This window comes from Pseudoxanthomonas sp. SORGH_AS_0997, from assembly GCF_031453535.1.
Classification (GTDB): domain Bacteria; phylum Pseudomonadota; class Gammaproteobacteria; order Xanthomonadales; family Xanthomonadaceae; genus Pseudoxanthomonas_A; species Pseudoxanthomonas_A winnipegensis.
In genome coordinates this window covers 171,187-283,805 of the sequence record NZ_JAVIZI010000001.1, presented here as the reverse complement: position 1 = coordinate 283,805, position 112,619 = coordinate 171,187, and the positions used below count along the sequence as shown (strand labels likewise).

Here is a 112,619-nt window from a genome sequence, read left to right as displayed (position 1 = left end):
TACGTGCTGGCCGCGATGTACGGCAGCCGCGCCCTGCTGATCGCGCTGTACCTGATCTCGCCGCCCACGCCGATGACCTTCTACCTCTTCGCCGCGGCGCTGGGCTTCACCTGGCTGGCGACCGTGCCGCCCACGGCCGGCATTATCGGCAAGCGCTTCGGACCGCGCTACCTGGGCACGCTGTTCGGCCTGACCCTGCTCTCGCACCAGATCGGCGGCTTCTTCGGCGCCTGGCTGGGCGGCGTGGCGCTGGAACGCTCCGGAAGCTACACGTGGATGTGGTATGCGGACATGGCGCTGGCGCTCGTGGCGGCGGTGGCGAATCTGCCGATCCGGGAGCGGGCTTTGGAAGCTCGACCAGCGCTGGCGTGAGGCTCGACAATGCGCTTCTTGCTGTGGTTTAAAGCAAAAGCTTTCGTGCCGCTTCGCGGCCCGACCTACTTTCTTTGCTCGTGCAAAGAAAGGTAGGCAAAGAAACACGCCCCGGGCGGCACGCCTGCGCTGCGCGCAGGTCCGCTCCGGGGCGAGGGATTTTCCAAGGGGACATCCTGTCCCCTCGGAAAACGCCGCACATCCCTGTGCGGCGCCCTGCGGGTCTTGTCCTCGCCCCTCCGCCGTGCCTCACGGGGGTCTGAAAGTCCAAAGCAGAAGCAACCACAACAGCCGAAGCCGTTGTGCTTTGGCTTTGGCTTTTGCTTTGGTTCTTGATTCTGCTGTTGCCCTACCTCCCCCTTGAGGTCGGGCGGAGGACGACGGGTCAAACCCGAAGGGCGACGCGCAGGACGCGCGTCGTTTTTGGAAGGGACATGGATGTCCCTTCCAAAAATTCCCGGCGGCCGGAGCGAACTTTTCGCGCAGCGAAAAGCCGACCGCCGGGGTGTGCTTTCTTTGGCCTACCTTTCTTTGCACAAGCAAAGAAAGGTAGGTCGGGCGGCGAAGCCGCACGAAAGCTTTTGCTCCACAAGCTTTAAAGCCCTTGCTTGTAAAGAAGAGCCCGCGAACCGCAAGCCCCAGCACGGGTGAAGCGAACTACTGCGCCTCCGCGCACCGCGCACACAACCCATGCACTTCCAGCGTCTGCGCCTGCGGCTGAAACCCCAGCGCCTTGGCCCGCGCCTCCAGCTGATCCACCACCACCCGATCCTCCAGCTCCACCGCCGAATGGCAGCGGTCGCAGATCAGGAACGGCACCGAATGCGCGGCGCTGTTGGGGTGGTGGCAGGCGACGAAGGCGTTGACCGACTCGAGCTTGTGCACGAAGCCGTTGGCCATCAGGAAATCCAGCGCGCGGTACACCGTGGGCGGCGCATCGGCGCCCACGCCCTTGGAAGCGCGCACCAGGTCGAGCAGCTCGTAGGCCTTGATCGGCTTGCCGGCCTCGGCGATCAGGCGCAGCACGCGCGCGCGGATCGGCGTCAGGCGCAGGCCGCGCTCGCCGCAGGCGTGCTCGACCGCATGCACGAAGCCTTCGGCGTTGTGCACATGATGATGGGGCGCGATGCAGGCGGGCTTGGCGGCGGCCATGGGGCTCGTTCCTTACGGGATCAGGCGGCTTGCGCGGTCTTGATAAGCGCCGCGTCGATGCGTTTCAAGGCCTGCTCGCGGCCGGCCAGGTACACGGTATGGGAAATGTCCGGGCTGACCTGGGTGCCGGTGATGGCCACGCGCAGCGGCTGGGCGACCTTGCCCATGCCCAGTTCCAGGACGGCGGCGGCCTCGTGCAGCGCGGCCGAGACCGACTCGACCTGCCACTCGCCCAGCGCCGCCAGCAGCTCACGCGCCTTGGCCAGCGGCGCGGCGGCGGCGGGCTTGAGGTGCTTGGCCACGGCGGCCTCGTCGTATTCGGTCAGCGGCTGGTACCAGACCACGGCCTTCTCGGCCATCTCCTTCAGGGTCTGCACGCGCTCGCGCAGGGCGATCACCACGTCCACCGGCGCCGGGCCGGCGGCCAGGTCCACGCCCAGCTTCTCCAGCTGGTACACCAGCTGTGGGGCGATGGTCTCCGGCGCGTCGGTCTTGAGGTAGTGCTGGTTGACCCAGCCCAGCTTGGCCATGTCCAGGCGCGCGGCCTTGGAGTTGACGTCCTTGACGTCGAACAGCTCGATCAGCTCTTGGCGCGAGAACAGCTCCTGATCGCCGTGCGACCAGCCCAGTCGCGCCAGATAGTTGATCAGCGCATGCGGCAGGTAGCCGGCGTCCTTGTACTGCATCACGTCGGCCGCGCCGGTGCGCTTGGACAGCTTGGCGCCCTGCTCGTCCAGGATCATCGGCATGTGCGCGAACTTCGGCACCGGCGCGCCCAGCGCCTGGTAGATGTTGATCTGGCGCGGGGTGTTGTTGATGTGGTCGTCGCCGCGGATGACCTCGGTGATGCCCATGTCCCAGTCGTCCACCACCACGGCGAAGTTGTAGGTCGGGTAGCCGTCCGGGCGGAAGATCACCATGTCGTCCAGCTCGGCATTGGCGATCTCGATGCGGCCCTTGATCAGGTCGTCGAACACCACGCTGCCATCGAGCGGGTTCTTGAAGCGGATCACGCGGTTGGGATCGTCGCGGTACGGCAGATTCAGCTCGCGCGCGGCGCCGTTGTAGCGCGGCTTCTCTTGCCTGGCCATGGCGGCCTCGCGCATGGCGTCGAGCTCCTCGCGCGTCTCGTAGGCGTAGTAGGCCTTGCCCTGCGCCAGCAGCTGCTCGGCCACCTCCTGGTAGCGCGCGATGCGCTGGGTCTGGTAGACCGGGCCCTCGTCGTAGTCCAGGCCCAGCCACTCCATCGCCTCCAGGATCGCGTCGATGGCCGCCTGCGTGCTGCGCTCGCGGTCGGTGTCCTCGATCCGCAGGACGAACTGCCCGCCGCGGTGGCGCGCCTCCAGCCAGCAGTACAGCGCGGTGCGCGCGCCGCCGATGTGCAGATAGCCGGTGGGACTGGGGGCGAAGCGGGTACGGCAGGTCATGAAGAGCCCAAGGGGAACGTGCGAACGGGAATGGCCGCCATTTTACCCGGCGCCACGCGGCCGGGCCGGTATCATGCGCCGATGACCACGCTGTTCATCTCCGACCTGCACCTGGACGCCAGCCGTCCGGCCATCACCGACCTGTTCCTGCGGTTCCTGCGCCAGGAGGCGCTGCAGGCCGAGGCGCTGTACATCCTGGGCGACATGTTCGAGGCCTGGGTGGGCGACGACGACCCTTCCGAGCTGGCCACCCAGGTCGCCCAGGGGCTGCGCGCGGTCAGCGAGGCGGGCGTGGCGGTGTTCTTCATCCACGGCAACCGCGACTTCCTGCTCGGCCAGGACTACGCCGAGCGCTGCGGCATGCGTTTGCTGCCCGACCCGGCCGTGGTCGAACTCTACGGCGAGCCAGTGCTGCTGCTGCACGGCGATCTGCTGTGCACTTCGGACGTGGCCTACCAGCAGGTGCGTGCGCAGACCCGCAATCCGGCCTGGCAGGCGCATATGCTGGCCCAGCCGCTGGCCGCGCGCATCGCCTTCGCCGCGCAGGCCCGTGCGGCCAGCGCCGCGCATCAGGGCGGCATGAAGAACGACAGCGCCAAGTTCGAGACGCTGACCGACGTCACCCCGGCCGAGGTCGAGACCAGCTTCGTGCGCTACGGCCTGACGCGCATGATCCATGGCCACACCCATCGCCCGGCCGTGCACGAACTCACCGTCGACGGCAAGGCCTGCACCCGCATCGTGCTGGGCGACTGGTACGAGCAGGGCTCGGTGCTGCGGGTAACGCCGCAGGGCTACGACCTGCAGTCGCTGCCGGTGCAATAGAGGCAAAGCCTGGCGGGAGCAACTGTCTCCACAACTCTCGCGGCCCGCCTGTAGAGCGGAGCTTGCTCCGCTGCTCTTCGTTCGGTTCGTGAGGAAAGCTCCAGCAGAGCAAGCTCCGCTCTACAGGTGGGGTCTCACTCCATCGCATTTCCCCAACGCGCTCGGGCTCAGGGCGCTTCCAGCGCCGCCAGCTCGTCCTCGTCGAAGCCGGCCTGCAGGCGGGCTTCCAGATTGAACGGTCCGCGCAGATAGCCGCCGGCGTACTGGCGCAGCAGTTCGCGGAAGCGCGCGCGCGGCTCGACGCCCTCGCGGGCGCAGTACCAGCGATACCAGCGCGAGCCGGCCGCCACGTGCGCCACTTCCTCGCGCAGGATCAGCTCCAGGATCGCGACGGTATCGGTGTCGCCCAGCGCGCGCAGCTTGGCGATCATGCCCGGGGTGACGTCGAGCCCACGCGCCTCCAGCACGCGCGGCACCAGGGCCATGCGCGCCAGGCCGTCGTGGGCGGTCTTCTCGCACATCTCCCACAGGCCATGATGGGCATCGAAGTCGCCGTAGTCGTAGCCCAGCGCCTGCAGGCGCGTGCGCAGCAGCATGAAGTGGCGCGACTCGTCGTGGGCCACGCCTACCCAGTCGGCGTAGAACGCCGGCGGCAGGCCGCGGAAGCGATAGACCGCGTCCCAGCCCAGGTCGATGGCGTTGAGTTCGATATGGGCGATGGCATGGACGAAGGCCGCGCGCCCCTCCACGCTGCCCAGGCCGCGCTTGGGCACTTCGCGCGGATGCACCAGCCGCGGTCGCGGCGGGCGGCCGGGCATGCGGATCGGATCGGGCGGCGGCGCGTCCTCGGGCAACGGCAGCTCGCCGCGCGCGAAGGCCGCCGCGTAGCGCTGGGTCAGGGCGACCTTCTCGGCCGGATCGGCCGCATCCAGGCACTGGCGCGCCGCGGCGAACAGCTCGCGCGCGGGGCTCGCGACCGCCGCGCTCATTCGAGCGCGTGGGAGAGATCGTCGACGGTCACGCCCGGCGGCAGCGAGGCGACCTGCGCGTGCAGCTGTCCGGTCAGCGACAGGTAGGCCTTCAGATCGGTCGGCTCCAGCGCCTCACTGCTGCGCGCGCCGCCCAGGACCGGCGGCAGGCGGAAGGCCCAGACCTGGCCCGCGGCGAGCGCCTCGCCGGCGCGCAGTCGCGGCGCGACCAAGTCGAAGCGGAAGCAGTGCGCGACGAACTCGGCATCGCCCAGCCGCTGCAGGAACTCAGGCAGATCGTCGGCGACCTTCTCCAGCACGCCGTCGACGCAGTCCAGGAAATACACGGCCTGTTCCTGCCGGGCCTGCACGAAGGCATCGCCGGCCACGCTGAGCATCAGCGGCTGCATGCCGCCGCCGGTCAGCCAGGCCCAGTCGGTCAGCAGCGTGGCGCGGTCGATGTCCTCGCCCAGCGCCACGCACAGGTCTTCCAGGGTGATCGCCATCGACGCGAGGCAGCCTCAGACCGCGCGGCGCTTGCGCTTGGCCTCGTCCGAGCGCAGCTGCTGGATGCGCTCGAAATAGCCCGGATCGATGCCGGTCACGTAGTCGCCGTCGAAGCACGAGGAATCGAAGCGCTTGAGCTGCGGATTGCCCTCGCGCACGGCCGTTTCCAGATCGTCCAGGTCCTGGTAGATCAGCCAGTCGCAGCCGAGGAATTCCTCGATCTCCTGCTCGGTGCGGCCGTGGGCGACCAGCTCCTCGGCGGCCGGCATGTCGATGCCGTAGATGTTGGGATGGCGCACCGGCGGCGCGGCGCTGGCCAGGTAGACCTTGCGCGCGCCGGCGTCGCGCGCCATCTGCACGATCTGGCGGCTGGTGGTGCCGCGCACGATCGAGTCGTCGACCAGCAGCACCACGCGGTTGCGGAATTCCAGATGGATCGGGTTGAGCTTGCGGCGCACGGACTTGGTGCGCTCGCCCTGTCCCGGCATGATGAAGGTGCGGCCGACGTAGCGGTTCTTGACGAAGCCCTCGCGGTACTTCACGCCCAGCACGTTGGAGATCTCCAGCGCCGCATCGCGCGAGGTATCGGGGATCGGGATGATGGTGTCGATGTCGTGGTCGGGCCGCAGGCGCAGGATCTTCTCGCCCAGCTTCATGCCCATGCGCATGCGCGCCTTGTGCACCGAGACGTTGTCGATCATCGAATCGGGCCGGGCGAAGTACACGTACTCGAAGATGCACGGCGCGTGCTCGGTGCTGGTCGCGCAGATCTCGGAGAACAGCTCGCCGCGCGCGGTGACCACCAGCGCCTCGCCCGGGCGCACGTCGCGCACGCGCGCGAAGCCCAGGATGTCCAGCACCGCCGATTCGGAGGCCACGATGTATTCGTCGCCCTCCACGCTCTCGCGCTTGCCCAGCACCAGCGGACGGATGCCGTGCGGGTCGCGGAAGGCCACCAGGCCCAGGCCCAGCACCACGCTGACCACCGCGTAGCCGCCGCGGCAGCGCCGGTGCACGCCGGCCACCGCGCGGATCGCCGCCTCGGGGGTGAGCATGCGCTGGGCGTCCAACTCATGGGCGAACACGTTCAGCAGCACCTCGCTGTCCGAGTCGGTGTTGATGTTGCGGCGATCGGCCTCGAACACCTGCTGGCGCAGCGCCTCGGTGTTGGTCAGGTTGCCGTTGTGCGCCAGGGCGATGCCGTAGGGCGAGTTGACGTAGAACGGCTGCGCCTCGTCCATGCCCTCCGAACCGGCGGTCGGATAGCGGCAGTGGGCGATGCCCACGCGGCCTTCCAGCACGGCCATGCGCTTTTCGTCGAACACATCGCGCACCAGGCCGTTGGCCTTCTGCACGCGCAGGCGGGTGCCGTTGGCCGTGGCGATGCCGGCGGCATCCTGGCCGCGGTGCTGCAGCACTGTCAGGCCGTCATAGAGCTGGCCAGCGACGTTCTGGGTACCGACGATTCCGACGATGCCGCACATGGGTGTTCTCCGCTCGGGTTTGCTGCGAGGTGACGTGGCGAAACTAGCGCGACCGTTCCTGGCCCTTGGGCGTTGGCACGACCCGCGCCGGGTCGCCTTCGTTGGGATGCACCTGGGCCGGATCGCCCGGTGCGGGGTCTTCAAGGGGCTGGGGCCAGCGGCCGGCACTGCGTCCGCCGTCGCCCTTCAGAGCCTCGGACACCGTCTGCCCGAGTTGCGGCAGCTGCGCGGCCGCCTGCTGGAACTTGTCGTTGAGGGCGCCATTATCGCCTGACAAGGCCGGATTGTTGAGATCCAGGTTGCGTAACCGGTCCACGTTCATGTCCCGCAGATCGGGCATCGCCGGCATTTGCGGCACGGACAGTTCCGGCAGCTGAGCGCGCATCCAGGCCGCGCCGGGCGCGATCAGGGGCATCAGATGCGACTGGCGCCAGGCCGCCTCGTGCGGCAGCGGGGTGAAGGACAGCAGCAGCACCAGTACACAGGCGAAGAACCCGCCGCGCACCAGCCCCAGCCCGCCGCCGGCCAGGCGGTCCACGCCCGAGAGGCTGGTGTTGCGCACCGAGGCCTTGATCACCATGCCGATCAGCGCCACCACGATCATCACCCCGACGAAGGTCAGCGCGTAACCGCCCAGGTAGTCGGTCATGCCCGGCGTCCCGCCGTCGGCGAACTGGCGCGCGGCGCGGTCGCCGAACAGGAAGGCCGCCAGGCCCGCCAGCACCCAGGACAGGGTGCCGACCACGATCCCGACGAAGCCGCGCAGCAGCCCCAGCAGGGTGGACACCACGATCACCGTGCCCAGGACCAGGTCGATCACGGGCTACTCCCGGCGCCGTGAAGAGATGGACGGATTGGCGCGCTTCGAAGTCATCGGTCTTCCTCCCTGGACCAACCGGCGTCCTTCAAGGCCTCTAAGGATGCGGGCGGACGATGCCGGTCAGGCCATTGCGCGCGGCGACCTGCGCCTTGAGCTGGTCGGCCTCGGCGCGGGTGGACACCGGCCCGACCCGCACCCGGAACAGCCGGCCGCTGTCGGTGGACACCGGCTCGACGAAGGCGCTGAAACCGTTGCCGCGCAGCTTGTCGCGCAGGCTGTTGGCATCGGCCTCCTTGCCGAACGCGCCGACCTGCACGGCGAAGCCCACGCCGGTGGCGGCCGGCTTGGGCACGGCGGCGACCGGGGGCTTGGATTCGACCGGCGCGGCCGGCTTGGCCGGCGCCGGCTTGGCGGCCGGTTCAGGCTTGGCCGCGGGCGCGGGCTTGGCCGCCGGCGGCGCCTCGGAGGCCAGCTGGGCCGCGTCGGGATTGGACGTGGCCGGCGTGGCCGCAGGCGGCGTGGAGGCCGCGGGCGCGGTGGCCGGCGCGTCGCTGCCGGCGTCCAGCGCGATCACTTCGGCCTTGACGTCGCTGCGCACCTTGACCGCGGCCAGGCGCGCGATCTCGGCCTGCGCGCGGTCGGCGTACGGCCCCACGCGCACGCGCCAGGCCGGCTTGCCGCCGATGGTGGCCTCCTGGCGGAAGGCCTCGAGCCCGGACTGGCGCAGGCGGTCGATGACCACATCGGCATCGGCCTGGCTGGCGTAGGCGCCGAAGGTCACCGCGTAGTCGCCGCCGGCGGTGGCCAGCGGCAGGCCCTGGGCGTTGGTGGCCGGCTTGGGCGCGTCGGCCGGGGTCAGCGTCTCGGTGGCCGGCTTGGGCTGGGCGGGCATGCCGGTGGCGCCGTTGGCGCCGGGCTGGCCGGGGGTCACCAGCGGCAGGTCGCGGGTCTCGAACTGGCCCTCCGGCGCCTTGGGCACATCGGTGGAGACATCCGAGACGCCGCTGTCGCTGGCGGGGCCCTTGATCAGCATGGGCAGGAAGATGACGGCCAGGGCGACCAGGACGATGGCGCCGATGATGCGGTTTCTCAAAGCGGTATCCATCGTCTTGGGCGACGGCTTTGGTGATGAAGTGGCGAATTATAAGCGCGCACGCCGCGGCGCTTTCCTCATGCGCCTGAATCCAGCACCGCCAGCGCCTCGGCCACGGTATGGAACGAGCCGAACACCAGCACGCGCTCGCCCGGCGCGGCGGCCTCGAGCGCGGCGTGCAGCGCCTCGGCGATGCCGGCAAAACGTTCACCCGCCGCGGCTGGCGTGCCGGCCAGGCGAGCGGCGAGCGCGTCGGCGTCCTGCCCGCGCGGCGTGCCCGGCTCCAGCCCGGCCAGGAACCACCGCGCCACCCGCCCCGCCAGCGCGCTGACCACGCCGGCGGCGTCCTTGTCCGACAGCGCGGCGTAGACCGCCAGCGTGCGCGCCGGGTGCCGGTCCAGGAACGCGGCCAGTTCGCGCGCGGCCTGGGGGTTGTGGCCCACATCCAGGCGGATCTCGATGCCCGCGCGCTCCAGCCGCTGCAGGCGCCCGGGCACGCGCGCCTGGGCGATGCCGGCGGCGAAGGCGCTGGCCGGCAGCTCCTCGGGCAGCGCGCGCAGCGCGGCGATCGCGGTGGCGGCGTTGGCGCGCTGGGCCGGCGCGTCCAGCGGCAGCGCCGGCAGCAGCAGCTCGGTGCCGACCTCGCGCCAGCGCCACTGGCCGTCCTCGGCCGCCTCGTGGAAGAAGTCGTTGCCCAGCTGGATCACCGCCGCGCCGATGGCGTAGGCGTGGCCGAGCACGCTGGAGGGCGCGGTGACCTCGCCCAGCACCAGCGGCGTCCACGGCCGGGCGATGCCGGCCTTCTCCTTGCCGATGGCCTCGCGGTCGGCGCCCAGCCAGTCGGTGTGGTCGATGTCCACGGTGGTGATCACCGCCACGTCCGGGTCGATCACGTTGACGGCATCGAGCCGGCCGCCCAGGCCGACTTCCAGCACGGCCAGGTCCAGCCCGGCGCGCTGGAACAGCCACAGCGCGGCCAGCGTGCCGTATTCGAAATAGGTCAGCGGCGTATGGCCGCGCGCGGCCTCGACCGCCTCGAACCCCTCCACCAGCGCCGCGTCGTCGGCCTCCACGCCGTCGATGCGCACCCGCTCGTTGTAGCGCCGCAGGTGCGGCGAGGTGTAGGCGCCGACCTTCCAGCCGCCGGCGCGGGCGATCCCCTCGAGGAAGGCCACGGTCGAGCCCTTGCCGTTGGTGCCGCCGACCGTGACGACCTGGCGCGCCGGCTTGCCCAGGCCCATCGCCCCGGCCACCGCGCGCACGCGCTCCAGGCCCAGTTCGATGGCGCTGGGATGCTGGGCCTGGATGTAGCTGAGCCAGTCGGCCAGGGAGCGGGAGGTGGGGACGGACATCGTGCGGTGCGGGACGTTGGGGGGCGCCATTGTGACCGCACCCCGCCCGCACCGCGAAGCGCGCCCGCCGCGTTCAGCTCACCCGCCCGATCGCCGGGTCGCTGCGGCTGGGGCGGCCGGTTTCCAGGTGACCGGCCAGGCGGCGGCGGAAGGCGCCGCCCGGCTGGGTGAGCTCCAGGTCGTACCAGTGGTCGGCCTGGGCCACCTCGATGCGCACGGTCTGCCGCTCGCCCGGGCTCAAGCTGATCCTGCGCGGCGCCGGGTCGGCGTAGTCCAGCGCGCGCAGCTGCAGCGCGACCGCCGTGCGCGTGGGATTGGACAGCTGCAGCACCAGCGTCTCGCCGTGCTGCGTGGCCTCGACCAGCGGCGCGGCATGGCCCTCGCCGGCGAACTCGCGCAGGAAGCCGTTCGGCCCGTGCACCGCCAGCGCGTAGGCGCCGGCCGGCAGCGCATGCGGCGCGTCCTCCAGCGTGCGGCCCGGCAGCACCGTGTAGTACCAGGGCCCGGCCGCGCCGCCGTCGGCGTAGACGTTGAACACCGCCGCCGCCTGCCCGTCGTTGACGAAGACCAGGCGCAGCCCGTCCTCGCCCTGGCGCGCGTGCACCTGCAGCGCGTACGGCAGGGCGCGCGCCGGGCGCTGGCCGGGCTCCTGCTTCGGCTGCGCGCCAGGCACCGGCACCACCGGCGCGGGCTGGCGCGCGGCGGCCTGCATGCGCTGCAGGTAGTCGGCGGTGGACGGCAGGGCCGAGAGCGCCGAGTCGTCGGGCGTGGCGAAGTCGAACACGCTGGTCAGATCGCCGGTGACCGCGCGCCGCCACGGGCTGATGTTCGGCTCGGCCACGCCGAAGCGCGCCTCCAGCAGGCGCAGCACCGAGGTGTGGTCGAACACCTGCGAATCAACCCAGCCCCCGCGCGTCCACGGCGAGACCACGGTCATCGGCACGCGCACGCCCAGGCCGACCGGCGTGCCCTTGTAGCTTTCGCCGCGCACCTCGACCTGGCTGGCGCCCATGCGCGCATCCAGCGCCGGCAGCGGCGCGGGCACATGGTCGAAGAAGCCGTCGTTCTCGTCGTAGTTGATGATCAGGCAGGTCCGCGCCCAGACCTCGGGCACGGCGGTGAGCGCATCGAGGATGCGCGAGGCCAGCGACTCGCCATGGGCCGGCGTGGCCTCGGGGTGCTCGCTGTACGGATACGGCGCGACGATCCACGACACCTGCGGCAGCTTTCCGTCACGCACGTCGGCGGCGAAGGCATCGACCAGGTGCTGGGCGGTGCTGTGCTGCGCATTGTCGGCGTCGGAACCAGGCACGATCCCGCGCCCGCGCCGGTACAGCGGATCGCGCACGTCCATGGCGCGGAAGCGCGCGAACGAGGACAGCGGGTTGTCGCCGTAGTTGTCGTACTCCTGGTAGACGCGCCAGTCGATGCCGGCCTCCTGCAGGCGTTCGGCATAGGTGGTCCAGCGCAGGCCGACGAAGTCGGCCCGGTCGCGCTTCATGTCCGCGGTCCAGTTGCCGTCGTCCACGTTGTCCACCGCCTGATCGCCGTCGTTGCCCACGCTCAGCCCGCTGCTGCCGGTGAACAGATACATGCGGTTGGGATTGGTCGGCCCGTGCAGCGAGCAGAAGTAGCCATCGCACACGGTGAAGGCGTGGGCCAGCGCGTGATAGAACGGGATGTCCGCGCGCTGCAGATGCCCCATGCTCAGCGCGCCCTTGTACGGCACCCAGCAGTCGTACTGCTGCCAGCGCGCGGCGTCCTGGCCGCGCGCGCCTTTCCAGTTGTGATCCAGGCTCTTCATCACCGCCGCGCTGGTGGCGCGCGTGTCCAGGTGGAAGGGCAGCACGGGCGCGCCGCCATCCTGGCGCTGCTGCCACACCGGCGCGCCATCGCGCAGCCGCAGCGGGCGCGGGTCGTCGAAGCCGCGCACCCCGCGCAACGTGCCGAAGTAATGATCGAAGGCGCGGTTCTCCTGCATCAGGATCACCACATGCTCCATGTCCGCCAGCGTGCCACTGCGCACCTGCGCCGGCAGCGCCAGCGCGCGGCCGATGGAGGCAGGCAGCAGGCCGGCGGCGGTCAGCGCCGAGAGGCGCTGCAGGAAGTCGCGACGCGAAAGTTTGTGCATACCGAGATCTCGGAAACGAAAGAAAGCCCGGCGCAGCGCCGGCCGCCCAGCGGTATACGCCAGATGTTTGTCAGGCGCACGACATCCGGGACGTCATCGCCTCGTCATCGCAACTTCATGAATCGGTGACACCGTTCCGCCGCCTCCTCCCTCACGGCTTTCACCGATGTCACTTTCGATTCCCACGCCGCGCCGCAGCGCCCTGGCGCTCGCCCTGCTCTGCTCCATCTCCGGCCTGGCCCAGGCCGCCGACCCGCCGGCCGACGCGGCCGAGGCGGCACCGGCCGATGCCAAGCAGCTCGACGCGGTCTCGGTGGTCGCGCGCGGCGCGACCCGCCAGGTGCAGCGCGTCAACCAGCAGGACATCGAGCGCCTGCCTGCCGGCAGCAGCGCACTGAAGGCGATCGACAAGCTGCCCGGCGTGCAGTTCCAGTCGGCCGACGCCACCGGCGCCTACGAATGGTCCACCGCGATCTACCTGCACGGCTTCGACCAGAGCCGACTGGGCTTCACCCTGGACGGCGTGCCGCTGGGCAACATGAGCTACGGCGTCACCAACGGCCTGTCCATCACCCGCGCCATCCTCTCCGAGAACATCGCCTCGGTGGAGCTGGCGCAGGGCGCCGGCGCGCTGGGCACGGCCTCCAACAGCAACCTGGGCGGCACGCTGCAGTTCTACTCGGCCGATCCGGAGACCGAGTTCGGCGGGCGCTTCTCGCAGACCGTCGGCGACCGCAACGCCAGCCGCACCTATGCGCGCCTGGACACCGGCGAGCACAATGGCCTGTCGGCCTACGTGGCCTATGCCGATTCGGACATGGACAAGTGGAAGGGCGACGGCAGCCAGCGCTACGAGCAGTTCAACGCCAAGGCGCTGTACGCCTGGGGCGAGGGCAACCGCGTGAGCCTGTTCGTGGACAAGTCGCGGCGCAAGGAACAGGACTACATGGACCTGTCGCTGACCAGCCAGAAGGTGCTGGGCTGGGACTACGACTACCTGGTGCCGGACTGGGCCACCGCCGCGCAGATGGCGCGCGCCTATCAGCGCACCGGCACCTATGCCGGCGTGGCCAACGGCTATCCGGCCTCGCTGGCCGGCCTGCCGGCCGATTACGACTGGCTGGACGCCACCTACTACTGGGGCGCCGGCCTGCGCGACGACACCCTGGTCGCGCTGGCCGGCAGCTTCGTCTTCAGTCCCGCCGTCTCGCTGGACGTGACCGGCTACTACCACGGCGACCGCGGCGAGGGGCAATGGGTCACGCCGTACGTGCCGACCTCGGCCAGCGTGCCGCTGTCCATGCGCACCACCGACTACGGCCTGGACCGCTTCGGCGGCACCGCCGCGCTGAAGTTCAACATCGGCATCAACGAGATCGAGCTGGGCGGCTGGGCCGAGAACGCGCAGAACACCCAGGAGCGCAACTACTTCCAGCTGGGTGGGCCGTTCACTTCCATGTTCAACTTCTACGAGGCCGGCGACCCGTTCTACCGCCAGTTCCTGCAGAAGTACCAGATCCGCACGCGCATGGCCTATGCGCAGGACACCCTGCGCCTGCTCGACGACCGGCTGAGCCTCAACTTCGGCGCAAAAGCGGTGAGCACGCAGATCCAGGCGCGCTCGCTGGTGCCAAGCAGCAGCTATGCGCAGGGCACGATCAAGGCCGACGACCACTTCCTGCCGCAGGTCGGCATCAGCTACAAGCTCGACGAGGCGCAGGACGTCTACGCCTCCTACAGCAAGAACATCGCCGCCTTCGGCTACAGCCCGTTCGCCACCAACCAGGCCACGTTCAACCAGCTCAAGAACACCCTGGACCCGGAGCAGTCGCAGACCGTGCAGGCCGGCTGGCGTACCCACGGCGAGCGCTACGAGGCCTCGGTCGGCGCCTACTACACGCGCTTCTCCAACCGCCTGCTGACCATCTCCCCGTGCAGCGCCATCCAGACCTGCTCGGCGATCCTGAGCAACGTCGGCGAGGTGGACAGCAGCGGCGCCGACCTGGCCCTGGTGTGGAAGCCGATCGACGGGCTGAGCTGGCTCAACACCCTGTCCTGGAACCGCTCCAAGTACCAGGACGACTACCTCAACAACGGCGTGGTGGCGACCAAGGGCAAGCAGGTCGTCGGCCTGCCGGAATGGATGTTCTCCTCCAGCCTGTCCTGGCGGCAGGACGGCTGGCACGCCTCGATCGACGGCAAGTACACCGACAAGCGCTACCTCACCTACCTCAACGACTCCAGCGTGCCCAGCTACTGGCTGTTCAACGCCGGCGGCGGCTACGACTTCGGCCGCGTCGGCGCGCTCTCCCGCCTGGACGTCTCGGTCAACGTGACCAACCTGGCCGACAAGCGCTACTTCGCCACCACCGGCACCAACGGCTACGTCGCCTCCGATCCGGACGGCTACAACCAGACCCTGATGGCCGGCGCCCCGCGCCAGGTGTTCTTCACGGTCGACGCGCGCTTCTGATCGCGCAAGCGGGGACGGCGGACCGGCGTGGATGAAAGGTCCACGCCGGGCCGCGGCTTATAATTGGCCTCCTCTTTGTCTTCGGTTGCAACGCACCATGGCGGACACGATGAAAGCGCTGGTCAAGCGCGAGGCGGGCAAGGGCATCTGGATGGAACAGGTCGCCAAGCCCGTGCCCGGCCCCAACGAGGTGCTGGTCAAGCTGGAGAAGACCGCCATCTGCGGCACCGACCTGCACATCTACCTGTGGGACGAGTGGAGCCAGCGCACCATCAAGCCGGGCCTGACCATCGGCCATGAGTTCGTCGGCCGCATCGCGCAGCTGGGATCGGCGGTGACCGGCTACCAGGTCGGCCAGCGCGTCTCGGCCGAGGGCCACATCGTCTGCGGACACTGCCGCAACTGCCGCGGCGGGCGTCCGCACCTGTGCCCCAACACGGTGGGCATCGGCGTCAACGTCAACGGCGCCTTCGCCGAGTACATGGTGATGCCGGCCTCCAACCTGTGGCCGATCCCCGACCAGATCCCCTCCGAGCTGGCCGCGTTCTTCGACCCTTACGGCAACGCGGCGCATTGCGCGCTGGAGTTCGACGTGATCGGCGAGGACGTGCTGATCACCGGCGCCGGCCCGATCGGCATCATCGCCGCCGGCATCTGCAAGCACATCGGCGCGCGCAACGTGGTGGTCACCGACGTCAACGACTTCCGCCTCAAGCTGGCCGCCGACATGGGCGCCACGCGCGTGGTCAACGTCGCCAATACCTCGCTCAAGGACGTGATGGCCGACCTGCACATGGAAGGCTTCGACGTCGGCCTGGAGATGAGCGGCAACCCGCGCGCGTTCAACGACATGCTCGACTGCATGTACCACGGCGGCAAGATCGCCATGCTCGGCATCATGCCGCGCGGCGCCGGCGCGGACTGGGACAAGATCATCTTCAAGGGTCTGACCGTGCAGGGCATCTACGGCCGCAAGATGTACGAGACCTGGTACAAGATGACCCAGCTGGTGCTGAGCGGCTTCCCGCTGGGCAAGGTGCTGACTCATCAACTGCCGATCGACGACTTCCAGAAGGGCTTCGACCTGATGGAGGAAGGCAAGGCCGGCAAGGTCGTGCTGAGCTGGAACTGAGGTCCGCCTCGGGTCATCACGCGAAAGGCGCCGCAAGGCGCCTTTTTCGTTTCATGTGCATCCCGCAGGGACGCCATGGGTTGGCGATCCGCAGGTCATACAGCAGCTTTCACTCATCCGAACGCTGCCGGCGCACCGGCAAGCCAGGCTAGCGCTCGGCGAAGGCGCCCCAGCGCGCCGGGACCAGGCCGACGCGCTCGCCCACCTGCACGCTTTCGGTCGCGGCCGGCAGCTCCAGCTCGAGCGGCGTGCCATCGTCGAGACGCGCATGGATGCGCTGGCGCGGACCGCTGCGCTGCACGCTCTCCACCTGCGCCTGCCAACCGCCCTGCCCCGGCGCGACCGGCTGCAGATCCTGGGGACGCACGAACAGCGCCACCGCGCCGTCGGCCAGCGCATCGCCTTGCGGCGCAGCCAGATCCAAGCCGCCGACGCGCAGCAGCTCGCCGGCCTTGTGGCCGGACAGGCGGTTGGCCTCGCCGACGAAGCCGTAGACGAAGGCCGACGCGGGCTGGTCGTAGACCTGCGCCGGCGTGCCGATCTGTTCGATGCGGCCCTTGTTGAGGATGGCCACGCGGTCGGCCAGTTCCAGCGCCTCTTCCTGGTCGTGGGTGACGAACACGGTGGTCACCCCGGTCGCCTCGTGCACCTGGCGCAGCCAGCGGCGCAGGTCGCGGCGCACCTTGGCATCGAGCGCGCCGAAGGGCTCGTCCAGCAGCAGCATCTTCGGCTCGATCGCCAGCGCGCGCGCCAGGGCCACGCGCTGGCGCTGACCGCCGGAGAGCTGGGTGGGATAGCGCGCGCCCAGGCCCTCGAGCTGCACCAGCGAGAGCAGCTCGCGCACGCGCGCGGCGATCCGGGCCTTCGGCCAGCGCGCGCGGCCACGGCGGACCCTGAGGCCGAAGGCGATGTTCTCCTCCACCCGCATGTGCTTGAACAGCGCGTAGTGCTGGAACACCACACCCACCTGGCGCTGCTGCACCGGCAGCACCGAGGCGTCCTGGCCGTCGAACAGCACGCGCCCCTCGTCGGCATGCTCCAGCCCGGCGATCACCCGCAGCAGTGTGGTCTTGCCCGACCCCGATGGGCCCAGCAGCGCCAGCAGCTCGCCCGGACGGATGTCCAGATCGATCGCGTCCAGCGCGGCGAAGGCGCCGAAGCGCTTGGAGAGGTGTTCGACCGTGATGCCCATGGGTTGTTGCGGACCTTGAATCAGTGTCGGTGTCTGGCCGCCAGCGCCTCGCCGTGGCGCCATTCCAGCCAGGACTTGAGCGCCAGGGTGACCAGCGCGCTCAGCGCCAGCAGGGAGGCGGCGGCGAAGGCCGCGCTGTAGGCGTATTCGTTGTAGAGGATTTCCACGTGCAGCGGCAAGGTGTTGGTGCGCCCGCGGATGTGCCCGGACACCACCGAGACCGCGCCGAACTCGCCCATCGACCTGGCCGCGCACAGCAGCACGCCGTACAGCAGCGCCCAGCGGATGTTGGGCAGCGTCACGCGCCAGAAGGTCTGCCAGCCGCTGGCGCCCAGGCTGAGCGCGGCCAGCTCCTCGTCGCTGCCCTGCTGCTCCATCAGCGGCATCAGCTCGCGGGCGATGAAGGGGAAGGTGACGAAGGTCGTGGCCAGCACGATGCCCGGCAGCGCGAATACGATCTTCGGCAGCTGGATCAGCGTGTCCCCCAACAGCGGCAGATGCACGCGCCAGCCCTCGTCGATCAGCGGCCAGGCCCAACCCTGGCGGCCGAAGATCAGCATGAAGACCAGGCCGGCCACCACCGGCGAGACGGCGAACGGCAGGTCGATCAGGCTGACCAGGATGCGCTTGCCGGGGAAGCGGTGCTTGCTCACCGCCCAGGCCGCGGCGATGCCGAAGATCAGGTTCAGCGGCACCACGATCGCGGTCACCACCAAAGTCAGCCTGATCGCTGCCAGCGCGTCGCGGTCGGTGATCGCCTTGAGGAAGGTCGGCAGGCCGCTGCGCAGCGCCTCGGTGAACACCAGCACCAGCGGCAACAGCAGGAAGGACAGCAGGAACAGCAGCGCCAGCCCCACCAGCGTCCACTTCATCCACGCAGGCTCGGTGGTCGGCGCGCGCAGCGCGCGCCGTGGCACAGGCACGGACACGGCGGCCATCAGGCCGGCACCTTCAGGCCGCGCCGCGCCAGCCGCGCCTGCAGCGTGTTGATCACCAGCAGCAGGACGAAGGACAGCAGCAGCATCGCCGCGGCGATCGCGGTGGCGCCGGCGTAATCGAACTCCTCCAGCTTGATGGTGATCAGCAGCGGCGCGATCTCCGACACGCCCGGCAGGTTGCCGGCGATGAAGATCACCGAGCCGTATTCGCCCACCCCGCGCGCGAACGCCAGCGCGAAGCCCGACAGCACCGCCGGCCACACCGTGGGCAGCACCACCTGCGCGACCGTGCGCAGCCGCCCGGCGCCGAGGCTGGCGGCGGCCTCCTCCAGTTCGGATTCCACCTCGGCCAGGACCGGCTCGACCACCCGCACCACGAACGGCAGGCCGATGAACACCAGCGCCACCGTGATGCCCAGCGGGGTGTAGGCGACCTTGAGGCCTCCGGCCTCCAGCCAGCGGCCGAGCCAGCCGGTCGGGCCATAGAGCTGGGTCAGCGCGATGCCGGCCACCGCCGTGGGCAGCGCGAACGGCAGATCCACCACCGCATCGAACAGACGCTTGCCCGGAAAGTCGTAGCGCACGAACACCCACGCCACCAGCGTGCCGGCCACCGCGTTGAATGCGGCCGCCGCCAGCGCGGTGGAAAAGCTCACGCGCAGCGCGGCCAGCACGCGCGGGTCGGTCCAGACCGCCCACAGTCCGTGCCAGCCCAGGCCGGCCGACTTGATGAACACCCCCGCCAGCGGCAGCAGCACGATCAGCCCGAGCCACAGCAAGGTGGTACCCAGGCTGAGACCGAAGCCGGGAATCACCCGCCTTCGGCGCGCGCGCCCTGCTGCAGGAATCGCAACGCTCAAGGCCGCTTCTTTCCCGCCAGCATCTTGTCGAACTCACCGCCGTCGGCGAAGTGCTTGGCCTGCGCCTTGGCCCAGCCGCCGAACACCTGATCCACCGTCACCAGCTGCACCTTGGGGAAGCGCGCGATGTCGGCCGCGTCGGCGAACTCGGGATGGCGCGGGCGGTAGAAGTTGTGCGCGATGATCTTCTGCGCTTGCGGCGTGTACAGGAACTCCAGGAAGCCCTGCGCCTCGGCGCGCGTGCCGTGCTTGTCCACGTTCTTGTCCACCAGCGCCACCGGCGGCTCGGCCAGGATCGACAGCTTGGGCACGACGATGTCGAACTTGTCCTTGCCCAGCTCTTCCTGCGACAGGAAGGCCTCGTTCTCCCAGGCCAGCAGCACATCGCCGATGCCGCGCTGGACGAAGGTGGTGGTCGCCCCGCGCGCGCCGGTGTCCAGCACCGGCACGTTGTTGTACAGCGCGGTCACCATGCGCCGGGTCTTGGCCTCGTCGCCCTTGAAGATGTGCAGGCCATAGGCCCAGGCGGCCAGATAGTTCCAGCGCGCGCCGCCGGAGGTCTTGGGATTGGGCGTGATCACCTGCACGCCAGGCTTGAGCAGGTCGGGCCAGTCCTTGATCTGCTTCGGATTGCCCTTGCGCACCAGGAAGACGATGGTCGAGGTGTAGGGCGCGCTGTTGTCCGGCAGGCGCTTCTGCCAGTCGGTCGGCAGCAGCTTGGCCTGGCTGGCGATCGAGTCGATGTCATAGGCCAGCGCCAGGGTGACCACGTCGGCCTCCAGCCCATCGATCACCGCACGCGCCTGCTTGCCGGAGCCGCCGTGCGAGCTCTCCACGCTGACCGATTCGCCATGCTTGGCCTTCCAGTCCTGGCTGAAGGCGTCGGACAGGGCACGGTAGAGCTCGCGCGTGGGGTCGTAGGACACGTTGAGCAGCTGCTTCTGCTGGGCCATGGCCGCCGCGGCCACGGTCAGCAGGCACGAGGCCATGACCAGCGCGAACAGGCGAGTCAGGCGGCGGGTGCGGGTGAAGGTCATGGCGGATTCCTTGCTTAATGGACAGCGAGCGGGGCTGCATTCAGGAATGCTTATGCTGCCCAGGCATGAATGTGCCACGAAATAATGAAAGCGCGCGTGCTTATCGCCAACGGGAATCAGGCTGAACCCGCGAACCGGCCTCGGGGGGGCGGCGCGTAAAATGCGCCCTTCCGTTCCCGTTCCCAGGCCCGCCCGATGACCGATGCCCTCCCCGCCCTGACCCACCGCTACGCCGAGGAGCTGGACGGCATCCGCGAGGCCGGGCTGTTCAAGTCCGAGCGCATCATCACCGGCCCGCAGTCGGCGCAGATCACCCTGGCCGACGGGCGCCAGGTGCTGAACTTCTGCGCCAACAACTACCTGGGCCTGGCCGACCACCCGGACATCATCGCCGCGGCCAAGCAGGCGCTGGACACGCACGGCTTCGGCATGGCCTCGGTGCGCTTCATCTGCGGCACCCAGGACCTGCACAAGCAGCTCGAGCAGACCATCGCGCGCTTCTTCGGCAAGCAGGACACCATCCTGTACGCGGCCTGCTTCGACGCCAACGGCGGCCTGTTCGAACCGCTGCTGGGCGAGGACGACGCGATCATCTCCGACGCGCTCAACCACGCCTCGATCATCGACGGCGTGCGCCTGTGCAAGGCCAAGCGCTTCCGCTACGCCAACTGCGACATGGCCGACCTGGAGGCGCAGCTGCAGGCGGCCGACGCCGCCGGCTGCCGGACCAAGCTGATCACCACCGATGGCGTGTTCTCGATGGACGGCTTCATCGCCCCGCTCGACGAGATCACCGCCCTGGCCGCCAAGTACGGCGCGCTGGTCCATATCGACGAATGCCACGCCACCGGCTTCCTGGGCCAGACCGGGCGCGGCTCGGCCGAGGTCAAGGGCGTGCTGGACAGGATCGACATCATCACCGGCACGCTGGGCAAGGCGATGGGCGGCGCGCTCGGCGGCTTCACCACCGCCAGCGCCGAGGTGATCGAGCTGCTGCGCCAGCGCTCGCGTCCCTACCTGTTCTCCAATTCGCTGCCGCCGCACGTGGTGGCCGCCGGGATCAAGGCCTTCGACATGCTCGACGCCGCCGGCGACCTGCGCACGCAGCTGCGCGACAACACCGCCTATTTCCGCGAGCGGATGACCGCCGCCGGCTTCGACCTGAAGCCCGGCGTGCACCCGATCAGCCCGGTGATGCTCTACGACGCGCCGCTGGCGCAGCGCTTCGCCGAGCGCCTGCTGGAAGAAGGCATCTACGCGATCGGCTTCTTCTTCCCGGTGGTGCCCAAGGGCCAGGCCCGCATCCGCACCCAGATCAGCGCGGCGCACACCCGCGCGCACCTGGACCAGGCCATCGACGCCTTCACCCGCATCGGCCACGAGCTGGGCGTGCTGAAGAGCTGATTCGTTTACCGCTGGCCGGGGCCAAAACGGCCTTGGCCTGGGCCATTGGTTGAAGGTTCCATCTGCGCAGAGGTAAAGCGCCGTGCGCGGAGGGCGGCCACAAGCGCCGCCCGCGCTGGAATCCATCTACGCCCGGATCAGGTCAGGGAGCGACTTTCTTTCCGGGCGGGGCCACGCCGGAAGGCGGTGCCAGCGCGCTCACCTCCTGCGGCGTCAGTTCACGCCACGCGCCCTTGGCCAATGCGCCCAGCGGCAGCTCGCCGATCGCCACACGCACCAGCCGCAGCGTGGACAGGCCGAACGCCTCGAGCAGCCGCCGGATCTGGCGGTTGCGCCCCTCGTCCAGCGTGATCTCCAGCCAGGCATTGCGCCCGCCGCTGCGCAGCAGCTGCGCGCGGGCGGCACGCAGGTGTTCGCCGTCGACCGACACGCCCTGCTCCAGCCGCGCCAGCAGCGCGGCATCGGGAATCGCATCGATCTGCACGTGATAGGTCTTGCTCGGCCCCGTCGACGGGTCGGTGATCGCCGCCGCCCACACAGGATCGTTGCTCAGCAGCAGCAGGCCTTCGCTGGCCTTGTCCAGCCGCCCCACCGGCGCCAGCCATGGCAGACCCGCGCCGTCCAGGCAGCGATAGACCGTGTCGCGCCCCTGTTCGTCGCGCGCCGTGGTGACCAGTCCGCGCGGCTTGTTGAGCATCAGATAGCGGCGTTCGGCGCCCGCTTCCGCGTCCGCCTGGCCATCGACCTCGATCTGCGAACGGCCGGCGACGGTCGGGAACTCCGGATCGCGCACCACGCGGCCGTCCACCCGCACGCGCCCCGCCGCGATCCAGCGCGCCGCCTCGGTGCGCGAGCACAGGCCCAGCTTGGACAGCGCGCGCGCCAACCCGTGCCGCGGCGCATCGTCGCGAACCGGCTTGTGCGTCGCCATCGGAATGCGCCCCTGTATGCCGTCGCCGCGTGGGCCGACGGCGCGGACTTACTGCTTGTCGGCGGTCGGCACTGCCGCGGCGGGCGCGGCGGCCGGCGTCGCGACCACTTCGCCCGGCGGCACGGCGACCGCGGCGGCCGGCTTGGCCTTGACCACGCGCACGCCGCGCGACTTCATCCAGGCATCGAACTCGTCGGCCGTCATGCGCTTGCCGTTCTGGTTCATGTCGAAGCGCCAGGGCGTGTTGTCGTACTGGGTCTTGGGCTGGTAGGCGGCCGGATCGTTGGCCTTCACCGCCGGCGTGGCCATGGCCAGCTCGCGGCAGCCGTCGACCTTCATCCGCAGCAGCACGCGATCGACCGACTGCGCATCGTTGTAGGACTGCGCCAGCACGCCGCTGGGCGCGCCCAGGCTGGTGGTGTTGGCGAACAGCTCCACGGCCACCGGCGAGAGCACGGTCGTGCGCTGCGGCAGCGGTTGCGGCACCACGCCGCTGCAGTCCTGCGCCGCTTCGGCGTGTGCGAACGGAGCAACGGCGAGCAGGGAAACGACCGCAACGAGGGATGCGCGCATAGGGAGTTCGCAAGGAGAAAAAGAGGGTTGCGGGAGTTTAGGCAGGCGGCGCGCAGACAATCAACCGTTACACGATGTTTTCCATGCAAATCACTGAAAGAAAAGACTGAATACGGTGCACGGGGCTCCGCGCGAGACAAAGGATTCTTCGCCGGAGCTCGGAATCGCCAATCCGTCGGTGAAGCGCGTGCGGGCTAGTGAGCCCATCTCGTCCGAGTGAGCCCATCTCGTCCGGCAGCCCCGCCACGACCAGGCACGGCTGCACGGCTGGGCGACTCCTCCGTGGCCAATGTTTGGCTGGGAAAGGCCTGATCGCGCCGCATGCTTCGGTGGGAGCAACTGTCTCCTCAAATCTCGCAGCAACCTGCCTGTAGAGCGGAGCTTGTGGCAATCCCCTCTTGGGGACTCCGCTGGGGCCTTCCCCACGACCGAACGAAACGCAGCGGAGCAAGCTCCGCTCTACAGGCGGAGCCGCCATGGCGGCGATGGGGCTCTACCGGGAAGGCCTCATCGCCGCTATGGCGGCTCCCACCGAGATCGGGTCGAGGCCCGGAGAACTTTGCGCCATCGGCCACCCTGGGCCCTCATGCCACACAGCCCGGACCACGGCGCTTCCGAAGCTGTGATCTCGACGATTGCGAGACCCCGACATCGAAAGCCGCAACGCTCAATCGCGGCGAGACCTCGATTTCGGCAGAAGCAAAAAGAAAAAGCCCGGCGCAAGGCCGGGCTTTTCTTAATACTGAAGGCGGCTGCGGTATCCCGCAGCCAACCCCTGATCGGCCAGATTAGTTCTGGACGTTCAGCTCCGTACGACGGTTCTTCTCGCTCTTACAGGCCGGGAACGTGTTCGGGGTCTGCTCCAGCGGACGGCTCTCGCCGTAGCCGATCGGTCCAACCAGACGCGACGAGGACACACCATTGTTGGTGAGGAAGTCGTACACGGTCTTCGCACGACGCTCGGACAGCTTCTGGTTGTAGGTCTCGGTACCGCACAGGTCGGTGTGACCGGCGACTTCGACGCGCAGGTCGGGGTAGCGCTTGAGGATCTCGACGGCCTCGTTCAGGATCGCCACCGCGTCAGGACGCAGGGTCGCCTTGTTGAAGTCGAAGTTCACGCCCTTCAGGTCGATGGTGACCGGAGCCGGGCAGCCGTCCGGACCGATGGTCTGGCCAGCCTGCGAACCGGGGCACTTGTCGTCGCAGTTGTTGACGCCGTCACCGTCGTCATCCAGATCGGCGCAGGTCTGAGCCGGCGGCGGCGGCGGCGGCGGGGCGACCGGAACGGCCTTGGTGCCCAGCGGGATCACGACGCCGACCGAAGCCAGCACGTCACCGAACCACGACTCGTCCGGAGCGCGGTGGCTCTGGTCGTTGAAGTCGCCACGGTAGGCCACTTCGGCGCGCACGGCGACGCGGCTGTCGAAGGTGGTCTGCAGACCGACGCCGACCTTGGCGGCGAAGTTGCCGTCCTTGTTCTTGGCCGGGGAATCCGGGTTCGGGAAGTTGTCGTACTCTTCCTCCGAGCGCTGGTAGCCCAGGCCCATCAGGACGTACGGGTTCCAGCCGCGGCCTTCCTGGATGAAGTGGCGACGCAGGTCGAACGAGATGCCGTACTGCGACCAGTTCAGGTTGTCTTCCGGATCCAGGCTCGGGTTCTGATAGTTCAGCTCACCGTCCAGCGACCAGTTCGGGCTGATGAACTTGCCCAGGCCCAGGGTGGCGAACGGAGCGTCGTCGGTCTTGCGGTCGCTGTCCTGCAGGTTGTAGCCGACGGAACCGGTCAGGTACCAGCGGTCATCAAACTCCTGAGCCGAAGCGGCCTGCGCCACGCTCAGTCCGGCCAGCATCGCGGCGCAGAGAAGTTTCTTGTTCATTTGCGACTCCTTGAGAGTTCAGGGTTTTGAAAACCGACTGCGTGGGCGTGGGGTCATCCCGAGCCTTACGGCATTCAGTCCAATGTTTGAACGGCGAGGGTGCCGTCAACACCGGCGCAGATTATGCAGGGGCTCGTGAAGATCGTGTTAACAGCAGCCTAACAAGTCGACTCGCGCCCCTGCCTGGCGCGGGCCACGTTATACGGGCGCCAAAGCGCACGTGGTGTGAAAACCATGCGCCAATTGTGTGTCCGAATCGTTCATTGCCTTCGGTTCAGGTGAAGCCAGCGTTGCGTTTGCGTCAGCGCCTCTTGTCCGGCGCAGCGCCTTGCGGCAAGGTGCGCGCACTCTTCCATACGCAAGCGTATTGACATGCCCAGCCAGATGCCGAGCCAGGCCAACCTGAACGAAGCCGCCATCCCTTACCCGCATCTGCTGGCGCCGCTGGACCTGGGCTTCACGCGCCTGCGCAACCGGGTGCTGATGGGCTCGATGCACACCGGCCTGGAAGACCGCGCCGCCGACTTCCCCAAGCTGGCGGCCTACGTGGCCGAGCGCGCGCAGGGCGAAGTCGGGCTGATCGTGACCGGCGGCTTCGCGCCCAACCTGGTCGGCTGGCTCAAGCCGTTCGGCGGCAAGCTGTCCTGGCCGTGGGAGGTACGCCCGCATCGCCAGGTCACCCAGGCCGCGCATGCGCACGGGGCGAAGATCTGCCTCCAGCTGCTGCATGCCGGGCGCTATGCCTATCACCCGCTGTCGGTCGCGCCCTCGCGCCTCAAGGCGCCCATCAACCCCTTCACGCCCCGGGCGCTGAGCGCGCGCGGCGTCGAACGCCAGATCGATGCCTACGCCCATGCCGCACGCCTGGCCCGTCAGGCCGGCTACGACGGCGTGGAAGTGATGGGATCGGAGGGTTATCTGATCAATCAGTTCACCGCCGCGCGCACCAACCAACGCGACGACGCCTGGGGCGGCGATGCCGCGCGCCGGATGCGCTTCGCGGTGGAGATCGTGCGACGCGTGCGCGAGGCCTGCGGACCGGACTTCATCATCATCTACCGCCTGTCGCTGGTGGACCTGGTCGAAGGCGGCAACGCCTGGCCGGACATCGTCGCGCAGGCCCGCGCGGTGCAGGCCGCCGGCGCGACCCTGATCAACTCCGGCATCGGCTGGCACGAGGCGCGCGTGCCGACCATCGTCACCTCGGTGCCGCGCGCGGCCTTCGCCGATGTCACCGCCAAGCTCAGGGGCGAGGTGTCGGTGCCGGTGATCGCCACCAACCGCATCAACATGCCGCAGGTGGCCGAGGACCTCCTGGCGGCCGGCAAGGCCGACATGGTGTCGCTTGCGCGACCGCTGCTGGCCGACCCGCACTGGGTGCGCAAGGCGCGCACCGGCGATGCGGCGCGGATCAACACCTGCATCGCCTGCAACCAGGCCTGCCTGGACCACGTCTTCCAGAACAAGCGCGCCAGCTGCCTGGTCAACCCGCGCGCCTGCGCCGAGACCGAGCTGGTCTATCGCAGGACCGAGCGCCCGCGTCGCATCGCCGTGGTCGGCGCGGGTCCTGCGGGCCTGGCCTGCGCCACGGTCGCGGCCGAACGCGGGCACCGGGTGAGCCTGTTCGAAGGCGGCAGCGAGATCGGTGGCCAGTTCAACTACGCCAAGCGCATCCCCGGCAAGGAGGAATTCCACGAGACGCTGCGCTACTTCCGCCAGCGCCTCGACGACACCGGCGTGGAGCTGCACCTGGACACGCTCGCCGATGTGGACACGCTCAAGGGTTTTGATGCGGTGGTGCTGGCCACGGGCATCACGCCGCGCACGGTGCAGATGCCGGGCGCGGATCATCCCAAGGTGGTCAGCTATGTGGATGTGCTCTCGGGGCGCGTGCAGGTCGGCGCGCGTGCGGCGTTGATCGGCGCCGGCGGCATCGGCTTCGACGTGGCCGAGTATCTGGTCGAACACGGTGCGTCGCCGAGCACCGATCCCAAGCGCTGGATGGCGCAGTGGGGCGTGGACGCAAGCTTCGAAGCGCCAGGCAGTCTGATCGCGCCGAAGCCCGAACCGCCGGCGCGCGAGGTGTGGCTGCTGCAGCGCACGCCGGGTCGGCCCGGTGCGCGTTTGGGCAAGACGTCGGGTTGGGTGCATCGCGCCACGCTGAAGGCCAAGCAGGTGCGCATGCTCGGTGGCGTGGAGTATCTGGGTGTGGACGATGAAGGCCTGCATCTCCGCGTGGATGGATCCGAGCAGACGCTGCCGGTCGACCATGTGGTGATCTGCGCAGGCCAGGAACCGCGACGCGAGTTGTTCGATCTGCTGCAGGCGCAAGGCATCACGCCGCATCTGATCGGCGGTGCGGATGTCGCGGCCGAACTCGATGCCAAGCGTGCGATCGATCAGGCCAGTCGTCTGGCCGCAACGCTTTGAAAAACGCGCATCACGCGCGCTGCGAACGTGCTGCATCGCGGCATCAACATCGCACTGTCATGAGACGCTGACTGCCGTAGTCAGCGTCGTGATGCAAGCGTCGATATTCAGTTGACGTTTTGAATTCGGCCCGTACCTTGCGCCGACTTTCCGACCCGCCGCCCAGTTCAGGCGGGTCTTGTCTGGCCACCCTTTCATTCAAGGCCAGCACCCGGGTAGCCCGTGAGATGGCTGCCTCCCCATGACGCCCAACCGCTGTGCCGGCCGTCTTCCCCAGTTTCGTGGGACGACCCCTTCGCATGCGGCCAAACGGAGCAAGGAGTTCGATGAAACTGGCCTGGATCTTATGGCTGTCGTCACATGTGATGCCACAGCCGGCCGCCGATTCGCTATGTCTGTCCACCACCGTCTATCTCGAGGCGCGGGACCAGAGCATGCGTGGACAAGAAGCCGTTGCGGAAGTCGCGCTGCGACGCCGCGACAGCGGGCTGTGGGGCAACTCGCTGTGCGAGGTGGTCACCGCACGGCATCAGTTCGCTCCTGGCATCGTGCCCAGCTCCACGCGTCTGCAGAACGGCGGCGCATGGGCGCGCTCTGTGTCAGTGGCGTTGGATTCGGAGCGCAACTGGGCGCTGCCGCGCGGCGCGCGGCGCGAGATCGTCCCCGGTGCCAGCCACTTCGCCGCGCACGAACTGGTCGCACCCAGCTGGGCCAACGCCTACACCGTGGCCACGATCGGCGATCACACCTTCTATCGCGTGCAGTCGCTCAAGCCACGTTCGTGAACACGCCGGCTTGCTGACGCAAGCGACTTCATCGCGACGCACAAAGAAGGAGGGCCGGCATTGCCGGCCCTCCTTCTTTGTTTCAGCGCCACATCGCACGCCGCATCAGCTGCGCTTGTCGATCGGCACGAAGTCGAGATCTTCCGGACCGGTGTAGTTGGCGCTGGGACGGATGATCTTGCCGTCGATGCGCTGCTCGATCACATGCGCGCTCCAGCCCGCCGTGCGCGCGATGACGAACAGCGGCGTGAACATCGCCGTCGGCACGCCCATCATGTGATAGCTGACCGCACTGAACCAATCCAGGTTGGGGAACATCTTCTTGATGTCCCACATCACTGTCTCCAGGCGCTCGGCGATGTCGTACATCTTGGTGCTGCCCTGCGCCTTGGACAGGTCGTGGGCGACCTGCTTGATCACCTTGTTGCGCGGATCGCTGACCGTGTACACCGGGTGGCCGAAGCCGATCACCACTTCCTTGCGCTCCACACGCGCCTTGATGTCGGCCTCGGCCTCGTCGGGCGTGTCGTAGCGCTTCTGCACTTCGAAGGCCACTTCGTTGGCGCCGCCGTGCTTGGGCCCGCGCAGCGCGCCGATGCCGCCGCAGATGGCGCTGTACATGTCGCTGCCGGTGCCGGCGACGACGCGACAGGTGAAAGTGGAGGCGTTGAACTCGTGCTCGGCGTAGAGCACCAGCGAGGTATGCATCGCCTCGACCCATTCCTTGCGCGGCTCCACGCCGTGCAGCAGATGCAGGAAATGGCCGCCGATCGAATCGTCGTCGGTCTCCACGTCGATGGCGCGGCCGTTGTGGCTCCAGTGATACCAGTACAGCAGCATCGAACCGAGGCAGGCCATCAGCTTGTCGGCGATGTCGCGGGCGCCGGGATGGTTGTGATCGTCTTTCTCGGGCAGCACGCAGCCCAGCGCCGACACGCCACTGCGCATCACATCCATCGGGTGTGCCGAAGCGGGCAGCTCCTCCAGCACGGCCTTGACCGCGGCGGGCAGGCCGCGCAGCGACTTGAGCTTGGCCTTGTAGCCGCGCAGCTCGTCGCGCGTGGGCAGCTTGCCGTGCACCAACAGGTAGGCGACTTCCTCGAACTCGCTCTTGGCCAGGTCCAGGATGTCGTAGCCGCGATAGTGCAGATCGTTGCCGGTGCGGCCGACGGTGCACAGCGCGGTGTTGCCCGCCGGCGTGCCGGACAGCGCGACGGATTTCTTCGGCTTGAAGCCGGTGGCGGTGGGTTGCTCGGACACGGTGTTTCCTCCCGGGGTTTGCTTCGATGTGACGTGTTAAGGCGCAGCGGTCGGCGGCGCGTCGCGCTGGACCAGCAGCTGCTGCAGCATCTCGATCTGGCGGTTCTGCAGTTCGACCAGCGTGGCCCAGTCCTGCTCGCGCAGCTGGTTGAGCTTCTCGTGCACCTGCAGGATCTCCAGCTCGGACTTGACGTTGACCTGGTAGTCGTTCTCCGCGCGCAGGCGATCGGCGGCGGCCTGGCGGTTCTGACTCATCATGATGATCGGCGCCTGGATCGCAGCCAGGCAGGACAGACACAGGTTGAGCAGGATGTAGGGATAGGGATCGAAGGCCTTGGCCAGCACGAAGCTGTTGATCGCCATCCACACCGCCAGGAACACGCCGAAGGCGATGATGAAGCTCCAGCTGCCACCGACCTCGGCGACCCGGTCGGCCACGCGCTCGCCCAGCGTGCGGTTCTGGCTGAACTCGCGCGCCACGTTGCGTGCGACCTGGCGCTTGGCGATGAAGCGCTCGACGATCGCGCGCTCCTCGCCCTGCAGCTTCTCCAGTTCGGTCTGCAGCAGGTGGCGCGCGGTCTCGCGCCGGTCGATGCGGGTACGGCGCTGGCGTTCTGCGGCGGGCGGACGCGAAAAGTTCATGGCATGCGCAGGATCAGGTCGAGGGGAGCCCGATCATGCCCGCTTGCCGGCGAACAGTGCGTCCAGCTTGTGCTCGAAGGCGTGGTAGCCGATGCGTTCGTACAGCTCTTCGCGGGTCTGCATGGTGTCCAGCACGGCCTGCTGCGAGCCGTCCTGGCGGATCGCCTGGTAGACGCGCTCGGCGGCCTTGTTGGCGGCACGGAAGGCCGACAGCGGGAACAGCTGGATCGCCACGCCCACGCTGGCCAGTTCGTCGCGGGTGAACAGCGGCGTGGCGCCGAACTCGGTGATGTTGGCCAGCACCGGCACCTTGACCGCCTCGACGAAGCGCCGGTAGGTCTCCAGGTCGTAGGCGGCCTCGGCGAAGATGCCGTCGGCGCCGGCCTCCACGCAGGCGATGGCGCGGGCGATCGCCGCGTCCACGCCCTCGGCCTGGATCGCGTCGGTGCGGGCGATCAGGAAGAAGTCCGGATCGGTCTTGGCATCGGCCGCGGCCTTGACCCGGTCCACCATCTCGCCCTGGCTGACGATCTCCTTGCCCGGGCGATGACCGCAGCGCTTGGCGCCGACCTGGTCCTCGATGTGGCAGGCGGCCGCGCCGGCCTTGATCAGCGACTTGATGCTGCGCTCGATGTTGAACGCGCTGGCGCCGAAGCCGGTGTCGATGTCCACCAGCAGCGGCAGCTCGCACACATCGGTGATGCGGCGGGTGTCGATGAGCACGTCTTCCAGCGTGTTGATGCCCAGGTCGGGCAGGCCCAGCGAGCCGGCCGCCACGCCGCCGCCGGACAGATAGAGCGCCTTGTAGCCGGCGCGCTTGGCCAGCAGGGCGTGGTTGGCGTTGATCGCGCCGATCACCTGCAGCGGCGACTCGGCGGCCAGGGCAGCGCGGAAGCGGGCGCCGGGGCTGGAAGTGGACATGGCGGAACTCCTGGATCGGGACGGGCGTGCGGCGCGGCGGTGGCGCACTCGCGGGGCGAGGCGCAATCTGGCACCCTGCGATGCATTGATCAATCTTGATCGCACAAATCAACCTGTCATGGACCACGACCTGATTCCGGCCACCACGGCCTGCGAGCTGCTCGGCATCACCAGCGCCACGCTCTACGCCTACGTCAGCCGCGGCCTGCTGGAATCGCGCCCCGGTCCGGACCATCGCAGCCGCATGTACCGGCGCCAGGACGTGGAGCGTCTGGCGCAGAACAAGCGCGCCGGCCGCGGCGCGGCGCGCGGCGCCGCGCAGAGCCTGGATCGCGGCCTGCCCGTCCTGGAGACCGGCATTTCATTGATCCAGGCCGATGGCCCCTATTACCGCGGCCGCTCGGCGGTGGCCGCGGTCCGCGACGGCGCCACGCTGGAGCAGACCGCGCGGCTGCTGTGGGACAGCGCCGGCCACGACCCCTTCGCCGCCTCGCCATCGGCCTGGCCGCCGACGGTGGCGCGACTGGCGCTGGACCAGGGCCTGCCGCCGCTGGAGCGCACCCTGGCCTGCATCCCGCTGCTGGCGCTGGAGGTGCGGCATTCGTTCAACCTGGCCCCGGCGGTGCGCTTCGACGTGGCCGCGCAGCTGCTGCGGCAGAACGCGGCGCTGCTGATCGGCCAGCAGCCCGCGTCCACTCCCGTGCATCTTCAACTGGCCCAGGCCTGGGTGCCGGGCGATGCGGACTTCGCCGAACTGGTGCGTGCCGCGCTGGTGCTGTGCGCGGACCACGAACTCAATGTCTCGGCCTTCGCCGCACGCGTGGTGGCCTCCACCGGCGCGCACCTGCATGCCACAGTCTGCAGTGGACTGGCCGCGCTGTCCGGCCCCCGTCACGGCGGCGCCACCGCGCGCGCCTATGCGCTGCTGCAGGCCGGCGCCGACGAGGTGGCCGCCCGCTGGGCGCGCGGCGACGACTTGCCCGGCTTCGGTCATGCGATGTATCCGCATGGCGACCCGCGCGCGGCGGAACTGCTGTCGATGCTGCGCACCCACCGCGCCGACTGTCCGCGTCTGGCGCAGCTGGAGGCGCTGATCGCGCGCGCCGAGGAGGCCAGCGGCCTGCGCCCCAATATCGATCTGATGCTGGCGGCCCTGTGCTTTCTCTACGAACTGCCCGCCTCGCCTGCGCTGGTGCTGTTCGCCAGCGGCCGCCTCGCCGGCTGGCTGGCGCACGCGCTGGAACAGCAGACGCTGGGCAAGCTGATCCGTCCGCGGGCGCGGTATGTGGGTCTGCCACCGGAGGAGCGAGCAGCGAGTGAGCAGCAGCGAGGGACGAGGGAGGAGTAGAAGCGGAAGCGTCGCTGCCGCTTTCCACTCATTCCTTTCTACTCAGCTCCCCGCGTCCGGTCCGCGCGACAGCGCGCGGCGCACTTCCTCCAGCGCATTGGGATCGTCCAGCGTGGACAGGTCGCCCGGATCGGCGCCCTGGGCCAGGGCCTGGATCGAGCGCCGCAGCAGCTTGCCCGAGCGCGTCTTGGGCAGCGCGTTGACGATATAGACCCGCGCCGGCCGCGCCACCGCGCCCAGATCGGTCTCCACGATCCTGCGCATGCCGTCGGCCGCTCTGTTGCGTGCGGCCACCTCGTCGGTGGCCTGGCGCAGCGTGGCGAACACGATCGGCACCTGCCCCTTGACCTCGTCGGCCACGCCCACCACCGCCGCCTCGGCCACCGCGCCGAAGCCGGACACCGACTCCTCGATCTCGCGCGTGCCTAGCCGGTGCCCGGCCACGTTGATCACATCGTCGGTGCGGCCGAGGATGAAGGTATAGCCGTCCTCGTCGCGGATCGCCCAGTCCAGCGAGCTGTACAGCAGCTCCTTGAAATGGCTGAAGTAGCTGTCGAGGAAGCGCTGGTCGTCGTTCCAGATCGTGCTCATGCAGCCCGGCGGCAGCGGCGGCTGCATCACCAGCACGCCCTTCTGGTTGGGCGCGACTTCCTCGCCGGTGGCCTCGTCGATGACCTTCATCCGGTAGCCGAGATTCGGGAAGCCCGGCGAGCCGAAGCGCACCGGCTTCATGTCCACGCCCGGCAGCACGCACAGCGCCGGCCAGCCGGTCTCGGTCTGCCAGTAGTTGTCGATCACCGGCTTGCGCAGCGCGTCGGTGATCCAGTGCGCGGTGGGCTCGTCCAGCGGTTCGCCGGCGAGGAACAGGTACTTCAGCTCGGACAGGTCGTGGCGCCGGATGAAGTCGACGTCGTGCTTCTTCAACACGCGGATCGCGGTCGGGGAAGAGAACATCGTGCGCACGCCGTACTGCTCGCACAGCGCCCACCAGATGCCCGGATCGGGATGGGTGGGCAGGCCTTCGTACAGCAGCGAGGTGCAGCCGCCGATCAGCGGTCCGTATACGTTGTACGAATGCCCCACCGCCCAGCCCACGTCCGAGGTGGAGAACATCACCTGCCCCGGCGCGCAGTCGAAGATGGTGCGCATCGACTGCGCCATCGCCACCGCGTAGCCGCCGACATCGCGCTGCACGCCCTTGGGCTTGCCCGTGGTGCCGGAGGTGTAGAGCAGATAGCTGGGCTCGTTGGATTCCAGCCATTCCACCGGCACCTGCATCTGCCCGACCTGCGCGCGCAGGGTGGCGTAGTCCTCGTCGCGCCCCGGCACCTTCGGCTCGGCCGGATCCAGATCGCGCGAGACGATCAGCACCTTGGGCGGTGCGAACCTGGCCTCGGCGCAGGCCGCATCGATCATCGGCTTGTACGGAATCACCTTGCCGCCGCGGATGCCCGCGTCGGCGGCGATCAGCAGCTTGGGCTTGGCGTCATCGATGCGCAGGGCCAGGTTGTGCGCGGCGAAGCCGCCGAACACCACCGAGTGGATCGCCCCGATGCGCGCGCAGGCCAGCATGGCGAACACCGCCTCGGCCATGTTGGGCATGTACACCACCACCCGATCGCCGCGGCCGACGCCCAGCTGCTTGAGCACCGCGGCGAAGGCGTTGACCTCCTCGTGCAGCTGCCGATAGGTGATCTCGCGGGTGACGTTGGTCTCGGTGGACACGGCCACCAGCGCCAGCTGGTCGGGTCGCGTCTCCAGGTGGCGGTCGACGGCGTTGTAGCAGAGGTTGGTCTGCCCGCCGACGAACCACTTGCGGAACGGCGGATTGGAATAATCCAGGATCTGCTGCGGCGGGACATGCCAGTGGATGGCCTTGGCTTCCTGCGCCCAGAACGCCTCCGGTTCCTCGACCGAACGGCGGTACACCTCTTCATACGATGACATCCAAGCCCCCTCCCGAGCGCCGATGCCAGCGAGCATAGAGGGCGCCCGCGCGCCAGACCGTTGGACCATGGTCGATGCTTGGACCATGGTCGAAGCCGCGCCGGCACTACCTCAGCCGTCGAGCTCCCGGGCCCGGTCGCGCAGCACGAACTTCTGCACCTTGCCGGTGGCCGTGCGCGGCAGTTCGCCGAAGACGAAGGCGCGCGGCACCTTGAAGCCGGCCAGGTGCGAGCGGCAATGCAGCTGCAGGGTGGCCGCATCCAGCGGGTCGGCGCCCGACTTGAGCTCGACGAAGGCGCACGGCGTCTCGCCCCACTGCTGGTCCGGCCGCGCCACCACGGCCGCGGCCATCACCGACGGGTGCCGGCACAGCGCGTCCTCGACCTCGATGGAGGAGATGTTCTCGCCGCCGGAGATGATCACGTCCTTGGAGCGGTCGCGGATCTTGGCATAGCCATCGGGATACACCACGGCCAGATCGCCGGTATGGAACCAGCCGCCTTCGAACGCCCGCGCCGTGGCGTCGGGATTCTTCAGATAGCCCTTCATGGTGAGGTTGCCGCGGTACATGATCTCGCCCGCGGTCGTGCCGTCCCACGGCACTGGCGCCAGCGTGTCCGGGTCGAGCACCTGCATGTCCTCCTGCAGCAGGCATGCCACGCCCTGGCGGCTGTTGCGCTCGGCGCGCTGCGCGATGTCCAACGCGTCCCATTCCGGGCGCGGAATGCACAACGAGGCCGGCCCGTAGACCTCGGTCAGGCCGTAGACGTGGGTGATGTGGAAGCCCATCCGCTCCATGCCTTCGATCACCGCCGCCGGCGGCGCGGCCCCGGCGATCTGCGCCCGCACGCCGCTGATGCCCTGCTTCCACGCCTCCGGCGCGGCCACCAGCGCGCTGTGGATGATCGGCGCGCCGCAATAATGGGTGACGCCGTGCTCGCGCATCAGCGCGAACACGCGCTGGACATCGAACCTGCGCAGGCACACCTGCAGTCCCGCTACCGCCGCCATCGTCCACGGGAAGCACCAGCCGTTGCAGTGGAACATCGGCAGCGTCCACAGATAAACCGGATGCTGCGGCATGCCCCAGTCGATGATGTTGGCCACGGCATTCAAGTACGCGCCGCGATGGTGGTAGACCACCCCCTTGGGATCGCCGGTGGTGCCGGAGGTGTAGTTGAGCGAGATCGCCTCCCACTCGTCCTGCGGCAGCTGCATCTCGAACCCGGCATCGCCGCCGGCGAGAAACGCCTCGTACTCGATCTCGCCGAGGAAGGCGCCCTCGGTCACCTGCGCATCGTCCACATCGATCACCCGCGGCCGGTGCGTGCACAGTTCCAGCGCCTGGGCGATCACCGGCGCGAACTCGCGATCGGTGAACAGCACCCTGGCCTGCGCATGGTCGAACATGAAGGCCAGCGTCGCCGCGTCCAGGCGCGTATTGAGCGTATTGAGCACCGCACCGAGCATGGCCGGGCCGTAATGCAGCTCGAACATGGCCGGCGTGTTGGGCAGCATCGCCGCCACCGTATCGCCCTTGCCCACGCCCCAGCGCTGCAGCGCGCTGGCCAGGCGCCGGCAGCGCGCGTACTCATCGGCCCAGGTCAGCCGGCGCTCGCCATGGACCAGGGCCACGCGCTGCGGATGCACCAGCGCGGCCTTGCGCAGGAAGGTCAGCGGCGAGAGCGCGGTGAAGTTGGCCGGGTTGCGCTCCAGCCCGGAGGCATAGGCCTGCTGCGACATGACACGTCCCTGATGGCGGAGGCGCCAGCGTAGCGACGCGCCCCAGGCGGCGCGGCTCGACCTTCGTCGAAGCCGGCACGGCACAACGCCCATGACAGCGGCATCAATTCTGACAATAACGTCAGGATCCTTGCCACCCGCGTGATGCGGCGCACCTACCCACCCAGCAAGACCCCACTCGTGGCGATCGTCACCCGCTGTTAACGCTTACACATACTGCAGAACGTGTCCGACGCATGTCAGGCACCGCAATAGGGGATCACAGACCGTCATCCGTCCGCGCGGCCAGCAGGCCGCGTGTCGATCCCTGCATGGCCGTAGTCGTTGTCGCGCCCTCCCCTCCCCTCGCCTGGATAGAGCCCAACATGACCACCCGCCGTCTCCGCTCCCACCGCAGCCCGCGCCCGCTCCGCCGCGCCCCCCTGACCCGCCTGATCCTCGTGGCGCTGGCGATCGCCGCCACGGCGCCCGCCCAGGCGCAGGAAACCTCCGAATCCAACGCCGCCAAGACGCTGGACAACGTCATCGTGACCGGCACCCGCCGCGTGGGCATGTCGGTGGACGACAGCCCGGCCCCGGTCCAGGTCGTCACCGCCGAGGCGCTGGAGCAGTCCGGCGCCCCGGACCTGATGAACCAGCTGGCCTTCCAGGTCCCCAGCTTCAATGCCAGCCAGCAGGGCACCGACATGACCAGCGCCACGCTGGTGGCCAACATGCGCGCGCTCTCGCCCAACCACACGCTGATCCTGATCAACGGCAAGCGGCGGCACTTCACCTCCAACGTCGCGGTCACCGGCGGCTATGCGGGCGCGGCCTCGACCGACCTGAGCTTCATCCCGACCAGCGCGATCGCCAGCGCCGAAGTGCTCACCGACGGCGCCGCGGCGCTGTACGGCTCGGACGCCATCGCCGGCGTGATCAACCTGATCACCAGGAAGAACGCCAGCGGCGGCAGCGTCTCGGCCGGCACCTCCGGCTATGACGATGGCGGCGGCTTCACCACCAACTATCAGGGCGACTTCGGCATCGGCGACGACACCACCTACTTCAACCTGGCCCTGGAAAGCGAACGCCGCCAGACCATCAACCGGCCCGGCGCACCCTACGGCGCGGCCGCCTGCGTGGCCGACCGCCTGGCCAATCCGACCCGCGGCTGCCCGGCCACCGGCACCGCGACCACGCCCAGCGGCTACCCCAGCTCGACCGGCAACGCGGCGCTGGGACGCGAGAACGAATACAACATGATCTACAATCCCTGGTTCCCCAATAACAGCCACCAGGGCGATGCGCCGGCGATCCAGCGCGATGTGGGCTTCCTGAGCGCCGGGATGTTCCTGGACGACGGCACCGAGCTCTACGGCACCGGCAGCTTCGGCAAGAAGAAGACCCAGAGCTGGCAGAGCTACCGCCGCCCCTCGCAGGACGGCGGCGTGGACCGCAACGGCGACGGCGACCGCACCGACCCCATCGGCGGCACCGGCCCGCGCAGCGGCAGGCCGCTGACCGAGGCGGACATCAACAAGTATCCCTACGGCTTCTCGCCCTCCATCGATACCGACGAGAAGGACTGGGAGGTGGGCGTGGGCATCACCGGCGAGCTGGCCGGCTGGCGCTACGACCTGTCCACCAACTATGGCAAGAACCAGATGGAGATCGACGTCACCAAGTCGATGAACTTCACCTTGTGGAACCGCACCGGCGCCTCGCCCGAGAGCTTCTACGTCGGCCGCTTCAGCGCGACGCAGTGGGATACCGCGCTGGACCTGAGCCGCGACTTCGACTGGGGACTGGCCGCGCCGACCACCATCGCGGCCGGCCTGGAGTATCGCGAGGACACCTACGGCATCGACCCGGGCGATGCGGCCTCGTACACCGGCGCGGGCTCGGCCTCCTTCCCCGGCTACAACCCGGCCGCGACCGGCAGCTGGGAGCGCAACAACAAGGCCGCCTTCGTCAACGTGATCCTCAACCCGACCGAGCACTGGATCGTCGACGCGGCCGCGCGCTACGAGCGCTACAGCGACTTCGGCAGCAAGGCGGTCGGCAAGCTGACCACGCGCTACGACTTCAACGAGCGCTTCGCCGTGCGCGGCACCTACAGCACCGGCTTCCGCGCGCCGACCATGGGCGAGAGCTACTACACCGCCATCCAGGTCGGCCCGACCGCGGCCACCGCGACGCTGCAGGCGGCCAACGTCGGCAGCGGACTGAAGCCGGAAACCAGCCGCAACTTCAGCGTGGGCCTGGTGTTCAAGCCGCTGGACAACCTGACCACCACCCTGGATGCCTACCAGATCCGCATCGACGACCGCATCCGCCTGGGCAGCACGCTGCTGTACTCGACCAGCCAGTCGGTGGACACCTTGTGCGGACGCACCGCCGGCTGCGTGCCCAACCCCAACCTGCCCGACCCGGCCGACACCAACCGCGACGGTCGCCCCGACGACGCCTACAACCAGACGCTCGGCGCCGCGCTGGTCGCGGGCGGCTTCATCTCCAACGGCAGCGACCCCACCGCACCGGGCGGCAGCATGGACGCCACCGCGCGCGCCAACATCGGCCTGAACTTCTTCACCAACGCCATGGACACCAAGACCACCGGCGTGGACTGGGTGACGACCTACAACACCGCCTTCGACTGGGCCGCCATCGACTGGACCCTGGCGGCCAACTACAACAAGACCGAAGTCACCCGCGTCGGCAACGCGCCCGCCGACCTCGGCGGACGCGCGCTGCTGACCGATGCCGACGTCGCCACCATCCAGTACAACAGCCCGAAATACCGGGTCAACCTGGGCGCGAACATCCGCTTCGGCGAGCGCCTGGCCCTGAACATCCGCGAGAACGTCTACGGCCCGCAGTACACGCTGGGCACCACCAGCGCCTATGCCGCGTTCCCGCAGATCATGAACACGCTGGACCTGACCACCATCAACGGAGTGACCTACTACAAGGCCAAGATCGGCACGCTCTACACCACCAACATCGAACTGGCCTACACCCTCGATCAGCGCCTGCGTTTCAGCATCGGCGCCGACAACCTGTTCAACGCCTACCCGGACAAGACGCCCGCGGCGATCCGCCAGTACAACATCGAGCGTTATGCCACCACCGGCGCGCGCGACTACCTGCTCGGCAGTCCGCTGGGCTTCTTCGGCACGCGCTGGTTCGCCAAGGTGTCCTACACATGGTGAGCGACCGGGCCGGCGTTCGCGCATCGGCCACGGCGTCCCCGCCTTCGGGCGGGGGCGTCGGCGCATCCACGTCATCCTCCTCTGCCCGGTCCGCTCGTCATCGCCGGCTTGGTCTGTTGGCCCTTCTGCTGCTCGCTTCGCCGGCCGTGGGCGCAAGCGGGCAGGCGGCGGACGCGGTGCCTTTCACCGCACAGCAGAGCGCACAGGGCGCACGCGTCTACGCCCAGCACTGCGCCGCCTGCCATGGCCAGCAGCTGGAAGGCTTCTCCGGACCGGTGCTGGCCGGCCCGGCGTTCTACGGCCGCGAGATGGGGGTGCCGCTGCATGCGACCTTCCAGTACATGGCCCGGGAAATGCCGGTCGGCCGCCCCGGCTCGCTGCGTCGCGAGGACTACGCCGCGCTGATGGCCCTGATCCTGGAGAAGAACGGCTACCCCGCCGGTGACGTCGCGCTGGACTACGACACCGCCCTGCACGCCGACGCCCCGCTCTACTTCCATCGCCCCTGAGCGTGCATGCGGCGGGCGGGGGCCCGTCTCCCGCCGCGCCGCATGGATGCCCCATCCAAGGACTGCTTCGATGCAACGACGAGACTTCATGATTGGCGCGGGGGCCGCGACGCTGGCCACGCTCGGCGCGGCCGCACCGCTGGCCGCTGCGGGAACGGCGACCGCTCAGGCCACGCCGCCCGGAGAGACATTGGCCGACCCGCTCGGCGCGCGCACGCCGCCGCCGGCGTTCGTCTCCACCTCCGGCACCATCGCGCCGGTGCGTGCGCGCACCGATCGCATCGCGCGCATCACCGTCTGCACGCGCCCGTTCCGGGCGCAAGGCCCGCGCATCGAGCGCGAGAAGATCGCCGGCAGGGAGGTCATCCACAACTACGGGCACGGCGGCAGCGGCTGGTCGCTGTCCTGGGGCTCGGGCCTGGCGGCCGCGGCCGAGGTGCGCAGCACCGGCGTGCGCCAGGCCGCCGTCGTGGGCTGCGGCGTGATCGGCCTGACCACCGCCGTCGTCCTGCAGCGCCAGGGCATCAAGACCCGCATCTACACCCGCGAACGCGCCCCGGACGTGCGCTCGTTCAACGCCACCGGCCTGTGGACGCCGGACTCACGCGTGGGCACCGTGGAGCAGGCCGACGGCGCGTTGTGGGAGGAGCTGTGCCGCAACTCCTTCCGCATGTTCCAGGCGATCATGGGCCTGCCCGGCAACCCGGTCGAATGGATCGAGTCCTACGCGCTCTCGGACATCCCCTTCGACCAGGCGCGCAGCGAGCATCTGGCCCAGGCGGCCGGCAATGCGGTCCACTTCGCCAGCTTCGCCGACCGCGTACGCGACCTGACGCCGGCATCCGAGGATGTCCCGGCGGGCAGCCACCCGTTCCCGGCGCGCTACGTGCGGCGCGCCTCGACGATGATGTTCAACATCCCGGCCTACATGAACTGGCTGGAGCACGAGTTCCTGCTCAACGGCGGCGCCATCGATTTCATCGACCTGCGCACGCCGAAGGACTTCGGCCTGATCCGCGAGAAGACCATCGTCAATGCCACCGGCTACGGCGCGCGTGCACTGATGGGCGATGAAACGGTGGTTCCCGTGCGCGGCCAGATCGCGCATCTGGTGCCGCAGCCGGAGGTCGATTACGCGCTGCGCTTCGAAGGCGTGAGCCTGGTCCCCCGCCGCGACGGCCTGCTGGTGCAGGCCATCGGCGATGAGATGGACGGCTACAACAACCCCTCGGTCGTGCCCAACCGCAAGGAGTCGGAAGCCGCCGTGCTCAAACTGGCCGCGCTGTGCGAGCGCTTCACCCGGTAACGCGGCCGGCGACAGCGCTAGAAAGCAGAAACGCCGGCCCTCAAGGCCGGCGTTTGTGTTCTACGTCCCGCAGCGCCGAGGCACGCAGGAAGATTCGACGCATCAGATCAACCGCGTGGCGAGTCGTCCGCTGCGCGGCTCGACTCTGGCCTGGTGGACGGCGTCCGGTCGGATCCTGGTGTCTCGCCGCCTATCTGCCCGGACCGATGTCCTCGACTTCGCCTGTCCTGACCCGCCCGCTCCAATCCTGGAAATAGGTGTCATAGCGGGCCTGCAGCCCGTTGAGGACACGCTGTTCGGACAAGAGCGAGCACGGATAGACGGACTCCGGGTTTCGCGGGTTGGCGAACCCCATGCTGTTGACGCCTCTGATGCACTTGCCCGAACCGTAGACAGGATTGCTGGCCAGCTCGCGCATCTTGCGACGGAACAGTTTGTCGGCGCGGACGGCGGCGACGTCATCGGCATACTTGGCGCGCATCTGCTTGTACAGCACATCCGCCCTGGCCTTCTGCGCCGGCGTCACCTTCTCCAGCGCGGAATTGAACAGCCCCACGTTCTCCGGCTGCATGCGTTCGGTCGAGAGCCCCAGCCAGGCCAGACCCAGCGCGCGGTCCTGGGTCGCGCCCTCGCCATTGAAATAGGCCACGCCCAGCACCTTCTGCGCCGACTTGTCCGCCCCACGCCGCCGCCTCGAGCATGCGCGACAGGGCTCGGGGCATGTCGCCCTTTCGCATCGCGGCCGCCCCCATGCAGAAGTTGTAATCGCCGGGAAGCAGCTGTTCCAGCAGTTGGCTGCAAGGCGAGACGTCGACCGCGGGACCCCGGCGCGGACGCTCTTTTGCGGCGCCCGGCGGGGAATGCACGGCAATGAAGACCACGAACGATGCCAACAGCCCGCGGCGCAGGACGTGGCGGAGGGAATGGGCGATGCGTTCCATGCAACGTTCCTCGCTGAGGCTGTCGCCCTCGATACTACGCCTGCATCACGGCGAATGCGGATCGCCGTGAATCGAAGGTATGGCGCGGAGTTTTAGGCCCACGGAACGGCCGGCGGCGCCCGCAAAGCAAAACGCCGGACCTCGCGGCCCGGCGTTTGCGTCGCACCGACCTCCAGCGGAGGATCAACCCAGCAGGTGGGCCACGCCGCTGCGCTCTTCTTCCAGCTCGGCCAGGGTCTTGTCGATGTACTTCTGGCTGAAGTCGTCGATCGGCAGGTCCTTGACCAGGGTGTACTCACCGTTCTGGGTGGTCACCGGGAAGCCGAAGATCACGCCCTCCGGGATGCCATAGGAGCCGTCGGACGGCACGCCCATGGTCACCCACTTGCCGTTGCTGCCCAGCGCCCAGTCGCGCACGTGGTCGATGGCGGCGTTGGCGGCCGAGGCGGCCGAGGACGAACCGCGCGCCTCGATGATCGCCGCGCCGCGCTTGCCCACGGTCGGGATGAAGGTGTTGGCGTTCCATTCCTGGTCGTTGATCGCCTCGCCGATCGAGGCGCCGTCGGCGGTGGCGAAGCGGTAGTCCGGATACATGGTCGGGCTGTGGTTGCCCCACACCACCAGCTTCTCCATGCCGGCCACCGGCTTGCCGAGCTTGAGCGAGAGCTGGCTCAGGGCGCGGTTGTGGTCCAGGCGCAGCATCGCGGTGAAGTTCTTCGCCGGCAGGTCCGGGGCGGACTTCATGGCGATGTAGGCGTTGGTGTTGGCCGGGTTGCCGACCACCAGTACCTTCACGTTGCGCGAGGCGACCTTGTTCAGCGCGGCGCCCTGGGCGGTGAAGATCTTGGCGTTCTCCAGCAGCAGGTCCTTGCGCTCCATGCCCGGGCCGCGCGGACGGGCGCCGACCAGCAGGGCGTAGTCGGCGTCCTTGAAGGCCACCTCCGGGTCATCGGTGCCGACCATGCCGGCCAGCAGCGGGAAGGCGCAGTCCTCCAGCTCCATCATCACGCCCTTCAGCGCGGCCTGGGCCTTCTCCATCGGCAGCTCGAGCAGCTGCAGGATGACCGGCTGGTCCTTGCCCAGCATCTCGCCGGAGGCGATGCGGAACAGCAGGGCGTAGCCGATCTGGCCGGCGGCACCGGTGACGGCGACTCGGACGGGTTGTTTCATGGTGTGGATTCCTCGTGCATCGGATGGCGGGTGCGATGCCCGCCTGATGGGATAGGCGCTAGGCGCGCCAGGCGGATGGAGGGGTCACGCAGGCCGACGTCACGATCTCGCAGGCATCCAGCGGATGGCAGCGCGAAATCGGCATGAACGGCGGCTCCTGGTGGCGCCGCCTCGATTGTGCGGCGCGGAATTTTAGCACGCGCGCCCGGCGCGACCGCGTTCGACCAATGGCCTACTTGCGGACGTGCCGGGGGCGGGGGGCCGTGTTCAGGCAGCCAGGTGCTTGTTCCACTCGGCCACGCGGTCGGCCTTGGCGGCCAGGACGGCGTCGGCGTCTCCCTCGATCACCACCGAGTCGATGGTGTCGCCCTGCTTGACCGCATCGACGGACTCCAGGCCCGAGACGACCTTGCCGAACACGGTGTGCTTTCCGTCCAGCCACGGGGTGGCCACGTGGGTGATGAAGAACTGGCTGCCGTTGGTGTTGGGGCCGGCATTGGCCATGGACAGCACGCCGCGCTCGTGGCGCACGCCGTTGCTGGTCTCGTCCTCGAAACGGTAGCCCGGGCCGCCGCGGCCGGAGCCTTCCGGGCAGCCGCCCTGGATCATGAAGTCCGGGATGACGCGGTGGAAGTTCAGCCCGTCGTAGAAGCCGCGCTTGGCCAGGTTGACGAAATTGGCCACGGTCAGCGGCGCCTTGTCCGGGTACAGCTCGACCTGGATCGGGCCGCGGGAGGTGTTGAAGGTGGCGGTGAGGGACATCGTGGAACTCCTTTGGAGCAGGCAGCCCGGTCGTGGGCGGTAACCGGCTATAATACGCGCTTCCCTCCACACCTCTGCGCGCACCGCCGCGCCCGTGCCGCATGTCCATTGAAAACCTTCGCAACATCGCCATCGTCGCCCACGTTGACCATGGCAAGACCACCCTCGTCGACTGTCTGCTGAAGCAGTCCGGCACCTTTTCCGAGCGTGCCGTCATCGCCGAGCGCGTGATGGACAGCAACGACCAGGAAAAGGAACGCGGCATCACCATCCTGGCCAAGAACACGGCCATCAAGTGGAATGGCAACCGCATCAACATCGTCGACACCCCAGGCCACGCCGACTTCGGCGGCGAGGTCGAGCGCGTGCTGTCGATGGTGGACACCGTGCTGATCCTGGTCGACGCGATGGACGGCCCGATGCCGCAGACCCGCTTCGTGACCCAGAAGGCCTTCGCGATGGGCTTCAAGCCGATCGTGGTGGTCAACAAGATCGACCGTCCCGGTGCGCGTCCGGAATGGGTCGTGGAGCAGGTGTGGGATCTGTTCGACCGCCTGGGCGCCACGCCCGAGCAGATGGACTTCCCGATCGTCTACGCCTCGGCGCTGAACGGCTACGCCTCGCTGGACGAGAACGCCCGCGACGGCGACATGACCCCGCTGTACGAGGCGATCATGCAGCACGCGCCCAAGCCGGAGGTCGACCCGGAAGGCCCGTTCCAGATGCGCATCAGCCAGCTGGACTACAACAACTTCGTCGGCGTGATCGGCATCGGCCGCATCCAGCGCGGCACGCTGCGCAAGAACATGCCGGTGGCCGTGATCGACCGCGAGGGCAAGAAGCGTCAGGGCAAGGTGCTGCAGGTGCTGGGCTTCCTCGGCCTTGAGCGCATCGAGCAGGAGACCGCCGAGGCCGGCGACATCGTGGCCATCTCCGGCATTCAGGAGCTGACCATCTCCGACACCGTCACCGCCCTGGAGGCGCCCGAGGCGCTGCCGGCGCTGACCGTGGACGAGCCGACCATCTCGATGACCTTCCAGGTCAACAACTCGCCGTTCGCCGGCAACAAGGACCTGTCCGGCGGCAAGTTCCTGACCAGCCGCCAGCTCAAGGACCGCCTGGAGCGCGAGACCGTGCACAACGTGGCGCTGAAGGTCGAGCAGCTGGAGGACGCGGACAAGTTCCTGGTCTCCGGCCGCGGCGAGCTGCACCTGTCGGTGCTGATCGAGAACATGCGCCGCGAAGGCTACGAGCTGGCCGTCTCGCGCCCGGAGGTCATCATCAAGGAGATCGACGGCCAGCAGATGGAGCCGATCGAGCAGCTGGTGGTGGACGTGGAAGAGATCCACCAGGGCGGCGTGATGGAGAAGCTGGGCGTGCGCAAGGGCCAGCTGAAGAACATGGAGCCCGACGGCAAGGGCCGCGTGCGCCTGGACTATGAAATCCCGGCGCGCGGCCTGATCGGCTTCCAGAACGAGTTCAAGACCCTGACCCAGGGTTCGGGCCTGCTGTTCCACGTGTTCGACCACTACGGCCCGAAGGAACAGGGCGCCATCGCCAAGCGTCCCAACGGCGTGATGATCGCCAATGCGCCGGGCGCCACGCCGGCCTATTCGCTGGGCCCGCTGCAGGAGCGCGGCAAGCTGTTCGCCGCCGAGGGCGACAACGTCTACGAGGGCCAGCTGATCGGCATCCACTCCAAGGACAACGATCTGACGGTCAACGCGATCAAGACCAAGCCGCTGACCAACATGCGCGCCTCGGGCAAGGACGACGCCATCCAGCTGACCCCGGCGATCAAGTTCACCCTGGAGCAGGCCCTGGACTTCATCGACGACGACGAGCTGGTGGAGATCACCCCCAAGGAGATCCGCCTGCGCAAGAAGCACCTGACCGAAAGCGAGCGCAAGAAGGCCTCGCGCGCGGCGTAAGGCGGTCTGTGCAAGCTGGCGCGGGTGGCGGCCCACGGGTCGCCGCCCGCGCACCAACCGGCGTATCCTTCCGGCCCGATGCCTCATACCCAACGTCCCTACGATCCGGATCCGCACGCGCATCCGGGCCTGCATGCGCTGGCGTTGTTCGAACTGGCCAAGGGCCTGCTGGCCCTGATCGCCGCGGCCAGCCTGGAAGTCCTCGGGCCCGACCCGATCCGGCGCGCGGTGTACTGGCTGATCGAGCGCTTCCATCTGGACCCGGCGCACGGCGCCCTGCCCTCGCTGCTCAAGCAGATCGACCCCAAGGCGGTACACCTGGCCGTGGCCGTGGTGGCCATCTACGCGCTGTGGCGGCTGGTGGAATCCTGGGGCCTGTGGCGGGCCAAGGCCTGGGCCTCGTGGCTGGGCTGCGTGGGCACGGCGGTCTACCTGCCCTTCGACATGTATGCGCTGGTCCGGCACCCTGGCTGGCATACGGCCGTGGTGGTGCTGATCAACGTGATCGTGGTGGCCGTGCTGGCCCGCGACCTGATCCGCCGCCGGCGCCACTGAGCCGCTTGCGGCCCCCGCGCCGCTGCGTTTAGCCTGCGACGATCCGCATGAGGGGATCGAACCGATGCACGCCTTCAGGCTTGCACTGACGCTGTCGTGCCTGGCCGCGCTGGCCGGCTGCACCGCCCCGGCGTCCGCGCCGCCCAAGACCGCCGCGCCCGCCCAGTTCCGCTATGCCGAGCTGACCATTGCCCAGCTGCAGGAGCAGATGCAGCGCGGCGCGCTGGACAGCCGCACCCTGACCCGCGCCTACCTGGACCGCATCGCCCAGGTCGATCGCGCCGGGCCGCACCTCAATGCCGTGATCCAGCTCAACCCCGAGGCGATGACCGAGGCGGCGCTGCGCGACCGCGAGCGCGCCGGCGGCACCGTGCGCGGGCCGCTGCAGGGCATCCCGATCCTGCTCAAGGACAACATCGACGCCACGCCGATGGCCACCACCGCCGGCTCGCTGGCGCTGCGCGATTTCCATCCCAAGGCCGACGCCTTCCTGGTCAAGCGCCTGCGCGAGGCCGGCGCGGTGATCCTGGGCAAGACCAACCTCTCGGAGTGGGCCAACTTCCGCTCCAGCGACTCGATCTCCGGCTGGAGCGCGGTCGGCGGCCAGACCCACAATCCCTATGTGCTGGACCGCAACCCCTGCGGGTCCAGCGCCGGCAGCGGCGTGGCCGCCTCGGCCAACCTGGCCGCGGCCACGGTCGGCACCGAGACCGACGGCAGCATCATCTGCCCGGCGGCGGTCAACGGCGCGGTGGGGCTGAAGCCCACCGTCGGCCTGGTCAGCCGCGACGGCATCGTGCCGATCTCCTGGAGCCAGGACACCGCCGGGCCGATCACCCGCACGGTGTCCGACGCGGCCATCCTGCTGGCGGCGATGGCCGGGCGCGACAGCGCAGATGCCAGCACCGGCTACGCCACGCTCAATGCCCCCCTGGACTACGTCTCGCGCCTGCGCCCCGGCGCGCTCAAGGGCGCACGCATCGGCGTGGTCCGCAGCAGCTTCAAGTTCGGCCCCGACGTGGCCAAGGCGATGGAAGGCGCGGTCGCGACCCTGAGCGCAGCAGGCGCGACCGTGGTCGACGCCGAAATCCCCACCGCCGGCCAGTGGGACCAGGACGAACTGCTGGTGCTCAAGACCGAGTTCAAGAACGGGCTGGCGCGCTACCTCACCAGCAAGGGCGCGCCGGTGGACTCGCTGCAGCAGCTGATCGGCTTCAACCAGCAGCATGCGCGCGAGGAGTTGGCGCTGTTCGGGCAGGACCTGTTCGAACAGTCCGCGGCGATGGGCGGTCTGAACGACCCGGCCTACATCCAGGCGCGTTCGCGCATCAAGCGCCTGGCCGGCCCGGAAGGCATCGATGCGGCGCTCAAGGCGCAGCACCTGGACGCCCTGGTCGCCGCGGCGACGGGCCCGGCCTGGCGCACCGACCCGGCGTTCAAGGATCCCTTCCCCGGCGCCGGCTATGGCGCGGCGGCGGTGGCCGGCTATCCCAGCCTGACCATCCCGATGGGCGACAGCCGCGGGCTGCCGCTGGGCCTGTTGTTCATGGGGACCGCCTGGAGCGAGGCCAAGCTGATCGGGCTGGGCTACGACTACGAGCAGCGCACCCAGGCGCGCATGCCGCCGGCCTATCGCGCCACGCTGGAACCGCGCACGCCCTGAGCGCCGCGCACCCGGCGGATCAGTGCGACGGCGGGGGCACCGGCCCCGGCGCTTCGGGTGACACCGGCGGCGGGCCGTCCTCGGCGCCGGGCGAAGAGGTCTGGCGCGCGCTGGGCAACACCTGCGGCGTGTCGGGCGGGGTCTGTTCGCGGGTGAGCATGTTGCGCTGACGCGGCAGCGCGTCGGGATACTCGCGCGCCAGGTAATCCAGCACGCGCTCGCGCACCACGCAGCGCAGGTCGAAGGCATCGCCGGAACTGCGCGCGCTGACCAGCAGGCGCACCTGCATGGCGGTCTCGGAGGTCTCGGTGACCTGGGCGATGCAGACCCGTCCATCCCAGCGCGGATCCTCGCGGCAGACGCGTTCGGTTTCGGCGCGCACCGCGGCCATCGGCGTGCGGTAGTCCAGCCACAGGAATACCGTGCCGAGCATGTCCGCGCTGCGCCGCGTCCAGTTCTGGAACGGATTCTCGATGAACCAGGTCAGCGGCACCACCATGCGGCGCTGATCCCAGATGTGCACCACCACGAAGGAGCTGGTGATCTCCTCGATGCGGCCCCATTCGCCCTCGACGATGACCACGTCGTCCAGGCGGATCGGCTGGGTCAGCGCGATCTGCAGGCCGGCGATCAGGTTGCCGAACACCGGCTTGGCCGCGATGCCCGCCACCAGCCCGAGGATGCCGGCCGAGGCCAGCAGCGTGCGACCGAGCTGGCGCACCTCGTCGAACTGCAGCAGCACCACCGAGGCGCCGACCAGGATCACCGCGCCGGAGGCCACGCGCCCCAGCACCCGCGCCTGGGTATGGATGGTGCGCGCGTGCAGGTTGTCGGCCACGTCGATGCGGTTGTCGCGCAGGATCGCCGCCACGATGCCGGCCACCACGCGCACCAGCAGCCAGGTCACGCAGGCAACGATGCCGATGTGCAGCAGTTGCTTGACCAGCTGCAGCTGCGCATCCTTGAGCGGCGTGGCCTCCAGCCCGGCGCGCAAAAAGATCAGCGGCAGCACGAAGGCCAGCGGCAGGCTGAAGATGCGGGTGATGCGTGCGCGCCGGAAATCCTTGCCGCGCGAGCGCCGCTCCAGCCAGGCGAACAATCCCCAGGCGAGCACGCCCAGCGCCAGGGAAATTCCCAGCGGGATCACGTAGTCGCGCGCGGTCATCCAGTGCAGGTCAGCCATCCCCACCGGAGACTGCCAAAGCGCGCGTCGAGGGTATGTGGGCACGCGTCGCGGACGACTGGGCGCATCACGCCTTGGAAGGGCGAGTGGGAGCCGCCATGGCGGCGATGAGGCTTTACCGGGAAGACCTCATCGCCGCCATGGCGGCTCCCACCTGTAGAGCGGAGCTTGCTCCGCTGCTCTTCGTTCGGTTCGTGGGGAAGGCCTCAGCGGAGTCCCCGAAAGGGGATTGCCACAAGCTCCGCTCTACAGGCAGACCGCTGCGAGATTCGAGGAGACAGTTGCTCCCACCGAAGATCGCTAAGCCACCGTCGCCTGCAGCTGCCGCTGCTTGCGCACGATCGACATGGCGATCTCCAGCGACTGCTCGTAGTTCAGGCGCGGATCGACGGTCGAGCGGTAGGCACGCTCCAGGTCCACATCGGTCAGCTCGCGCGCGCCGCCGGTGCATTCGGTGACGTCCTCGCCGGTCAGCTCCAGGTGCACGCCGCCCAGGCGCGTGCCGACCGCGGCATGGATGTCGAAGGCCTGCTCGACCTCGCCGCGCACGTTGTCGAAGCGGCGCGTCTTGAAGCCGTTGCTGGTCGACTCGGTATTGCCGTGCATCGCATCGCACACCCACAGCACGCGCCGGCCGTCGCGCTTGACCGCCTCCAGCAGCGGCGGCAGCTTCTCGGCGATCTGCGCCGCGCCCATGCGATGGATGAAGGTCAGCCGGCCCGGCTCGTCGTCCGGGTTGAGGATGTCCATCAGCGCCAGCAGCTGATCGGGCTTCACCGACGGGCCGACCTTCACCGCGATCGGATTGCGCACGCCGCGCAGATATTCCACGTGCGCGCCATCGACCGCCGCAGTGCGCATGCCGATCCAGGGATAGTGCGTGGACAGGTTGAACCAGCCGTGCTGACGCGGGACCTCGCGGGTCAGCGCCTGCTCGTAGGGCAGCAGCAGCGCTTCGTGCGAGGTGTAGAAATCGATGCGGTTGAGGTTGTGCACCTCGGCGCCGGCCAGGGTTTCCATGAAGCGCACCGCGCCGCCGATGTCGGCCACCATCTGCTGGTATTCGTTGGCCAGCGGCGAGTAGCCGACCCAGCTGAGGTTCCAGTACTCGGGATGGTGCAGGTCGGCGAAGCCGCCGTCGATCAGCGCGCGCACGAAGTTCATCGTCATGGCCGAGCGCGAATGCGCGCGGATCATGCGCTGCGGATCGGGAATGCGCGCCTGCGCGGTGAATTCGGGCCCGTTGACCAGGTCGCCGCGATAGCTCGGCAGGGTGATCTCGCCGCGGGTCTCCATGTCGGTCGAACGCGGCTTGGCGTACTGCCCGGCGAAGCGCCCGACGCGCACCACCGGCAGCTGCAGCCCGTGCACCAGCACCAGGCTCATCTGCAGCAGCACCTTCAGCCGGTTGGAGATCAGCCCGGACTCGCAGTCGGAGAAGCTCTCGGCGCAGTCGCCGCCCTGCAGCACGAAGCGCTTGCCTTCCTGTGCCTCGGCCAGCTGCTTCTTCAGCGCGAAGATCTCCCACGAGGTCACCAGCGGCGGCAACCGGCCGAGCTCCTCGACCGCCCGGTCCAGCGCCTCGGCGTCGGGATAGGTCGGCAGCTGCATCGCCGGGCGCGCGCGCCAGCTGTCGGGGCGCCAGTCGCCGGAGGCGGCAGGAAAGGGAATGGCGGGGGCTGCGGCGGACATGCGGGGCTCCTGGAGAAGCCGCCATGATCGCAGAGCGCGGGGCCTCGCACGCACTTCCTGTCAATTCCGACAGTTTTCTGAGGTCTCTAAACCCCAGGAAACGTAGGACACGCGCCCATGACTTTCGGCCTAGGCATGACAGTCCTGACAGGAGGACCGTTACTTCATAACATTTTCCCAACGGCCCACGCCCCCTCCATGAAGACTCCGACCCTGCTCGCCTCCGCCATCGCCCTGGCCCTGGCGACCACACCCCTGCTCGCCCTGGCCGATGAGGCCCCCACCGACACCACCGTCGACCTGGACGTGGTCAAGGTCCACGCCAAGCTGGACGAGGCGCGCAATGCGCTCTCCCCGGACATCGGCAGCAGCCAGTTCACCATCACCGCGGCCGACATCGACCGGCTGCCGCTGGGCGCCTCCACGCCGATGAACCAGGTGCTGCTGCAGGCGCCGGGCGTCGTCCAAGACTCCTACGGCGGCGTCCACGTGCGCGGCGACCACGCCAATCTGCAGTACCGCATCAACGGCGTGATCCTGCCCGAGTCGATCTCCGGCTTCGGCCAGAGCCTGGACCCGCGCACCGTGTCCAGCATCCGGCTGCTCGACGGCGCGCTGCCGGCCCAGTTCGGCGACCGGACCGCCGCGGTGGTCGACATCACCACCAAGAGCGGCCAGGCGCTCGGCAACGGCGGCAGCGTCGGGGTGACCGCGGGCTCGTTCGGCACCTTCAATCCCTCGCTGGCCTGGTGGGGCAGCCAGGGCCGCTGGAGCTGGTTCGTGACCGGCGACTACGACCAGAACAAGATCGGCCTGGAGAACCCGACCAACAGCCGCACGCCCGATCACGACAAGACCCACCAGGGCAAGGCCTTCGCCGACCTGACCTATCTGGTCAACGAGGACACGCGCCTGAGCGTGATGGCCGGCTACGCCAACAACCGCTTCCAGGTGCCCAACAACCCGGGCCAGACCCCGGCCTTCGACGACCAGGGCCAGACCGACTTCGATTCCAGCGCGCTGGACGAGCGCCAGCGCGAGAACACCCGCTTCGCCACCGTCGCCCTGCAGGGCCTGGTCGGCGACAGCGCCTATCAGGTCTCGCTGGGCCAGCGCTACAGCAGCGTGGCCTTCGATCCGGACGTCACCGGCGATCTGATCTTCGACGGCGTCGCCTCGCAGGTCGATCGCGGCAACCGCGCCAACGTGCTGCAGGCCGATATCTCCACCCCGCTGGGCGCCTCGCACACCTTGCGCTACGGCCTGTACGGCGACTTCGAACACGCCACCGCCAGCAACAACAGCTGGGTCTTCCCGGCCGACGCCGACGGCAACCAGACCAGCAACATCCCCGAGCTGATCGGCGACAGCAGCCGCTTCCACGCCAGCACCACCGCGCTCTACCTGCAGGACGAGTGGAAGCTCGGCGAGGACTGGACGGTGAACTACGGCCTGCGCGGCGATCGCTACAAGGCCTTCGGGCGGACCGAGAGCCAGCTCAGCCCGCGCGTGGGCGCGATCTGGCGCGCCACCGACAGCACCACCCTGCACGCCGGCTACGCGCGCTACTTCACCCCCCCGGCCAGCGAGCTGATCTCCTCCGGGGACATCGCCCTATTCGATGGCACCACCAACCAGCAGCTGGCCGCCGGCGCGCAGATCCCGCTCAGCGAGCGCAGCGACTACTACGACCTGGGCATCTCCCAGCAGGTCGGCGACCACCTGACCCTGGGCCTGGACGCCTACGACCGCCTGGCCGACCGCCTGCAGGACGAGGGCCAGTTCGGCGCCGCCTACATCTATTCGACCTTCAACTACCGCTACGGCCACGTCCATGGCCTGGAGTTCTCGGCCGACTACAACAACGGCCCGGTGAGCGCCTACTTCAACGCGGCCTACAGCCGGGCGATGGGCAAGCAGGTCATGACCGGCGCCTACAACTTCGACCCCGATGCCCTGGCCTATGTGGCGGAGAACTGGATCCACCTGGACCACGACCAGAAGCTCACCTCGTCGGGCGGCATCAACTACAGCTTCGCAGGTAACAACCGTGTGGGCGCCAACTATCTCTATGGCAGCGGCCTGCGTACCGATACGGCCACGGTGCCCAATGGCGCGGCGCTGCCGTCCTACTTCCAGCTCAACCTGAGCGCGGGGCACGACTTCGAGGCCGACACCTCGCATCCGCTGCATGTGCAGGTCGCCGCGGTGAACGCGCTGGATCGCAGCTACCAGCTGCGCGACGGCGGCGGCATCGGCGTGTTCGCGCCGCAGTGGGCGCCGCGTCGCGGCGTGTTCCTCAGCGTGCAGCAGGACTTCTGACGCGACCCGAGCCGCGTCCAGGCTGCGGACCGGTCGACGCGCGCGACCGGTCCGCAGCCAGACGCGCTCAGGACGGGCGCAGCTCGCGCAGCAGCGTGCGCTTGCGCCGGCGGAAGGCGGCCATCAGCAGCCACAGCGTCAGCACCACGAACCACAGCAGACTCCACTCGGGCATCGACAGGCCCAGCAGACGCCAGGTCACCTCGGCGCACTCGCCCGAGCCGGTCAGCACCTGGCGCAGCACATCGCCCAGCGGGAAGGCTTCCATCATGTAGGCCAGGTCGGGGCCGCAGGCCGGCACCTTGTCGGCCGGCAGATGCTGCAGCCACACGTGGCGCCCGGCGATGCCGATGCCGATCAGCGCCGGCACCAGCCCCAGCAGGCCGTAGACGATGCGCCCGCCGCGGCTGCGCGGCCCATGCAGGCCGCCGATCAGGAACACCAGGCCCAGCAGCGCGAACGCGCCGCGCTGGAAGCTGCACAGCGGACACGGGATCTGGTGCTGGTAGTACTGGGTGTACAGCGCGGCGCCCAGCAATCCGACGCACACGAGGAAACCGGCCAGGAACTGCGCGCGGAAGGACCAACGGAAAGGATTCATGGGCAGCGGCAACGGGGAAGTCCCCGCATTATCGCCACCGCGCGCGCCCAGGGCCAAATCCGCCCCTCCACGCGACCTGCGCCGCAAACGCAAAACCCCGGCCAGGAGCCGGGGTCTGCAGGTGACGCGTGCGGGACGGGGTCGATTACTCGGCCGCTTCCGGACGATCGACCAGTTCCACGTAGGCCATCGGCGCGTTGTCGCCAGCGCGGAAGCCGCACTTGAGGATGCGCAGGTAGCCGCCCGGACGCGACTGGTAGCGCGGGCCGAGGGTGGTGAACAGGGTGCCGACCGCTTCCTTGTCGCGCAGACGCGCGAAGGCCAGACGGCGGTTGGCCACGCCATCGACCTTGGCCAGGGTGATCAGCGGCTCGGCGACGCGACGCAGTTCCTTGGCCTTGGGCAGGGTGGTCTTGATCAGGCCGTGCTTGATCAGCGAGGCGGCCATGTTGGAGAACATCGCGGCGCGATGCGAGCTGGTGCGGCTGAACTTGCGGCCGGCTTTCTGGTGACGCATGAGGTGGATTCCTGATGAATGGTGCGGCTGTTGAGGTTCGCTGTCGCCTTCGTGGCGTTGTTGCCTGGACTGCGGTTGGTCCTGATCCGGTCATCCTGTCCGGACATCGCGCGGGCCTTTGCGGCCCGTCGTCGAGGTGTTGCGGGTGAAGCGGTATCGCTGGACTTACTTCGCTGAAGCATCGAGCCGAGACGGATCGCCCGTCCCGGCCCGGCGCAGCGCGCCGGGCGTTCGCCCAAGCGCGCGGCAGTGCCGCGCAAGCGGCTTGGGCTTACCCCATCATCCCGTGCTGGGAAACACCGGCCGGCGGCCAGTTCTCCAGCTTCATGCCGAGCGACAGGCCGCGCTGGGCCAGGACTTCCTTGATCTCGGTCAGCGACTTCTTGCCGAGGTTCGGGGTCTTGAGCAGCTCGACTTCGGTCTTCTGGATCAGATCGCCGATGTAGTAGATGCTCTCGGCCTTGAGGCAGTTGGCCGAACGCACGGTCAGCTCCAGGTCGTCGATCGGGCGCAGCAGCACCGGATCCACGCCGCCGGTCTGCTGCTTCGGCGCGCCGCGGTCGCGGTGCGTGAAGTCGCCGAACACCGACAGCTGGTCGCTCAGGATGTCGGCGGCGGTGCGCACGGCTTCCTCGGCGTCGATCGTGCCGTTGGTCTCGATGTCCAGGACCAGCTTGTCCAGGTCGGTGCGCTGTTCGACGCGAGCGGACTCGACGGCGTAGGCGACGCGACGGACCGGCGAGAACGAGGCGTCCAGCACCAGGCGGCCGATGGCGCGGTTCTCTTCGTCCGGACGACGGCGGGCGGCGGCCGGCTGATAGCCGAAGCCGCGCTCGATCTTCAGGCGCAGGTTGACCGCGATGTCCTTGGTCAGGTGCGCGATCACGTGGTCGGGATTGAGGATCTCGACGTTGTGGTCGGTCTTGATGTCGCCGGCGGTGACCACGCCCGGGCCCTGCTTGGTCAGGCTCAGGGTGGCGTTGTCGCCGGTGTGGATGCGGATAGCCACATCCTTGAGGTTCAGCAGGACTTCCAGCACGTCTTCCTGCAGACCCTCGATGGTGCTGTACTCGTGCAGCACGCCGTCGATCTCGACCTCGGTGATGGCGAAGCCGGGGATGGACGACAGCAGCACGCGGCGCAGCGCATTGCCCAGCGTATGGCCGTAGCCACGCTCCAGCGGTTCGATGACCACCTTGGCGCGGTTGTCGGTCAGGCGCTCGATCTGCGGGCCGCGGGGGCGCAGCACTTGCTGAGTGATACCCGTCATGTTGCTTTGTCTCCTGCAAACCCCCGCCAGGGCGGGGGTGCGTGTGTGATTACTTCGAGTACAGCTCGACGATCAGCGCTTCGTTGATGTCGGCGGGCAGGTCCGAACGGACCGGCACGGCCTTGAACACGCCGGCGAACTTCTTCGAATCCACCTCGACCCAGGACGGGCTCAGGTCCAGCTGCTCGGCCACGGTCAGGGATTCCTGCACGCGCAGCTGCTTCTGGGCCTTCTCCGACAGCTCGATCGCGTCGCCGGCCTTGACCTGGTAGGAAGGCAGGTTGACCGACTTGCCGTTGACCAGCACGCCGCGGTGCGAGACCAGCTGGCGGGCCGCCGGACGGGTGACCGCGAAACCCATGCGGTAGATCACGTTGTCCAGACGGGTTTCCAGCAGCTGCAGCAGGTTCTCGCCGGTGTTGCCCTTCTTGGTCGAGGCCTTCTTGTAGTAGTTGCGGAACTGGCGCTCCAGCAGACCGTAGATACGCTTGACCTTCTGCTTCTCGCGCAGCTGGGTGGCGTAGTCGGACAGCTTGCCCTTGCGGGCGGTGGCGCCGTGCTGGCCGGGCTTCTGCTCCAGCTTGCACTTGGAGTCCAGCGCGCGCGCCGGGCTCTTGAGGGACAGGTCTGCGCCTTCGCGACGAGCGAGTTTGCAGGTAGGACCGATATAACGAGCCATTTCTAATCGCTCCCTTTAGACGCGACGCTTCTTCGGCGGACGGCACCCGTTGTGCGGGATAGGCGTCACGTCGATGATGTTGGTGATCTTGTAGCCGACGTTGTTGAGCGAACGTACGGCCGACTCACGGCCCGGACCCGGACCCTTGATGCGGACTTCCAGCGACTTCAGGCCGTAGTCCAGCGCAGCACGGCCGGCCTTCTCGGCGGCGACCTGCGCGGCGAACGGGGTGGACTTGCGCGAACCGCGGAAGCCCGCACCGCCCGAGGTGGCCCACGAGAGCGCATTGCCCTGGCGGTCGGTGATGGTGACGATGGTGTTGTTGAACGAAGCGTGGACGTGGGCGACGCCGTCGGTGACGACGCGCTTGATCTTCTTCTTCGGTGCCTTGGCGGCGGACGGCTTTGCCATGATGTTCGCCCCTTACTTCTTGATGGCTTTACGCGGACCCTTGCGGGTACGGGCGTTGGTACGGGTGCGCTGGCCACGCAGCGGCAGGCCGCGACGATGGCGCAGGCCGCGGTAGCAGCCCAGGTCCATCAAGCGCTTGATCGCCATGCCGACTTCGCGACGCAGGTCGCCCTCGACGATGTACTTGCCGACTTCGGCGCGCAGGCGCTCGACTTCCGGCTCGGACAGGTCGCGGATCTTGGTGGTCACCGTCACGCCTGCGGCTTCGCAGACCTTCTTGGACCGGGTACGGCCAATGCCGTAAATGCTCTGCAGCCCCACCCAGACGTGCTTCTGGGCAGGCAGGTTGACACCTGCAATACGCGCCATGACGCGATTCTCCAAACTGTTTGATGGCCGGCTGCACGCCCTCCGTGAACACGGATTGACGGCATATGGCGTAGGGAACTGGAAATTGTACCAAGGTCTCGGGTTGCTTGGAAGTCCATGGAACCTGGGGAGGTTCCACGGACCCGGCATGGGGAGTGTGCCCATGCTCCGGCGCCGGAAGCCGCTTACCGGACAGACCCGCAAGGGTCCGCCGGTGCCCGCGCTACTCTGGCGCAGGGACGAGCCGCTTCACACTCGCGCGCGAGACCGCCGCACGAGCCGCCCATTTTGAAAGTCCGGCCGATGGCCAGGCTTGGTGGCGGATGGGACCGCCGAAATTACGACCGGAAAAGGTCAGCCGCGCGACAGGCCGCGGTTACCGCCCTTCAGGTTGGCCTTCTTCAACAGGCTCTCGTACTGGTGGGACATCAGGTGCGCCTGGATCTGCGCGATGAAGTCCATCACCACCACCACCACGATCAGCAGCGAAGTGCCGCCGAAGTAAAACGAGGTGCCCAGCTGGGTACGCATCACTTCCGGCAGCAGACACACCGCCACCAGATAGAGCGAACCGGCGGCCGTCAGGCGGGTCAGCACGCCGTCGACATAGTCGGCGGTGGCCTTGCCGGGACGGATGCCCGGGATCAGCGCGCCGGACTTCTTCAGATTCTCGGCGGTTTCCTGCGAGTTGAAGACCAGCGCGGTGTAGAAGAACGCGAAGCCGATGATCATCGCCGCGAACACGATCATGTGCAGCGGCTCGCCCGGCGACAGCGCCTGGGAGATGCGCTGCAGGGTCACCGCCATCGGCGACTGGCCGGACCACATCGCCAGCGTGGCCGGGAATGCCAGGATGGACGAGGCGAAGATCGGCGGGATCACGCCGGCCATGTTGAGCTTGAGCGGCAGGAACGAAGTCTGGTTCATATACGCGTTGCGACCGCCCTGGCGGCGAGCGTAGTTGACCGTGATCCGGCGTTGCCCGCGCTCGACGAACACCACGAACCAGGTGAACGCGAACACCACCACCGCCACGATGATCAGCGCGATGGGGCTCATCGTGCCGTCGTTAACGGCGCCGAAGGTATGGATCACCGCGGCCGGCAGGCCGGCGACGATGCCCGAGAAGATGATCAGCGACACACCGTTGCCGATGCCGCGCTCGGTGACCTGCTCGCCGACCCACATCAGGAAGATGGTGCCCGCGGTGAGCGCCACGATCGCGGTGACCACGAAGCCCAGGCCCGGGGCATACACCACCGGCGCGCCGCCCGGCGCAGTCTGATGCTGCAGCGCCAGCGCGATGCTGCCGCCCTGCACCACCGCCAGCAGCACCGCGCCGATGCGCGAGTACTGGGTGATCTTGCGACGGCCGGACTCGCCCTCCTTCTGCAGCGCCTTGAGCGCCGGGAAGATGTGCGCACCCAGCTGTATGACGATGGATGCCGAGATGTACGGCATCACGTTCAGCGCGAAGATGCTGAAACGGTGCAGGGCGCCGCCCGAGAACATGTTGAACATGTCCACGATGCCACCGCCCTGCGCCTGCATCAGCGCGAGCATCGCGTCCGGGTTGACGCCCGGAACCGGAACGAAGCAACCGATCCGGTAGACGACCAGGGCCCCCAGCACGAACAGCAGACGCTGCCGCAGCTCGGTGAATTTGCCCAGACCACCCGCGATGCCCTGCTGCGCCATGCCGTGCTTACTCCTGGATGCTGCCGCCGGCAGCTTCGATGGCGGCCTTCGCGCCCGCCGTGGCCTGCACGCCCTTGAGCGTGAACGCCTTGGTCAACTCGCCCTTCTTCACGATCTTGGCGCGCTTGGCGGTGCTGGGCACCAGCTTGGCAGCGCGCAGGGCCGCGAAGTCGATCTCGCCGGCTTCCAGACGATCCAGCTGATAGGACAGCACCTCGGCGGTGTCCTTCTTCAGCTTGGAGCGGAAGCCGACCTTCGGCAGACGCTTGATCAGCGGCATCTGGCCGCCTTCGAACTTCGCCTTGATCTTGCCCTTACCGGCGCGGGCGAACGAACCCTTGTGGCCGCGGCCGGCAGTCTTGCCCAGGCCCGAACCGATGCCGCGACCGACGCGCTTGCGCTCGGTGCGGGCGGCCTTCTGCAGGCGACAGAGTGTTGAGACGCATGTTGATTACTCCTCGACGCGGACGAGGTAGTGAACCTTGGCGATCAGACCGCGTACCTGCGGGCTGTCCTTGAGTTCACGCACATCGTTGAGCTTGTTCAGGCCCAGCGCCTTCACCGACAGGCGGTGACGCGACTGGGAACCACGCAGGCCGCGCACCAGGCGCACCTTGACGGTCTTGTTGGACTCATTAGCCATGGGTGAGTTCCTCCACCGACTTGCCGCGCTTGGCCGCGATGCGGGCCGGCGACTGCATGTCTTCCAGGCCGCGCAGCGTGGCGCGCACCAGGTTGATCGGGTTACGCGAACCGACCGCCTTGGCCAGCACGTTCTTCACGCCCACCGCTTCCAGCACGGCGCGCATGGCGCCACCGGCGATGACACCGGTACCTTCCGAGGCCGGCTGCATGAACACGCGGGCCGCGCCGTGGCCGGCCTTGACCGGGTGCCACAGGGTGCCGTTGTTCAGATCGACGTTGAGCATGCCCTTGCGCGCGTACTCCATCGACTTCTGGATCGCCACCGGGACTTCGCGGGCCTTACCGTAGCCGAAACCGATGCGGCCGTTGCCGTCGCCCACCACCGTCAGCGCAGTGAAGGTGAACTGGCGACCACCCTTGACCGTCTTGCTGACGCGGTTGACCGCGATCAGCTTCTCGATCATGCCATCGTCGACTTTCTCTTCGCGGTTGCGATCGCGCCCGCGCGAGCGCTGTTCTTCTGCCATGTTGTTGATTCCTGTTGAGAGGGTCTGTACGGCTTGGCCGCTTATGGTTGTGGTCTACCGCGGTGGAGCGTGACGCGGCTGCAGAAGAGCCGCGGCGCCCGGCGCAATCCGCGCCGGCAGAGGTTGCGTGGGGGTGGACCCCGCGCGGTTCAAGCTTAGAACTGCAGGCCGCCTTCGCGCGCGGCATCGGCCAGCGCCTTGACGCGGCCGTGGTAGCGGTAGCCCGAGCGGTCGAAAGCGACCTTCTCGACGCCGGCGGCCTTGGCGCGCTCGGCGATCAGCTTGCCGACCTTGGCGGCGGCGTCGCTGTTCTTGCCGTTCTTCAGACCTTCCTTGACGTCGGCCTGCAGGGTGTTGGCCGAAGCCAGCACCTTGGAACCGTCGGCAGTGAAGATCTGCGCGTACAGGTGCTGGCCGGTGCGCAGGACGCTCAGGCGCGGCACACCCAGGTTGCGGATGTGGGCGCGGGTCGACTTGGCGCGGCGCAGGCGGGCGGTGTTCTTGATGCTCATGTTCAGTGACCTCGTGGAAGCGGATCGGCGTTGAGCCAGTGGGGAGGCAGCAGCGGTGTGCCCTCGCCTCCCGACTGCCGTTAAGCCTTCTTGGCTTCCTTGCGGATGATGGTTTCGTCGGAGTACTTCACGCCCTTGCCCTTGTAGGGCTCCGGCGGACGGAATCCGCGGATCTTGGCGGCGACTTCACCGACGCGCTGCTTGTCGGCGCCCTGCACCAGGATCTCGGTCTGGGTCGGGGCGGCCAGCGTGATGCCTTCCGGGGCCTTGAACAGGATCGGGTGGGAGAAACCCAGCGACAGGTTCAGGTCCTTGCCGGACATCGCGGCGCGGTAACCCACGCCGACCAGCTCGAGCTTGCGCTCGAAGCCATCGGACACGCCCTTGACCATGTTGGCCAGGATCGCGCGGATGGTGCCGGTGATGGCGTCGTGGTCCAGCGAGGACGGCGACAGGCTCACGGTGCCGTTCTCGACGGCGATGTTCACGCCCTCGGGCTGGGCGATCGTCAGGGTGCCCTTGGGGCCCTTGACGGTCACGGTGCCGTTGGCGTTGTTCAGTTCGGTGCCCTTGGGCAGGGCAATCGGCTTCTTGGCGACGCGGGACATGTAAGAACTCCTTCCCTTAGGCCACGAAGCACAGGACTTCACCACCCACGCCGGCCGCACGGGCCTGCGCGTCGGTCATGATGCCCTTCGACGTGGAGATGATGGCAATGCCCAGGCCGTTGAGGACCTTGGGGAGTTCGTCTTTGCCGCGGTACTGGCGCAGGCCCGAGCGCGACACACGCTTGAGCGTGTCGATGACCGGCTTGCCTTCGAAGTACTTCAGGACGACCTCGAGCTCGGCCTTGTTGTTCTCGGTCTTGGTGACGCGAGAATCGGCGATGTAGCCCTCGGACTTCAGAACGCCGGCGATGGCGACCTTGATGTTGGACGACGGCATCTTCACCGTCTGCTTGCCGACGGCGGCCGCATTCTTGATGCGGACCAGCATGTCGGCGATGGGATCAGTCATGCTCATGTGCGATTCCTATGAGTAGCACCGATATCCGCTTTCGCGAAAATCTCGTGTTGTGGGTGGCGCGGGCCTTGAGGCCTGCGCCCTTGCGCGGAAGATCTCTAGCACCAAAGCCTGGCGCCCATCGGGCCGCCAGGCTCTAGGTGGTGAAAATCCGGGGAGCGGATTCTACACCACTCCCTAGCTGTGTTACCAACTGGCCTTGCGCAGGCCGGGCACGTCGCCACGCATGGTGGCTTCGCGCAGCTTGTTGCGGGCCAGGCCGAACTTGCTGTACACGGCGCGCGGACGGCCGGACAGCTCGCAACGGGTGCGGAAGCGGCTGGGCGAGGAATCGCGCGGCAGCTTCTGCAGCTTGGTCGAGGCCTCGATCTTCTCGTCGTAGGACGCGTCCTGGCTGGAGATGATCTTCTTCAGTGCTTCGCGCTTGGCCGCGTACTTCTTGGCCAGCTTCGCCCGCTTCAGGTCGCGGTTGACCATGGAGGTCTTTGCCATGTCTTGGTCCTCGACTTAGTTGCGGAACGGGAACTTGAACGCTTCGAGCAGCGCCTTGGCTTCGGCGTCGGTCTTGGCGGTGGTGGTGATGGCGATATCCATGCCGCGGACCGCGTCGACCTGGTCGAAGTCGATTTCCGGGAAGATGATCTGTTCCTTCACGCCCATGTTGTAGTTGCCGCGGCCGTCGAACGAACGGCCGGACACGCCACGGAAGTCGCGCACGCGCGGCAGCGAGATGCTGATCAGGCGGTCCAGGAATTCGTACATGTGGGCGCGACGCAGGGTCACCTTGCAGCCGATCGGCCAACCGTCACGGATCTTGAAGGACGCGACCGAGACGCGCGACTTCGTCGTGACCGGCTTCTGGCCGGAGATCTTGGCCAGGTCGGCGACGGCGTTCTCCAGGATCTTCTTGTTGGTCGCAGCCTCACCCACACCCATGTTGATGGTGATCTTGGTGAGCCTGGGGACCTCCATCGGGTTGGAGTAGCCGAACTTCTTGGTCAAGGCCGGGACGACCTCTTCCTTGTAGATTTTTTCGAGACGAGTGGTCATGACCTCATTCCTCAGGCGTCGAGCGCCTCACCGCTGGAGCGGAACACACGCAGTTTGCGTCCATCCTCCAGCACCTTGAAGCCAACGCGCTCGCCCTTGCCGGAAGCGGCATTGAACAAGGCGACGTTGGAGATATGGATCGAGGCTTCGCGCTCGACGACGCCGCCGGCGACACCCGCCTGCGGGTTCGGCTTGGTGTGGCGCTTGACGATGTTCACGTTGGAAACGACCACACGGTCGCCATCCACGCGCAGCACATCGCCCTGCTTGCCCTTGTCCTTGCCGGTGATGACGACCACCTGGTCGCCCTTCTTGATACGGTTAGCCATTGTGATTTCCTCCGCTCACAGCACTTCGGGTGCGAGCGAGACGATCTTCATGAACTTCTCGGAGCGCAGTTCGCGGGTCACCGGTCCGAAGATACGGGTGCCGATCGGCTCCTGCTTGTTGTTCAGCAGGACGGCGGCGTTGCCGTCGAAGCGGATCAGCGAACCGTCGGCGCGACGCACACCCTTGCGGGTACGCACGACCACGGCGTCATAGACCTCGCCCTTCTTGACCTTGCCACGCGGGATCGCGTCCTTGACGGTCACCTTGATGATGTCGCCGATGCCGGCGTAACGGCGCTTGGAGCCGCCCAGCACCTTGATGCACATCAGCTCCTTGGCACCGGAGTTGTCGGCCGCATCGAGATAGCTCTGCATCTGGATCATGATTCAGGACTCCTCTTATTCGGCCGCGCGGGCGACGATCTCGACCACGCGCCAGTTCTTGGTCTTGGACAGCGGCGCGATCTCCACCACGCGGACCAAGTCGCCTTCGTTGCAGGCGTTGTCGGCGTCGTGGGCGTGCAGCTTGGTCGAGCGCTTGATGTACTTGCCGTACAGCGCGTGCTTGACCTGACGCTCGACCAGAATGGTGACCGTCTTGTCCATCTTGTTGCTGACGACACGACCTTCGATCGTGCGCTGCGTTTTCTGTTCGTTATCACTCATGTCGGCGGTCCTTACTTCTTGCTGCCGAGCAGGGTCTTGACGCGAGCGATCTCGCGGCGGACCCGGCGGGTTTCGTGGGTCTTCGGCAGCTGGCCGGTCGCCTTCTGCATGCGCAGGGAGAACTGCTCCTTGCGCAGCTCGCCCAGATGGGCGTTCAGCTCGTCGGCAGACTTCTCGCGGAGTTCCTTGATAGCCATTAGCGCACCGTCCGGGTCACGAAAGTGGTGGTGACCGAGAGCTTGGCGGCGGCCAGGCGGAACGCCTCGCGTGCCGTTGCCTCGTCCACGCCCTCGATTTCATAGATCATGCGGCCCGGCTGGATCTGGGCCACCCAGTACTCCACGTTGCCCTTACCGGAGCCCATGCGGACCTCGATCGGCTTCTTGGTGATGGGCTTGTCGGGGAACACGCGGATCCACATCTTGCCGCCGCGCTTGACGTAGCGGCTGATGGAACGGCGCGCGGCCTCGATCTGGCGCGCGGTCAGCTGACCGTGCGCGGTGGCCTTCAGGCCATACTCGCCGAACGAGACGAGATTTCCGCTCCAGCTCAGGCCTTCGTTACGGCCCTTGTGCATCTTGCGGTATTTGGTTCGCTTGGGTTGCAACATTGCCGTTACCTCGCATCACGATCGCGGGACGGGCGCGACGGACGTTCGCTGCGCTCGGGGCGCGCGTCGTCCTGCTTCTCCTGACCCACCTGGCTGAAGTCGAACACTTCGCCCTTGTAGACCCACACCTTGATGCCGATGATGCCGTAGGTGGTCTTCGCCTCGGCAAAGCCGTAGTCGATGTCGGCGCGAAGGGTGTGCAGCGGCACACGGCCTTCGCGGTACCACTCGGAACGGGCGATCTCGGCGCCGTTCAGACGGCCGGCGACGTTCACCTTGATGCCCAGGGCACCCAGGCGGATCGCGTTGCCGACCGCGCGCTTCATCGCACGGCGGAACATGATGCGGCGCTCCAGCTGCTGGGCGATGGACTCGGCGACCAGCTGGGCGTCCAGCTCGGGCTTGCGCACTTCGGTGACGTTGATGTGCGCCGGGACGCCCATCAGATCGCTCACTTCCTTGCGCAGCTTCTCGATGTCCTCACCGCGCTTGCCGATCACCACGCCCGGGCGGGCGGTGTGGATCGTCACGCGGGCGGTCTTGGCCGGACGCTCGATCAGGATCTTGCTGATCCCGGCCTGGGCCAGCTTCTTGCGGAGCATCTCGCGGACCTTGAGGTCAGCGGCCAGGTAGCTGGCGTACTCGCGCTTGTTGGCGTACCACTTGGAATTCCAGTCCTTGGCGATGCCCAGGCGAATACCGGTCGGATGTACTTTATGGCCCATAGTCTTATTTGCCCTTGCCTTCGCCAACCACCACGGTGATATGGCTGGTGCGCTTGAGGATGCGCGTGCCGCGGCCCTTGGCGCGGGCCATGAAACGCTTCAGCGTCGGGCCCTCGTCGACCATGATGGTCTGGACCTTCAGCTCGTCGACGTCGGCGCCCTGGTTGTTCTCGGCGTTGGCGATCGCCGACTCCACCACCTTCTTGATCAGGTGGGCAGCCTTCTTGTCCGAGAACTTCAGCAGGTTGACGGCGCGCTCGGCCGACAGGCCACGCACCTGGTCGGCGACCAGGCGGGCCTTCTGCGGGGAGATGCGCGCGGTGCGCAGGATGGCTTTCGCTTCCATTGTCATCTCTCCTTACTTCTTGCCGCCGGCTTTCTTGTCGCCACCGTGACCCTTGAAGGTCCGGGTGACGGCAAACTCGCCGAGCTTGTGGCCGACCATGTTCTCGTTGACCAGCACCGGAACGTGGTTCTTGCCGTTGTGCACGGCGATGGTGAAACCCACCATCTCCGGCAGGATCATGGAGCGACGCGACCAGGTCTTGATCGGGCGCTTGCTACCGGCCGCAGCCTCCACCTTCTTGACCAGGTGGTGATCGACGAACGGGCCTTTCTTGAGTGAACGTGCCATGGTCGATTAGCCCCTACGATCGCGGACGATGAATTGCTGCGTGCGCTTGTTATGGCGCGTCTTGTAACCCTTGGTCGGCACGCCCCACGGGGTGACCGGGTGCGGGTTGCCCTGGCCGGCCTTGGCCTCACCACCACCGTGCGGGTGGTCGACCGGGTTCATGGCCGCACCGCGAACGGTCGGACGCACGCCGCGCCAACGCTTGGCACCGGCCTTGCCCAGCTTCTCGAGGCTGTGCTCGTCGTTGCCGACTTCGCCGATGGTGGCGCAGCACTCGGCCGGAACCTTGCGCATTTCACCCGAACGCAGGCGCAGCGTGGCGAAGCCCTGCTCGCGCGCGACCAGCTGGACCGAGGCGCCGGCGGCGCGGGCGATCTGGGCGCCCTTGCCGACCTTCAGCTCGATGCAGTGCACCGTGGTGCCGACCGGGATGTTCAGCAGCGGCAGGGTGTTGCCGGTGCGGATCGGGGCGTCGCGGCCCGCGATCACCTGGTCGCCGGCCTTCAGGCCCTTGGGCGCGATGATGTAGCGGCGCTCACCGTCGACGTAGCACAGCAGCGCGATGTGCGCGGTGCGGTTCGGGTCGTACTCGATGCGCTCGACACGGGCCGGAATGCCGACCTTGTCGCGCTTGAAGTCGATGACACGGTAGTGCTGCTTGTGGCCACCACCGATATGACGGGTGGTGATGCGACCGTGGTGGTTGCGACCGCCGGACTTGCTCTGCTTCTCCAGGAGCGGAGCGTGCGGAGCACCCTTGTGCAGGTCGGGCGTCACCACGCGCACGGCCGAACGGCGGCCGGCGGAAGTGGGTTTGAATTTCATCAATGGCATGTGGGTCTACCTCAGGCCGTGGCCGACACGTCGATGGCCTGGCCGTCGGCCAGACGCACATACGCCTTGCGCCAGTCGCCGCGACGGCCACCGCGGTTACGGAAGGACTTGTTCTTGCCCTTGACGTTCACCACGTTGACGGCCTCGACCTTGACGTCGAACAGCTGCTCGACCGCGGCCTTGACATCGGCCTTGGTGGCGTCGTTCGAGACTTCGAAGACGTACTGATTGCTTACTTCCTGCAGACGTGCAGTCTTTTCGGACACGCGCGGGGCGCGCAGCACGCTGAAGATTTTCTCGTTGCTGATCATGCCAGCCACTCCTCGATCTTCTTCACCGCATCGGCGGTGATCACGACAGTGTCGGCACCGACCAGCGACGCCGGATCCAGCGCCTGGACGTCGCGCACTTCCACGTAGGGAAGGTTGCGAGCGGACAGATACAGGTGCTCCGAAGCATCCTCGGTGACGATCAGCGGACGCTTGCCGACGTTCAGTTCCTTGAGCTTGGAGACCAGGCCCTTGGTGCTGGAGGCATCGACGTTGAAGGCGTCGACGACGGTCAGGCGGTCCTGGCGAGCCAGCTCGCTCAGGATGGCCTTCATCGCGGCGCGGTACATCTTGCGGTTGACCTTCTGGTCGAAGCTACGCGGCTTGGCCGCGAAGGTCACGCCGCCGCCGACAAAGATCGGGGCCGTCAGGGCGCCATGACGCGCGCCGCCGCCCTTCTGCTTCTTCGACTTCTTGGTGGTGCCGTTGACTTCCGCACGGGTCTTCTGGGCCTTGGTGCCCGCACGACCGGCGTTGCGATAGGCGACGACGACCTGGTGCACCAGGTCCTGACTGAATTCGCGACCGAACACTTCGTCGGAGACCGACAGTTTGTTGGCGCTGCCGTTAATGGCGAGTTCCATGTTGGTTCTCCTTATGCCTTGCTCGCCGGACGCACGATCACGTCGCCACCCGGCGCACCCGGCACGGCGCCGCGAACGGCGATCAGGCCGCGCTCGGCGTCCACGCGGACGACTTCCAGGTTCTGCGTGCTCTGCTGCACGGCGCCCATGTGGCCGGACATCTTCTTGCCCGGGAACACACGGCCGGGGGTCTGACGCTGGCCCAGCGAACCCGGCGCGCGATGCGACAGCGAGTTACCGTGGGTGGCGTCGCCCATGCGGAAGTTCCAGCGCTTGATCGTGCCCTGGAAGCCCTTGCCCTTGGTCACGCCCTGGACGTCGACCTTCTGGCCCACTTCAAAGATGTCGGCCTTGATCTCGCCGCCGACGCTGAAGTCGCCGATCTTGTCGGCTTCCACGCGCAGCTCCCACAGGCCGCGACCGGCTTCGACCTTGGCCTTGGCCAGGTGACCGGCGACCGGCTTGGTGATCAGCGCAGCGCGGCGCGAACCCACGGCGACCTGCACGGCGCTGTAGCCGTCGGTCTCGGAGGTCTTGATCTGGGTGATGCGGTTCGGGGTGGCTTCGATCAGGGTGACCGGGATGGACTTGCCATCTTCGGTGAAGACCCGGGTCATGCCGGCCTTGCGGCCAACGATGCCCAACGAATATTTCTTCGCAGTCATGGTCGGTGCCTTTAGGTCAGCTTGATCTGGACGTCAACGCCAGCCGCCAGCTCGAGCTTCATCAGCGCGTCGACGGTCTTGTCGTTGGGATCGACGATGTCCAGCACGCGCTTGTGCGTACGGGTCTCGTACTGGTCGCGCGCATCCTTGTCGGCGTGCGGCGACACCAGGATGGTGTAGCGTTCAATCTTGGTCGGCAGCGGGATCGGGCCGCGCACCTGCGCGCCGGTCCGCTTGGCCGTTTCGACGATCTCGCTCGCCGAGCGATCGATCAGGCGATGATCGTAGGCCTTGAGCCTGATACGGATCTTCTGGTCCGCCATGACGGTTTCCTGTGTTGAAAGAGCGACGGGCGCGGCCTCTGGGATGCCTTGCCCCGGTAATGGTCCACAAGCTTTTTTCTCGAAGTCCCTGCGCCTTGAGTCACCCCCTGCCGGGGGACGCGCCGGGGCCGCGAGGGCCCGGGAATCTTCCTGAAAAACAAGGCAGACCGATGAACGGCCTGCCCAGACGAAAGAGTATAGAACGCGTCAACTACGCCCGTCAACAACCCGGACGCATCGCGACGCGAAAAGTCGCCTTTTCGCGCCACCGGTTCACACGTTCAACATCCTTATCTGGCGAACACGAGGCGCTTCCTGCACCTCTTTTCGCGGTAGGCCGGCCACACCTCCCAGGGAGGGGCCGGCGGGTATTGCGGTGTTGCTTTGTTACCTGGTCCCGGGCTGGCCGGGGCGCGCAGTGTACTTCATCGGAGCGCTGGATCCCCGCTTTCGCGGGGATGACGATCTGACAAAGCCCTGCGCGCCTTGGGCGCGCAGGGGTCAGATCGTCACTTGATGATCTTGGCCACCACGCCGGCGCCGACGGTACGGCCACCCTCGCGGATCGCGAAGCGCAGGCCTTCGTCCATCGCCACCGGGTTGATCAGCGTGACCTTCATCTTCACGTTGTCGCCCGGCATCACCATCTCGGTGCCTTCCGGCAGCTCGATCGCACCGGTGATGTCGGTGGTGCGGAAGTAGAACTGCGGACGGTAGCCCTTGAAGAACGGGGTGTGACGGCCACCCTCGTCCTTGGACAGCACGTACACCTCGGCCTCGAACTCGGTGTGCGGGGTGATCGAACCCGGCTTGGCCAGCACCTGGCCACGCTCCACGTCGTCACGCTTGGTGCCGCGCAGCAGCAGGCCCGCGTTGTCGCCCGCCTGGCCCTGGTCCAGCAGCTTGCGGAACATTTCCACGCCGGTCACGGTCGTCTTCTGGGTCGGGCGGATACCGACGATCTCGATTTCCTCGCCCACCTTGATCACGCCGCGCTCGATACGGCCGGTCACCACGGTGCCGCGGCCCGAGATCGAGAACACGTCTTCCACCGGCATCAGGAACGCCTTGTCGACGTCACGCTCCGGGGTCGGGATCCAGGTGTCCAGCGCCTCGACCAGCTTCAGGATCGCCGGCACGCCGATCTCCGACTGGTCGCCTTCCAGCGCCAGACGGGCCGAACCGTGGATGATCGGGGTGTCGTCGCCCGGGAACTCGTACTTGCTCAGCAGCTCGCGGACTTCCATCTCCACCAGCTCCAGCAGCTCGGCGTCGTCCACCATGTCGGCCTTGTTCAGGAACACGACGATGTACGGCACGCCCACCTGGCGCGAGAGCAGGATGTGCTCGCGGGTCTGCGGCATCGGGCCGTCAGCGGCCGAGCACACCAGGATCGCACCGTCCATCTGGGCGGCGCCGGTGATCATGTTCTTCACGTAGTCGGCGTGGCCCGGGCAGTCCACGTGCGCGTAGTGGCGGCTCGGCGATTCGTATTCCACGTGCGCCGTGGAAATCGTGATGCCGCGCGCCTTCTCTTCCGGCGCCGCGTCGATCGCGTCGTAGGCCTTGAACTCGCCACCGAAACGCTCCGCGCCCACCTTGGTCAGCGCCGCCGTCAGCGTCGTCTTGCCATGGTCAACGTGACCAATCGTGCCCACGTTCACGTGCGGCTTGGTGCGCTCGAACTTACCCTTTGCCATTGTCGTAATCCTTCAAAAGTTGTGTCAGTTGGAATGCGGTGCGAAGCGGTCGATTACTTCTTGGTGACCGCTTCGGCGATGTTGGCCGGCGCTTCGGCGTAGTGGTCGAACTCCATCGAGAAGGTCGCGCGACCCTGCGACATCGAGCGCAGCGTGGTGGCGTAGCCGAACATCTCGCCCAGCGGCACCATGGCGTTGATGACCTTGCCCGACGGGCTTTCGTCCTGGCCCTGCAGGATTCCGCGACGACGGCTCACGTCGCCCATCACGTCACCCAGGTAATCCTCGGGCGTGACGATCTCGACCTTCATCATCGGCTCGAGCAGGACCGGCGAGGCCTTGGAGAAGGCTTCCTTGAACGCCATCGAGCCGGCGACCTTGAACGCCATTTCGTTGGAGTCCACGTCGTGGAACGAACCGTCGACGGCCTTGACCGCGACGTCCACCACCGGGAAGCCGGCCAGCGGACCATTGCGCATGGCCTCTTCGATGCCCTTGCCCGCGGCGGCGACGTATTCCTTCGGCACCACGCCGCCGACGATCGCGCTCTCGTAGCTGAAGCCCGCGCCACGCTCGGCCGGCTCCATCTCGATCACGATGTGGCCGTACTGGCCGCGACCGCCCGACTGGCGCACGAACTTGCCGTCCTGCTTGACGCCCTTGCGGATCGTCTCGCGGTAGGCCACCTGCGGCTTGCCGACGTTGGCTTCAACGTTGAACTCGCGCTTCATGCGGTCGACGATGATTTCCAGGTGCAGCTCACCCATGCCGGCGATGATGGTCTGGCCGGATTCCTCGTCGGTCCGCACGCGGAACGAGGGATCTTCCTGCGCCAGGCGACCCAGCGCCAGGCCCATCTTCTCCTGGTCGGACTTGGTCTTCGGCTCGACCGCCATCGAGATCACCGGCTCCGGGAACGTCATGCGCTCCAGGGTGATGATCTTGTCCTGCGCGCACAGGGTGTCGCCGGTGGTGACGTCCTTCAGACCCACCGCCGCGGCGATGTCGCCCGCGCGCACTTCCTTGATCTCTTCGCGGTTGTTGGAGTGCATCTGCAGGATGCGGCCCACGCGCTCCTTCTTCGACTTGACCGGGTTGTAGACCTGGTCGCCGGAGTTGAGCACGCCCGAGTAGACGCGGAAGAAGGTCAGCGAGCCCACGAACGGGTCGGTCATGATCTTGAACGCCAGCGCCGAGAAGGGCTCGTTGTCGCCCGCCTTGCGGCTGTCTTCCTGCTCGTTCTCGTCGATGCCCTGCACCGGCGGACGATCCACCGGCGACGGCAGCAGCTGGATCACGCCGTCGAGCATGGCCTGCACGCCCTTGTTCTTGAAGGCGGTGCCGCAGTAGACCGGCACGATCTCCACGCGCAGGGTGCGCTCGCGCAGACCGCTCAGGATCTCGGCCTCGGACAGGTCGCCGCCGCCCAGGTACTTGTCCATCAGCTCTTCGCTGGCCTCGGCCGCGGCCTCGACCATGAAGCTGCGGGCCTCGTCGGCCTTGGACTGCAGCTCGGCGGGGATGTCGCGGTACTCGAACACGGTGCCCTGCGAGGCGGTATCCCAGTGGATCGCCTTCATCTTGACCAGGTCGATCACGCCCTCGAAGCCGTCCTCGGCGCCGATCGGCACCTGCATCGGCACGGCGTACGCGCCCAGGCGGGCCTTGAGCTGGTCCACGACCTTGTCGAAGTTGGCGCCGGTGCGGTCCATCTTGTTGACGAACGCCAGACGCGGCACGGCGTACTTGTTGGCCTGACGCCACACGGTCTCGGACTGCGGCTGCACGCCACCGACGGCGCACAGCACGAACACCGCGCCGTCGAGCACGCGCAGCGAACGCTCGACTTCGATGGTGAAGTCGACGTGGCCGGGGGTGTCGATGATGTTGAAGCGGTGCTGCGGCATGGACTTGTCCATACCGGTCCAGAACGCCGTGGTGGCGGCGGACGTGATGGTGATGCCGCGCTCCTGCTCCTGCTCCATCCAGTCCATCGTGGCGGCGCCATCGTGCACCTCACCGATCTTGTGGCTGACACCGGTGTAGAACAGGATGCGCTCCGACGTGGTGGTCTTGCCCGCGTCGATGTGGGCCATGATGCCGAAGTTGCGGTAACGCTCGATGGGAGTGGTGCGAGCCACGAGGAGTCTCTCTTTTTGATGAAAAGAACGTCGCGCCATGGGCGCGAACGGGGGCGATGATCACACGGGTCCTAAAGACCGAATGCCGCCCGGGGGCGGCTTTCGCTGTCGTGCGCGATGATCAGCGCGTTGTGTGGCGCCTAGGTGGCGCCTGGGGCCCGAAGATTCAAGGCCCCCGGTACTGCCTTACCAGCGATAGTGCGCGAACGCCTTGTTGGCTTCGGCCATGCGGTGGGTTTCTTCACGCTTCTTGATGGCGCCGCCGCGATTTTCCGAGGCGTCGATCAGTTCGGCGGCCAGCTTGCGCGGCATGGTGTTCTCACCGCGCTTGCGCGCCGACTCGATCAGCCAGCGCATGGCCAGGGCCAGGCGGCGCGAGGCGCGCACTTCGACCGGCACCTGATAGGTGGCACCACCGACGCGGCGCGACTTGACCTCGACGGCCGGCGCGACGTTGTCCAGCGCCTTCTCGACCAGCTCGAGGGCGTTGGGATTCTTTTCGCCGATGACGTCCATCGCGCCGTAGACGATCTTCTCGGCGACGGACTTCTTGCCGCTCAGCATCACCATGTTGATGAAGCGGGCGATGGTATGGCTGCCGTGCTTGGGATCGGGCAGAACGGTGCGCTGCGGCGCGGAACCTTTACGAGACATGTCTTATTCCCTTAGCTCTTCGGACGCTTGGCGCCGTACTTGGAACGGGCCTGGCGGCGCTTGGCAACGCCGGCGGCGTCGAGCGAACCGCGCACGGTGTGGTAACGCACGCCCGGCAGGTCCTTGACGCGACCGCCGCGGATCAGCACCACCGAGTGCTCCTGCAGGTTATGCCCTTCGCCACCGATGTAGCTGATGACTTCTTCCTGGTTGGTCAGGCGCACCTTGGCCACCTTGCGCAGCGCCGAGTTCGGCTTCTTGGGCGTGGTGGTGTAGACGCGCGTGCAGACGCCGCGGCGCTGCGGACAGTTGTCGAGTGCCGGCGAGGCGCTCTTGTAGGTCGTCGCCTGCCGCGGCTTGCGGACCAGCTGGTTGATCGTTGCCATCTTTGGATTCTTTGGATGAAGGCCGTGACGCCGGGCCTTTTGCGTGAAAACGACGGCAGGCCGTAGATGCGGCCTGCCGAGACAGGAGAGTATAGCTGGCAGCGGAATTTGTCGTCAACCGACGAAATCCTCACCACCGTCTGGCCGGTCCCGGGCCGGGATACGGGGCACATCCTGCGCCCCCTTCCGCTTGGTCAGGCCGGCCCCGCTTGGGGCCGGCCCGTCTTGCTGCTTACTGCTCGGTGCTGCTTTCCGACTCGGCCTCGCCACCTTCGGCCACGGCCTCGGCGGTCACCGGCCCGGACAGGGCGGCCATCTCCGACTCGGTCAGGCCCGAGGCGTTGCGACGGCGCTGGCTGTGGTAGGTCAGACCGGTACCGGCCGGGATCAGACGGCCGACGATCACGTTCTCCTTCAGACCGCGCAGGCTGTCACGGGTGCCGCGCACGGCCGCCTCGGTCAGCACGCGGGTGGTCTCCTGGAAGGAGGCCGCGGAGATGAACGACTCGGTCGCCAGCGAGGCCTTGGTGATGCCCAGCAGGACCGGCTCGTACTGCGCCGGCAGCTCGTTGCGGGCCACCAGCCTGGCGTTCTCCTCGATCACGCGCTGCTTCTCGACCTGCTCGCCGGCCAGGAACTTGCTGTTGCCCGCATCGGTGATCTCCACCTTGCGCAGCATCTGGCGGGTGATCACCTCGATGTGCTTGTCGTTGATCTTCACGCCCTGCAGGCGGTAGACGTCCTGGATTTCCTTGACCAGGTACGCGGCCAGCGGCTCGACACCCAGCAGGCGCAGGATGTCCTGCGGGCTCGGCTCGCCGTCCACGATGGTCTCGCCCTTGGCCACGTGCTCGCCTTCGAACACGATGATCTGGCGGAACTTGGGAATCAGCTCCTCGTGCTCGTTGCCGTCGGTGTCCTTGATGATCAGGCGCTGCTTGCCCTTGGTGTCCTTGCCGAAGCTGATCACGCCCGAACGCTCGGCCAGGATCGCCGGATCCTTCGGCTTGCGCGCCTCGAACAGGTCGGCCACGCGCGGCAGACCACCGGTGATGTCGCGGGTCTTGGACGCTTCCTGCGGCACCTTGGTGACCACGTCGCCCACGCCGACGGCGGCGCCGTCCTGCAGGTTGACCACCGAACGCGGCGGCAGCAGGTACTGGGCCGGCATGTCGGTGCCCGGGATCGACAGATCCTTGCCGTCCTTGTCGACGATGCGCACCAGCGGACGCAGATCCTTGCCCTGCGAGCCGCGACGCTTGGGATCGGTGATCTCGCGCGAGGCCAGACCGGTCAGTTCGTCGGTCTTCTCGATGACGGTGATGCCGTCGACGAAGTCCACGAAGCGCACGAAACCGGCCACTTCCGACACGATCGGGTGGTTATGCGGATCCCAGTTGGCCACGGTCTGGCCGGCCTTGACCGCATCGCCGTCCTTGACGGTGATGGTGGCGCCGTACGGCAGCTTGTAGCGCTCGCGCTCGCGGCCGTGGGCGTCCAGCACCGACAGTTCGCCCGAACGCGACACCGCCACCAGCGAACCGTTGGCGTGCTCGACCGACTTGAGGTTGTTGAACTTCACCGAGCCGGTGGTCTTGACCGTGATGTTGTCCACCGCGGCGGCACGCGAAGCGGCACCACCGATGTGGAACGTACGCATGGTCAGCTGCGTGCCGGGCTCGCCGATCGACTGGGCGGCGATGACGCCGACCGCTTCGCCGATGTTGACGATGTGGCCACGGGCCAGGTCGCGGCCGTAGCAGTGCGAGCACACGCCGAAGTCCGAGGTGCAGGTGATGGTCGAGCGGACCTTCACCATCTGCACGCCGGCGTCTTCCAGCTTCTGCACCCAGGCTTCGTCCAGCAGCGTGTTGCGGGTGACGATCGGATCCTCGTCGTTGCCCGGCAGGAACACGTCCTCGGCCACGATGCGGCCCAGCACGCGGTCCTTCAGCGGCTCGACCACGTCGCCGCCTTCCACGATCGGGGTCATGGTCAGGCCGTCGGTGGTGCCGCAGTCGACCTCGGTGATCACCACGTCCTGCGCCACGTCGACCAGGCGACGGGTCAGGTAACCGGAGTTGGCGGTCTTCAGCGCGGTATCGGCCAGACCCTTGCGGGCGCCGTGGGTGGAGTTGAAGTACTCCTGCACGTTCAGGCCTTCGCGGAAGTTCGCCTTGATGGGCGTCTCGATGATCGAGCCATCGGGACGCGCCATCAGGCCGCGCATGCCGGCCAGCTGGCGGATCTGCGCCTGGCTACCACGCGCGCCGGAGTCGGCCATGATGTACAGCGAGTTCATCGACTTCTCGTTGATGGTCTCGCCCTTGGCGTTGAGCACCTTGTCGGTACCGATGGTGTCCATCATCGCCTTGGCGATGCGCTCGTTGGTGCGCGACCAGATGTCCACGACCTTGTTGTAGCGCTCGCCGGCGGTGACCAGACCGGACTGGTACTGCTCCTGGATCTCGAGCACTTCCTGCTCGGCCTCGCCCAGGATGCCCTTCTTCTCGTCCGGGATGACCATGTCGTCGATGCCGATCGACACGCCCGCGCGGGTGGCGTAGGCGAAGCCGGTGTACATCAGCTTGTCGGCGAACACGACCGTGTCCTTCAGACCCAGCTGGCGGTAGCTGGAGTTGATCAGACGCGAGATGTTCTTCTTGGTCAGGTCGGTGTTGGCCAGCGCGAACGGCAGGCCGTCGGGCAGGATCTCGGCCAGCAGCGCGCGCCCGACCGTGGTGTCCACGATCGAGGTCTTCTTCTCGCGGCTGCCGTCCTCGGCGATCACCGTCTCGGTGATGCGCACCTTGACCTTGGCGTGCAGTTCGACCACGCGGTTGTCGTAGGCGCGCTTGACCTCGGCGATGTTGGCGAAGGCCATGCCCTCGCCCGCCTTGTTCTCCAGGGCGCGGGTCATGTAGTACAGACCCAGCACCACGTCCTGCGAGGGCACGATGATCGGCTCGCCGTTGGCCGGCGAGAGGATGTTGTTGGACGACATCATCAGCGCGCGCGCTTCCAGCTGGGCTTCCAGCGAGAGCGGCACGTGCACGGCCATCTGGTCACCGTCGAAGTCGGCGTTGAACGCGGTGCAGACCAGCGGGTGCAACTGGATGGCCTTGCCCTCGATCAGCACCGGCTCGAACGCCTGGATGCCCAGGCGGTGCAGGGTCGGGGCGCGGTTCAGCAGCACCGGGTGCTCGCGGATGACTTCTTCCAGGATGTCCCAGACTTCGCCTTCCTCGCGCTCGACCAGCTTCTTGGCGGCCTTGATCGTGGTGGCCAGGCCGCGACGCTGCAGCTTGGCGAACACGAACGGCTTGAACAGCTCCAGCGCCATCTTCTTGGGCAGGCCGCACTGGTGCAGCTTGAGGTACGGGCCGACCACGATGACCGAACGGCCCGAGTAGTCCACGCGCTTGCCGAGCAGGTTCTGGCGGAACCGGCCCTGCTTGCCCTTGATCATGTCGGCCAGCGACTTCAGCGGACGCTTGTTGGTGCCGGTGATGGCGCGGCCGCGACGGCCGTTGTCCATCAGCGCGTCGACCGATTCCTGCAGCATGCGCTTTTCGTTGCGCACGATGATGTCCGGGGCGTTGAGCTCCAGCAGGCGGCGCAGACGGTTGTTGCGGTTGATGACGCGGCGGTACAGATCGTTGAGATCGGAGGTCGCGAAGCGGCCACCGTCCAGCGGCACCAGCGGGCGCAGATCCGGCGGCAGCACCGGCAGCACGGTCATGACCATCCACTCCGGACGGTTGCCGGACTCCAGGAAGGCCTCGACCAGCTTGATGCGCTTGGTCAGACGCTTGAGCTTGGTCTCCGAACCGGTGCTGGCGATTTCCTCGCGCAGCTTGACCATCTCGGCCTGCAGGTCGATGTGGCGCAGCAGTTCGAACACGGCCTCGGCGCCCATGGCGGCGTCGAAGTCGTCGCCGTGCTCCTGGCGCGCGGTCAGGTACTGCTCTTCGGTCAGCAGTTGGCGGCTTTCCAGCGGGGTCAGGCCCGGCTCGGTCACCACGTAGGCTTCGAAGTACAGCACGCGCTCGATGTCGCGCAGGGTCATGTCCAGCATCAGGCCGATGCGCGAGGGCAGCGACTTGAGGAACCAGATGTGCGCGACCGGCGAGGCCAGGTCGATGTGGCCCATGCGCTCGCGGCGCACCTTGGCCAGGGTCACCTCGGTGCCGCACTTCTCGCAGACCACGCCGCGGTGCTTCATGCGCTTGTACTTGCCGCACAGGCACTCGTAGTCCTTGATCGGTCCGAAGATGGCGGCGCAGAACAGGCCGTCACGCTCGGGCTTGAAGGTACGGTAGTTGATGGTTTCCGGCTTCTTCACTTCGCCGAAGGACCACGAGCGGATCAGATCCGGCGAGGCCAGCGCGATCTTGATCGCGTCGAAGTCCAGGGTCTGGCGCTGCTGGTTGAAGAGGTTGAGCAGGTCTTTCATGAGTTTCTCCGGGATTCGGAATTCGAGATTGGGGATTCGTCAGAGCGAGGATCCGGGAGCGTGGGAGCGGCTTGTGCCACTCCCCGATCCCGAATCTCCAATCCCGAACCTCAGTTGTCTTCCAGCTCCATGTTGATGGCCAGCGAGCGGATTTCCTTCACCAAGACGTTGAAGGACTCCGGCATGCCCGCGACCATCTCGTGTTCGCCATCGACGATGTTCTTGTACATCTGGTTGCGGCCCTGCACGTCGTCGGACTTGACGGTCAGCATTTCCTGCAGGGTGTGCGCCGCGCCGTAGGCTTCCAGCGCCCAGACTTCCATTTCGCCGAAGCGCTGGCCGCCGAACTGCGCCTTGCCGCCCAGCGGCTGCTGGGTGACCAGCGAGTACGGGCCGGTGGAACGGGCGTGCATCTTGTCGTCGACCAGGTGGTTCAGCTTCAGGTAGTGCATGTAGCCGACCGTGGTCTTGCGATCGAACGCCTCGCCGGTGCGGCCGTCGTACAGCTGCATCTGCGTCTTGCTGGCGTTGAAGCCGAGCAGTTCGGTTTCCGCATCGCCGTCCGGATAGGCCAGGTTGAGCATCTCGCGCAGCTCGTCCTCGTGGGCGCCGTCGAACACCGGGGTGGCCATCGGCACGCCGTCGGTGAGGTTCTGCGCCAGGCCGATCAGCTCCTCATCGCTGAACTGGTCCAGGTCCACACGATCACCGGCCAGGGCCTTGTCGTGGTTGTAGACCTTGGCCAGGAACGCGCGCAGCTCGCTGACCGCGCGCTGCTGCTCCAGCATCGTCTGGATGCGCTTGCCCAGGCCCTTGGCGGCCCAGCCCAGGTGCACCTCGAGGATCTGGCCGATGTTCATGCGCGAAGGCACGCCCAGCGGGTTCAGCACGATGTCCACGGTCTGGCCATTGGCCATGTACGGCATGTCCTCGACCGGCACCACGTTGGAGACCACGCCCTTGTTGCCGTGACGGCCGGCCATCTTGTCGCCCGGCTGGATGCGGCGCTTCACGGCCAGGAACACCTTGACCATCTTCAGCACGCCCGGCGCGAGATCGTCGCCCTGGGTGATCTTGCCGCGCTTGTCGGCGAAGCGACGCTCGAACTCCTTCTCGTGCGCCTGGACCTGCTTCTGCGCACGCTCGATGGCGTCGGCCGCGTCGTCATCCTTCATGCGGATGGCGAACCAATCGGCCTTCTTCAGGCCGTCCAGGTAGGCGTCGGTGATGGTGTCGCCCTTCTTCAGGCCGGCACCGCCGTTGGCCACCTTGCCGACCAGCTGCGAGCGCAGGCGGGCGAAGATCGCGTTCTCCAGGATGCGGAACTGGTCGTCGAAGTCCTTCTTGACGCGCTTGATCTCGGAATCCTCGATCTGGCGCGCGCGCTTGTCCTTCTCGATGCCGTCGCGGGTGAATACCTGCACGTCGATGACCACGCCGTCCATGCCCGGGGGCACGCGCAGCGAGCTGTCCTTCACGTCGGAAGCCTTCTCGCCGAAGATCGCGCGCAGCAGCTTCTCTTCCGGGGTCAGCTGGCTCTCGCCCTTCGGCGTGACCTTGCCCACCAGGATGTCGCCGGCGCGCACTTCGGCGCCGATGTACACCACGCCGGACTCGTCGAGGCGGTTCAGCGCGCTCTCCGAGACGTTGGGGATGTCGGCCGAGATTTCCTCCGGCCCCAGCTTGGTGTCGCGCGCCTGGACGGTCAGTTCCTCGATGTGGATCGTGGTGTAGCGATCCTCTTCCACCACGCGCTCGGAGAGCAGGATGGAGTCTTCGAAGTTGTAGCCGTTCCACGGCATGAACGCGATCAGCATGTTCTGGCCCAGGGCCAGTTCGCCGATGTCGGTGGACGGACCGTCGGCCAGCACGTCGCCGCGCGCCACCACGTCGCCCACGTTCACCAGCGGACGCTGGTTGATGCAGGTGTTCTGGTTGGAGCGGGTGTACTTGATCAGGTTGTAGATATCCACGCCGGCATCGTGCTCGCCGGAGATCTCGTCCTCGTTGATCTTGACCACGATGCGGGCCGCGTCGATCTGCACCACTTCACCGCCGCGACGGGCATTGACCGTCACGCCCGAGTCGCGCGCCACGGCGCGCTCGATGCCGGTGCCGACCAGCGGCTTCTGCGCACGCAGCGTCGGCACGGCCTGGCGCTGCATGTTGGCGCCCATCAGCGCGCGGTTGGCGTCGTCGTGTTCCAGGAACGGCACCAGCGCCGCGGCGATGGAGACGGTCTGCATGGGCGAGACGTCCATGAAGTCCACGTCCGACGGCGGCTTGAGCAGCGACTCGCCCTGGTAGCGGCACGGCACGAACTGCTCGGTCAGCTGGTTCTTGGCATCGCTGAGCGCGTTGGCCTGGGCGATGACGTACTCGTTCTCCTCGATCGCCGACAGGTACTCGATCTCGTCGGTGATGCGGCCGTCCACGACCTTGCGGTACGGCGTCTCGAGGAAGCCGTAGGCGTTGGTGCGGGCATACACCGCCAGCGAGTTGATCAGGCCGATGTTCGGGCCTTCCGGCGTCTCGATGGTGCAGACGCGGCCGTAGTGGGTCGGGTGCACGTCGCGCACTTCGAAGCCGGCGCGCTCGCGGGTCAGGCCGCCCGGGCCCAGGGCCGAGACGCGACGCTTGTGCGTGACTTCCGACAGCGGGTTGTTCTGGTCCATGAACTGGGACAGCTGCGAGGAGCCGAAGAACTCCTTGATCGCGGCGGCCACCGGCTTGGCGTTGATCAGCTCCTGCGGGGTCAGGCCTTCGGACTCGGCCATCGACAGGCGCTCCTTGACCGCGCGCTCGACGCGGACCAGGCCCACGCGGAACACGTTCTCGGCCATTTCGCCGACCGAACGCACGCGACGGTTGCCCAGGTGGTCGATGTCGTCGACCACGCCACGGCCGTTGCGGATCTCGGTCAGGACCGAGATCACGTCCAGGATGTCCGAGCTCTGGCCATTGGTGGCGACCAGGCGCTTGGATTCCTCGTCGTTGCGCACGCTGAAGTACTTGTGGTCGTACAGCACCGACTCACCGGTGGTTTCCTTGCGGCCCACGCGGCGGTTGAACTTCATGCGGCCCACGGCCGACAGGTCGTAGCGCTCGAAGGTGAAGAACAGGTTGTGGAACAGGTTCTGCGCGGCGTCCTTGGTCGGCGGCTCGCCCGGACGCATCATGCGGTAGATCTCGACCAGGGCCTCGAGCTGGGTCTTGGTCGGGTCGATGCGCAGGGTGTTGGACAGGTACGGGCCACGATCCAGATCGTTCACCCACAGCGTGCCCACCACCTCGACGCCGGCCTTGCGGAACGCGGCCAGCTGGTCGTCGGTGATCTCGTCGTTGGCGTTGGCCAGCAGCTCGCCGGTCGAGGCATCGACCACGTCGTGCGAGAGGATGCGGCCCACCAGGTACTCGTCGGGCACGGCCAGCGCGGCGATGCCGGAGGCTTCCAGCTGCTTGACGTGGCGCGCGGTGATGCGCTTGCCGGCCTCGACGATGACCTTGTCGCCATCGGCCAAGTCGAAGTTCAGCGTCTCGCCGCGCAGGCGCTCGGGCACCAGCTCCAGCTGCACGCCTTCGCTCGGGTCGATGTGGAAGGTGTTGATCTCGAAGAAGTGGTTGAGCATCTCCTCGTTGGAGTAGCCCAGCGCACGCAGCAGGATCGACACCGGCAGCTTGCGGCGACGGTCAATACGGGTGAACAGCGCGTCCTTCGGGTCGAACTCGAAGTCCAGCCAGGAGCCGCGGTAAGGAATGATGCGGGCGCTGTAAAGCAGCTTGCCCGAGCTGTGGGTCTTGCCGCGGTCGTGGTCGAAGAACACGCCCGGCGAGCGGTGCAGCTGGGAGACGATGACGCGCTCGGTGCCGTTGACGATGAAGGTGCCGTTGTCGGTCATGAGCGGGATCTCGCCCAGATAGACCTCCTGCTCCTTCACGTACTTGATGGCCTTGGTCGAGGACTCGCGGTCGTAGATGACCAGGCGCACGGTCACGCGCAGCGGGGCGCCGTAGCTCATGCCACGCTGGCGGCATTCACGCTCGTCGAAGGCCGGCTCGCCCAGCTTGTAGCCGACGTATTCCAGCGCGGCGTTGCCGGAGTAGCTGGAGATCGGGAACACGGACTTGAGCGCGGCGTGCAGGCCACGGTCCTCGCGCTTGGCGGCGTCAACGTGCTCCTGCAGGAACTCGCGGTAGGAATCGACCTGGATGGCGAGCAGGAACGGGACCTCGAGGATCGACCGCTGCTTGCCGAAGTCCTTGCGGATGCGCTTCTTTTCAGTGAACGAGTATGTCGTCGACATGGGACATTGCCTCTGGCATCGGGGGGCCACGCGTCCGCGACCCCTGGGGAACATTCTTTCGAATGGGAAGAACTGTCAGTTGGAAGTCGCTGGTATTGCCGGCACCAGCACGCCATCTCCCGCTACTTCCAACTACCAACTCGTGGATTTTCTCGCCGCGGTGCGGCGGACAACGAACGGCGTTGTTTGCTACGACTTGCGTGTTGCGGACTGCTTTTTCAACAACGACCGAAGGCCAGGGGCTTTCGCCCCCGGCCTTTGGGTGTCGCCGATGGAACTAGGCGACGAATTGCAATTACTTCACTTCGACGGTCGCGCCAGCGGCCTCGAGGTCCTTCTTCATCTTCTCGGCATCTTCCTTCGACACGCCTTCCTTCAGGACGCCGCCGGCCTCGGTGAGGTCCTTGGCTTCCTTCAGGCCCAGGCCGGTGATGGCGCGGACGGCCTTGATGACGTCGACCTTCTTGGCGCCGGCGTCCTTCAGGATGATGTTGAACTCGGTCTGCTCTTCGACGGCGGCGGCCGGGCCAGCGGCGGCGGCAACGGCAACCGGGGCGGCGGCGGAGACGCCAAACTTGTCTTCGATCGCCTTGACCAGCTCCATGATCTCCATGAGGGTCTTTTCAGCGATGGCGTCGACGATCTGCTCGGTGGACAGGGACATTGTGTTTACCTTCGGTCAAATTTCTGGAATGGGATACGGGAATCAGGCCGTTTCAGCCGGGGCTTCCGCCTCGGCCGGCGCTGCATCGCCACCGCCCTGCTGCTCGGCCACGGCCTTGATGGCGCGGGCGAACATCGTGACGGGTTCGGCCAGGACGCGGGCCAGCATGGCCAGGGCCTGATCGCGGGTCGGCAGCGAAGCCAGGACGTCGACGTGGCTGGCCGGATACAGCTGGCCGCCCACGGCCACAACCTTGGGCTGCAGCTTGTCGTTGGACTTGGCGAATTCCTTGATCAGGCGACCGGCAGCGCCGGGCTCCTCGGTCGAGAACGCGTACAGCAGCGGTCCGACCAGCGAGTCCTTGGCGCACTCGTATTCGGTACCTTCCACAGCACGGGCGGCCAAGGTGTTCTTGACCACGCGCAGGTACACGCCGGACTCGCGCGCCTGCTTGCGCATCGCGGTCATCTGGGAGACCGTGGTGCCTGCGTACTCGGCGGCGATCAAGGAGTGCGCCTTGGCGGCGACGTCTGCCAGCTCGGCGACAACTTCTTGCTTCTGGGACAGATTGAGAGCCATTAATCACTCCTCATTGTGAACTCCGCTCACGGCTCCTGCCGCTTGCGGTCCAGGGCAGCGTCCGTCCTGGACGCCGGGGACGCCTTCGCGTCCCACTGGTGGCCTTATCAACTGGCCTGCGCGAAGCAAGACCAGAAACCGATGAAGGCGGCACCATCTGCGCGGGCTGGCACAAGGCCAATCAAGCAGTCCCGCTAGCGCCGACGCCGAATCCTTGCCAGGACCGAGCTTCCCTGCCCGTCGTCGGAGCGCGCTGACCGCACCTGCGGTCTTTGACGGCTTTCTGCGGCTCGCACCGCAGATCGCCCCCAAACGCGGGAACACATGGAGGGGATCGAGAGACGAGTGGCCGGCGCTGTTGCTCTGCCTTGACTCGTCGCCCTGCCCCGCTACGCGCTCCCGTCTTTCTTACTTCAGGTTCAGCGAGGACTGGTCCACGGTCACGCCGGGGCCCATGGTCGAGCTGATCGAGATCTTCTGCAGGTACTGGCCCTTGGCGGTCGAGGGCTTGGCCTTGACCAGGTCGGCCAGCAGGGCCTGCAGATTGTTCTTCAGGGCTTCGTCCTCGAAGGAGGCCTTGCCGATGGTGCAGTGGATGATGCCGGCCTTGTCGGTGCGGTAGCGCACCTGACCCGACTTGGCGTTCTTCACCGCTTCGGCCGGGTTCGGCGAGACGGTGCCGACCTTCGGGTTCGGCATCAGGCCGCGCGGGCCCAGGACCTGACCCAGCTTACCGACCACGCGCATCGCGTCCGGCGTGGCGATGACCACGTCGTAGTTCAGATCGCCGGCCTGCATCTTCTCGGCCAGGTCGTCCATGCCGACCGCTTCGGCGCCGGCGGCCAGGGCCTCGTCAGCCTTGGCACCGGCCGGGGCGAACACCGCCACGCGCACGGCCTTGCCGGTACCGGCCGGCAGCACGGTCGAACCGCGCACCTGCTGGTCGGACTTCTTGGCATCCACGCCCAGACGCACGGCCACGTCGATGGACTCGACGAACTTGGCCTTGGCGGCAGTCTTGAGGATGTTCACGGCCTCTTCGAAGGCGTACGCCTTGCCCGGGGTCACGGCGGCCAGGATGGCCTTCTGTCGCTTGTTCATTGCCATGTCTTCAGCCCTCGACCGTCAGACCCATGGAACGGGCCGAGCCCGCAATCGTGCGCACCGCTGCGTCCAGATCGGCCGCGGTCAGATCGGGTTCCTTCGCCTTGGCGATGTCCTCGAGCTGCTTGCGGGTGACCTTGCCCACCTTCTCGGTGTTGGGGCGCTTGGAGCCGGACTGGATGCCCACCGCCTTCTTCAGCAGCACCGAAGCCGGGGTCGACTTGGTCACGAAGGTGAAGGTACGGTCCGAGTAGGCCGTGATGATGACCGGGGTCGGCAGACCCGGCTCGAGCTTGGAGGTCGCCGCGTTGAACGCCTTGCAGAACTCCATGATGTTCAGACCGCGCTGACCCAGCGCAGGACCGACCGGCGGCGAGGGATTGGCCTGGCCGGCCTTCACCTGCAGCTTGATGTAACCGACAACTTTCTTTGCCATTTCAATGCTCTCCGGGTGCTAGCGCCTAGGATCAGGCTCCCCATCGGATCGGGAAAATCACGCGTCCCGACATCGCGTATGCGTTCGCGACAAAGGCCGCCAACGAGGGCGGCCATTGCGGTTGCCCGGCTGACCGGACAAGGGAGCCGCGCACTATAGCAGGTTTTGGGCCGTCCGGCGCAAGCGGCGCCGGCGGCGGGGGCTCAGGCCTTCTCGACCTGGCCGAATTCCAGCTCCACCGGGGTGGAGCGGCCGAAGATGAGCACGGCCACGCGCAGGCGGCTCTTCTCGTAGTTGACTTCCTCGACCACGCCGTTGAAGTCGTTGAACGGGCCGTCGACCACGCGCACCATCTCGCCCGGCTCGAACAGCACCTTCGGACGCGGCTTCTCGACGCCTTCCTGAACACGGTCCAGGATTGCGGCAGCCTCTTCGTCACGGATCGGCAGCGGACGGTCGGCGGTGCCGCCGATGAAGCCCAGGACCTTGCTGGTGTCCTTCACCAGGTGCCAGGACTCGTTGTCCATGCGCGGGATGCCGGCTTCGTCGTGGGTCTCGATCTGGACCAACACGTAGCCGGGGAAGAACTTGCGCTCGGACCGACGCTTCTGGCCCGACCGCATCTCCACCACTTCCTCGGTGGGCACCAGCACGTCGCCAAAGCGATCTTCCATGCCGTCGCGCACGATCCGATCGCGCAGCGCCTGTGCCACGGACTTCTCAAAGCCTGAATAGGCGTGTACCACGTACCAACGCTTCACTGTGGAAATCTCCTCAACGACCCATCGTGAACAGTTTTTCGACCAGCCACTGAATGCCGAAGTCGAAGCCAGCCAGGATCAGGCTGAGGATCACCACCACCACCATCACCACCCAGGTCATGCGCAGCGACTCCTGACGGGTCGGCCACACCACCTTGCGCAGCTCGAAGCGCGACTCGGACAGGAATTCCAGGGTGTCCTTGCCCTTGGCCGTGGCCACAAACACCGCGGCGCCGGCGACCAGGCCGACGATCACGATCAGCGCGCGCAGCCGGGGTCGCCCACTGGCCGGCAGACCACCACCACACCACCAGGCCGGCAACGACCAGTGCCCCGGCCGCCACGTACTTGGCGATATCGCCCGCGGACGTGGTCGGCGCCTTGGATGGTTGGATCTTGCTGTTCATTCGGGTTGGATGTGCCGCCTTGCACTGCACCGCCTGCGAAGGCGGGACGATCTGGACAGTGGCACGCCAGGAGGGACTCGAACCCCCAACCTGCGGTTTTGGAGACCGCTGCTCTGCCAATTGAGCTACTGGCGTATGAACTGTAAAGGCACCGGCGAACCGCAAGACTCGCCCGTGCCGATGCGTGGACTCCCGCGGGTGCGGGACTGATTACTGGCGCCGGATCCCGCTTTCACGGGTCGATGTCGCTGTGTCGCGGACCGCTGGATCCCCGCTTTCGCGGGGATGACGTTCCGGCGAAGGCGCCCGCGCTTGCGCGCGAGCGCGCCGTCACGTCACTTGATGATCTTAGCCACCACGCCGGCGCCGACGGTACGGCCACCCTCGCGGATCGCGAAGCGCAAGCCTTCGTCCATCGCCACCGGGTTGATCAGCGTGACCTTCATCTTCACGTTGTCGCCCGGCATCACCATCTCGGTACCTTCCGGCAGCTCGATCGCACCGGTGATGTCGGTGGTGCGGAAGTAGAACTGCGGACGGTAGCCCTTGAAGAACGGCGTGTGACGGCCACCCTCATCCTTGGACAGCACGTACACCTCGGCCTCGAACTCGGTGTGCGGGGTGATCGAACCCGGCTTGGCCAGCACCTGGCCGCGCTCCACGTCGTCACGCTTGGTGCCGCGCAGCAGCAGGCCCGCGTTGTCGCCCGCCTGGCCCTGGTCCAGCAGCTTGCGGAACATTTCCACGCCGGTCACGGTCGTCTTCTGGGTCGGGCGGATACCGACGATCTCGATTTCCTCGCCCACCTTGATCACGCCGCGCTCGATACGGCCGGTCACCACGGTGCCGCGGCCCGAGATCGAGAACACGTCTTCCACCGGCATCAGGAACGCCTTGTCGACGTCACGCTCCGGGGTCGGGATCCAGGTGTCCAGCGCCTCGACCAGCTTCAGGATCGCCGGCACGCCGATCTCCGACTGGTCGCCTTCCAGCGCCAGACGGGCCGAACCGTGGATGATCGGGGTGTCGTCGCCCGGGAACTCGTACTTGCTCAGCAGCTCGCGGACTTCCATCTCCACCAGCTCCAGCAGCTCGGCGTCGTCCACCATGTCGGCCTTGTTCAGGAACACGACGATGTACGGCACGCCCACCTGGCGCGAGAGCAGGATGTGCTCGCGGGTCTGCGGCATCGGGCCGTCAGCGGCCGAGCACACCAGGATCGCACCGTCCATCTGGGCGGCGCCGGTGATCATGTTCTTCACGTAGTCGGCGTGGCCCGGGCAGTCCACGTGCGCGTAGTGGCGGCTCGGCGATTCGTATTCCACGTGCGCCGTGGAGATCGTGATGCCGCGCGCCTTCTCTTCCGGCGCCGCGTCGATCGCGTCGTAGGCCTTGAACTCGCCACCGAAACGCTCCGCGCCCACCTTGGTCAGCGCCGCCGTCAGCGTCGTCTTGCCATGGTCAACGTGACCAATCGTGCCCACGTTCACGTGCGGCTTGGTGCGCTCGAACTTACCCTTTGCCATGGCTGCTTCTTCTCGGATCGTTAGATAAGAGGGTGAAACGTACTGCTTGGATGGTGCTCACGAAAGGAATCGAACCTTCGACCTCCTCCTTACCAAGGAGGTGCTCTACCGACTGAGCTACGTGAGCGTGAAACGTGTAGCAGCTGCGGACCATCTGGCGACGATGGAGCGGCAGTTCAATGGAGCGGGAGACGGGAATCGAACCCGCACCATCAGCTTGGAAGGCTGAGGTTCTACCGTTGAACTACTCCCGCGCCGGGATACCGCAACTGCTCGAACTTCTTGGTGGAGGGAGGTGGATTCGAACCACCGAAGGCGTAAGCCAGCAGATTTACAGTCTGCCCCCGTTGGCCGCTTGGGTATCCCTCCGGATGACGCTTGGGTCCGGCCTTTCGGGCCGGGGTGAAACAGCCGGTGATTCTGGCGTGGGATCGATGTGCTGTCAACGACTGCGCGAGGATCCTGCCCGATTCACCGATGCGCCTGGAGCGGGCGCATGCTCGCCTTCGCAGGCGAGCCCCGCGGCGGCCTGCCGCGGGGGCGCGCATTGTGGCAGGCAATGGCCGCCACGGGAAGCACCATGTTGCCCTGCGGCGTGCCATCACGGGCGCTCGTCTTCAGCCTGTATGGTGCGCAGCGCGTCGAATCGTGGCGTGGCGCCTGACTTCGGAGACTCATGACACAGGATTTCAGCTTCGAGCTTGGCGAGGACATCGACCAGCTCCGCGACGCCGTGCGCACGTTTTCCAGCGAGGTGATCGCCCCGCTGGCCGACCAGGCCGACCGCGACAACGCCTTCCCCAACGCGCTGTGGCCGCAGCTGGGGCAGATGGGCCTGCTCGGCCTGACCGTGGAGGAGGAGTACGGCGGCACGGCGCTGGGCTACCTGGCGCACGTGGTGGCCATGGAGGAGATCTCGCGCGCGTGCTCGGCCATCGGCCTGTCCTACGGCGCGCATTCCAACCTGTGCGTCAACCAGCTGCGCAAGAACGGCGACGCCGCGCAGAAGGCGCGCTACCTGCCCAGGCTCGTTAGCGGCGAGCACATCGGCGCGCTGGCGATGAGCGAGGCCGGCGCCGGCTCGGACGTGGTCGGCATGAAGCTGCGCGCGGAACGGCGCGGCGATCGCTACCTGCTCAACGGCACCAAGATGTGGATCACCAACGGGCCCGACGCACACACGCTGGTGGTGTACGCCAAGACCGATCCTGCGGCCGGCGCTCGCGGCATCACGGCGTTCATCGTCGAACGCGGGTTCAAGGGCTTTTCCACCGCGCAGAAGCTGGACAAGCTGGGCATGCGCGGGTCGAACACCTGCGAGCTGGTGTTCGAGGACTGCGAGGTGCCCGAGGAGAACATTCTGGGCGGCCTGGGCCAGGGCGTGAAGGTGCTGATGTCCGGCCTGGACTACGAGCGCATCGTGCTCTCCGGCGGCCCGCTGGGGATCATGGCCGCGTGCCTGGACACGGTGCTGCCCTACGTGCGCCAGCGGCGGCAGTTCGGCCGGCCGATCGGCGAGTTCGAGCTGATGCAGGGCAAGCTGGCCGACATGTACGTGGGCTTCAATGCCTGCCGCGCCTACGTGTACGCGGTGGCGCGGGCCTGCGACCGCGGCCGCAGCACGCGCAAGGACGCGGCCGGGGCGATCCTCTACAGCGCCGAGAAGGCTACCTGGATGGCCGGACAGGCGATCCAGGCGCTGGGCGGCAACGGCTACATCAACGAGTACCCGACCGGGCGGCTGTGGCGCGACGCCAAGCTCTACGAGATCGGCGCGGGCACCTCGGAGATCCGGCGCATGCTGATCGGGCGTGAACTGGTGGGCCGCTCGGATTGAGCGGTCCGGCGCGATCCGGGAACGGCTGACGCCTGCCGTGTCCGCAGCGCCCAGCGCCCTTGGCTCACTGCGCCAAGTCGCTGGGTTCCCGCGTTCGCGGGAACGACGATGGGAGGCATCTCAGCGACTCCAGAGCCCATGCAACGAAAAGGCCGCGCAATGCGCGGCCTTCTCATGACGACTTGGCAATAGCGACCCGGCAGGCCGCGGCCGGCTTCAGACGTTGAAGCGGAAATGCAGGATGTCGCCTTCCTGCACCTTGTACTCCTTGCCTTCCAGCCGCAGGCGCCCGGCTTCCTTGGCCCCGGCCTCGCCCTTGTACTTGATGAAATCGTCGTAGGCGATGGTCTCGGCGCGGATGAAGCCCTTCTCGAAGTCGGTATGGATCACCGCCGCGGCCTTGGGCGCCGTCGAGCCGGCCTTGACCGTCCAGGCGCGCACTTCCTGCACGCCGGCGGTGAAGTAGGTCTGCAGGCCGAGCAGCTGGTAGGCGGCGCGGATCACGCGGTTCAGGCCGGGCTCTTCCAGGCCCAGGTCGGCCAGGAAGGCGTCGCGGTCGGCGTCCTCCAGCTGCGAGAGCTCCTCTTCGATCGCCGCTGACACCGGCACCACCTGGGCGCCCTCGGCCTGCGCGCGGGCGCGAACGGCGTCCAGGTGCGGATTGTTCTCGAAGCCGTCCTCCAGCACGTTGGCGATGTACATCACCGGCTTGAGGGTGAGCAGGAACAGGTCGCGCACCAGCGCCTTCTCCTCCTCGTCCAGGCCGGCCGCACGACCGGGCTTGCCGTCGTCCAGCGCCTTGCGCAGCTTCTCCAGCACCGGCTTGCGCGCGATCATCTCCTTGTCGCCGCCCTTGGCGCCGCGCTCGGCGCGGTTGAGCGCCTTCTCCACGCTGTCCAGGTCGGCCAGCGCCAGCTCGGTGTCGATGGTCTCGATGTCCGAGATCGGATCGACCTTGTTGTTCACGTGGATGATGTCGCCATGCTCGAAGCAGCGCACCACATGGGTGATCGCATCGACCTCGCGGATGTGCGCCAGGAACTTGTTGCCCAGGCCCTCACCGCTGGCCGCACCGGCGACCAGGCCGGCGATGTCGACGAACTCCACCGCCGTGGGCACGACCCGCTGCGGCTTGACGATCTCGGCCAGCGCGCCCAGGCGGGGATCCGGCACCGGCACCACGCCCACGTTGGGCTCGATGGTGCAGAACGGGAAGTTGGCCGCGGCGATGCCCGCCTTGGTCAACGCGTTGAAAAGGGTCGACTTGCCGACGTTCGGCAGGCCGACGATGCCGCATTTGATGCCCATGTGTGTCATCCGGGAATGGAGAATCGGGAATAGGGAATCGAAGAGCGTGGCCGCCTTTCCATTCCCCATTCCCCATTCCCTATTTGCCCTGCGTATGCAACCGCTTCATCGCCTCGTTGAAATCGCCGGCCACTGCCAGGGGCAGCACGTCCAGCGCGTCGTCGATCGCACGGCCGATCAGGATTTCGTCGTCCGCGCTCGGTCGGCCCAGCACCCAGCCGGTGACCTTGTCCTTGTGGCCGGGATGGCCGATGCCGATGCGCAGGCGGCCGAAGCGCGCGTGGCCCAGCAGTCTGATGGTGTCGCGCAGCCCGTTCTGGCCGCCGTGGCCGCCGTCGAACTTCAGGCGCGCGATGCCGGGCGGCAGGTCCAGTTCGTCGTGCACCAGCAGTGTCCGCTCGGGCTCGAGCTTCCAGAAGCGCAGGGCCGCCACCACCGACTTGCCCGATAGATTCATGTAGGTGGCCGGCTTGAGCAGGCGCACCGTCTGCCCGCCAAGGCTGACCTGGGCGGTCTCGCCGAAAAGCTTGGCGTCCACGGCGAAGCGCGCGCCCAGCTGCATGGCGAGGGTGTCGACAAAACGGAACCCGGCGTTGTGCCGGGTCCGCAGGTGTTCGGGTCCGGGATTGCCCAGCCCGACGATGAGACGCACGCCTTCCATCGAAGGTTCGCCGAACCGCCGGGACGCGCCGCTGGCGCGCCCCGGCGCGTCCGGTTACTCGGCGTCCTTGGCTTCGCTGTCGTCGGCGACCTTGGCGGCCGGCACGTCGGCCGACGTCTCGCCCTCGGCGGACTCGTCCTCGACCTTGACGTACTTGGCGGTGACCACGGCCACGTCGTGCTCGGCGCCCAGCTTCAGCTCCGGCAGTTCCACGCCCTTGGGCAGCTTGAGCTGCGAGAGGTGGATCACGTCGCCGACGGCCAGGTTGGACAGGTCCAGCTCGATGAACTCGGGCAGGTCGCCCGGCAGGCACTCGACCACGACTTCGTTGAGCTCGTGGGCGACCACGACGTCGGCGGCCTTGCCGGCCGGCGAGGTGTCCTGGCCCAGGAAGTGCAGCGGCACGGCGGTGCGGATGGACTCCTTGTCGTTCACGCGCTGGAAGTCCAGGTGCATGATCTGCTGCTTGTACGGATGGCGCTGCATGTCACGCAGCAGCACCTTCTGCACGTCGCCGTTGAGGCTCAGCGAGAGGATCGAGGAGTAGAACCAGTCGTGCTGGCTGGCCAGCCAGACGTCGTTGTGGCTCAGCTGGATGCTGACCGGCTTGAGGTCGCCACCGTAGACGATGGCGGGGACGCTACCGGCGTGACGCAGGCGGCGGCTCGCACCCTTCCCCCCGTCCTCGCGGCGCTCCACCTTGATTTCATGTGTCGTTGCCATGGGTTTTTCACTTCTTTGCTTGAGTAAGCCACCTCGCGGTGGCGATGCGACTCCCCCGCGACCAGGAGAGCCGTTGGAAGGCCGGGATTCGGCATTCGGGATTGGGGATTCGCCAAGCGCGCTAACGCCTTGCGAATCGCCAATGCCCAATCCCCAATCCCGACCTCAATCCACGTACAGCGAGCTGACCGACTCGCCGAAGGCGATGCGGCGGATGGTCTCGGCCAGCATGCTGGCCACCGACAGCTGGCGGATCTTGCTGCAGCCCTTGGCCGCATCCGACAGCGGGATGGTGTCGGTGACCACCAGCTCGTCCAGCACCGACTTGTTGAGGTTGTCCACGGCCGGGCCGGACAGCACCGGGTGGGTGCAGTAGGCGGCGACCTTGGTCGCACCCCGGTCCTTCAGCGCCGCGGCGGCGGCGCACAGGGTGCCGGCGGTGTCGACGATGTCGTCGACCATCACGCACTCCTTGCCCTCGACGTCGCCGATGATGTTCATCACCGTGGACACGTTGGCGCGCGGACGGCGCTTGTCGATGATCGCCAGCTCCGCATCGTCCAGGCGCTTGGCGACCGCGCGGGCGCGCACCACGCCGCCCACGTCCGGCGAGACCACCATCATCTTGTCGGTGCCGTAGGCGCGCCAGATGTCCGCCAGCAGCAGCGGCGAGGCGTAGACGTTGTCGACCGGGATGTCGAAGAAGCCCTGGATCTGGTCGGCGTGCAGATCGACGGTGAGCACGCGGTCGGCGTTGACCGCGCTGAACATCTTGGCGGCGACCTTGGCGGTGATCGGCACGCGTGAGGAGCGCAGGCGGCGATCCTGGCGCGAGTAGCCGAAGTACGGCACCACCGCGGTGACGCTGGCGGCGCTGGCGCGCTTGAGCGCGTCGATGATCACCAGCAGCTCCATCAGGTTCTCCGCGCTGGGCGCGCAGGTCGGCTGGATCACGAACACCTCCTGCCGGCGCACGTTTTCCTCGATCTCCACCTGCACTTCGCCGTCGGAGAAGCGCGAGACCATCGCCTTGCCCGGACGCACGCCGAGTTCGCGGCAGATGCTGTGGGCCAGCGGCTTGTTGGCGTTGCCGGAAAAGACCAGCAGGCTGCGATCGTCTTGCATGGGGAATCTCGTGGGACAGCGGCAGGAAAGCGGGATGGACGGCACTGCGCGGGCGCCGGACTGCGTGGCGTGCAGGCCGAGGACTCGCCTTGCGCGTCCCGGGCCGATGAGGCAACCGGTCGGGCCGCGCGCGCATGCGATGAGGACATTGGCTGGGGCGGTAGGATTCGAACCTACGAAATGCCGGGATCAAAACCCGGTGCCTTAGGCCTCTTGGCGACGCCCCAGTGGATCAGTCCTTGCGTGCGCTCCCGTCCAGGGCGTCCAGCAGGGGCGAACGCGCCGCCCCGGCCACCACCCAGCCGCGCAGTTCGCTCGGCAGCAAGGCCAGTCCGGCCTGGGCGGCCTGAAGGCTTGCGAACTCCACGAAACAGCCGCTGCCCGTCCCCGTCAGTCGTGGCGTCCCGATGCGCGAGAGCGTGGCGAAGACCGCCTCGATGGCAGGTTCGCGACGACGCAGCACCGGCTCGAACACGTTGTCGGGCACGGATCCGGAAAGGAAGTCCGCTATTTTCACGGGTGCGGCATTGCGCGTCAAATCCGGTGAGGCGAACAGGACCGGCGTGGCGACATGCAGGCCGGGGTCGACCAGCACATACCAGGCCGGCGGCAGCGCGATCGGGGTCAGGCGCTCGCCGACGCCTTCGGCCCAGGCGTTGCGTCCGCGCACGAAGATCGGCACGTCCGCGCCCAGCGTCAGGCCCAGCGCGGCCAGCGCGTCCTCGCCCAGGGCCGTGCCCCAGAGGTGGTCCAGGACGCGCAGAACGGTGGCCGCGTCGGACGAACCGCCGCCGAAGCCACCGCCGGCCGGAATGCGCTTTTCGACGCGGATATCCGCACCAAGCGAGACGTTGGCGTGCGTTTGCAGCAACTTGGCCGCACGAACCACCAGATCGTCGGCCTCGGCCACGCCCGGCACCGAGTCGCCGACGCGGGAGATCACCCCGTCCTGGCGCAGCCGAATGCCGACCGTGTCGCCCCATTCGAGCAGCCGGAAGGCGCTCTGCAGTTCGTGATAACCGTCCGGGCGACGGCCGGTGATGCGCAGACACAGGTTCAGCTTGGCCGGCGCCGGCCACCAGGACCAGCCGCCGGGCACGGGAGGCTGGCTCATGGCGTCGCGGCGGCCGGTTGCCAGGTGTCGACGATCAGGCGCACCCGCGCATCGCCGCGCTGGGCCTCGATCCGCGCCGGCAGCGCCGGCGTGCCGTCCGCCGCCGGCGGCTGCCAGGCGGTGAAGTCGATGGTCCAGCCGCCCTGCTGCAGCTGGGACAGCTGCCCGTCGGCACCGTAGGCGAGCCGGGCCGGCGCCAGCGTCGGCGCGGCCTGGCCGCGAATCCAGTAGGCCAGGGCCTGCATGGGAATCTCCCAGCCGGTGGTCTCCAGCAGCAGCTGGCCGGCGTCGGCGCCCTGGCGCGGGCCGCCGTCGACGCCCTCCAGCCGCACCTGCCCGGGGCTGCCGACCAGGCGCCAGGTCTGGCGCGTGACCGGGGCGGCGAGCGCGACATCGAACGCGTCGCCGCGCTGGGTCCAGTCGATGCGGCCGCTGCCGCCCTTGTCGGCGCGGCGGATCGCCACCCGCCCGGTCATCGACCAGTCGCGGTGGGCGGCCAGCCAGGTCTCGCGCGCGGCCTGGGCGTCGGCCGCGATACCAGCATCGACCGGCGCCGGCGCCGGCCCACGCATGCCGGGACTGGCGCAGCCGGCCAGCAGCAGGACGCCGCACAGCGCGGCCGCGGACAGGAGGCGAGCGGTCATGCGCCGGTCTTCTCCAGCGCGCGCTGCAGCGAGCGGTTGTCCGGATCGAGCCGGCGCGCCTCGTCGAACAGCTTGCGCGCCTCCTCGTGCTGGCCCTTCTCCCACAGCAGTTGGCCCAGGTGGGCGGCGATCTCCGGGTCCTTCATCAGCGTGTAGGCGCGGCGCAGCTGCACCAGCGCCTCGTCCTTGCGGCCCAGGCGATAGAGCACCCAGCCGTAGCTGTCGATGATGGCCGCCTCGTCCGGCGCCGCGGCGCGAGCGCGGTCGATCAGCTCCAGCGCTTCCTTGTAGCGGTCGGTGCGGTCGGCCAGGGTGTAGCCCAGCGCGTTGAGCGCGGCGGTGTTGGTCGGGTCGGTGACCAGCACGCGGCGCAGGTCGGCCTCGGCGCGGTCGATGCGGTCGCGCCGCTCCCAGGCCAGGCCGCGCGCATAGAGCAGGTTGTTGTCGTCGGGATAGGCGGCCAGGCCGCGGGCCAGGGCGTCCAGTTCGCCGGCATCGTCGTCGTGCTTCTGGCGCAGCTCGGCCTCCAGCAGGTAGGCGTCGCGGCGGGCGGATTCGTCGATGGACGCGTCGGCCTGCATGGCATGGACCCGGGCGAAGGCCTCGTCGGTGCGGCCGAGCTGGTCGAGGGTGCCGATCGCGCGCAGGCGCGCCTCGATCGCGTGCTCGCCGGCGCCGACGCCCTCGTACCACCCCAGCGCGTCCTGCGGACGCTTGAGGTATTCGGCGATCTGGCCCAGCAGCAGGCGCTGGGCCGGGTCCTGCGCCTCGGCCGAGGCCTTGGCCTCGTCGTACAGCGCGGCCAGGCCGGCGTCATCCTGGGCCTTGGCCAGCAGCGAGGCGCGCAAACCGAAGCTGCGCGTGTCCTGCGGCCCCTTGGCCAGGGCGGCGGCGGCCAGCGCGGGCGAGCCCAGGTGGTCGTATTCGGCGGCCACGCCCAGACGCACCGACGGGTCCAGGTTGGCCTGGCCCTGCAGGTCGGCCAGCACCTGGCGAGCCTGGTCGAGCTTGCCGGCCTGGCGCAGCTGGCTGGCATGCAGCAGGGCCACGCGCGGATTGACCGGGAAGCGCTTGACCACCTCGCCGACGATGCGTTCGGCCAGCGCCGGCTGGTCCAGCGACTGGGCCAGGCCGCCGAAGGCCAGCCAGGCGGTCAGGTCGTTCGGCAGGGCCTTGTCGTCCAGCAACTGGCCGAGCAGGCGCCCGGCCAGGGCCGGGTCGCGGCCGCCGCTGCCCAGCACGGTCAGCGCGTAGCGCCAGGCCTGCGGGTCCTTGTCGCGCAGCAGGGATTCGAGCTGGCGCCGGGCCACGCGCTCGCGCCCCTCGCGCAGCGCCACGGTGGCCTGGGCCGCGCGCATGGCCAGCGAACTGGGCGCGCGCTGCTGCCACAGCGCCAGCGCCTGCGCGGCGCGCGCGTCGTCGTTGGCCAGCAGGGCGATGCGGGTGGCCAGTTCGGCCAGGCCGACGTCGTGGCCGGCCTGGGCGGCCTGCAGGTACCAGCGCGCGGCCTCGGGCAGCTTGCCGGCCTGCAGGGCGAATTCGCCGGCCATGACCGGCTCGAGCACCGCGCCGGTCGTCCCGCCTGGCGGGACGGACTCCTTGGCGAGCACCGCGGCAGAGGATGCGAATCCGGCAACGAACAGCAGCAACGGCGGGACGAAACGCATCTTTGCGGGCATTAGGGGGAACCGGGCCGTAAAATGGCGGGCAACAACACGCCAGCAGCTTAGCGCAAGCCCCGAAATGACGTTGTGGGTCCTTGGACTGAATCACCAGACCGCGCCGGTCACCCTGCGCGAACGGGTGGCGTTTGCCGGCGAGGCGCTGCCGGCGGCGCTGGACGCGCTGCGCGCCCTGCCGCAGGTCAGCGAGGCCGCGCTGCTGTCCACCTGCAACCGGACCGAGCTCTACGCCGTGGCCGACGACGCCACGCCGCTGGTGCAGTGGCTGGCCGCGCATGGCGAGGGGCTGGACACGTATCTGTATCGCCACCGCGATGCCGAGGCCGTGCGCCACCTGTTCCGCGTGGCCACCGGGCTGGATTCCATGGTGCTGGGCGAGCCGCAGATCCTGGGCCAGGTGAAGGACGCCTGGGCCCTGGCGCGCGAGCATCAGGCGCTGGGCAACGGCCTGGACCGGCTGTTCCAGCAGGCCTTCGCCGTGGCCAAGCGTGCGCGCACCGACACCCGCGTCGGCGCCAACCCGGTGTCGGTGGCCTCCACCGCGGTGCGACTGGCGCAGAACTCCTTCGCCCGCCTGAGCGACTCGACCGTGCTGCTGGTCGGCGCCGGCGAGACCATCGAGCTGGCCGCCCGGCATCTGAGCGAGGGCAAGGTGCGGCGCCTGCTGATCGCCAACCGCACCCTGGCCCATGCCCAGGCGCTGGCCAGCCAGCACGGCGGCTATGCCCTGCCCCTGGACGAACTGGACCGCCACCTGGCCGAGGCCGACGTGGTGTTCTCCGCCACAGCCGCGCGCGAGCCGGTGATCAGCCGCGCGCAGGTCGCCCAGGCGCTGACGCGGCGCCGGCACAAGCCGATGATGCTGTTCGACCTGGCCGTGCCGCGCGACATCGAGGCCAGCGTCGCCGACCTGGCCGACGCCTATCTCTATACGGTCGACGACCTGGAGCGCGCGGTCGAGGAAAACCGCCGCAGCCGCCGCCAGGCCGCCGACGAGGCCGAGGCCATCATCGACCTGCAGGTGGCGCGCTTCGTCGAGACGCTGCAGGCGGCCCCGCGCCAGGAGCCGCTCAAGCGTCTGCGCGCCTACGGCGAGACCACGCGCCGCGACGCGCTGGAAAAGGCCCAGGCGCAGTTGGCGAACGGCCGCGATCCGGCCCAGGTGCTGGAACAGCTGGCCCACACCCTGACCAATCGCCTGCTGCACCCGCCGACCGCCGCCCTGCGCGAAGCGGCGCTGCGCGGCGATACCGAACTCACCCGCGCCGCCGAACGGCTGTTCCCGGCCAAGGCCCCCTACTCCCACGCCACGTTGCCCGATGACGCCGACCCTGCGCCGTAAGCTGGAGGCGCTGGCCGAGCGTCGCGAAGAACTCGAACGCCTGCTCGCCGACCCGTCCGTCGTCGCCGACACCACCCGCTTCCGCGATCTCTCGCGCGAGTTCGCCCAGCTGGCGCCGCTGGCCAGCGCGCTGGACGCCGAGGCCCGCGCCAAGGCCGACCTGGTCGCCGCCGAGGCGCTGCGCGCCGACCCGGAGATGCGCGAGCTGGCCGAAGAGGAAATCGCTAGCGCGCAGACGCGCCTGGCCGTGCTGGAGGACGAACTGCTGGCCCTGCTGGTCCCGCGCGATCCGCGCGACGAGGGCAACCTGTTCCTGGAGGTGCGCGCCGGCACCGGCGGCGACGAGGCGGCGATCTTCGCCGGCGACCTGTTCCGCATGTACGCGCGCTACGCCGAGCGCCAGGGCTGGAAGGTGGAAGTGGAATCCGACAGCCCCGGCGAGCACGGCGGCTACAAGGAAGTGGTGGCGCGCATCGTCGGCCGCGGCGCGTATTCCCGGCTGAAGTTCGAATCGGGCACCCATCGCGTGCAGCGCGTGCCTGCGACCGAATCGCAGGGCCGCATCCATACCTCCGCCGCGACGGTGGCGATCATCCCCGAGGCCGACGAGGTCGAGGAGATCGTGATCAACCCGGCCGACCTGAAGGTGGACACCTTCCGCTCCTCCGGCGCCGGCGGCCAGCACGTCAACAAGACCGATTCGGCGATCCGCATCACCCACGTGCCGACCGGCGTGGTGGTCGAATCGCAGACCGAGCGCAGCCAGCACGCCAACCGCGACAAGGCCATGAAGCGGCTCAAGGCCCAGCTGCTGGACGCCGAGCGCAGCCGGCAGGCCGCGGCCGAGGCGCAGACGCGCAAGCTGCAGGTCGGCAGCGGCGACCGCAGCCAGCGCATCCGCACCTACAACTTCCCGCAGGGCCGCATCACCGACCACCGCGTCGAGGGCCTGACCCTGTACGACCTGCCCAACATCATCGAAGGCGGTATGGACGAACTGATCGGCCGGCTGGCGCAGGAGCACCAGGCCGACGAACTGGCGCGGTTGGCTGAGGGTTGAGCCAAGCGCAGAGCGTGGGCGCGCCTGCTGGTGGATCAGGCACTCATTTCGCTAGACGCGTATCGGGTCGAGGAACGGCGCGACAGGCTGAAAGCCAAGAGCGCGGTGGGGAGAACCCGCGCCGTCCATGCACTCGCGGACATGTATCAGTCCGTCATTCCCGCGAAGGCGGGAATCCACGGACGTGACGCTTCAGATCACAGGGCATCGGACCAGGTGATGGCCGCCCGAGGCAGAACACCAACAGCCGTCGTTCCCGCGAACGCGGGAACCCAGTGCCTTTGAGTTTCCCGCGTCAACGTCCATGGGTTCCCGCGTTCGCGGGAACGACGGTAGTGGGGCTACGGGGGCTTTAAGCAGAAAGCAGACTGGGCAATGCATGCTTCCAGCATGCGAGGTCTCGCACGCCTTTGTGTTCCGCCAGCTTGCCCGTCACTCAGCGCCAGCCCGCCTTGCGCGCAGCCTGCTCCCCGCCGGCATCCAGCGCGTCGCCGTCGATGCGCGCATCTACCGCATCGAGCACCGCCGGCGGCAGCGGCGAGGCGGCCTGCCTGAGCTCGCCCTGCGCGTGCTCGGCGTCGCGCGCCAGTACCGGCAGCGACCAGCCCTGGGCGCCGCGGCAGGCCAGGCCCGCGGTCCTGGCCGATTCGACGCGGAAGGCGCGGCAGTACTGTCCGTCCTGGTCGCGGAAGCTCAGGGCGATCTGCACCTTGCCCGCGTGATCGGCGGAGAGCTGATCGTCCAGCGCGGCAGCCAGCGCGCCGCGCGCCTGCAGGCCGTCGGCGCCCTGTACCCAATCCGCGCCGCCGGTGCCGCGCAGCCAGGGCAGCGCGACCACCGCCAGCACGACGCCGGCCGCCAGCGCGCCCAGGTGCGTCCACAGCGTGCGCGCCCGCTTGCGCGGCGGGAACGCCACCACATTGCTCGGCGCCGCCGTCGGCTCGGCCGCGGGCTCGGGCGCCGCCGCGCCGTGGCCCAGGACGAACTGCACCAGCGCGTCAGGCACCGGCTCTTCGAGCGCGGCGGCATGCGAGGTGCGCACACGCGCGTCCAGACGCCGCTGCCGCGCCACGCGCGCGGCCAGCTCCGGATCGCGCGCCAGGGCGGCATCGACCTGCGCCGCGTCCTGCGGGTCCAGCGCTTCGTCCAGGTAGGCCATCAGGGTGGCGTCGTCGATGTTCATGTCGCTTCTCCAGGTTCGCCCAGCAGGGCCTGCAACGCCTCGCGCCCACGCGCGAGTCGGCTGGTCAGGGTGCCGATCGGAATCTCCAGCACCTGCGCGGCCTCGCGGTAGGCCAGGCCTTCCACCAGCACCAGCGCGATGGCGCTGCGCTGTTCCTCCGGCAGGCGCGCCATCGCCGCCTCCACCGACAGGCGCAGCGCGTGCGCCCCGACCGCGTCCTCGCCGACCTGCTCGCCCAGCTCCGCATCGGCGAAGACCTCCTGGCCGCGCCGGCGCGCGCGCACCTCGTCGATCCAGGCGTTGCGCACGATGCGATACAGCCAGGGATCCAGCGGCTGGGCCGGATCCCACTGCGCCGCGCGCGCCAGCGCGCGCTCGGCGGCGACCTGCAACAGGTCGTCCGCATCGTGCGGTGTGCCGGCCAGATTGCGTGCGTAACGGCGGAGTTTGGGCAGCCGCTCGCACAGCGCCTGGCGGAAAGACGGGCTCGCCGCGTCCTGCTTCATGCCTGATATACGATTGGGAAGCCAGATTGCTTCCATGACCCGCGCAACATTTTTCCCCCTGCCACGGCGATCCCAAGGCGGCGCGATCCTAGCGCAGACGGCCGCCCTTGCGGCGCTGCTGGCCTGTGCGCCGGTCGCCATGGCCCAGTTGCAGCCGCTGCCGCCCCTGCCGCAGGCCGCCGCGCCGATCACCCGGACGCTGGGGCAGGTCGTCGACCCGCTGATGCGCGACGCCACCACCCTGGCCGACCGCACCCTCACCCAGGCACGCCAGCTCGGCCAGCGCCAGCTGCTGCGCGAGCACCGCGACGTGCTCGATACCGATCCCAACGACAACGTGGTGATCCGCAGCCAGGTCCTGGCGCTGGCGCCGACCCCCGAGGCGCTGGAACGTGCGCGCCAGGCGGGCTTCACCGTCGAAGCGCCGCGTCGGCTCGACGGGCTGGATTTGGAGGTCGTGCCGCTGCGCGCGCCGGCCGGCCAGTCCACGCGGCGGGCGGTCGAGGCGTTGCGCGCACTCGATCCGGCCGGCAGCTACGACTACGACCATCTCTATGCCAGCAGCGGCGCGGCCGAAGCGGCCAGCGGCGCTGCGGCGACGCCCGCCGCGGGGGCGGCGGCCACGCCTTGGCGCGTCGGTCTGGTCGACAGCGGCGTGGACACCGGCCACCCCGCGCTGAAAGGCGCGCAGGTGCAGCGCTGGGGCTGCGACGACCAGCCGCACCCGGACCTGCACGGCACCGCGGTGGCCTCGCTGCTGGTCGGCGATGGCCAGCGCGCGCAGCCCGGCGTGCAGCTGTTCGCCGCCGATGTGTATTGCGGCGCGCCGACCGGCGGCAACGCGCTGGAGGTCGCCCAGGCCCTGGCCTGGCTGGCCCGGCAGCAGGTCCGCGTGGTCAATCTGAGCCTGGTCGGTCCGGACAATGCGCTGCTCAAGCGGGCGGTGGCCGCGGCCATCGGTCGCGGCATGGTCGTGGTCGCCGCGGTCGGCAATGACGGGCCGGCGGCGGCGCCGCTGTTTCCTTCGGCCTATCCGGAGGTGATCGGCGTGACCGCGGTCGATCCGCGCGATCGCGTCCTGCCCGAAGCCGGGCGCGGTCCGCAGGTGGACCTGGCGGCGGTCGGCGCGCAGGTGGAAGCCGCCGCGCCTGGCGGAAGGTTCGAACGCATGCGCGGCACCTCGTTCGCCGCCCCGCGCGTGGCCGCACTCGCCGCGCAGGCCCTGGCCGCGCATCCGGACGAGGATGCCGACGCCCTGCTCGCCGCCCTGGCGGCGCATGCGCGCGACCTCGGCAAGCCGGGCCCGGACCCGGTCTACGGCCGCGGGCTGGTCCCGGGCACGTCAGATGAACAGGCGGCAACACGTTAGAAACGCCGGGAAGAAATTTTCTCGCTGGGCCGTAGTGCTTCCTGAAGGCAGCGGATTTCCCGCGCCAACGAGGGAGACATCTCATGCGTCACAACACTCTGACGTGGGCCACGGCCGCCATCATCGCGCTGGCCAGCACCGGTGCATCGGCTCAGGTCCTGGGCGGCCTGGGTGGCCAGGTGGGCGGCGCCATCGGCGGTGCCGGCAACCTTGGCGGCCAGATCGGCGGCATCGGTGCGCCCGTCAACGGCATCGGCAACACCATCGACAACACCCGCGGCATGGCCGGCGATCGCCTGCAGCAGACCCGCAACCGCGCCGAGCGTGCCACCCAGCGCGCCCAGCAGCGCGCGTCGGACACCGCCGCCTCGGTGCGCAATCAGGCGCAGTCGGTCGGCGGCCAGGCGCAGGCGCTTGGCAGTGCCGCCGGTTCGGCCGCGTCGCTGACCGGTGACGCCAGCGGCACAGGCAACGCCGCCGCCAGCGCCTCGAACGGCGACCTGAGCGGTGCGCTCAACGGGGCCGGCAACGCGGCCGGCTCGGCCAGCCTCGACACCAGCGGTGTGACCAGCGCCGCCGAGTCCAGCGCGGCGCAGGCCGCCGGCTCGGCCCGCGCCGGCGCCAGCCAGGCCGCGCAGGGCGTGCGCAACACCGCCGGCCGCGTGCGCAACGGCGCGCAGGCCGCCGCGATCCGCGCCCAGAGCGGTGTGCAGGGCGCCGCCAGCCAGGTCGGCAGCGCCGCCTCGCAGGCCGGTGACAGCACCGCGTCGACCAGCGCCAACGGCTCGGCCTCTGGCAACGCCAACGGTAGCGGCGCGCTGGGCAACAGCCTGGGCAACAGCACCAGCAACGCCGCCGCCTCCGGCAACACCAGCGGCAGCGCCTCGCGCAATGGCGTGAACGCCTCGGTCGGCGGCTCGGCCAACGGGTCGGCCAACGCCAGCACCCAGCCGTAAGCGTCAGCTGCGGTCCGCACCGGCGCCGGCTTCCTTCGGGAGGCCGGCGCCTTTCATTTGGATGCGGCCTTCGTTGAAGCCTCACCGCCCTGGGCTTAGGCTGGCGCGATGAGCCATGCAGATACCTTGATTCCCCTGCGCCTGTGCGTGCTGACCGTCTCCGACTCGCGCACCCTGGCCAACGACAGCTCCGGCGACTATCTGGTCCAGGCGGCCACTGACGCCGGCCACCTGCTGCACGAGCGCACGCTCGTGAAGGACGACATCTACCGCATGCGCGCCATCGTCTCGGCCTGGATCGCCGATGACGAGGTGGACGGCGTGCTGATCACCGGCGGGACCGGCTTCACCGGGCGTGATTCCACGCCCGAGGCGATCGCGCCACTGCTGGACAAGCAGATGCCGGGCTTCGGCGAGCTGTTCCGCGCGGTCAGCGTGGAGGAGATCGGCACCTCCTCGCTGCAGTCGCGCGCCTTCGCCGGGCTGGCCAACCAGACCTTCGTGTTCTGCCTGCCGGGCTCGACCTCCGCCTGCCGCACGGCCTGGGAGAAGATCGTCTCGGCCCAGCTCGACGCCCGCACCCGGCCCTGCAACCTGGCGACCCTGCGGCCACGACTGAAGGAATAAGCTCGGCCGCCACGCCCGCGCCAGGACCCATCATGAGCAAGAAATTCAAGCGCAAGGACTACGAGGAAGCACTCGCGCCGCTGCAGCTGCAGCTGGTCAACCTGTCGCGCTGGCTGCTGCAGACCGGCAAGCGCGTGGTGGTGATCTTCGAAGGCCGCGACACCGCCGGCAAGGGCGGGGCCATCGATGCCATCCGCGAGCACCTCAACCCGCGCCAGTGCAAGGTCGTGGCGCTGCCCAAGCCGTCCGACCGCGAGGCCACACAGTGGTATTTCCAGCGCTACGTGCAGCAGCTGCCGGCCGGCGGCGAGATCGTGCTGATGGACCGCAGCTGGTACAACCGCGCCGGCGTGGAGCGGGTCATGGGCTTCTGCACGCCGGACCAGTACACCTCCTTCCTGCAGCAGGTGCCGATCTTCGAACGGCTGCTGATCGACGACGGCATCCTGCTCTTCAAGTACTGGCTGACCGTGGACCAGGCCCAGCAGGAGGCACGCTTCGCCGAGCGGCTGGAGGACCCACTCAAGCGCTGGAAGCTCTCGCCGGTGGATCTGGAGGCGCGCAAGCAGTACGCGGCCTATACCGAGGCGCGCGAGGCGATGCTGGCCGCTACCCATACTCACCACGCGCCGTGGACCCTGGTGGACTTCAACGACCAGCGGCGCGGGCGCATCACCCTGATCCGTGACCTGCTCTCGCGCCTGCCGGATACCACCGTGCCACCGGCCCGGCTGGACATGAAACCCCTGCACGGCAAGCTGCTGACCGAGACCTACCACCTGATCGAGCCGATCCCGGACACCAGCGACGAGCGGTAACGCCGGTAACGCGTCAGCCGATGGCCCGGCGAGGGCGTTTGGGCCACAGCGACTGAATACACGGTGACAAATGCTGCCCCCGCAGCGTGACGAAATGCGCTAAACCTTTCATCATGTGTTCATCACGGCACCTGTGCCCGTGCCGGACGTCACCCATGCTGCATTTCGCCCCTGCTTCCGCCTCGCCCCCCCTCCTGCCGCGCGTCCGCCTGATCACCCGTGACAACGGGGTGGGGCTGCGCCGCGACCTGGTCATCATGTCGCGGGCCCTGGCCAGCGCCCAAATCGGCAGCCAGGCGCTGGCCTTCGGCGGATCGCGCATGGGCAACAACCTGCGCCAGGCCCGGGCCCGACTGGGTGCGCTGGCCACCGGGCGCATCGAGACCCAGATCTTCCTGGAGCGCGTCTACCGGGGCTGCCTGCCGGCCGCCCGGCGCAACGTGCTGGTCCCCAATCCGGAGTGGATGCTGGACAAGTGGCTGCCGCTGCTGCCGCGGTTCGAGCGGGTGCTGTGCAAGACCCGCCACGCCGAGCGGGTGTTCGGCGCGCTGGGCTGCGAGACGCGCTACATCGGCTTCACCAGCGAGGACCGCTTCGACGCCAGCGTGCCGCGCCGCCGCGCCTTCCTGCACGTGGCCGGGCGCAGCACCGCCAAGGGCACCGAGGCGGTGGTCCAGGCCTGGCTGCGCCACCCGGAGTGGCCGACCCTGACGGTGGTGCAGTCGCGCGATGTGCCCCGGATCGTGGCCCCCAACATCAACCACCGCCTGGACTACCTGGACGATGCGCAGCTGCGCGAACTGCAGAACGCGCACGCCTTCCACCTGTGTCCGTCCGAGGCTGAAGGCTTCGGCCACTACCTGGTCGAGGCGCTGAGCACCGGCGCGGTGGTCATCACCACCGACGGCGAGCCGATGAACGAGCTGGTCACCCCCGAGCGCGGCCTGCTGCTGCAGCCCTCGGCGCAGCGGGCGATGGCGCTAGGCACGCGCTATCGCGTGGAGGCCGAGGCGATCGAGGCGGTGGTCGAACGCGCGCTGGCGCTCAGCCCGGAGACCTGCGCCGCGCTGGGCGAGGCCGCGCGGGCCTTCTTCCTGGACAACGACGCGGCCTTCCCGCAGCGCCTGGCCCAGGCCCTGCAGCTGTCGCTCGACCCGGAAGTGCCGCGCCGCGGCCTGGCCCGTCTGGCCACCGCCATGCTGCCGGGCCAGAGCACCGGCTGAGCACCGCGGCGGTTAGCCGATGCCGAAGCCCGGCGCGACCGCCTCATCCCAGGCGGCACGTTCCAGCGTATCGACCCGCGCCAGCGCGGGGCCGTGCGCCAGCCAGGCGGCCAGCGCCTCCACGGCGGCGGGCTCGCCGCGCGCCACCACCTCGACCCGGCCATCGGCCAGATTGCGCGCGTAGCCGTCCAGCCCCAGCGCACGGGCCTGATCGCGGGTGGAGGCGCGGAAGAACACGCCCTGCACCCGTCCGCTGACCAGGAACCGGGCGGCGATGGCGCTCAGGACTTGGCCGCCGTGCCGGCGTCGACGGCCTGTTCGATCTCCTGCGGGGTGATCGGCCCGAGGAAGCGCTTGGCGATCCGGCCCTGCGGATCGAGCAGATAGGTCGTGGGCAGGCCCGACGGCGGCTCGAACGCGGCCGGCGGGTGATCCATCGACACCTGCGCGATCGGATAGGCGACCGGGTGCTGCTTGAGGAAGGCCACCAGCGCATCCGGCGCGATGTCGTCGAAGGCCAGGCCGACCACGTCGATGTCCTGGCGCCGCTGGTCCAGTTCGGACAGGGCCGGCATCTCGGCCAGGCAGGGATGGCACCAGGTCGCCCAGAAGTTCACCACCACCCAGCGCCCGCGATGCGTGGCCAGGTCGAGCGTGCTGCCGTCGGTGGCGGTCAGCTTCAGCGCGACCGGGCCATCGGCGGCGGGCGGCGTGGACGGCGGCGCGGTGGTCGTTCCGGGCGCGGCGACGGCGGGTGCGGAGGTGGCGGGCGCCTGCGCGCGCTGGCAGGCGGCCAGCACCAGCAGCGCGGTGCAGGCCAGGGACAGGGACAGAACGTGGGAACGGGAGGGCGTCATCAGCGGGGCGACTCGGGCAGGTTGCGGTAGAGGGTGCCGGCGTGATGCTGCAGCAGCTCGCGCACGGGCAGGCGGACACGGTCCAGCGCCTCGCGCGCGGCCACGCCCAGCGCGTCGTCCTGGCAGGGCAACGTCACCTCGGCGATGGGGATGCGCAGCTGGCAGGCCTCGTAGAGTTCGGCCAGCGTGGTGTCTTCCAGATCGCGGGCCAGCAGCCACTGGCCGTCGTCCGCGCAGCGCAGCAGGTTGATGCGCGCCAGATGGCCGATCAGTTCCTGGACCAGCGAGTCGGTCAGCATCGGCTCGAGCTTCATGATCTGGTTGTCGGTCAGGCCATGGCCGTGGCGCCGCGCCTCGACGAAGCGTCCGAGCAGGCGCAGCAGGCCGTAGATCTCGAAGCCCTCCGGCAGGCGCATGGCCTGCGGCTGGTAGCGGAAGGCCGCCATCGACGAGGCCAGCGAGGCGCCGAGCAGGATCGAGCTCCAGCTCAGATAGATCCACAGCATCAGGATCGGCGCCACCGCCACCGCGCCATAGATGCGCGTATAGGAATTGAAGCTGGCCAGATACAGGCCCATGCCCCACTTGATCGCCTCCAGCCCGACCGTGGCCAGCAGCGCGCCGGCGAAGGCGTAGCGCCACTGGATGGATCGATGCGGCACCACGCGGTAGATCGCGGCGATGGCGCACAGCTCGATCAGCACCGGCGCCAGCGACAGGGCCAGCGAGGCCACCTGCCGCCCCTCGGCGGTCCGGAACAGCGGCAGCGCGAACACCTTGGCGGTGATCGCCAGCGAAGCGGCCGACAGCAGCGCGCCCAGCGTCAGCACCGTCCAGTACATGACGAAGCGCCCCAGCCGCGGGCGCGTGCCCGACACGCGCCAGATGCGGTTGAACGCGGCCTCGACGCTGTTGAGCGTGATCAGCAGCGAGATCACCAGCGCGATCACGCCGGCCACGGTCAGATCGCGCGCCGCCGCGGCGAACTCCTTCAGATAGCCCTGCGCCGAGCGCGCCGCGCTGGGCACGAAGTTGGAGAACACGTAGTCGCTGAGCGTGTCGCTCCACTGGCGGAAGCCGGGAAACGCGGCCAGCACACCGAACACCACCATCGCCAGCGGCACCAGCGCGAACATGGTCGTATAGGCCAGCGCGGCCGCGGTCTGGAACAGGCGGTCGTCCCAGAAGCGCCCCAGCAGAAAGCGCGCGAACGCCGTCAGCCGCGCCCGGTCGCGGACGTGCTCGTTCCAGCGATGCAAGGTGGAGGCCAGGGACATCGGGGCCAAGCCTACCCGAAGTGGCGTGGGCGGCTGTGGTGGCGGCCATCCTCGGCCGCGACAAGCCGGCCTGCCAGCGCCGATACTGGCGCCCCCTTGCCGCGTGGACGCCCCGCCGATGCCCGAGATCCTGGTCCTCTACTACAGCCGTGGCGGTTCGGTCGCGCGCCTGGCGCGGCAGATCGCACGCGGCGTCGGCGAGGTCGAGGGCATGACGGCGCGCCTGCGCACCGTGCCGCCGGTGGCGGTGGTGACCGAGCGCAGTGCGCCGCCGGTCCCCGACGAGGGGGCGCCCTACGTCGACAAGCAGGACCTGGCCGACTGCGCCGGGCTTGCGATCGGCAGCCCGACGCGCTTTGGCAACATGGCCGCGCCGATGAAGTTCTTCTTCGATTCGCTGGGCGCCGAATGGGCCAGCGGCACGCTGGTGGGCAAGCCGGCGGCGGTGTTCACCTCCACCGCGAGCCAGCACGGCGGACAGGAAGCGACGCTGCTGAGCATGCAGATTCCGCTGCTGCACCACGGCTGCCTGATCGCCGGCATTCCGTTCACCGAGCCGCAGCTGAGCACCACGCGCACCGGCGGCACGCCTTATGGCGCCAGCCACGTGGCCGGCGGCGAGGACGATCCGCAGCCCAGCGAGGAAGAGGCCGCGCTGGCCCGTGCGCTGGGCCGGCGCCTGGCCGACATCGCGCGTCGGCTGCAGGCCACGCCATGAGCGGCGTGCGCACCCCGCGCCCGCTGCTGGCGCTGATGCTGCTGGCGCTGTCGGCGCTGTTCGGCTGGTGGTTCCGCGACGATCGCCATGCGCTGGCCACGCTGCTGGTGTTCACCGCCCCGCCGCTGGTGCTGGCCATCGGTGCGCGGCTGGGATCGCGGCTGGCGGTGTTCTGGTCGGGTGTGCTGGCGTTGGGCTGGTTCAGCCACGGGGTGATGACGGCCTGGTCGCATCCGGAAGTGCGGTTGTACGGCTGGATCGAGCTGCTGCTGGCGCTGGCCATCGTGCTGACGTCCAGCTGGCCGGGGCTGCGCGCGCGGCTGGGCCGCAAGCCGAAGGCCAGCGGCGGCGCACGCTAAAATCGTTCATCTTCGATCCCTGCCTGGACCACGCCGTGAACGCTCTTTCCTCGCCCATGGACGATCTGCTCATCGTCACCACCGGCGGCACCATCGACAAGATCTACTTCGACGACAAGTCTGACTATCAGGTCGGCGAGCCGCAGATCGGTCGCATCCTCAAGGAGCTGGGCGTCGCGTTCCGCTTCACGGTGATCCCGATCATCCGCAAGGATTCGCTGCACATCACCGACGCCGACCGCGAGCTGATGCGCGCCACCATCGCCGCGCAGTCCGCGCGGCATGTGCTGATCACCCATGGCACCGACTCGATGGTGCAGACCGCGCAGGCGCTGGCCTCGCTGGAGAACCGCGTGATCGTGCTCACCGGTGCGCTCAACCCAGCCGGTTTCCGCGGATCGGACGCCGAGTTCAACATCGGCTGCGCGGTCGGTGCGGTGCAGTCCGCGCCGGAAGGCGTGTGGATCGCCATGAACGGCCGCATCTGGGATCCGCGCCATGTGCGCAAGAACGTGGCGGCCAACCGCTTCGAACCGGCCTGAGGCAGGCGTAGCTGTCAGCGGAGGCTCGCGCGCGGCCGGACTTCCCACCACGGGAACCTGAAAGATCTACTCCAGATTGAGGGAGCACATCGCCTGAGCGCCCTACTTCGGAAGGGCAGCGGTCCGGCGGGCAGTGGCCGCTTATCCCTCAATCAGGGCATCCTGCCCTGATTCGGGCGCTCGGCTCCTGCCTCGCTAGGCGCGCCCCCTGCCCGCCGGCCCGCTGCCTCGCGCGTCATGTGTTGAGGCTTCGGTTCGAAAGAAGCCCCGATCCATCCGCAGAGGGCCTCTACCGGTTGGGTGCGGACCCCAGTCAGCGTGGGAGCCGCCATGGCGGCGATGGGCTTTTCTCATCAAAGCTTCAGCGCTGCTCAAGCATTGCCCGGCCGAGCCTCATCGCCGCCATGGCGGCTCCCACCAAAGCACGAGGCGCGGTCAGTCCTTTCCCATCCCGGCGTCGGCGGACTGAGCCGAGGAGCCGCGCCCGGCCGGATCAAGGCTGGCGGGCGAAGTGCGCTCGTCGTAGCGCACGCACCCGCACTCCAGTGGAACAACAAAAAAACCCGCCGGGCATCCCTGCTCCGGCGGGTCGTTTCGTTGCGCGCTTCCTTACGGCGCAGGGTGGGCGTCCTTTACCCCGCGCAATCCTTGCGCGACCCTGCGAACCTGGTGACGGATTACGGGGTGTAGCTCCCGGTCAGCTGCACGCCCGAATAGGTCGAGTAGGCCTTGACCCGCACGTAGTAGGTCCCGGTCTGCGGCGAGGCGAAGCTGCAGCTCTCCGAATTACCCGACTTGTACGGCCGGCAGGCGTAGGTCGAATCGGTCGGCGCACTGCCGAACCTCACATACAGGTCCGCATCGCCCGAGCCACCGCTGATGGTGAACTTCAGGTTGGTGGCGCCGGCCGGCACGTTGAGCGTGTAGTTGACCGAGTTGCCGGTGCTGGCCGACAGCCCGGTCACCGCCACGCCATTGGTGAGCGTCGAACCACTGCTACCGCCGCCGCCACTGCTACCGCCGGCCTTGGCCGCATCCACCGCCGCGCGCGCCTGCACGATGCCCGCACCGATCGGCTGCGAAGGCGTGGACGGGAAGGCCCGCGCGGTGTTCTTCAGGATCGTCTCGACCTGGGCCGGGGTCAGCGCCGGATTGGCCACCGACTGCATCAGCGCCACCACGGCCGCCACGTGCGGAGTGGCCATCGAGGTACCGCTGTAGGAGGCGTAGGTCTCCGAACCCGGCGAGGTGGTGCCGGAATTGAGCGTGGAAAGAATGTTCGAGCCCGGCGCGGCGATGTCCACCAGCGAGCCGTAGTTGGAGTAGCTGGCCCGCGCACCGCTGCTGGTGGTGGCACCCACGGCGATGACGTTGTTGCAGTTGGCCGGGCTGGCGTTGGAGACGTTGGTGTTGTCGTTGCCCGCGGCGATCACCAGCGTGGTCCCGCGCGACACGGCGCTGTTGATCGCCGATTGGGTCGTGCTGCCGCAGGCGCCGCTGCCGCCCAGGCTCAGGTTGATCACCTCCGCCGGGTTCTGGTTGGCCGGCACGCCGCTGACCGTGCCGCCGGAGGCCCAGATGATCGCGTCGGCGATATCCGAGTCGTAGCCGCCGCACTTGCCCAGCACACGCACGGGCAGGACCTTCGCGCCATAGGCGATACCGGCCACGCCCTTGCTGTTGTTGGTGACCGCGGCGATGGTGCCGGCCACGTGCGTGCCGTGCCAGCTGGAGTTGGAGGCGCCGATGCCGGCGCCGCACTCGTTGGCCGCATAGGCGTCGCCCGGATCGGAGGCATCGGAGTCGCGCCCGTTGCCATCGTTGGCCACGAAGGTGTCGGCGATGAAATCGTAGCCGGACAGGACGTTCGCATTGAGGTCCGAATGCGAAGTGATGCCGGTATCGAGCACCGCCACCACCGTGCCCGCGCCGTTGGTCACGTCCCACGCGGTGGTGGCGTAGATGCCGCCGGTGCCGGTGCCCAGGTCCCACTGGTCGCCGAAGCGGGTGTCGTTGGGCGTGAGCGTGGCATGGTTGAGCTTGTCGACCTCGACGTACTCCACGTCCGGATCGACGGCCAGCTGGCGCATCAGGGTTTCGGCGTCGGCCCGGTCCAGCTTGCGGCTGGCCACCAGCACGTCCGAGCCCACCGCGGTGCGGCGCAGGTGCCGCAGCCCCAGGGCCGCGCCCTGCGCCGAGGGCACGACGCGCGCGGCGCTGCTCAGGGACTGGGTCAGCGACGCGTCGCTGGTCGCCTTGGTGCTGCCGTCACGGTACTTGACGATGAAACGCTGGAATCCCTGCTGCTCGGTCGACTGCAGGCCGCTGAGGTTGACCCGACCCTGGGCCATCGCCGGGGACAACACCATCGTGGACAACGCGATGGCGGTTGCGGCGGTCAGGGCACGCAGCTGCAGACGACGCTTGGACACAACATCGGACATCGTGAATTCCTTTTTCGCTTGAGTAGACCGCGCTTGGCGCGGAGAAGAACCGGCGATGACCCACGGCCACATCGGGGCTGTTGGCGTGGACTGCAGCGCGTGTGACCTCCGGCGGACGGGTTTGCCGTTGTGGCGAACCTGACCGAAACCTAACCGAGGTGAATGTCGCGCGAGATGGCCTCGATGTCATTTTGTGACCGAGTGCGTCATGAAAAAAACTTATTTGGACGCGCCGTGAAACCATCAGGATGCGATCCGTTGCTGTCGCAACCTGTCTCGCCCTGGCTTTTCAAGGCCTGCGCGCGTCATTCCGCGACCTCGGCGAGACATCCCCCGCCGCAAACGACGACGCCCGGCGCGAGGCCGGGCGTCGGGGGCCGCTTGCTGCGGCGCGTCAGGGCCTGCGATCAGGCATCCAGGCGCACCAGCCAGCCGTGGCGGTCCGGCAGGCGGCCGTACTGGATGTCGGTCAGCTCCTTGCGCAGCGACATGGTGACTTCGCCGGCCGGCGCGTCCGGGCTGCCTACGGCGAAGCCCTCGCCCTTCAGCTCGCCGATCGGGGTGACCACCGCGGCGGTGCCGCAGGCGAAGACCTCGGAGATCGTGCCGTCGGCCACGCCCTGCTTCCACTCGTCGATGGAGACCTTGCGCTCCTCGACCTGCAGGCCGCGGTCGCGCGCCAGCTGCAGGATGGATTCACGGGTGATGCCTTCCAGGATGCTGCCGGACAGCGCCGGGGTGACCAGGCGGCCGTCGGCGAAGACCAGGAACACGTTCATGCCGCCCAGTTCCTCGATGTACTTGCCCTCGACCGGGTCCAGGAACAGCACCTGCGAGCAGCCCTGGGCCTGGGCGATGGTCTGCGGCAGCAGCGAGGCGGCGTAGTTGCCGCCGCACTTGGCTGCGCCGGTGCCGCCCTTGCCGGCGCGCGCATAGTCGGTGGACAGCCAGATCGACACCGGCGCCACGCCCTTGGTGAAGTACGGGCCGGCCGGGCTGGCGATGACGTAGTAGGACGCCTTCTGCGCCGCGCGCACGCCAAGGAAGGCCTCGTCGGCGATCATGAAGGGACGGAAGTACAGGCTGGTCTCCGGCGCCGAGGGCACCCAGGCGCCGTCGACGGCGATCAGCTGGCGCAGCGACTCGACGAACAGCTCCACCGGCAGCTCCGGCAGCGCCAGGCGCTTGGCCGAGCGCTGCAGGCGCGCGCCGTTGGCCTGCGGACGGAAGGTCCAGATCGAGCCATCGGCGTGGCGATAGGCCTTGATGCCTT

104 protein-coding genes, 5 tRNA genes and 3 pseudogenes (2 of these 112 only partly in view) are annotated in these 112,619 nt (G+C 68.2%); 26 read left to right on the top strand and 86 right to left on the bottom strand.

The features are described from left to right. Positions 1–372, top strand: the final stretch of a protein-coding gene (locus tag QE438_RS01290; protein WP_306993096.1) for an MFS transporter. It extends 858 nt beyond the left edge of the window; the window shows 372 of its 1,230 coding nt (coding positions 859–1,230); its start codon lies beyond the left edge, outside the window; the stop codon is at positions 370–372. A gap of 657 nt (positions 373–1,029) precedes the next feature. Here QE438_RS01290 and QE438_RS01285 read toward each other — a convergent pair. Both QE438_RS01285 and gltX read right to left on the bottom strand, forming a co-directional pair. Further along, positions 1,030–1,524 (bottom strand): transcriptional repressor, encoded by a 495-nt coding sequence (locus QE438_RS01285; protein WP_130516090.1) that lies wholly within the window; start codon positions 1,522–1,524, stop codon positions 1,030–1,032. Positions 1,525–1,544: 20 nt separating this feature from the next. Further along, positions 1,545–2,951, bottom strand: coding sequence for a glutamate--tRNA ligase (gene gltX, locus QE438_RS01280; RefSeq protein WP_306993098.1), 1,407 nt, complete (start codon positions 2,949–2,951; stop codon positions 1,545–1,547). A gap of 81 nt (positions 2,952–3,032) precedes the next feature. Here gltX and lpxH point away from each other — a divergent pair, with 81 nt between their 5' ends. Then, positions 3,033–3,776, top strand: a complete 744-nt coding sequence (gene lpxH / locus QE438_RS01275; RefSeq protein ID WP_306993100.1) for a UDP-2,3-diacylglucosamine diphosphatase — start codon at positions 3,033–3,035, stop codon at positions 3,774–3,776. Between the two features lie 167 nt (positions 3,777–3,943). Here the strand turns inward: lpxH and QE438_RS01270 are convergent, their stop codons facing one another. The 7 genes from QE438_RS01270 to QE438_RS01240 form a co-directional block, all read right to left on the bottom strand. Continuing rightward, entirely contained in the window at positions 3,944–4,765 is an 822-nt protein-coding gene (locus tag QE438_RS01270; protein WP_306993103.1) for a ferritin-like domain-containing protein, read from the bottom strand. Further along, a complete protein-coding gene (locus QE438_RS01265) occupies positions 4,762–5,250 on the bottom strand; it encodes a T6SS immunity protein Tdi1 domain-containing protein (protein ID WP_306993105.1) in 489 nt (162 codons plus the stop codon). Before QE438_RS01265 ends, QE438_RS01270 begins: the two co-directional genes overlap by 4 nt. A gap of 15 nt (positions 5,251–5,265) precedes the next feature. After that, entirely contained in the window at positions 5,266–6,735 is a 1,470-nt protein-coding gene (gene purF, locus QE438_RS01260; RefSeq protein ID WP_306993107.1) for an amidophosphoribosyltransferase, read from the bottom strand. A gap of 43 nt (positions 6,736–6,778) precedes the next feature. After that, positions 6,779–7,555, bottom strand: a complete 777-nt coding sequence (locus QE438_RS01255; protein WP_130516079.1) for a CvpA family protein — start codon at positions 7,553–7,555, stop codon at positions 6,779–6,781. 94 nt (positions 7,556–7,649) lie between these two features. Further along, positions 7,650–8,660 (bottom strand): SPOR domain-containing protein, encoded by a 1,011-nt coding sequence (locus QE438_RS01250; protein WP_306993109.1) that lies wholly within the window; start codon positions 8,658–8,660, stop codon positions 7,650–7,652. Between the two features lie 65 nt (positions 8,661–8,725). Beyond that, positions 8,726–10,000, bottom strand: coding sequence for a bifunctional tetrahydrofolate synthase/dihydrofolate synthase (gene folC / locus QE438_RS01245; protein WP_306993111.1), 1,275 nt, complete (start codon positions 9,998–10,000; stop codon positions 8,726–8,728). A 73-nt stretch (positions 10,001–10,073) separates the two neighbouring features. After that, a complete protein-coding gene (locus QE438_RS01240; protein ID WP_306993113.1) occupies positions 10,074–12,131 on the bottom strand; it encodes a phospholipase C, phosphocholine-specific in 2,058 nt (685 codons plus the stop codon). A gap of 166 nt (positions 12,132–12,297) precedes the next feature. Between QE438_RS01240 and QE438_RS01235 the strand changes: the two genes are divergently transcribed. Beyond that, entirely contained in the window at positions 12,298–14,604 is a 2,307-nt protein-coding gene (locus QE438_RS01235; RefSeq protein WP_306993116.1) for a TonB-dependent receptor, read from the top strand. A gap of 97 nt (positions 14,605–14,701) precedes the next feature. Continuing rightward, positions 14,702–15,736, top strand: coding sequence for an L-threonine 3-dehydrogenase (gene tdh / locus QE438_RS01230; protein WP_165394567.1), 1,035 nt, complete (start codon positions 14,702–14,704; stop codon positions 15,734–15,736). Positions 15,737–15,884: 148 nt separating this feature from the next. Here tdh and QE438_RS01225 read toward each other — a convergent pair whose 3' ends face one another. From QE438_RS01225 to QE438_RS01210, 4 genes and pseudogenes are all read right to left on the bottom strand, one after another. Further along, positions 15,885–16,928, bottom strand: coding sequence for a sulfate/molybdate ABC transporter ATP-binding protein (locus tag QE438_RS01225; RefSeq protein ID WP_306993118.1), 1,044 nt, complete (start codon positions 16,926–16,928; stop codon positions 15,885–15,887). Positions 16,929–16,948: 20 nt separating this feature from the next. After that, positions 16,949–17,824, bottom strand: a pseudogene (gene cysW, locus QE438_RS01220) (sulfate ABC transporter permease subunit CysW); the annotation flags it as partial. 41 nt (positions 17,825–17,865) lie between these two features. Beyond that, on the bottom strand, positions 17,866–18,726 hold the full coding sequence (gene cysT, locus QE438_RS01215) for a sulfate ABC transporter permease subunit CysT (RefSeq protein WP_130516063.1): 861 nt from the start codon (positions 18,724–18,726) through the stop codon (positions 17,866–17,868). After that, positions 18,723–19,763 (bottom strand): sulfate ABC transporter substrate-binding protein, encoded by a 1,041-nt coding sequence (locus QE438_RS01210; RefSeq protein WP_306993120.1) that lies wholly within the window; start codon positions 19,761–19,763, stop codon positions 18,723–18,725. The genes cysT and QE438_RS01210 overlap by 4 nt, the downstream gene beginning before the upstream one ends. A gap of 195 nt (positions 19,764–19,958) precedes the next feature. On the opposite strand from QE438_RS01210, the gene kbl reads away from it, so the two are divergent. After that, positions 19,959–21,167, top strand: a complete 1,209-nt coding sequence (gene kbl / locus QE438_RS01205) for a glycine C-acetyltransferase (RefSeq protein WP_306993122.1) — start codon at positions 19,959–19,961, stop codon at positions 21,165–21,167. A gap of 142 nt (positions 21,168–21,309) precedes the next feature. Here kbl and QE438_RS01200 read toward each other — a convergent pair whose 3' ends face one another. The 3 genes from QE438_RS01200 to QE438_RS01190 form a co-directional block, all read right to left on the bottom strand. Then, the gene (locus QE438_RS01200) at positions 21,310–22,098 is read right to left on the bottom strand and encodes a pseudouridine synthase (RefSeq protein WP_306993124.1); all 789 of its coding nucleotides are present in this window, start codon (positions 22,096–22,098) and stop codon (positions 21,310–21,312) included. Between the two features lie 48 nt (positions 22,099–22,146). Then, positions 22,147–22,671, bottom strand: a complete 525-nt coding sequence (locus tag QE438_RS01195) for a hypothetical protein (RefSeq protein ID WP_130533665.1) — start codon at positions 22,669–22,671, stop codon at positions 22,147–22,149. A gap of 788 nt (positions 22,672–23,459) precedes the next feature. Beyond that, the gene (locus tag QE438_RS01190) at positions 23,460–24,548 is read right to left on the bottom strand and encodes an OmpA family protein (RefSeq protein ID WP_130523433.1); all 1,089 of its coding nucleotides are present in this window, start codon (positions 24,546–24,548) and stop codon (positions 23,460–23,462) included. A 372-nt stretch (positions 24,549–24,920) separates the two neighbouring features. Between QE438_RS01190 and QE438_RS01185 the strand changes: the two genes are divergently transcribed. Both QE438_RS01185 and QE438_RS01180 read left to right on the top strand, forming a co-directional pair. After that, the gene (locus QE438_RS01185) at positions 24,921–26,978 is read left to right on the top strand and encodes an NADPH-dependent 2,4-dienoyl-CoA reductase (protein ID WP_306993127.1); all 2,058 of its coding nucleotides are present in this window, start codon (positions 24,921–24,923) and stop codon (positions 26,976–26,978) included. A gap of 326 nt (positions 26,979–27,304) precedes the next feature. Beyond that, positions 27,305–27,763, top strand: coding sequence for a cell wall hydrolase (locus QE438_RS01180; RefSeq protein ID WP_130516048.1), 459 nt, complete (start codon positions 27,305–27,307; stop codon positions 27,761–27,763). A gap of 105 nt (positions 27,764–27,868) precedes the next feature. On the opposite strand, the gene prpC is transcribed toward QE438_RS01180, so the two are convergent. Genes prpC through prpB form a run of 3 tightly spaced genes read right to left on the bottom strand, consistent with a single transcriptional unit; the run spans position 27,869 to position 30,586 of the window. Next, entirely contained in the window at positions 27,869–29,023 is a 1,155-nt protein-coding gene (gene prpC, locus QE438_RS01175; RefSeq protein ID WP_306993128.1) for a 2-methylcitrate synthase, read from the bottom strand. Positions 29,024–29,059: 36 nt separating this feature from the next. Next, positions 29,060–29,665, bottom strand: coding sequence for a DUF1003 domain-containing protein (locus tag QE438_RS01170; RefSeq protein ID WP_130523431.1), 606 nt, complete (start codon positions 29,663–29,665; stop codon positions 29,060–29,062). A 33-nt stretch (positions 29,666–29,698) separates the two neighbouring features. Next, a complete protein-coding gene (prpB, locus tag QE438_RS01165; protein ID WP_306993129.1) occupies positions 29,699–30,586 on the bottom strand; it encodes a methylisocitrate lyase in 888 nt (295 codons plus the stop codon). A 118-nt stretch (positions 30,587–30,704) separates the two neighbouring features. Here prpB and QE438_RS01160 point away from each other — a divergent pair, with 118 nt between their 5' ends. Beyond that, positions 30,705–31,934 carry a citrate synthase family protein gene (locus tag QE438_RS01160; RefSeq protein WP_306993131.1) on the top strand — a complete coding sequence of 410 codons (1,230 nt, stop codon included), beginning with the start codon at positions 30,705–30,707 and terminating at the stop codon, positions 31,932–31,934. Between the two features lie 42 nt (positions 31,935–31,976). On the opposite strand, the gene prpE is transcribed toward QE438_RS01160, so the two are convergent. Together prpE and QE438_RS01150 are read right to left on the bottom strand one after the other, a co-directional pair. Then, positions 31,977–33,881, bottom strand: a complete 1,905-nt coding sequence (gene prpE, locus QE438_RS01155; RefSeq protein ID WP_306993133.1) for a propionate--CoA ligase — start codon at positions 33,879–33,881, stop codon at positions 31,977–31,979. Positions 33,882–33,992: 111 nt separating this feature from the next. Continuing rightward, entirely contained in the window at positions 33,993–35,624 is a 1,632-nt protein-coding gene (locus QE438_RS01150) for an acyl-CoA synthetase (protein ID WP_306993135.1), read from the bottom strand. 365 nt (positions 35,625–35,989) lie between these two features. Here QE438_RS01150 and QE438_RS01145 point away from each other — a divergent pair, with 365 nt between their 5' ends. From QE438_RS01145 to QE438_RS01135, 3 genes are all read left to right on the top strand, one after another. Beyond that, positions 35,990–38,818 (top strand): TonB-dependent receptor, encoded by a 2,829-nt coding sequence (locus QE438_RS01145; RefSeq protein WP_306993137.1) that lies wholly within the window; start codon positions 35,990–35,992, stop codon positions 38,816–38,818. A 176-nt stretch (positions 38,819–38,994) separates the two neighbouring features. Next, the gene (locus tag QE438_RS01140) at positions 38,995–39,327 is read left to right on the top strand and encodes a cytochrome c (protein ID WP_306993139.1); all 333 of its coding nucleotides are present in this window, start codon (positions 38,995–38,997) and stop codon (positions 39,325–39,327) included. 70 nt (positions 39,328–39,397) lie between these two features. Further along, on the top strand, positions 39,398–40,633 hold the full coding sequence (locus QE438_RS01135; RefSeq protein ID WP_306993141.1) for an FAD-dependent oxidoreductase: 1,236 nt from the start codon (positions 39,398–39,400) through the stop codon (positions 40,631–40,633). A 190-nt stretch (positions 40,634–40,823) separates the two neighbouring features. Here QE438_RS01135 and QE438_RS01130 read toward each other — a convergent pair whose 3' ends face one another. From QE438_RS01130 to QE438_RS01120, 3 genes are all read right to left on the bottom strand, one after another. Beyond that, positions 40,824–41,282, bottom strand: coding sequence for a hypothetical protein (locus QE438_RS01130; RefSeq protein WP_309731495.1), 459 nt, complete (start codon positions 41,280–41,282; stop codon positions 40,824–40,826). Positions 41,283–41,757: 475 nt separating this feature from the next. Next, positions 41,758–42,744 carry a malate dehydrogenase gene (locus QE438_RS01125; protein ID WP_130528956.1) on the bottom strand — a complete coding sequence of 329 codons (987 nt, stop codon included), beginning with the start codon at positions 42,742–42,744 and terminating at the stop codon, positions 41,758–41,760. 267 nt (positions 42,745–43,011) lie between these two features. Continuing rightward, positions 43,012–43,506 (bottom strand): peptidylprolyl isomerase, encoded by a 495-nt coding sequence (locus QE438_RS01120; RefSeq protein ID WP_306993146.1) that lies wholly within the window; start codon positions 43,504–43,506, stop codon positions 43,012–43,014. 101 nt (positions 43,507–43,607) lie between these two features. Here QE438_RS01120 and typA point away from each other — a divergent pair, with 101 nt between their 5' ends. The 3 genes from typA (at position 43,608) to QE438_RS01105 (ending at position 47,655) form a co-directional block, all read left to right on the top strand. Next, entirely contained in the window at positions 43,608–45,437 is a 1,830-nt protein-coding gene (gene typA / locus QE438_RS01115) for a translational GTPase TypA (RefSeq protein WP_130516021.1), read from the top strand. A gap of 78 nt (positions 45,438–45,515) precedes the next feature. Then, the gene (locus QE438_RS01110) at positions 45,516–45,992 is read left to right on the top strand and encodes a DUF2127 domain-containing protein (RefSeq protein WP_130516019.1); all 477 of its coding nucleotides are present in this window, start codon (positions 45,516–45,518) and stop codon (positions 45,990–45,992) included. Positions 45,993–46,056: 64 nt separating this feature from the next. Beyond that, positions 46,057–47,655 carry an amidase gene (locus QE438_RS01105; protein ID WP_306993149.1) on the top strand — a complete coding sequence of 533 codons (1,599 nt, stop codon included), beginning with the start codon at positions 46,057–46,059 and terminating at the stop codon, positions 47,653–47,655. A gap of 19 nt (positions 47,656–47,674) precedes the next feature. Here QE438_RS01105 and QE438_RS01100 read toward each other — a convergent pair whose 3' ends face one another. Both QE438_RS01100 and QE438_RS01095 read right to left on the bottom strand, forming a co-directional pair. Beyond that, on the bottom strand, positions 47,675–48,838 hold the full coding sequence (locus QE438_RS01100; protein ID WP_306993151.1) for a mechanosensitive ion channel family protein: 1,164 nt from the start codon (positions 48,836–48,838) through the stop codon (positions 47,675–47,677). 300 nt (positions 48,839–49,138) lie between these two features. Next, positions 49,139–50,530 carry a 3-deoxy-7-phosphoheptulonate synthase class II gene (locus QE438_RS01095; protein ID WP_130523418.1) on the bottom strand — a complete coding sequence of 464 codons (1,392 nt, stop codon included), beginning with the start codon at positions 50,528–50,530 and terminating at the stop codon, positions 49,139–49,141. A 198-nt stretch (positions 50,531–50,728) separates the two neighbouring features. On the opposite strand from QE438_RS01095, the gene QE438_RS01090 reads away from it, so the two are divergent. Beyond that, positions 50,729–52,852, top strand: a complete 2,124-nt coding sequence (locus QE438_RS01090; RefSeq protein ID WP_306993154.1) for a TonB-dependent receptor — start codon at positions 50,729–50,731, stop codon at positions 52,850–52,852. Between the two features lie 67 nt (positions 52,853–52,919). On the opposite strand, the gene QE438_RS01085 is transcribed toward QE438_RS01090, so the two are convergent. The 45 genes and pseudogenes from QE438_RS01085 to QE438_RS00865 all read right to left on the bottom strand — a co-directional run bounded on the left by QE438_RS01085 (position 52,920) and on the right by QE438_RS00865 (position 87,340). Next, on the bottom strand, positions 52,920–53,453 hold the full coding sequence (locus tag QE438_RS01085; RefSeq protein ID WP_130528946.1) for a disulfide bond formation protein B: 534 nt from the start codon (positions 53,451–53,453) through the stop codon (positions 52,920–52,922). A 145-nt stretch (positions 53,454–53,598) separates the two neighbouring features. Beyond that, complete coding sequence (gene rplQ, locus QE438_RS01080; RefSeq protein ID WP_130516007.1) at positions 53,599–53,970, bottom strand: 50S ribosomal protein L17; 372 nt, start codon at positions 53,968–53,970, stop codon at positions 53,599–53,601. A 271-nt stretch (positions 53,971–54,241) separates the two neighbouring features. After that, entirely contained in the window at positions 54,242–55,240 is a 999-nt protein-coding gene (rpoA, locus tag QE438_RS01075; RefSeq protein ID WP_130516005.1) for a DNA-directed RNA polymerase subunit alpha, read from the bottom strand. A gap of 49 nt (positions 55,241–55,289) precedes the next feature. Beyond that, on the bottom strand, positions 55,290–55,919 hold the full coding sequence (gene rpsD, locus QE438_RS01070) for a 30S ribosomal protein S4 (RefSeq protein ID WP_014161359.1): 630 nt from the start codon (positions 55,917–55,919) through the stop codon (positions 55,290–55,292). Positions 55,920–55,934: 15 nt separating this feature from the next. Continuing rightward, entirely contained in the window at positions 55,935–56,330 is a 396-nt protein-coding gene (gene rpsK / locus QE438_RS01065) for a 30S ribosomal protein S11 (protein WP_130516003.1), read from the bottom strand. Positions 56,331–56,342: 12 nt separating this feature from the next. Then, the gene (gene rpsM, locus QE438_RS01060; RefSeq protein ID WP_130516001.1) at positions 56,343–56,699 is read right to left on the bottom strand and encodes a 30S ribosomal protein S13; all 357 of its coding nucleotides are present in this window, start codon (positions 56,697–56,699) and stop codon (positions 56,343–56,345) included. Positions 56,700–57,053: 354 nt separating this feature from the next. After that, positions 57,054–58,397: a preprotein translocase subunit SecY gene (gene secY, locus QE438_RS01055; RefSeq protein WP_130516000.1), complete on the bottom strand. Its 1,344-nt coding sequence runs from the start codon at positions 58,395–58,397 to the stop codon at positions 57,054–57,056. Positions 58,398–58,404: 7 nt separating this feature from the next. Then, a pseudogene (gene rplO, locus QE438_RS01050) lies at positions 58,405–58,849 on the bottom strand (50S ribosomal protein L15). Further along, positions 58,849–59,040 (bottom strand): 50S ribosomal protein L30, encoded by a 192-nt coding sequence (gene rpmD, locus QE438_RS01045; protein ID WP_014161364.1) that lies wholly within the window; start codon positions 59,038–59,040, stop codon positions 58,849–58,851. Before rpmD ends, rplO begins: the two are co-directional and overlap by 1 nt. Next, complete coding sequence (rpsE, locus tag QE438_RS01040) at positions 59,033–59,569, bottom strand: 30S ribosomal protein S5 (RefSeq protein ID WP_130515996.1); 537 nt, start codon at positions 59,567–59,569, stop codon at positions 59,033–59,035. The genes rpmD and rpsE overlap by 8 nt, the downstream gene beginning before the upstream one ends. A 155-nt stretch (positions 59,570–59,724) precedes the next feature. After that, positions 59,725–60,081: a 50S ribosomal protein L18 gene (rplR, locus tag QE438_RS01035; RefSeq protein WP_130515994.1), complete on the bottom strand. Its 357-nt coding sequence runs from the start codon at positions 60,079–60,081 to the stop codon at positions 59,725–59,727. 80 nt (positions 60,082–60,161) lie between these two features. Next, positions 60,162–60,689: a 50S ribosomal protein L6 gene (gene rplF, locus QE438_RS01030; protein ID WP_130515992.1), complete on the bottom strand. Its 528-nt coding sequence runs from the start codon at positions 60,687–60,689 to the stop codon at positions 60,162–60,164. Between the two features lie 16 nt (positions 60,690–60,705). Continuing rightward, positions 60,706–61,104, bottom strand: coding sequence for a 30S ribosomal protein S8 (rpsH, locus tag QE438_RS01025; protein WP_130533646.1), 399 nt, complete (start codon positions 61,102–61,104; stop codon positions 60,706–60,708). Between the two features lie 186 nt (positions 61,105–61,290). After that, a complete protein-coding gene (rpsN, locus tag QE438_RS01020) occupies positions 61,291–61,596 on the bottom strand; it encodes a 30S ribosomal protein S14 (protein ID WP_130515988.1) in 306 nt (101 codons plus the stop codon). Positions 61,597–61,611: 15 nt separating this feature from the next. Further along, positions 61,612–62,154 (bottom strand): 50S ribosomal protein L5, encoded by a 543-nt coding sequence (rplE, locus tag QE438_RS01015; protein WP_130515986.1) that lies wholly within the window; start codon positions 62,152–62,154, stop codon positions 61,612–61,614. A gap of 11 nt (positions 62,155–62,165) precedes the next feature. After that, a complete protein-coding gene (gene rplX / locus QE438_RS01010) occupies positions 62,166–62,483 on the bottom strand; it encodes a 50S ribosomal protein L24 (protein ID WP_130515984.1) in 318 nt (105 codons plus the stop codon). Positions 62,484–62,498: 15 nt separating this feature from the next. Beyond that, the gene (gene rplN / locus QE438_RS01005) at positions 62,499–62,867 is read right to left on the bottom strand and encodes a 50S ribosomal protein L14 (RefSeq protein ID WP_014161372.1); all 369 of its coding nucleotides are present in this window, start codon (positions 62,865–62,867) and stop codon (positions 62,499–62,501) included. 15 nt (positions 62,868–62,882) lie between these two features. After that, complete coding sequence (rpsQ, locus tag QE438_RS01000; protein WP_130515982.1) at positions 62,883–63,149, bottom strand: 30S ribosomal protein S17; 267 nt, start codon at positions 63,147–63,149, stop codon at positions 62,883–62,885. Positions 63,150–63,160: 11 nt separating this feature from the next. Further along, a complete protein-coding gene (rpmC, locus tag QE438_RS00995; RefSeq protein ID WP_093135061.1) occupies positions 63,161–63,346 on the bottom strand; it encodes a 50S ribosomal protein L29 in 186 nt (61 codons plus the stop codon). Then, entirely contained in the window at positions 63,346–63,759 is a 414-nt protein-coding gene (gene rplP, locus QE438_RS00990) for a 50S ribosomal protein L16 (RefSeq protein ID WP_130515980.1), read from the bottom strand. The genes rpmC and rplP overlap by 1 nt, the downstream gene beginning before the upstream one ends. Positions 63,760–63,764: 5 nt before the next feature. Next, positions 63,765–64,484 (bottom strand): 30S ribosomal protein S3, encoded by a 720-nt coding sequence (gene rpsC, locus QE438_RS00985; RefSeq protein WP_130515977.1) that lies wholly within the window; start codon positions 64,482–64,484, stop codon positions 63,765–63,767. 4 nt (positions 64,485–64,488) lie between these two features. After that, the gene (gene rplV, locus QE438_RS00980) at positions 64,489–64,830 is read right to left on the bottom strand and encodes a 50S ribosomal protein L22 (RefSeq protein ID WP_130515975.1); all 342 of its coding nucleotides are present in this window, start codon (positions 64,828–64,830) and stop codon (positions 64,489–64,491) included. 12 nt (positions 64,831–64,842) lie between these two features. After that, positions 64,843–65,118: a 30S ribosomal protein S19 gene (gene rpsS / locus QE438_RS00975; RefSeq protein WP_130515973.1), complete on the bottom strand. Its 276-nt coding sequence runs from the start codon at positions 65,116–65,118 to the stop codon at positions 64,843–64,845. 6 nt (positions 65,119–65,124) lie between these two features. Beyond that, complete coding sequence (gene rplB, locus QE438_RS00970) at positions 65,125–65,952, bottom strand: 50S ribosomal protein L2 (RefSeq protein ID WP_130515971.1); 828 nt, start codon at positions 65,950–65,952, stop codon at positions 65,125–65,127. Between the two features lie 11 nt (positions 65,953–65,963). Next, entirely contained in the window at positions 65,964–66,263 is a 300-nt protein-coding gene (gene rplW, locus QE438_RS00965; RefSeq protein WP_130515969.1) for a 50S ribosomal protein L23, read from the bottom strand. After that, positions 66,260–66,865, bottom strand: coding sequence for a 50S ribosomal protein L4 (gene rplD, locus QE438_RS00960; RefSeq protein ID WP_130523414.1), 606 nt, complete (start codon positions 66,863–66,865; stop codon positions 66,260–66,262). The genes rplW and rplD overlap by 4 nt, the downstream gene beginning before the upstream one ends. Before the next feature lie 11 nt (positions 66,866–66,876). Further along, positions 66,877–67,530: a 50S ribosomal protein L3 gene (gene rplC, locus QE438_RS00955; RefSeq protein WP_130523413.1), complete on the bottom strand. Its 654-nt coding sequence runs from the start codon at positions 67,528–67,530 to the stop codon at positions 66,877–66,879. A gap of 11 nt (positions 67,531–67,541) precedes the next feature. After that, positions 67,542–67,853 carry a 30S ribosomal protein S10 gene (rpsJ, locus tag QE438_RS00950; RefSeq protein WP_014161383.1) on the bottom strand — a complete coding sequence of 104 codons (312 nt, stop codon included), beginning with the start codon at positions 67,851–67,853 and terminating at the stop codon, positions 67,542–67,544. Between the two features lie 509 nt (positions 67,854–68,362). Further along, entirely contained in the window at positions 68,363–69,553 is a 1,191-nt protein-coding gene (gene tuf, locus QE438_RS00945) for an elongation factor Tu (protein ID WP_130515940.1), read from the bottom strand. Between the two features lie 53 nt (positions 69,554–69,606). After that, complete coding sequence (gene fusA / locus QE438_RS00940; protein ID WP_130515961.1) at positions 69,607–71,694, bottom strand: elongation factor G; 2,088 nt, start codon at positions 71,692–71,694, stop codon at positions 69,607–69,609. 186 nt (positions 71,695–71,880) lie between these two features. Next, entirely contained in the window at positions 71,881–72,348 is a 468-nt protein-coding gene (rpsG, locus tag QE438_RS00935) for a 30S ribosomal protein S7 (protein WP_130515959.1), read from the bottom strand. A gap of 11 nt (positions 72,349–72,359) precedes the next feature. Then, positions 72,360–72,734 (bottom strand): 30S ribosomal protein S12, encoded by a 375-nt coding sequence (rpsL, locus tag QE438_RS00930; protein ID WP_130515957.1) that lies wholly within the window; start codon positions 72,732–72,734, stop codon positions 72,360–72,362. Positions 72,735–72,966: 232 nt separating this feature from the next. Next, the gene (gene rpoC / locus QE438_RS00925; RefSeq protein WP_130528942.1) at positions 72,967–77,190 is read right to left on the bottom strand and encodes a DNA-directed RNA polymerase subunit beta'; all 4,224 of its coding nucleotides are present in this window, start codon (positions 77,188–77,190) and stop codon (positions 72,967–72,969) included. A gap of 110 nt (positions 77,191–77,300) precedes the next feature. After that, positions 77,301–81,494 carry a DNA-directed RNA polymerase subunit beta gene (gene rpoB / locus QE438_RS00920; protein WP_130515953.1) on the bottom strand — a complete coding sequence of 1,398 codons (4,194 nt, stop codon included), beginning with the start codon at positions 81,492–81,494 and terminating at the stop codon, positions 77,301–77,303. 295 nt (positions 81,495–81,789) lie between these two features. Then, the gene (rplL, locus tag QE438_RS00915) at positions 81,790–82,158 is read right to left on the bottom strand and encodes a 50S ribosomal protein L7/L12 (RefSeq protein WP_130515951.1); all 369 of its coding nucleotides are present in this window, start codon (positions 82,156–82,158) and stop codon (positions 81,790–81,792) included. A gap of 42 nt (positions 82,159–82,200) precedes the next feature. Continuing rightward, the gene (rplJ, locus tag QE438_RS00910; RefSeq protein WP_130515950.1) at positions 82,201–82,737 is read right to left on the bottom strand and encodes a 50S ribosomal protein L10; all 537 of its coding nucleotides are present in this window, start codon (positions 82,735–82,737) and stop codon (positions 82,201–82,203) included. A 408-nt stretch (positions 82,738–83,145) separates the two neighbouring features. Next, entirely contained in the window at positions 83,146–83,844 is a 699-nt protein-coding gene (gene rplA / locus QE438_RS00905; protein WP_130515948.1) for a 50S ribosomal protein L1, read from the bottom strand. Positions 83,845–83,848: 4 nt separating this feature from the next. Then, the gene (gene rplK / locus QE438_RS00900) at positions 83,849–84,277 is read right to left on the bottom strand and encodes a 50S ribosomal protein L11 (protein WP_130515946.1); all 429 of its coding nucleotides are present in this window, start codon (positions 84,275–84,277) and stop codon (positions 83,849–83,851) included. Between the two features lie 203 nt (positions 84,278–84,480). Next, positions 84,481–85,038: a transcription termination/antitermination protein NusG gene (nusG, locus tag QE438_RS00895; protein WP_130515943.1), complete on the bottom strand. Its 558-nt coding sequence runs from the start codon at positions 85,036–85,038 to the stop codon at positions 84,481–84,483. A 13-nt stretch (positions 85,039–85,051) separates the two neighbouring features. Next, positions 85,052–85,445, bottom strand: a pseudogene (gene secE / locus QE438_RS00890) (preprotein translocase subunit SecE). A gap of 59 nt (positions 85,446–85,504) precedes the next feature. Then, a tRNA-Trp gene (locus QE438_RS00885) sits at positions 85,505–85,580 on the bottom strand. A 200-nt stretch (positions 85,581–85,780) separates the two neighbouring features. Further along, the gene (gene tuf, locus QE438_RS00880; RefSeq protein ID WP_130515940.1) at positions 85,781–86,971 is read right to left on the bottom strand and encodes an elongation factor Tu; all 1,191 of its coding nucleotides are present in this window, start codon (positions 86,969–86,971) and stop codon (positions 85,781–85,783) included. Positions 86,972–87,022: 51 nt separating this feature from the next. Then, a tRNA-Thr gene (locus QE438_RS00875) sits at positions 87,023–87,098 on the bottom strand. A gap of 53 nt (positions 87,099–87,151) precedes the next feature. Beyond that, positions 87,152–87,225: transfer RNA gene (locus QE438_RS00870), tRNA-Gly, on the bottom strand. Positions 87,226–87,254: 29 nt separating this feature from the next. Further along, positions 87,255–87,340 (bottom strand) — tRNA-Tyr (locus QE438_RS00865). Between the two features lie 307 nt (positions 87,341–87,647). On the opposite strand from QE438_RS00865, the gene QE438_RS00860 reads away from it, so the two are divergent. Then, positions 87,648–88,808 (top strand): isovaleryl-CoA dehydrogenase, encoded by a 1,161-nt coding sequence (locus QE438_RS00860; protein ID WP_130533643.1) that lies wholly within the window; start codon positions 87,648–87,650, stop codon positions 88,806–88,808. 216 nt (positions 88,809–89,024) lie between these two features. Here the strand turns inward: QE438_RS00860 and ychF are convergent, their stop codons facing one another. The 8 genes from ychF to QE438_RS00820 form a co-directional block, all read right to left on the bottom strand. After that, complete coding sequence (gene ychF / locus QE438_RS00855) at positions 89,025–90,116, bottom strand: redox-regulated ATPase YchF (RefSeq protein WP_130515936.1); 1,092 nt, start codon at positions 90,114–90,116, stop codon at positions 89,025–89,027. Positions 90,117–90,195: 79 nt separating this feature from the next. Continuing rightward, positions 90,196–90,777 carry an aminoacyl-tRNA hydrolase gene (gene pth, locus QE438_RS00850; protein ID WP_306993172.1) on the bottom strand — a complete coding sequence of 194 codons (582 nt, stop codon included), beginning with the start codon at positions 90,775–90,777 and terminating at the stop codon, positions 90,196–90,198. 54 nt (positions 90,778–90,831) lie between these two features. Further along, the gene (locus tag QE438_RS00845) at positions 90,832–91,500 is read right to left on the bottom strand and encodes a 50S ribosomal protein L25/general stress protein Ctc (RefSeq protein WP_130533641.1); all 669 of its coding nucleotides are present in this window, start codon (positions 91,498–91,500) and stop codon (positions 90,832–90,834) included. Between the two features lie 165 nt (positions 91,501–91,665). Beyond that, the gene (locus QE438_RS00840) at positions 91,666–92,625 is read right to left on the bottom strand and encodes a ribose-phosphate diphosphokinase (protein WP_130515930.1); all 960 of its coding nucleotides are present in this window, start codon (positions 92,623–92,625) and stop codon (positions 91,666–91,668) included. A 149-nt stretch (positions 92,626–92,774) separates the two neighbouring features. After that, positions 92,775–92,852, bottom strand: a tRNA-Gln gene (locus tag QE438_RS00835). A gap of 5 nt (positions 92,853–92,857) precedes the next feature. After that, on the bottom strand, positions 92,858–93,724 hold the full coding sequence (gene ispE, locus QE438_RS00830) for a 4-(cytidine 5'-diphospho)-2-C-methyl-D-erythritol kinase (protein ID WP_307184042.1): 867 nt from the start codon (positions 93,722–93,724) through the stop codon (positions 92,858–92,860). An 11-nt stretch (positions 93,725–93,735) separates the two neighbouring features. Beyond that, positions 93,736–94,383, bottom strand: coding sequence for a lipoprotein insertase outer membrane protein LolB (lolB, locus tag QE438_RS00825; RefSeq protein ID WP_306993175.1), 648 nt, complete (start codon positions 94,381–94,383; stop codon positions 93,736–93,738). Next, positions 94,380–96,062 carry a tetratricopeptide repeat protein gene (locus QE438_RS00820; RefSeq protein ID WP_165394565.1) on the bottom strand — a complete coding sequence of 561 codons (1,683 nt, stop codon included), beginning with the start codon at positions 96,060–96,062 and terminating at the stop codon, positions 94,380–94,382. The genes lolB and QE438_RS00820 overlap by 4 nt, the downstream gene beginning before the upstream one ends. Before the next feature lie 64 nt (positions 96,063–96,126). Here QE438_RS00820 and hemA point away from each other — a divergent pair, with 64 nt between their 5' ends. Beyond that, the gene (gene hemA, locus QE438_RS00815; RefSeq protein ID WP_130523406.1) at positions 96,127–97,407 is read left to right on the top strand and encodes a glutamyl-tRNA reductase; all 1,281 of its coding nucleotides are present in this window, start codon (positions 96,127–96,129) and stop codon (positions 97,405–97,407) included. After that, complete coding sequence (gene prfA / locus QE438_RS00810) at positions 97,385–98,467, top strand: peptide chain release factor 1 (protein ID WP_306993178.1); 1,083 nt, start codon at positions 97,385–97,387, stop codon at positions 98,465–98,467. Before hemA ends, prfA begins: the two co-directional genes overlap by 23 nt. A 436-nt stretch (positions 98,468–98,903) precedes the next feature. Here the strand turns inward: prfA and QE438_RS00805 are convergent, their stop codons facing one another. Beyond that, positions 98,904–99,650, bottom strand: coding sequence for a hypothetical protein (locus tag QE438_RS00805; protein ID WP_306993180.1), 747 nt, complete (start codon positions 99,648–99,650; stop codon positions 98,904–98,906). Next, complete coding sequence (locus tag QE438_RS00800) at positions 99,647–100,156, bottom strand: RNA polymerase sigma factor (protein ID WP_130528926.1); 510 nt, start codon at positions 100,154–100,156, stop codon at positions 99,647–99,649. Before QE438_RS00800 ends, QE438_RS00805 begins: the two co-directional genes overlap by 4 nt. Positions 100,157–100,295: 139 nt before the next feature. On the opposite strand from QE438_RS00800, the gene QE438_RS00795 reads away from it, so the two are divergent. From QE438_RS00795 to QE438_RS00775, 5 genes are all read left to right on the top strand, one after another. After that, positions 100,296–101,525, top strand: coding sequence for a S8 family serine peptidase (locus QE438_RS00795; RefSeq protein WP_307184043.1), 1,230 nt, complete (start codon positions 100,296–100,298; stop codon positions 101,523–101,525). Between the two features lie 83 nt (positions 101,526–101,608). Beyond that, a complete protein-coding gene (locus QE438_RS00790; RefSeq protein ID WP_306993185.1) occupies positions 101,609–102,481 on the top strand; it encodes a hypothetical protein in 873 nt (290 codons plus the stop codon). A 108-nt stretch (positions 102,482–102,589) separates the two neighbouring features. Beyond that, positions 102,590–103,108 (top strand): molybdenum cofactor biosynthesis protein B, encoded by a 519-nt coding sequence (moaB, locus tag QE438_RS00785; protein ID WP_130523401.1) that lies wholly within the window; start codon positions 102,590–102,592, stop codon positions 103,106–103,108. Between the two features lie 32 nt (positions 103,109–103,140). Beyond that, a complete protein-coding gene (gene ppk2, locus QE438_RS00780) occupies positions 103,141–103,926 on the top strand; it encodes a polyphosphate kinase 2 (protein ID WP_130528922.1) in 786 nt (261 codons plus the stop codon). Positions 103,927–104,081: 155 nt separating this feature from the next. Continuing rightward, a complete protein-coding gene (locus QE438_RS00775; RefSeq protein ID WP_306993188.1) occupies positions 104,082–105,149 on the top strand; it encodes a glycosyltransferase in 1,068 nt (355 codons plus the stop codon). A 12-nt stretch (positions 105,150–105,161) separates the two neighbouring features. On the opposite strand, the gene QE438_RS00770 is transcribed toward QE438_RS00775, so the two are convergent. The 3 genes from QE438_RS00770 to QE438_RS00760 are packed head-to-tail and all read right to left on the bottom strand — an operon-like array spanning position 105,162 to position 107,283. Continuing rightward, a complete protein-coding gene (locus QE438_RS00770; protein WP_130516246.1) occupies positions 105,162–105,434 on the bottom strand; it encodes an acylphosphatase in 273 nt (90 codons plus the stop codon). Beyond that, positions 105,431–106,006: a TlpA disulfide reductase family protein gene (locus tag QE438_RS00765; RefSeq protein WP_306993190.1), complete on the bottom strand. Its 576-nt coding sequence runs from the start codon at positions 106,004–106,006 to the stop codon at positions 105,431–105,433. The genes QE438_RS00770 and QE438_RS00765 overlap by 4 nt, the downstream gene beginning before the upstream one ends. Next, the gene (locus QE438_RS00760; protein ID WP_130515903.1) at positions 106,006–107,283 is read right to left on the bottom strand and encodes a YihY family inner membrane protein; all 1,278 of its coding nucleotides are present in this window, start codon (positions 107,281–107,283) and stop codon (positions 106,006–106,008) included. The genes QE438_RS00765 and QE438_RS00760 overlap by 1 nt, the downstream gene beginning before the upstream one ends. A 118-nt stretch (positions 107,284–107,401) precedes the next feature. On the opposite strand from QE438_RS00760, the gene wrbA reads away from it, so the two are divergent. The 3 genes from wrbA to QE438_RS00745 are packed head-to-tail and all read left to right on the top strand — an operon-like array spanning position 107,402 to position 108,902. After that, on the top strand, positions 107,402–108,001 hold the full coding sequence (gene wrbA, locus QE438_RS00755) for an NAD(P)H:quinone oxidoreductase (RefSeq protein ID WP_306993192.1): 600 nt from the start codon (positions 107,402–107,404) through the stop codon (positions 107,999–108,001). Then, entirely contained in the window at positions 107,998–108,360 is a 363-nt protein-coding gene (locus QE438_RS00750; protein ID WP_306993194.1) for a DUF2069 domain-containing protein, read from the top strand. Before wrbA ends, QE438_RS00750 begins: the two co-directional genes overlap by 4 nt. Before the next feature lie 56 nt (positions 108,361–108,416). After that, the gene (locus QE438_RS00745; protein WP_306993196.1) at positions 108,417–108,902 is read left to right on the top strand and encodes an asparaginase domain-containing protein; all 486 of its coding nucleotides are present in this window, start codon (positions 108,417–108,419) and stop codon (positions 108,900–108,902) included. A gap of 677 nt (positions 108,903–109,579) precedes the next feature. On the opposite strand, the gene QE438_RS00740 is transcribed toward QE438_RS00745, so the two are convergent. Together QE438_RS00740 and QE438_RS00735 are read right to left on the bottom strand one after the other, a co-directional pair. After that, a complete protein-coding gene (locus QE438_RS00740) occupies positions 109,580–111,346 on the bottom strand; it encodes a S8 family peptidase (RefSeq protein WP_306993199.1) in 1,767 nt (588 codons plus the stop codon). A gap of 407 nt (positions 111,347–111,753) precedes the next feature. Further along, on the bottom strand, positions 111,754–112,619 hold the 3' portion of the coding sequence (locus QE438_RS00735; protein WP_306993201.1) for a branched-chain amino acid aminotransferase. 229 nt of this gene lie beyond the right edge of the window; the window shows 866 of its 1,095 coding nt (coding positions 230–1,095); its start codon lies off the right edge, out of view — the gene reads right to left on this strand; it ends in the stop codon at positions 111,754–111,756.

What these genes read in the sequence shown, in the direction of transcription:
- QE438_RS01285 (WP_130516090.1), bottom strand. Translation starts at nt 1,524, where the DNA reads ATGGCCGCCGCCAAGCCCGCCTGCATCGCGCCCCATCATCATGTGCAC.
- gltX (WP_306993098.1), bottom strand. Translation starts at nt 2,951, where the DNA reads ATGACCTGCCGTACCCGCTTCGCCCCCAGTCCCACCGGCTATCTGCAC.
- lpxH (WP_306993100.1), top strand. Translation starts at nt 3,033, where the DNA reads ATGACCACGCTGTTCATCTCCGACCTGCACCTGGACGCCAGCCGTCCG.
- QE438_RS01270 (WP_306993103.1), bottom strand. Translation starts at nt 4,765, where the DNA reads ATGAGCGCGGCGGTCGCGAGCCCCGCGCGCGAGCTGTTCGCCGCGGCG.
- QE438_RS01265 (WP_306993105.1), bottom strand. Translation starts at nt 5,250, where the DNA reads ATGGCGATCACCCTGGAAGACCTGTGCGTGGCGCTGGGCGAGGACATC.
- purF (WP_306993107.1), bottom strand. Translation starts at nt 6,735, where the DNA reads ATGTGCGGCATCGTCGGAATCGTCGGTACCCAGAACGTCGCTGGCCAG.
- QE438_RS01250 (WP_306993109.1), bottom strand. Translation starts at nt 8,660, where the DNA reads ATGGATACCGCTTTGAGAAACCGCATCATCGGCGCCATCGTCCTGGTC.
- folC (WP_306993111.1), bottom strand. Translation starts at nt 10,000, where the DNA reads ATGTCCGTCCCCACCTCCCGCTCCCTGGCCGACTGGCTCAGCTACATC.
- QE438_RS01240 (WP_306993113.1), bottom strand. Translation starts at nt 12,131, where the DNA reads ATGCACAAACTTTCGCGTCGCGACTTCCTGCAGCGCCTCTCGGCGCTG.
- QE438_RS01235 (WP_306993116.1), top strand. Translation starts at nt 12,298, where the DNA reads ATGTCACTTTCGATTCCCACGCCGCGCCGCAGCGCCCTGGCGCTCGCC.
- tdh (WP_165394567.1), top strand. Translation starts at nt 14,702, where the DNA reads ATGGCGGACACGATGAAAGCGCTGGTCAAGCGCGAGGCGGGCAAGGGC.
- QE438_RS01225 (WP_306993118.1), bottom strand. Translation starts at nt 16,928, where the DNA reads ATGGGCATCACGGTCGAACACCTCTCCAAGCGCTTCGGCGCCTTCGCC.
- QE438_RS01210 (WP_306993120.1), bottom strand. Translation starts at nt 19,763, where the DNA reads ATGACCTTCACCCGCACCCGCCGCCTGACTCGCCTGTTCGCGCTGGTC.
- kbl (WP_306993122.1), top strand. Translation starts at nt 19,959, where the DNA reads ATGACCGATGCCCTCCCCGCCCTGACCCACCGCTACGCCGAGGAGCTG.
- QE438_RS01200 (WP_306993124.1), bottom strand. Translation starts at nt 22,098, where the DNA reads ATGGCGACGCACAAGCCGGTTCGCGACGATGCGCCGCGGCACGGGTTG.
- QE438_RS01195 (WP_130533665.1), bottom strand. Translation starts at nt 22,671, where the DNA reads ATGCGCGCATCCCTCGTTGCGGTCGTTTCCCTGCTCGCCGTTGCTCCG.
- QE438_RS01190 (WP_130523433.1), bottom strand. Translation starts at nt 24,548, where the DNA reads ATGAACAAGAAACTTCTCTGCGCCGCGATGCTGGCCGGACTGAGCGTG.
- QE438_RS01185 (WP_306993127.1), top strand. Translation starts at nt 24,921, where the DNA reads ATGCCCAGCCAGATGCCGAGCCAGGCCAACCTGAACGAAGCCGCCATC.
- QE438_RS01180 (WP_130516048.1), top strand. Translation starts at nt 27,305, where the DNA reads ATGAAACTGGCCTGGATCTTATGGCTGTCGTCACATGTGATGCCACAG.
- QE438_RS01170 (WP_130523431.1), bottom strand. Translation starts at nt 29,665, where the DNA reads ATGAACTTTTCGCGTCCGCCCGCCGCAGAACGCCAGCGCCGTACCCGC.
- prpB (WP_306993129.1), bottom strand. Translation starts at nt 30,586, where the DNA reads ATGTCCACTTCCAGCCCCGGCGCCCGCTTCCGCGCTGCCCTGGCCGCC.
- QE438_RS01160 (WP_306993131.1), top strand. Translation starts at nt 30,705, where the DNA reads ATGGACCACGACCTGATTCCGGCCACCACGGCCTGCGAGCTGCTCGGC.
- prpE (WP_306993133.1), bottom strand. Translation starts at nt 33,881, where the DNA reads ATGTCATCGTATGAAGAGGTGTACCGCCGTTCGGTCGAGGAACCGGAG.
- QE438_RS01150 (WP_306993135.1), bottom strand. Translation starts at nt 35,624, where the DNA reads ATGTCGCAGCAGGCCTATGCCTCCGGGCTGGAGCGCAACCCGGCCAAC.
- QE438_RS01145 (WP_306993137.1), top strand. Translation starts at nt 35,990, where the DNA reads ATGACCACCCGCCGTCTCCGCTCCCACCGCAGCCCGCGCCCGCTCCGC.
- QE438_RS01135 (WP_306993141.1), top strand. Translation starts at nt 39,398, where the DNA reads ATGCAACGACGAGACTTCATGATTGGCGCGGGGGCCGCGACGCTGGCC.
- QE438_RS01125 (WP_130528956.1), bottom strand. Translation starts at nt 42,744, where the DNA reads ATGAAACAACCCGTCCGAGTCGCCGTCACCGGTGCCGCCGGCCAGATC.
- QE438_RS01120 (WP_306993146.1), bottom strand. Translation starts at nt 43,506, where the DNA reads ATGTCCCTCACCGCCACCTTCAACACCTCCCGCGGCCCGATCCAGGTC.
- typA (WP_130516021.1), top strand. Translation starts at nt 43,608, where the DNA reads ATGTCCATTGAAAACCTTCGCAACATCGCCATCGTCGCCCACGTTGAC.
- QE438_RS01110 (WP_130516019.1), top strand. Translation starts at nt 45,516, where the DNA reads ATGCCTCATACCCAACGTCCCTACGATCCGGATCCGCACGCGCATCCG.
- QE438_RS01105 (WP_306993149.1), top strand. Translation starts at nt 46,057, where the DNA reads ATGCACGCCTTCAGGCTTGCACTGACGCTGTCGTGCCTGGCCGCGCTG.
- QE438_RS01100 (WP_306993151.1), bottom strand. Translation starts at nt 48,838, where the DNA reads ATGGCTGACCTGCACTGGATGACCGCGCGCGACTACGTGATCCCGCTG.
- QE438_RS01095 (WP_130523418.1), bottom strand. Translation starts at nt 50,530, where the DNA reads ATGTCCGCCGCAGCCCCCGCCATTCCCTTTCCTGCCGCCTCCGGCGAC.
- QE438_RS01090 (WP_306993154.1), top strand. Translation starts at nt 50,729, where the DNA reads ATGAAGACTCCGACCCTGCTCGCCTCCGCCATCGCCCTGGCCCTGGCG.
- QE438_RS01085 (WP_130528946.1), bottom strand. Translation starts at nt 53,453, where the DNA reads ATGAATCCTTTCCGTTGGTCCTTCCGCGCGCAGTTCCTGGCCGGTTTC.
- rplQ (WP_130516007.1), bottom strand. Translation starts at nt 53,970, where the DNA reads ATGCGTCACCAGAAAGCCGGCCGCAAGTTCAGCCGCACCAGCTCGCAT.
- rpoA (WP_130516005.1), bottom strand. Translation starts at nt 55,240, where the DNA reads ATGACGGGTATCACTCAGCAAGTGCTGCGCCCCCGCGGCCCGCAGATC.
- rpsD (WP_014161359.1), bottom strand. Translation starts at nt 55,919, where the DNA reads ATGGCTCGTTATATCGGTCCTACCTGCAAACTCGCTCGTCGCGAAGGC.
- rpsK (WP_130516003.1), bottom strand. Translation starts at nt 56,330, where the DNA reads ATGGCAAAGCCGTCCGCCGCCAAGGCACCGAAGAAGAAGATCAAGCGC.
- rpsM (WP_130516001.1), bottom strand. Translation starts at nt 56,699, where the DNA reads ATGGCGCGTATTGCAGGTGTCAACCTGCCTGCCCAGAAGCACGTCTGG.
- secY (WP_130516000.1), bottom strand. Translation starts at nt 58,397, where the DNA reads ATGGCGCAGCAGGGCATCGCGGGTGGTCTGGGCAAATTCACCGAGCTG.
- rpmD (WP_014161364.1), bottom strand. Translation starts at nt 59,040, where the DNA reads ATGGCTAATGAGTCCAACAAGACCGTCAAGGTGCGCCTGGTGCGCGGC.
- rpsE (WP_130515996.1), bottom strand. Translation starts at nt 59,569, where the DNA reads ATGGCAGAAGAACAGCGCTCGCGCGGGCGCGATCGCAACCGCGAAGAG.
- rplR (WP_130515994.1), bottom strand. Translation starts at nt 60,081, where the DNA reads ATGAGCATCAAGAACACCGCCCGCCTGCGCCGCGCCAAGTCGACCCGC.
- rplF (WP_130515992.1), bottom strand. Translation starts at nt 60,689, where the DNA reads ATGTCCCGCGTCGCCAAGAAGCCGATTGCCCTGCCCAAGGGCACCGAA.
- rpsH (WP_130533646.1), bottom strand. Translation starts at nt 61,104, where the DNA reads ATGAGCATGACTGATCCCATCGCCGACATGCTGGTCCGCATCAAGAAT.
- rpsN (WP_130515988.1), bottom strand. Translation starts at nt 61,596, where the DNA reads ATGGCAAAGACCTCCATGGTCAACCGCGACCTGAAGCGGGCGAAGCTG.
- rplE (WP_130515986.1), bottom strand. Translation starts at nt 62,154, where the DNA reads ATGACCACTCGTCTCGAAAAAATCTACAAGGAAGAGGTCGTCCCGGCC.
- rplX (WP_130515984.1), bottom strand. Translation starts at nt 62,483, where the DNA reads ATGGCTAACCGTATCAAGAAGGGCGACCAGGTGGTCGTCATCACCGGC.
- rplN (WP_014161372.1), bottom strand. Translation starts at nt 62,867, where the DNA reads ATGATCCAGATGCAGAGCTATCTCGATGCGGCCGACAACTCCGGTGCC.
- rpsQ (WP_130515982.1), bottom strand. Translation starts at nt 63,149, where the DNA reads ATGAGTGATAACGAACAGAAAACGCAGCGCACGATCGAAGGTCGTGTC.
- rpmC (WP_093135061.1), bottom strand. Translation starts at nt 63,346, where the DNA reads ATGGCTATCAAGGAACTCCGCGAGAAGTCTGCCGACGAGCTGAACGCC.
- rplP (WP_130515980.1), bottom strand. Translation starts at nt 63,759, where the DNA reads ATGTTGCAACCCAAGCGAACCAAATACCGCAAGATGCACAAGGGCCGT.
- rpsC (WP_130515977.1), bottom strand. Translation starts at nt 64,484, where the DNA reads ATGGGCCATAAAGTACATCCGACCGGTATTCGCCTGGGCATCGCCAAG.
- rplV (WP_130515975.1), bottom strand. Translation starts at nt 64,830, where the DNA reads ATGGAAGCGAAAGCCATCCTGCGCACCGCGCGCATCTCCCCGCAGAAG.
- rpsS (WP_130515973.1), bottom strand. Translation starts at nt 65,118, where the DNA reads ATGGCACGTTCACTCAAGAAAGGCCCGTTCGTCGATCACCACCTGGTC.
- rplB (WP_130515971.1), bottom strand. Translation starts at nt 65,952, where the DNA reads ATGCCATTGATGAAATTCAAACCCACTTCCGCCGGCCGCCGTTCGGCC.
- rplW (WP_130515969.1), bottom strand. Translation starts at nt 66,263, where the DNA reads ATGATCAGCAACGAGAAAATCTTCAGCGTGCTGCGCGCCCCGCGCGTG.
- rplD (WP_130523414.1), bottom strand. Translation starts at nt 66,865, where the DNA reads ATGGAACTCGCCATTAACGGCAGCGCCAACAAACTGTCGGTCTCCGAC.
- rplC (WP_130523413.1), bottom strand. Translation starts at nt 67,530, where the DNA reads ATGACTGCGAAGAAATATTCGTTGGGCATCGTTGGCCGCAAGGCCGGC.
- rpsJ (WP_014161383.1), bottom strand. Translation starts at nt 67,853, where the DNA reads ATGGCGGACCAGAAGATCCGTATCAGGCTCAAGGCCTACGATCATCGC.
- tuf (WP_130515940.1), bottom strand. Translation starts at nt 69,553, where the DNA reads ATGGCAAAGGGTAAGTTCGAGCGCACCAAGCCGCACGTGAACGTGGGC.
- rpsG (WP_130515959.1), bottom strand. Translation starts at nt 72,348, where the DNA reads ATGTCTCGTAAAGGTTCCGCGCCGCAGCGCACCGTTCTGCCCGATCCC.
- rpsL (WP_130515957.1), bottom strand. Translation starts at nt 72,734, where the DNA reads ATGGCAACGATCAACCAGCTGGTCCGCAAGCCGCGGCAGGCGACGACC.
- rpoC (WP_130528942.1), bottom strand. Translation starts at nt 77,190, where the DNA reads ATGAAAGACCTGCTCAACCTCTTCAACCAGCAGCGCCAGACCCTGGAC.
- rpoB (WP_130515953.1), bottom strand. Translation starts at nt 81,494, where the DNA reads ATGTCGACGACATACTCGTTCACTGAAAAGAAGCGCATCCGCAAGGAC.
- rplL (WP_130515951.1), bottom strand. Translation starts at nt 82,158, where the DNA reads ATGTCCCTGTCCACCGAGCAGATCGTCGACGCCATCGCTGAAAAGACC.
- rplJ (WP_130515950.1), bottom strand. Translation starts at nt 82,737, where the DNA reads ATGGCTCTCAATCTGTCCCAGAAGCAAGAAGTTGTCGCCGAGCTGGCA.
- rplA (WP_130515948.1), bottom strand. Translation starts at nt 83,844, where the DNA reads ATGGCAATGAACAAGCGACAGAAGGCCATCCTGGCCGCCGTGACCCCG.
- rplK (WP_130515946.1), bottom strand. Translation starts at nt 84,277, where the DNA reads ATGGCAAAGAAAGTTGTCGGTTACATCAAGCTGCAGGTGAAGGCCGGC.
- tuf (WP_130515940.1), bottom strand. Translation starts at nt 86,971, where the DNA reads ATGGCAAAGGGTAAGTTCGAGCGCACCAAGCCGCACGTGAACGTGGGC.
- QE438_RS00860 (WP_130533643.1), top strand. Translation starts at nt 87,648, where the DNA reads ATGACACAGGATTTCAGCTTCGAGCTTGGCGAGGACATCGACCAGCTC.
- ychF (WP_130515936.1), bottom strand. Translation starts at nt 90,116, where the DNA reads ATGGGCATCAAATGCGGCATCGTCGGCCTGCCGAACGTCGGCAAGTCG.
- pth (WP_306993172.1), bottom strand. Translation starts at nt 90,777, where the DNA reads ATGGAAGGCGTGCGTCTCATCGTCGGGCTGGGCAATCCCGGACCCGAA.
- QE438_RS00845 (WP_130533641.1), bottom strand. Translation starts at nt 91,500, where the DNA reads ATGGCAACGACACATGAAATCAAGGTGGAGCGCCGCGAGGACGGGGGG.
- QE438_RS00840 (WP_130515930.1), bottom strand. Translation starts at nt 92,625, where the DNA reads ATGCAAGACGATCGCAGCCTGCTGGTCTTTTCCGGCAACGCCAACAAG.
- lolB (WP_306993175.1), bottom strand. Translation starts at nt 94,383, where the DNA reads ATGACCGCTCGCCTCCTGTCCGCGGCCGCGCTGTGCGGCGTCCTGCTG.
- QE438_RS00820 (WP_165394565.1), bottom strand. Translation starts at nt 96,062, where the DNA reads ATGCCCGCAAAGATGCGTTTCGTCCCGCCGTTGCTGCTGTTCGTTGCC.
- hemA (WP_130523406.1), top strand. Translation starts at nt 96,127, where the DNA reads ATGACGTTGTGGGTCCTTGGACTGAATCACCAGACCGCGCCGGTCACC.
- prfA (WP_306993178.1), top strand. Translation starts at nt 97,385, where the DNA reads ATGACGCCGACCCTGCGCCGTAAGCTGGAGGCGCTGGCCGAGCGTCGC.
- QE438_RS00805 (WP_306993180.1), bottom strand. Translation starts at nt 99,650, where the DNA reads ATGAACATCGACGACGCCACCCTGATGGCCTACCTGGACGAAGCGCTG.
- QE438_RS00800 (WP_130528926.1), bottom strand. Translation starts at nt 100,156, where the DNA reads ATGAAGCAGGACGCGGCGAGCCCGTCTTTCCGCCAGGCGCTGTGCGAG.
- QE438_RS00795 (WP_307184043.1), top strand. Translation starts at nt 100,296, where the DNA reads ATGGCCCAGTTGCAGCCGCTGCCGCCCCTGCCGCAGGCCGCCGCGCCG.
- QE438_RS00790 (WP_306993185.1), top strand. Translation starts at nt 101,609, where the DNA reads ATGCGTCACAACACTCTGACGTGGGCCACGGCCGCCATCATCGCGCTG.
- moaB (WP_130523401.1), top strand. Translation starts at nt 102,590, where the DNA reads ATGAGCCATGCAGATACCTTGATTCCCCTGCGCCTGTGCGTGCTGACC.
- ppk2 (WP_130528922.1), top strand. Translation starts at nt 103,141, where the DNA reads ATGAGCAAGAAATTCAAGCGCAAGGACTACGAGGAAGCACTCGCGCCG.
- QE438_RS00775 (WP_306993188.1), top strand. Translation starts at nt 104,082, where the DNA reads ATGCTGCATTTCGCCCCTGCTTCCGCCTCGCCCCCCCTCCTGCCGCGC.
- QE438_RS00765 (WP_306993190.1), bottom strand. Translation starts at nt 106,006, where the DNA reads ATGACGCCCTCCCGTTCCCACGTTCTGTCCCTGTCCCTGGCCTGCACC.
- QE438_RS00760 (WP_130515903.1), bottom strand. Translation starts at nt 107,283, where the DNA reads ATGTCCCTGGCCTCCACCTTGCATCGCTGGAACGAGCACGTCCGCGAC.
- wrbA (WP_306993192.1), top strand. Translation starts at nt 107,402, where the DNA reads ATGCCCGAGATCCTGGTCCTCTACTACAGCCGTGGCGGTTCGGTCGCG.
- QE438_RS00750 (WP_306993194.1), top strand. Translation starts at nt 107,998, where the DNA reads ATGAGCGGCGTGCGCACCCCGCGCCCGCTGCTGGCGCTGATGCTGCTG.
- QE438_RS00745 (WP_306993196.1), top strand. Translation starts at nt 108,417, where the DNA reads ATGGACGATCTGCTCATCGTCACCACCGGCGGCACCATCGACAAGATC.
- QE438_RS00740 (WP_306993199.1), bottom strand. Translation starts at nt 111,346, where the DNA reads ATGTCCGATGTTGTGTCCAAGCGTCGTCTGCAGCTGCGTGCCCTGACC.